This is a genomic window from Actinomadura sp. 9N407, from assembly GCF_044326315.1.
In the GTDB taxonomy this organism is placed as follows: Bacteria; Actinomycetota; Actinomycetes; order Streptosporangiales; family Streptosporangiaceae; genus Spirillospora.
Genome location: NZ_JBIRAW010000015.1, coordinates 55,951 through 166,874 on the forward strand (window position 1 = coordinate 55,951; position 110,924 = coordinate 166,874).

The following is a 110,924-nucleotide window of genomic DNA, read 5'->3' on the forward strand; positions in this document are numbered from 1 at the left end:
CTCCCTCGGCGTCTGACCCCGCCCTCTCGGTTGACTCGTGGCGTGTTCGCCTCGCTGGAGGCGTGCGCGGGCGAACACGCCACGAGTCAACGCGTGATCAGAGGTCGGTGGCGATGATCTTCTCGATGTTGCGCTCGGCGAGCGCGGTGATCGTCACGAACGGGTTGACGGTGGTGTTGCCCGGGATCAGCGAGCCGTCGATGACGTACAGGCCCGGGTGGCCGTGCAGGCGGCCGTGGTTGTCGGTGGCCTTGTTCAGGACCGCTCCACCGAGGGGGTGGTACGTGAGGTGGTCGCCCCAGATCTTGTAGGTACCGAAGAGGTCGGTCCGGTAGATCGTCCCCTCCTTGCGGTTGATCTTGTCGAAGATCGTCTTGGCCATGTCGACGGACGGCTGCTTCCAGGAGGCCTGCCAGTTCAGGTCGGCCTTGCCCGTTGCCGCGTTCCAGGTGAACTGGGCGCGGTTCGGGTTCCTGGTGATCGACAGGTAGAGCGAGGCGTAGGTCTCGATCCCGGTGGGCAGCGGTGCCACCTCGGCGAACGCGCCGCCGGCGTTCCAGTTGTCGATGCCGCCGGTGGGGATGGACGACTGGACGCTTCCGGTCGGGTCCCACATGTGGTTGGCGCGGCCGCACATGACGTTGCCGTTGTCGCCCCAGCCCTTGCCGACCTCGGCGTTCAGGTTCGGCAGCGCGCCGGTGGCCTTCAGCTGGACGAGCAGCTTGCTGGTGCCGACGCTGCCGGCCGCGAAGAACACCCGGTCGGCGGTCACCGTCTTGGTGGCCGTCACGCCGCCGGTGGTGTTGAGCTGCTCGATGGCGACCGTGTAGCCGCCGCCGGACGCGGAACGCACCGAGGTGACCTTGTGCAGCGGCGAGATGGTGACCTTGCCGGTGGCCTTGGCCCGGGCGAGGTAGGTCTGCTGCAGTGACTTCTTGCCGTGGTTGTTGCCGTAGATGACCTCGCCGCGCAGCGCCGACTTGGTGGCGGTCCCGGCCTGTTCCCGCTCCATGTAGTCGAAGTCGTACACGTTCGGCACGAGGACGAACGGGAAGCCGGAACGCTGCGCCTGCTTGCGGCCGACCCTGGCGTACTTGTAGCACTCGGCGCTGTCGAACCAGGCCGGGTCGACGTGGTTCACGCCGAGCCCGGCGTTGGCGCGCGGGTAGTAGACGTTGTACATCTCGTCGGCGTTCACCGAGGGCAGGACGTAACCGAACCTGTCCCGTTCGGGAGTGACCGCCATGCCGCCGTTGACCAGCGAGCCGCCGCCGACGCCGCGGCCCTGGTAGACCCTGATGCCGCTGAAGTCCTCGGCGTCCAGGATCCCGGTGTAGCGGTTGACGTTCTTGTCGATCGGGAAGCCGAGGAAGTTGCTGACCGGCTGCACGGTCCGGGTGCGGAGCCAGAAGGATCGGTCGTCCGGCGTGGTGGTGTTGGCGAAGATGTTGCCGTCCGAGCCGGGGGTGTCCCAGGACATGCCCATCTCGACCATGTGCACGTTCACGCCCGCCTGGGCGAGCCGGAGGGCGGCGACCGAGCCGCCGTAACCGGTGCCGATCACCAGGACCGGGACGCGCTCCCCGTCCCCGATCGGCGCGGCCGCGCGGGCCGCGGTGGCACCACCCGCGCCGACGATCCCCAATCCGAGGATAGAACCTGTTCCAGCCATGAATCCACGACGCGAGATGCCTGTAGGCATGGCGCGATCACTCATGTGACCTTCCTCACTCCAGGTGGAATTGGAACGAGTTCTACATGGCCTCACGGGGTCCAGTCACTATTTACCGATAAGTAACTTTTGTCTGATCACAGAACTCGAAGGGGCAGGTCACAGCGCGCAACCAAATGCTTGCTTCCCAAAAGTCCGGCCCGTTGTTAGCCTCCAGCACATGATCTCCACGATCGTCTGGGGCACCGGCAACGTCGGTCGCCTGGCCATCCGCGCCGTCGACGCCCATCCGGCGCTGGAACTGACCGCCGTCATCGTCCACAACCCCGAGAAGGTCGGCCGCGACGCCGGCGACCTCGGCGGCCTCGACCGCGAGCTGGGGATCGAGGCGACCGCCGATATCGACGCGGTGCTGGCCGCCGCGCCCCAGGCCGTCGTGTACGCGGCGTCCGGCGACATCCGTCCCGACGACGCCCTCGCCGACATCGCCCGCGCGATCCGGGCCGGCGCCGTCGTCGTCACCCCGGCCCTCTACGCGCTGTACGACCCGGTCAACGCCCCGCCCGAGATGCGGGAGACCGTCCTGGACGCCATCAAGGACGGCGGCGGCTCACTGTTCGTCTCCGGCGTCGACCCCGGCTGGGGCAACGACGTCCTGCCGCTGCTGGTCAGCGGGCTCGGCAGCACCGTGGACGTGGTGCGCTGCCAGGAGATCTTCGACTACTCCACCTACGACCAGCCCGACTCGGTCCGGTACCTGGTCGGCATGGGCCAACCGATGGACTACGAGCCGCCGATGCTCGCGGCGACCGTACCGACCATGGTGTGGGGCGGCCAGGTACGGCTCATGGCGCGCGCCCTCGGCGTCGAGCTGGACGAGGTCCGCGAGACCCTGGACCGCCGCCCGCTCGAGGAGACCGTCACCACCACGACCATGGGCGACTTCGAGAAGGGCACCCAGGGCGCCGTCCGCTTCGAGGTCCAGGGCATCGTCGACGGCGAGGCCCGCATCGTCATCGAGCACGTCACCCGCATCCACCCGTCCTGCGCGCCGGACTGGCCCACGCCGCCCGACGGCGTCGGCGCGCACCGGGTGATCATCGAGGGCCGGCCCCGGATCGAGGTCTCGGTCGAGGCCTCCGACGAGGGCGGCAACCGTTCCGCCGGCGGGAACGCCACCGCCGTCGGCCGGCTGGTCGGCGCCATCGACTGGCTCGTGGAGGCCGACCCCGGCCTCTACGACGCGCTCGACGTCCCGATCCGCCCCGCGATCGGCAAGCTCGGAAGGAAGCGTTCGTGAACATCGACATCCCCGAGGGCAAGGACGCCATCGAGTACGTGTGGGGGGAGATGGTCCCCGGCATCGGCCCCGCCGCCGCCGGCCTGTCCCTGGCGGTGTACGCCCACACGACCCTCGGCCTCCGCGAGTTCGAGGCCGCGCGGCTGCGGATCGCGCAGATCAACGGCTGCGTCTTCTGCCTCGACTGGCGCACCGACCGGGACGGCGAGACGGTCGAGGCCGAGTTCGCCGACGCCGTGACCGACTGGCGTACCACCGACGCCTTCGACGACCGCACCCGCCTGGCCGCCGAATACGCCGAACGCTACGCCCTGGACCACCACAACCTGGACGACGAGTTCTGGGCCCGGATGGCCGCCCACTACAGCCAGCAGGAGGTCGTGGAACTGAGCATGAGCATCGGCTCCTGGCTCGCCTTCGGCCGCCTCAACCGCGTCCTGGGCCTGGACACCATGTGCATGCTCCCCAGCAAGCGCTGAGCGGTAAGCGCCGACGCAGTAAGCGCTGACGCCGTGAGCGCTGACGCCGTGAGCGCTGACGCCGTGAGCGCTGACGCCGTGAGCGCTGACGCCGTGAGCGCTGACGCCGTGAGCGCTGACGCCGTGAGCGCTGACGCCGTGAGCGCTGGCGCAGTGAGCGCTGGCGCAGTGAGCACTGGCGCCGTTCAGCCGGGATCGTCGATTCAGCCAGGGTCGTCGATCACGGCCGGGTGGCGCGGGTCGTCCATCTTGACCACGACGTCCGCCGTGCGCCGCGGGTCCGCCTCCGCCTCGTAGCGCTCGTACGCGGGCAGCGTCCAGGCGTCTTCGGCGGGCGTCCGGCGCGCGAGGGCCGCCGCCGACACATGCAGGTGGACGGTCAGCTCGAACGGTAGCCAGCGGCCGAGCATGAGCGTCCCGTCCAGCAGCAGAACCGCGCCGGGCGGGACGTCCACGTATCTTGCGCGCGTGGCCCGATCGGAGGCCTCGTCCCACAGACTCGGCAGCACCTTGCCCGTACCGCCGGGGTCCAGTGGGACGAGGACCTCCCGGAGCAGGCCGCCCACGTCGAGCCGATCGTCGTAGAAGGCATCGGCATCGCGCCGTCCGAACTCGTACCGCAACGACGCCGGCCGCAGGAAGTCACGCGCCGCGACCCGTACGACCTCACGCCCGCGAGCCCGAAGCGGCCCCACCAGCGCATCCGCCAGCTCACCGGGCGCCGCCACCTCAGCCCCATCAACGGCCACCCGGACCCACTCGCCCGGCGACATCGAAGCCAGACGCTCGCTCAGTTCCTCAACGAGCAGTCCAGGGGAGATCGGCCGTACACGCACCCCACCATCCTGCCCGCCGCTGAGCCCGGCCCGGTTGACTCGTGGCGTGTTCGCCTGGAACGAGATGGATAAAGGCGAACACGCCACGAGTCAACGGAAGGGGGCGGCACGGTGAAGGATCGTGGTGTTCGGCTTCTGCCGGGTCAGCCCTTGGTCAGGATGAGGATCTCCGTATTGATCCCGGCACCGACGGCTCCGACGGCCCACAGGGTCGAGGTCCCAGGTACGCGCGCCAGGCCGAGGATGCTGGACGAGCCCGGCGCGGTGGCCTCCAGCCGCCAGGCACCTCCCGTGTAGTGCAGGATTCCCGGCCCGCCGTCCACCTTGTCCGAGTAGTGCGCGACCGCCCAGACGCCGCCCGCCCCGTCGTCGGTGATGGCCGCCGCCCCGGTCCGCTCGCCGAACGACGTGCCGGCGGGCAGCGCGTCCTCGCGCCAGGTGGAGCCGTCCCAGTGGTAGGAGACGGCCAGGTCGACGCCGTTCCTCCAGACGGAACCGGTGACCCACACGTCGTCGTCGGCCAGCGGAAGGACGGAGTGGAGCTCGCCTCTCGCCATCTGAGGAGGCGTGACCGTGCTCCAGGAGGTTCCGTCGTAGCGGGCCGCGTAGCCCTCGTTGGCGCCGGTCTCGCCCACGGCCCACACGTCGCCCGCGACGCGCTGCCGGACGGTGTTGATCGACGCGGAGCCCAGGTCCTGGGGCGTCCAGGTCCCGTCCACCCATCGGAACAACGACGGGCCGCCGGACACCGATCTCGGCTCCCCGGCGGCCCAGGCGCCCGCCGCGTCCGCGTCGAGCGTACGGACGGTGCCGAGTTGGGCCGGCGGCGCGACGTTCTGCCAGACCCCCGCGTCGAGGCGGGCGAAGTAGGGGAGGCCATTGTCATAGCCTCCGCCCGCCCACACGTTCGCCGCCGTCACCGCGTCGACGTGGTGGATCTGCCCCTTCCCCGTCATGCCGGGCGTGCTGATCCAGGACCAGCCGCTCCCGTTCCACTTCTGCAGGACGGGGTTGTGGTGGTCGGTCGACTGGCAGATTCCCAGGCCGCACCAGGGTTCCTGCCTCCATTTCGCCTGGGCGCCGCCGGCGAGCACCGCGTCCGGGCCGGCCGCCGTGACCGTCTGCAGGTCGCTCGAGCCGAAGGTGAACGGGACGGGCTTGACCGTCCAGCCGGTGTCGGCACCGGCGGCGGGCGCCGGACCGGCGACGACGGCCAGCGATGCTCCGATGGACAGGGCGGCGAGCATGGCCGGTACGTTCCGGCGCTCTCGCACCGCATGGATCGTCTTCATCTGCCGGTCAGCCGTTCGTGAGAACTAGCGGGTCCTTGCCGTCCCGCTGGCCGACGGCCCACAGGGTGGACGTGCCGGGCACGCGGGCGATCCCGCGGATCTCGCCCTGCACACCCGTGGCCGTCTGCTCCAACCGCCAGGAGCCGCTGGTGTAGCGCAGGATCTGCGGCTCGCCGCGCGTCACGGGCAGGCTGGGAACGGCCCAGAGCCCGCCCGCCCCGTCGTCGACGAGGCCGTCGGGGTAGTACAAGTAGTAGTTGGCGTTCGCGCTGGAGATGTGGTGGATGCCGCCGCCGAACCGGGCGCCGCCGGGAAGGACGTCCTCCCGCCACTCGGACCCGTTCCAGTGGTACGACGCGTCCTTGCGGACGCCGTTCTCGAAGACGTAGCCGGTGATCCAGACGTCGTCGGCGGCGAGCGGGAGAACGGCGACGAGGCGGCCGCCCTTGCCCTGCACCTGCGGCGGGGTCATGGTGTGCCAGGTCGTGCCGTCGAAGCGGGCCGCGTAGCCGCGTTCGGGCGCGCCACCGCCCTTGGGCACGCGGCCGACGGCCCACACATCGTCCGCGGCGCGCTGCCTGACGCCCTGGATCACCGCGTCCAGCGCGTGCGGTGTCCACGTCCCGTCCGCCCACCGGTAGACGGACGTGCCGCCGTGCAGCGCGGCCTCGCCCCCGAGCCAGGCTCCGGCCGCGTCGCCGTCGAACGACTCCAGGACGCGCAGGCCGGGCGGCACCGCGACCTCCTGCCAGCCCTGAGCGCCGGAGCGGGCGACGTAGGGCGTGCCGGAGCCCTTGCCGTTCGCGGTGTCGCGGCTGCCGGCGGCCCACACGTCGGTCGCCGACACCGCGTCCACGAACTGGATCTGCCCCTTCCCGGGCAGCCCGGGTGTGCTGGTCATCGACCAGCCGCCGCCGTTCCGTTCCTGCAGGACGGGGTTCTGATGGACGGTCGGGCTGCACGGGCCGCCGATGACACCGCAGAAGATCCCTCTCCGGCTGCTGGCCCACTGGTAGCCGCCGATGGTCACGGCGTCCGGGGCGGCGGCCGACACCCCGTACAGGGCACTGGTCCCGAGGGTGAACGGGCTCGACCCGACGGTCCACGCGGAGTCGGCTCGCGCCGCTGGGGCGGCGACGGTCAGGGTGGCGGCGGTCAGTACGGCGACGGCGGCCGGGGCGGCGCGGCGCAGCGGCGAAATCTGGGCGATCTTCACCTCACGCACTCTTCGGCAGGGCGTACGGGAACTCTTGTGCGGGTGGTGACAACTTCACCGGCCGGGCCGCGCCGCACGCTGGGCGGAATGGCGCAATGTGTCAATCGGGACGGGCGGACCCGCGTAAGATCGCCACCTCACGCACCATCTGGCGGGCGGCCCGAGGACGTTCTGTCCGCCGCCCGACGACTCCAGGGAGCGCGGCGTGGCGCGGCAAGGGCATGACCGTCCAGGGTGCCGACCGGGCACCGCGCGCGAGCGGCTCCTCGACGCCGCGTACGCGATGGTGGAGGACGGCGACTGGGAGTCGCTGCGGCTCGCGCAGATCGCCCGGGCCGCCGGGACCAGCCGCCAGACCGCCTACAACGAGTTCGGCTCCAAGATCGGGCTGGGCAGGGCCCTCATCGAACGCGAGGTGGACGTCCTCGTCGGCGGCGTCCAGGAGCGCATGGACCGGCACCTCGGCGACCTGCCCGCGGCGGTGGAGGCCGCGGTGCTCTTCGTCCTCACCGAGGCCGGCCGGCGGACGCTGCTGAAGACCGTCCTCGGCGCCGGCAGGTACCCCGACGACCAGCTGGTCGCCCTCGCCACCCGAGGCGGCGTACCGCTGCTCACGGAGGTGATCGCAGCGTTCCGCGCCTACGCGGACGCGACGTGGCCGGACGTCCCGCACCCCGTCCGGGACGTGCTGCTGGAGACGCTGATGCGGGCGACGGTCAGCCACGTGGTCGCACCGCTGCACGGCCCCGCCGAGGTCGCCCGCGACCTCGGCGCACTGACCCGCCTGGTGGTCCGCCCGGACGGCCACGGACCATGATCGGCCGGAGTGCGAGCGGGCGGCCTGGCGGGCTGTGTAGCGAGAGAAGTCGGCTTCCAGCGGCCGTTGCCGCCGAACCCTTCTAAGATCATCCGGTATGTCTCCTGCCGACGATCAGCTCCGCGAACTCGTTCGCCGCTTCGCCACGCTCGACATGACCGGGTGGGACGATGCCGCGTTCGACCGGGCCCTCACGCACCTCGACTGGCGACCTCCGCAGCCCTCCGCTGAGGAACCGCGACGCGAGCTCAAGTACCCCCGGATGTGGAACTACGAGGACTACCGCCAGGGCTGCCACGGGGAGTCCCACGAGGAGTACGACACCGGCCTCGGCACCGGTCTCGGGGAGGTGGCCCGGCACGGCTCCGAGACCGGCTCCGAGATCTCCGTACCGGTGGGGGAGGGTACGGACCTCTTCCTCCGGCTGCGCTCGGCCCTCGAAGACACCCTCGGCCCGCCGATGATCACGCGGGGACCCGGGCCGCTGCTGCGCTGGCACCATCCGGCGCAGCTGCTGGAACTCGAACATGCCAGCGGCTACACGTCCTTGAGGGTCGTCCCCACCGAGGCCGTGGAGAAGGATGAGTACACCTCGGCGAAATGGGCCGAGCCCGAACACGGGCTCGAGCAACTCGGCTACTGGCAGGTGGCCGGCCCTGGCGCGGATTGGACCCCAGGCGGCTACTGGGCCGACGACTGGTCCCAATTCGAGGAACGGCTGGCGACCACGCTGCGATCGGTCGTCCAGGACTTCGCCCTTTTGGACGGTCCCGGTCATTTCACCGTGGTCGTGCGTACCCCGGAAAATTACCGATTCGTGCAGTGGACCACCCTCGCCGACTGGACGCTGCAAATCCAGGCGCGCGTCCCCGACGATCTCGGCCACGCCTGGTCCGAGCCGATGGCCGAACTGGGCTGGCGGCCCTCGGACCCATCCGACATCGAGGGGATGGTGGTCCGCGACTTCAGGGTGCTCGGCCCGCAGGAGGCCACGACCGCGGCGCGCATGCTGGTCGGCGCGCTGCAGGCCTACGGCGTCGCCTACGAAGATCTCTGGTACGAGCTGATCTCCCCGAACGTGGACCTGTTCGGGATCGGGCTCCCCAACCGCCACGGGGGCCGCATCTGAAGTCAGGGACCGTCGTGGACCGATGTCACCGGACAGTCCCTGCGGTGGACCTGCCAGCTGTCCCTCGGGCTCGGCGCCGAACTAGCCCAAGCCTCGAGTGCGGAGTGCCTGTACCGAGGAGAGCCGTCGGTCAGATGGGCATGAGGGCCCAAACGATCTTGCCCTCGCCCGTCGCGGACGGGCGGATGCCGGCTTCCTTGGCATAGGCGGCGATGATGGCGAGGCCCCGGCCGTTCTCGTCCGTTGCGGAACTGTCGCGGGCGATGGGGAGCGCGGGGGCAGGGTCCCAGCATTCCAAGAGGGGCGCCTGATCTTGGAGGGCGCAGCGGAGGCGGAGTCGGCTGCCTTTCGCCGCGGCGACGGCGTTGGTGACGATCTCACTCATCACGAGCATGGAGTCGTGGACGATCTCGCCCCGGTAGCCCCAGTTGGTGAGGGCGTAGCGAACGAGCTCCCGGGCCAGGACCACGGACGATGGTTCAGCCAGCAGAGTCAGTCGGATTTCGGGAATTTCGGGCGCCATTGTGGGCTGTTCTTGATCGTTCATGGAGGACCATCCTGAAGTTGACGGATTGTGTCCTCACTCTGCGTGTTCGCACGCTAACGTGAAATGAATCGCGGTGAGCGCGATACACCGGAGGTGAACGGTGAGCGTTCGAGAGTCCATCGACCCGAACTCCTCGTTGTGGGCCTGGCTGGCCTTTGACCTGTGGCTTTACCGTACTCAGCGAGGCCTCTCGCTGGCCCAGGTAGGAAAGATCGTTCACGTGACGCGGGCGACTGTATCCAACTGGGAAGCGGGCCGACTCCGGCCGCGGGATACGTACCTCAAGCGCCTGGACGAGGCATGGAACACCGGTGGCCACTTCGAGAGGCTGTTCATGTTCGCCTGTAATGGACACGACCCCGACTGGTACAAGCAGTACCTGACGTACGAGCAGGCTGCCACGAACATCGAGGTCTACCACGGCAAGACCATCCCGGCGCTTCTGCAGACAGAGGCGTACACCCGGAGCCTGGTCGCTGATAGCGGGCACGGGCTGGATGTCGAGGAGGAGGCCGAGGTACGCCGGAAGCGGCAGGAGATCCTGGCCAAGGAAGATGCACCGTATCTCTGGGTTCTCCTCGATCAGGAGGCACTTGAATGCGCGGTGGGCACCCCCGAGGTGATGCGGGAACAACTTGCCCACCTGGTCGAGGTTGGCAGCCTTCCTCGAGTGACCATCCGTATTGTTCCGAGGTCTGCAGGGCGACATCCCGGACATGATGGGCCAATCCAGATCCTCCGGGTAGGCTCCCGTGAGGTGGCGTATGTCGGTGCACAACTGGGCGGGCGGCTCATCGAGGGTGGAGACGAGACCGCCGCGCTCGCGCTCCGATTCGCTCAGATTGGAGCCGTCGCCTTGTCGAAGAACGACTCTCGAGAACTGATCGAGAAGACGATGAGGACGTACACGAGTGACCCAGTGGCGTAAGAGTTCCCGTAGCGGCGGCGACAGTGACCCGGCCTGTGTGGAGTTGGCGAGGCAGGCCGACGCGGTCCTGGTCAGAGACTCGAAGGATCCCGACGGTGATCGGCTGTCCTTCCAGTCGGCGGCTTTCGCTGGGCTTCTCGTGCGGGTGAAGCGCGGGGAATTCAGCCTGTAGCGGCCTGCGGACCGGTCGACCGGCTGTCGGAGGCGGCTGGTAGACCTGATGGCATGGGCGTCGAGGAGTTCCTGGAGATCGTGCACGGGCTGCCGGAGGTCGTTCGGAACGACGGGCATCCGACGCTGAGCGGGTTCCGCGTACGGGACAAGGGGTTCTGCTACCTGGACGAGGCCGAGGCGACGATCATGCTCAAGGCCACCCGCGAGGAGCAGGCCGCGCTGGTCGCCGAGGACCCCGATATCTTCGCCGTCTCATGGACGTCCGGCCGGTTCGGCTGGGTGACGATCCGTCTCACGATGGTCGACCGCGACGAGCTGGCCGAGCTCGTCACCGAAGGCTGGCGCCTGTCGGCCCCCAAGCGCCTCGCCGCCTCGTACCTGTCCGGCACGCCCGGCGCCGAGGGCCCCTGACGCCCCCTCGATCCGGCCGCACAACGGCGTACGAAGTTCGCGGTCGCCGGCGTCGGTCAGTTGATCTGGCGGATCGCCTTCACCAGATCGCTGAGTTTCTCGAACCCCTCACCCTGATTTTTCAAGGTCTGAGCATCCCCCTCGCGTCCTGCATGCTCGGAAGTGGGGCTGACCACGAAGCCGTTCCCCTGGGCGAACATGCCGTCGTCGAGAGACACGACTCCGTAGAAACTCTTCTCCGCCTGAGGGATGGGGGCCGCTCCTGGCTTGGACTTGGCTCCAGGGAGCGGTGCGCCCTTCCAGTGCAAGAACCATACTGATTTGCCCTGCGGAAGGGATGAGCGCAGTGCTGATATCGAGTCAAGCGAATTCACGGTCGGTGGGGCAAAAGCTCCACCACCACTTCCTTGAGTTCAGGCCGGACCTCCCCCTCCAGTACCTCGATGGTACGAAGCACGACGGCCGCCATGGGAAGTCGGCCTTCTGGCGGTCCGACGACCCGTGTCTGGCGAACGCCGGTCACCTCGGCGACCACTACGGCGGTGGATTTCTGAACCCCGTCGGCCAGATCCTTGGGTGGGCGCGAAAGGAGAGCTCCGGGCATGCGGAATTTGTTGTAGACCGCGATGTCGCCCGGACGGTACAGATCGAGGTCCTGTCCAGAGTCTCGTTTTACATCGGCCTGGCTGCCTTGCGTTCTACCGCAGCCTGTCACGCCACCGGCCGTAAGGGCGACCCCGAGCGCAACGGCGGCCACTCGACGTACATATCCCGCCATGATGGCACCTTCCCTTCGAACCTGGCCGTATGGCGCCGGACAGTGCCTGTGCCGGGTGATGGTCAGGCGCTTGTGGACGGGGTCTGCGCTTGGGGCCCGCTGTCGGTACTGCGGGCTGAGCGGCGCAGGCGCTTTGAACGTCGGTGGCGCCAGAGGGCGTACGGGATCCAGATCAGCGCCGGGATCGCGGGATAGAGCTGCCAGTTGGCGGTGATGGGCTCGATGTACGTGCCGAACGGGCCGGTGCGTATCTCCACCTCCCGGCCATTGTCGTCCGGGGTGGCGCCCGAGATGTGGCCGGATCCCTGCTCGCCGTCGTCGGTACGCCACGTACCGGAACAGGCTTTGGACGTGACCTTGGAGTTCGAGTCGCGCATGCAGGAGGTCACCTGGGCGGTCGCCGGGTCACCCGCAGTGAAACCGAGGACGAGCCTGGCGGGCAGCACGCCGCAGCCGCTCGCGAAGAAGAGCAGGGCCCCGCTGATCCACAGACCTTTCAGTAACGTCTGCCGCATCTCATCAGGATGGTCTCATTTGACGCGGGGCGCGCCCGGATCAGTGGATGATGACGCGGTCGGTGGGAGCCGTGTTGTCAGGGGTCCAGCCGTCGTGGCCGGCGTCGGCCGTCCAGCGCTTCTTGCCGTGCCGGACCTCCGTCAGCCCGTACACCTGGGCGTGGGTGACGGCCCAGGAGGCGACGGCCCAGCCGTTGCGGGCGCTGGTCACCTTGACCGCGTCGGAGCCGCGAGGGGCGGGCGCGGACGTTTTCGCCCCGTCCTTGATGTTGGCGCTCAGTGCGATCGGCGTGTCCACCTGGAGGCGTCCGCCGAAGGCACGGCGCATCTCCCGCAGCGCTTCGGCGCGCCGGGGCTCGGTCTTCTTGTCCGGCGAGAACCAGCACCGTACGGAGGCCGCCTCGCGTCCGGTGAAGGCACGCGCCAGGAGCTTGCCGTCCGGTTCGTGCTGGGCGTACGCGTCGCCGTCCGCGCTGCGCTGGACGAGCTGGGCCGCGTCGTGCAGGTCGCGGTCCAGGTAATCCTTCACCTTGACCAGGGCGTCGAAGAACTTGCTGGTGGACTGGACGGGGTCGCGCAGCTTGTCCGGGCTGCCCCAGCCCTGGGACGGCCGCTGCTGGAACATCCCGACCGAGTCGCGGTCGCCGCCGGCCAGGTTGCGGATGTGCGACTCCTGGATCGCGGTCGCGTACGCGATCACCACGGCCCGTTCGGGCAGCCCCTTGCGGAACGCCACGCCCGAGATCGTGGCGGCGTTGGCGGCCTGCTCGAGGTCGAGCGGCATCTTGCCGAGCGTGGTGCGTACCTCGCAGTTGGAACCGTGCAGGTAGGGACGGGCTCGGTGGAACGCGGCGTACCCGCCGGCGCCCAGCAGGATCACGATCACCGTCGCCACGCCGGTCCAGCGCCACGGGTGGCGGCGCCCGGATCCGGCGCGCGCCCTCAACTTCGCCCATGCAGCCACGCGACGACCGTACCGGCAGATGGCCCCCGCTAAGCTCAGGCTTCATGACCGAATCGTTCACCAGCCCGATCTCCGGCACCATCGACGAGCTGTGGGAGCGGCGCACGGCCCTGACGCCGGACGACACCGACGCCCGCGCGGCCATCGTGGCGGCCGTGGACCAGCTCGACACCGGCGAGGCCCGGGTCGCCCATATCGACCCCGCGACCGACCAGGTGGTGGTGGACGAGCGCGCCAAGCGGGCGATCCTGCTGAGCTTCAAGGTGCTCGGGATGGCGCGTTCACAGGTCGGCGACTTCCAGTACCACGACCGCATCCCGCTCAAGACCCGGCTGGACGGCGTCCGCGTGGTCCCGGGCGCGATCGCCCGCTGGGGCGCCCACCTGGCGTCCGGCGTGGTGCTGATGCCCTCGTTCACCAACATCGGCGCGTACGTCGACTCCGGCACGATGGTCGACACGTGGGCCACCGTCGGGTCCTGCGCGCAGATCGGCAAGAACGTCCACCTGTCCGGCGGCGTCGGCATCGGCGGCGTGCTGGAGCCGCCGAACGCGGTGCCGGTGATCGTCGAGGACGAGGCCATGATCGGCAGCCGCTCGATGATCGTCGAGGGCGCCCGGGTGGGCCGCGGCGCGGTGGTCGGCTCCGGGACGAACCTGTCCGCCTCGATGCCCGTCATCGACGTCGAGACCGGCGAGGAGATCAGCCGCGGCCGCATCCCCGACTGGTGCGTCGCCGTCGGCGGCACCCGCTACAAGGAGTTCAAGGGCGGCACGTTCGGGCTGCCCGCGGTGCTGATCCTCAAGCGCCTGGAAGAGGGGCAGCGGCACGACAAGGCCGCCCTCAACGACATCCTGCGCGACCACGGCATCAACACCTGAGAACGCCGAAGGACCCGTGGCCGTGGCCATGGGTCCTTCGCGGTCTCAGCTGCGCTTGGCGTATTCGGCTATCTCCCCGAAGTCGAGCAGCACGCACGTCTCGTCCCCCACGACCTCGGCGTCGTGGCCGGGCGGGATGGCGACGACGTCGCCGGGGCTGATCTCCTTCGCGGTGCCGTCGGACAAGATGATCCGCATGTGCCCGGACTGGCAGTAGCCCAGATGGGACACCTCGCACAGGTCGGTGCCGGCGATCGGCTTGACGTTCGTCGACCAGCGCCAGCCGGGCTCGAAGATCCCGCGCCCGACCGGACGGCCCGCCATCATGACGACCTCGGCCTGACCGGCACCCTCGAATTTGCGCGTCTCATCGGGTTGCAGGAAATTCTTGATCTCGAACATGGCCATGGTTTCCTCCTTCTAAGCGGATTCATTGCCTGGCTCCGGCCCTACCCCTCGCCGGGTCGGGGGGAGCTCAACGGCGGGCATGCGTACGGCAACGGCGTGGCCGGCGGCCCGAGTGCGTACGCTTGCCGACCATGCTGGACTTGCGCGCGGACGTGGCGGACCTGACGGCGGCGATCGTCGACATCGAGTCGGTGAGCGGGGACGAGAAGGCCCTCGCCGACGCCGTCGAGGAGGCGCTCGCGGCGCTGCCGCACCTGACCGTCGTCCGCGACGGCGACACGCTCGTCGCCCGTACGGAGCTGGGACGGGCCGAGCGCGTCATCCTCGCCGGGCACCTCGACACCGTCCCGCTGAACGGCAACCTCCCGTCCCGCGTGGAGGGCGACCGGCTCTACGGGTGCGGTACGACCGACATGAAGAGCGGCGTCGCGGTCCAGTTGAAGCTGGCCGCCGCGCTGGCCGAGCCGAGCCGCGACATCACCTACGTGTTCTACGAGTGCGAGGAGATCGACGCCGCCCGCAACGGGCTCAAGCGGCTCGTCGAGACCCGCCCCGAGCTGCTCGCGGGCGACTTCGCGGTGCTGATGGAGCCGACCGGGGCCCTGATCGAGGGCGGCTGCCAGGGCACCCTGCGCGCGGAGATCACCGTTCGCGGCGAACGGGCCCACAGCGCCCGCGCCTGGATGGGCTCGAACGCGATCCACTCCGCCGGCCAGGTGCTGGACGTGCTGCGCGCGTACGAGCCCGCCCGTCCGGTCGTGGACGGGCTGGAGTACCACGAGGGCCTCAACGCCGTGTTCGTCCGGGGCGGGGTGGCCGGCAACGTGATCCCCGACGAGTGCGTGATCACGGTCAACCACCGCTTCGCCCCCGACAAGTCCCTGGCCGAGGCCGAGGCGTACATCAGGGAAACCTTCGCGGGCTTCGAGGTGGCCGTCGTGGACGCCGCGCCCGCCGCCCGCCCCGGTCTCGACCACCCGGCCGCCGCCGCGTTCGTGGCCGCGACCGGCGCCGAGGTACGGGCCAAGCTCGGCTGGACGGACGTGGCCCGGTTCACCGAACTGGGCGTCCCGGCCGTCAACTACGGCCCCGGCGAGCCGACCCTGGCCCACACCAAGGACGAGTACGTCGAGCTCCCCTTGATCGCCGACTGCGAGCGCCGGATGCTCGCCTGGCTCCGCTGACCAGCGGGTCTCCGTGGCCGTGATCGGCGAACGGCGGCTCAGGGGGTGGGCGCTTTGGCTACGGTGTGGGCATGACATCCGAGTTGAGCCCTCAGTCCCGGCGGCAGGGGCCCGCGATGCTGCGGGGCAAGGCCGTACCACCGACCACGACCGACCAGCGGCTGCTCGACAGCCGCGGGCCGTCGGACTGGCTGCACGCCGACCCGTGGCGGGTGCTGCGGATCCAGGCGGAGTTCGTGGAGGGGTTCGGGCTGCTGGCGGAGCTGCCCAAGGCGGTGAGCGTGTTCGGCAGCGCCCGGATCAAGCCCGGGTCGGACGAGTACGAGCTGGGCGTGGAGATCGGCGCCAAGCTGCACCAGGCCGGGTACGCGGTGGTCACCGGCGGCGGTCCGGGGATCATGGAGGCGGCGAACAAGGGCTGCAACGACGCCGGCGGCCTCTCGGTCGGGCTGGGCATCGAGCTGCCCTTCGAGCAGTCGATGAACGCCCATCTCGACATCGGGATGGAGTTCCGCTACTTCTTCGTCCGGAAGACGATGTTCGTCAAGTACTCGCAGGCCTTCGTGGTGCTGCCGGGCGGCTTCGGAACGCTGGACGAGCTGTTCGAGGCGATCACGCTGGTCCAGACCAAGAAGATCACCCGGTTCCCGATCGTCCTGATGGGGACCGAGTTCTGGAAGCCGCTGTTCGACTGGATCAACGGGACGCTGCTGGCCAAGGGCACGATCGGGCCCGACGACCCGGACCTGTTCCACCTCACCGACGACCCGGACGAGGCCGTCCGGTACATCGTCGACGGGCACACCAAGGCCGAGCAGGCGCTCATCGAGCAGCGCGCCCAGGCGGCCACCGCGGAGGAGGCGGACGCGTAACCCTCAGGCGAGGGGGAGCGTGACGATCGGCGGGCTGGTGGGCTGGGGCGATCCGCCGTCGGGTTCGATGGTGAGGCCGACCTTCTGAGCGTTGCCGAGCCCGGTGGTGATGACCGGCCCGGCCGGTCCCTGGCCGGAGCGCAGGAAGCCCGCGGGTCGCGGCGGCGTGGGGCCCATGGCCCAGAGCTGGTACGTCTTGCCGTCGGGGGGCCGCTGCAGCCGGGAGGCCGCGATCACGGCCTTGTCCAGCGAACGGGACGCCACGACCGTGACCGTGCCGGTGTGGGGCGAGGGTGCCTGTGCGGTCGCGGCCCGGGCGTCCGGTGCGGCGATGACCTCGGTGATCTGCCGGTTGAGCGCTCGGGCCTGGTCGGCGTTCTGGTCGAAGCGCACGGCTGCGGTGCCGGCGATCAGCGCCAGGACGAGGCAGGCCGCCGCGACCAGCCAGCCCGCGTGGCGGGTACGGGCGGCGCGCAGGTTGCGGGACAGGCGCGGCGGGAGCTGCCGGGTGCGCTGGATGTCGGCGAAGACGCGGTCGTGCAGGCCGGGCGGTGGCTGCCCGGCCGCGCCCAGGGCGAGCCGGGACGAGGTCTCCCGCAGGCTGCGGACCTCTTCGGCGCAGGTGGGGCACTCGGCCAGATGGCCCTCGAAGCGGCGGCGCTCGGTGTCGGACAGCGCGTCCAGGGCGTACGCGCCGGCGAGGGTGTGCGAGTCGTGGGTCATCACTGGACTCCCAGGCAGTCGCGCAGGCGGATGAGGCCGTCGCGCATCCGCGTCTTGATGGCGGCCAGGCCGACGCCGAGGAGCTCGGCCACCTCGCGGTAGGTGTAGCCGCCGTAGTAGGCCAGGGTGATCGATTCGCGCTGGACGTCGGTGAGCCCGTTCAGGCAGCGGCGGACCTGCTGGTGCTCCAGGCGGGTCTCGACCTGCTCGGAGACCTGGTCGTAGTCGGGCGGGGGCGCGCCGGCGCGTTCCTCCCGGTTGCGGCCCGCCTGCGCCGAACGGACCCGGTCCACCGCGCGGCGGTGCGCGAGCGTCATCGCCCACGCGGTGGCGCTGCCCCGGGACGGCTCGTAGTGCGAGGCCTTCCGCCACAGTTCGACCAGGACCTCCTGCGCGACCTCTTCGGCCTGGGCGGCGTCCCGGACGATCCGCAGCGCCAGCCCGTAGACGGGCCCGGACAGCCGCGCGTAGACCTGCTCGAACGCGTCCTGGTCGCCCCGGGCGACGCGGTCGAACAGCTCGGCCAGCTCCGGCGGGCCGGGCCGGGGCTCCGGGGGCCGGTTCCTCTGCGGATCGTTCATCGTCACATGGGTGATTCGACGCTGATGGGCCTGCGGATAGGTGCGATCTTCCGCCAGTTCTAGCAGGTCGGCGAACGCGTGTCCGGGCCGCGGGCGAAACGGCGACCCATCCGGATCCCGTACGGCTCCGAATGCGGAGTGTGACAAGCCGAAGAGAGAGGTTCGCCTCCGCCGTATCCGGGCTCCTCGCCGCCGCCGTGGCGATGGGGATCGCGGAGCTGGTGGCCGGCGCGCTGGGCCGGGCCACCGCGTCCCCGCTGTTCGCGGTGGGCGCGGCGTTCATCGATCTGACCCCGGTATGGCTGAAGGACTACGCGATCCGCACCTTCGGGAGCAGCGACAAGCTCGTCCTGCTGCTCGGTCTCGGTGCGGGCATCGCCGTGGCCGCCCTCGCGCTCGGCCTGCTGGCCCGGCGCTGGCTGCGGTGGGGCCTGGCCGGGCTGGCCGCGTTCGGGGCCGTCGGTGTCGTCGCCGCGCTCACGCGTCCCACCGCGCAGATCCTCGATGTCGTTCCCACCTTGGTGGGCGTCGGCAGCGGGATGGTGGCGCTGGCCGTTCTGCACAGGCTTCCCCAGCAGGCGTCCACTGACCGGCGGCGGCTGCTGCTGGGCGGGGCCGGCGCGGTCGCGGTGGCGGCTGGAAGCGCTGTAGGCGGACGGTTCCTGCTGGGACGGCAGGACGTGTCGGCCGCTCGCAAGGCGATCCGCCTCCCGGCCCCGGCCGATCGTGCGCTGACCGTACCGCCGGGGGCGCAGGTACGGGTGCCGGGCATGCCCTCGTTCACCACGCCCAACGCCGCCTTCTACCGGGTCGACACCGCGCTCACCCTGCCGCAGGTCGATCCGCGCGACTGGACGCTGCGCATCCACGGCATGGTGAAAAACCCGATCGAGCTGTCCTTCGACGAACTGCTGGACCGGGCCCTGACCGAACGCGACATCACGATCTCGTGCGTGTCCAACGAGGTCGGCGGCACCCTGGCCGGGAACGCCCGCTGGCTCGGCGCCCCGCTGGCGGCGCTGCTGCGCGAGGCCGGGGTCGCCTCGGGCGCCGACCAGATCCTGTCGCGCTCGTCCGACGGCATGACCCTCAGCACCCCGCTGGACGTGGTCCTGGACGGCCGGGACGCGCTCCTGGCCGTGGCCATGAACGGCGAGGCGCTGCCGGTCGAGCACGGCTTCCCGGCCCGGCTGGTCGTCCCCGGCCTGTACGGCTACGTCTCGGCGACCAAGTGGGTCGTCGATCTCAAGGTCACCCGGTTCGCGACCGACCCGGCGTACTGGACGGAGCGCGGCTACGCCGAGCGCGCGCCGATCAAGACGTTCTCCCGGATCGACGTGCCCAAGCCGTTCGCCCGCGTCAAGGCCGGCCGCGTCGCGGTCGCCGGTACGGCCTGGGCCCAGCACCGGGGCGTGGACGCCGTGGAATGGCAGGTCGACGACGGCCCCTGGCGTACCGCGCGGCTGGCACCCGTACCGGGCCTGGACACCTGGCGGCAATGGGTCGCCGAGTGGAACGCCACCCCCGGTACCCACACCCTGCGCGTGCGCGCCACTGACGGCACCGGGACGACCCAGCCCGAGGAACGCGCCCGCCCGCTCCCCGACGGAGCCACCGGCTGGCATTCGGTGGTGATCACCATCACCTAATCCCCGCTCTTCGACCCTTCAGGCAACGCATTCCATCGATACAAGGAGACCATCATGAACACCCGGATCATCCCCGCCGTCCTGCTCACCGCCGGCCTGGCCCTGGGCATGGCCGCCTGCGGCGGCTCCGAGGAGGAGCCCTCGTCGGCCGCCTCGCCGTCGGCCCCGGCCACCAGCGCGCCCGCCGCCCCGGTGGCCGCGGACAAGCCGTTCGGCTCCGCCTGCTCGGCCGTCCCCGCCGACGGCAAGGGCAGCTTCTCCGGTATGGCCGCCGACCCGGTCGCCACCGCCGCCTCCAACAACCCCGTGCTGTCCACGCTGGTCGGCGCGGTCAAGGAGGCCGGCCTGGTCGACACCCTGAACTCGGCGCAGAACGTCACCGTGTTCGCGCCGACCAACGACGCGTTCAGCAAGATCCCCAAGGCCACGCTCGACAAGGTCCTGTCGGACAAGAAGGCCCTGACGGGGATCCTGACGTACCACGTCGTCGGCCAGAAGGTCGCTCCGGCCGACCTGGGCTCGGGCGACTTCAAGACCCTGCAGGGGGCCATGGTCAAGTCCAGTGGTTCTGGGGAGTCCTTCAAGGTGAACGATGCCAACGTGGTGTGCGGCAACGTCAAGACCGCCAACGCCACCGTCTACATTGTCGACACCGTCCTCATGCCGCCCGCGTAGCGGGCCCAAGGCGCCGGTGGACGGCCAGGACCCACAGTGTGGGAGGACCGGCCGTCCACCGGCCTTTTCTGTCAGCGGCCTGCGGTGGCGGGAGTGGTGAGGCGGCCGTCGTGGACTTCGGCGATGGCGTCGACGGCGGTCAGGTGGGAGCGGTCGTGGGTGACCAGGACGGTCGCGGTGGCGCGCTGGTGGGTCAGGTCGGTGAGCAGCTCCAGCACCGCGGCGCCGCGCTCGTGGTCGAGGGCGCTGGTGGGCTCGTCGACCAGGAGGACCGCGGGGTCGTTCATGAGGGCGCGGGCGATGTTGACGCGCTGGCGCTCGCCACCGGAGAGCTGGTGGGGGCGGCGGCCGGCCAGTGTGGCCAGGCCGACCGCGTCGAGCAGTTCCAGGGCGCGGCCCCGGGCCTTGGCGGGGCTGCGCCCGTCGAGGTGGGCCATGGCCTGCAGTTGCTCTGCGGCGGTCAGCGAGGGCAGCAGGTTGGGCTGCTGGAAGACGATGCCGACGGTGCCGCGGCGCAGGGTCGTCAGCTCGTTGCGGCTCAGGCCGGTGGTATCGGTGCCGGCGATGCTGACGCGTCCGCTGTCGGGGGTGATGAGGGTGGCCGCGACGGCGAGCAGGCTGGACTTGCCCGAGCCCGAGGGGCCGACGACGGCGGTGACGGTGCCGGCCGGCACGGTCAGGCTGACCTGGTCGAGCGCGGTCAGGCGGCCGGTGCCGTCGGGGTAAGTGAGGGTGATGCCGGTGAGTTCGAGGCCGGTGGGGGCGGTACGGGCGTTCATCGGGCTGCTCCCAGCGCGGTCAGCGGGTCGACGGAGGTGATGCGGCGGATGGAGAGGGCGGCGCCGAGCGCCCCGAGCGCGATCATGATGGCCATCGGGAGCAGGACCGTGCCCGCGCCCAGGACGAACGGCACGGCGCTGCCGCCGACGGCGGCGCCGATGGCGGCCGCGAGCGCGGTACCGATCCCGGTGCCGAGGGCGAGCAGGACGACGGCCTGGCCGAGGGCGTCCTTGAGCAGGTAGCGGGTGGAGGCGCCCAGGGCCTTGAGTACGGCGATGTCGCCGCTGCGCTGGATCGTCCAGACGGTGAAGAAGGCGCCGATGACCAGGGCGGAGATGGCGAACAGGAAGATCCGCATGAGCTGCAGCGAGCCGTTCTCCGCCGTGAACGAGCCGATCGCCTGGAGCGAGTCGCCGGTGGTCACGGTCTTCGTGCCCAGTTTGGCGTCGGCTGCGGGCAGGTCGGCGCCGGAGGTGGTGGTCAGCGCGATGGCCGTCGCCTGTTCGGCGCCGGTGGCGGGGGCGGGGGCGTCCAAGCGCTGCCAGTCGGCCAGGGAGGTCCACACCACTGGGGCGTGGCTGTACATGGCGTCGCCGGAGATGGCACCGATGGTCATCCGGTGCCCGGACAGCGTGATGGCCTGCCCGGCCTCCACGCCCAGTTCCTCGGCGGCCCGGGTGGACAGGACGATGGTGCCGTCCTTGACGTCGCCCGGCGCCAGGGACGAGCCAGGCTGGACGCCGAACGCCGACAGAGAGGCGCTGGTCTTGCCCGCCAAGCCCTTGGTCATCGAGATGCCGAGGGGGTCGGCGGAGGTGACCCCGGGGACCTGCGACCACTGGCGCCAGGTGTCCTGGCCCAATTGCGAGTCGGTGAACGAGACGCCCTTGGCCGCGTCCGGGGAGGAGAACACGAGGTGGTCGGCGGGCAGCGAGGTGATGGCGGAGGTGTTCTCCCGGCCCAGGCCCGCCATCAGCCCGGAGAGCAGCCCGACCAGCAGCGTGATGAGCACGATCACCGCGCCCATCAGCGCGAACCTGCCCTTGGCGAATCTGAGGTCTCTCCAGGCGACGAACACGGTCCTGCCCACCTTCGGTTCCTGCGGGCCGGGCCCGATGCCCGGCGGCTTATCTCCACCCTCGCCGCCGGCGCGCCCGCCGGCATCGGGCCCGCGATCGCCGTGCGATGGCCGAAGGATCCATCCCGGGCTCAACCTTTCGAACGATGCGCCGATCATCGCCGCCGCATATCCTGACCTGGCCGGACGTGGCGCCTTGGGCCCCGGACGGTCTCCGCTCGCCGCCGATGAGAGCTCCATGGACGACCGTTCGCCGACTCCCACGCTGACCTCGACGCTGACTCCCGTGCTGCGCATCCTGAGTGCCTGCCTGCATCTGCTGGTGGCGGTACTGCTGGCGCTGGCGGCCGTACGGGCCGTCGCAGAGGGCACCGGCGACGCCGCAGCGGTGGTGGCCGCCGCCGTGGCCGTCGCGGTGATCTACGGCGCCGGGCCTCTGCTGCGGCCGGTGCGCACGCGGGTACGGGCGGCGGCCTTGTGGCTGGCGGCGGTGATGCTGGCCTGGCTGGTGCTGCTCGCGCTGACGCCCGATGGCATCTGGCTCGCGTTCCCGCTCTTCTTCGTCCAGCTGCACCTGCTGCCGCCGCGCTGGTCGGTGCCCGCCGTCATCGCCACGACCGGCCTGGCCATCACCGGCTTCGGCTGGCACGCCCACACGTTCAGCATCGGTACGGTCATCGGGCCGGTGCTCGGCGCCGCCGTCGCCGTCGCGGTGGTCTTCGGCTACCAGGCGCTTTACCGGGAGAGCGAGCAGCGCCAACGCTTGATCGAGGAGCTGACCGCCGCCCGCAGCGAACTCGCCGCCGCCGAGCACGCGCGCGGCGTCCTGGCCGAACGCGAACGTCTGTCCCGCGAGATCCACGACACCCTGGCTCAGGGGCTGTCCAGCATCCAGCTGCTCCTGCGGGCGGCCGAACGCGCCCTGCCCGAACGCCCGTCCGCCGCCCTCGACCACGTCCAGCACGCCCGGCAGGCCGCCGCCGACAATCTCGACGAGGCGCGGCGGTTCGTCCAGGCCCTGAGCCCGCCCGCGCTGGAAGAGGGTTCGCTGCCCGCGGCGCTGGAACGGCTGTGCGCCACCACCCGCTCCCCGGGCCTGTCCATCCGCTGCCACACGTCCGGTACGCCGACGGAGCTGCCCACTCCGCACGAGGTCGCGCTGCTGCGCATCGCCCAGTCGGCGCTCGCCAACACCGTCCAGCACGCCCAGGCCACGCGCGTCGAGCTGACGCTCAGCTACATGGGCACCGAGGTCGCCCTCGACGTCGTCGACGACGGGCGCGGCTTCCACCCCGGCGATCTGCCGGCACCGGGCACCAACGGGTCCGGCTCCGGCTTCGGGATCGCCGCGATGCGCGCCCGCGCCCGCGCGCTCCATGGCACCCTCAGCATCGAGTCCGCCCCGGATCAGGGCACCGCCCTCGCCGTCACCCTCCCGGTATCCGCGCACGCTTCCGAGGAGGCCGACACATGACCCAGCCGCCCCCGCCGATCCGGTTGCTGCTCGCCGATGACCATCCGGTGGTACGGGCCGGGCTGCGCGCCGTACTGGAGACCGAGCCCGGCTTCACCGTCGTCGCCGACGTCCCGACCGCCGAGGAGGCCGTACGGCTGGCCGGCCGGCTGGAGGTGGACGTCGTGCTGATGGACCTGCAGTTCGGCGGCGAGATGCTCGGCTCCCAGGCCACCGCCGCCATCACCGCCCGCGAGGGCGCGCCCCACGTCCTGATCCTGACCACGTACGAGACCGACGCCGACATCCTGGCCGCCATCGAGGCGGGCGCGGCGGGCTACCTGCTCAAGGACGCCCCGCCCGAGGAGCTCGCCGCCGCCGTGCGTACCGCCGCGTCCGGCAAGTCCGCGCTCGCCCCGGCCATCGCGCTGCGGCTGATGGACCGGATGCGCGACCCGTCCACCGCGCTGACCCGCCGGGAGACGGAGATCCTGCAACTGGTCGCCGACGGCCTGTCCAACGCCCAGATCAGCAAGCGCCTCTTCCTCAGCCAGGCCACCGTCAAGTCGCACCTGGCGCACATCTACAGCAAGCTCGGGGTCGACTCCCGTACGTCCGCCGTGGCCGCCGCCACCGCCCAAGGCCTCATCCGCCGCTGACCCGCCCAGGTTGACTCGTGGCGTGTTAGGCTCGTTCGAGCGCTTGGACGGCGAACACGCCACGAGTCAACGGGGGGTTAGGCGGGCTGGGGGGTGCGGAGCTGGTCGTCGGGGTCGGCCAGGCCGCCCAGGGCGGGCCTGCGGCCGTGCTTCATCCACAGGGCCACGGCCAGGCCGACCGCGCCCACGATCGCCGCGTACAGGTAGCCGTTGGTGAAGGCGCTCGGATCGTGGACGACCGCGTGCGTCTTCGGGTCGGTGGCGACCACCTGGTTCGCCATCACGACGCCGGTGAGGGTGCTGCCCATGGACGCGGCCAGCAGCGAGTTCATCGAGCCGATCGTGTTGCCGACACCGCTCTGCGAGGCCGGGAGCGCGTCCTGGACCAGGTTGGCGTTCGCGGAGTGCAGGAAACCGACCGCCAGGCCGGCCGCGATGCTCATCACCCCGACCTGCCACTGCAGGGCGGGCAGCCGGGCGCCCAGGTACATGACCAGCAGGAAGAACGCGGCAGCGCCGAGCAGCACCTGCCGGGCCCCGATCCGCTTGGCCAGGACGCCGCCGAGCGGCCCGGCGAACATCGCCACGATGCCGAGCGGGCACGTCCAGAGTGCGAACTCGGTCGCCGACAGGCCCGCGCCGTAGGTCGTCCCCGCCGCCCCGTCCGGGGTCTGCAGCATGGTCGGGACGATGATCGCGTGGGCGTTCATCATGTACGAGACGCACCCGACGGCCAGCAGCGTCGGGCCGAAGCGGGGGCCCATCAGGACCTTCGGGGCGATCAGCGGGTTCGCGGCCGTCCGCTGCCGCTGCAGGAAGGCGGCCAGCAGCACGATCCCCGCGAGCAGGAAGCCGATCGCGGGCGCCGACGTCCAGCCCACGGACGCGCCGCGGGACAGGCCGACCATCAGCAGCCCGGCCGCCGGGCCGAGCAGGACCACGCTCAGGTAGTCGATCGGGCGGTCGACCCGGACCGGGCTCTCGGGGATCAGCCACGCGTACAGCGGCAGCAGCACCCCCAGGTAGATCGCCATGAACCAGAAGATGCTGCGGTAGCCCGCGCCGTCGATGAGCCAGCCGGCGACGAACGGCCCCGCGATGGCCGACATGCCGATGCCGGTGACCACCGTGCCGAGGGCGATCGGGACGAACTCGCGCGGCATGATGTCGCGGACCAGGCTGTAGGACAGCCCGACGATCCCGACCATCGTGCCCTGGACGGCCCGGCCGAGCAGGAGCAGCGCGAACGAGTCCGTCACGGCGCACAGCACGCTGCCGGCGATGAACCCGCAGCCGAGCAGCAGGATGATCCGCTTCTTGCCGTACTTGTCGGCCGCCTTGCCGATCAGCGGCATGACCGCCGCGCCGGTGAGGGTGAGGATCCCGACGACCCACGCGGTCTGGGTGGTCTGGAAGTCGGCGGCCACGTGCGGGATGGCCGGCAGCACCATGAGGATCTCGAAGGTGGCTATCTCGGAGAACAGGATGATGAGCGCGAGCGCGGCGAACAGAAGGCGCTTGGGCGGCGCGCCATGGGGTGGGTCGAGATCGAGCGCCATGGGATCCTTCGATCGGTTTTACGGGGGCGAATCGACGGTCGCTATATGAGTCGGCGGTCGTTGTGGAAATACCGAAACTAATGCGCGGAAGAAGGTCCGCAAGGTGCGTCCCGCTCAGTGAGACCCGGCACATTAACCCGCGAATGAGGTAGGAAATAACTGCGCTCGCGAAGGACCGTTGACAAGTTAAGGTCTGTTACTTAACGATGGTCGGGACCATCGGCGGCCGCGCTCAGGGCCCGCCCAGGTCGCTAGGAGGGCCCATGGCGTACGTGTTCCCCACCCCGATCGATCCGCTGGCCGCCTACGGGCCGCTCATCGCGGCCCGTACCGCCGACGCCGATGACGAGAAGCCGGGCTACGAGCGCCTGGTGGCCGAGCCGATGACGCCGACGATCGGCGCGGAGGTCGGGGGTGTCCGGCTGTCGGGCGACCTGGACGGCGCGACGATGGACGAGCTGCGTCGCGCGCTCCTGGAGTTCAAGGTCCTGGTCTTCCGCGACCAGGACATCGGGCGCGACGAGCAGCGCGCGTTCGCTTCCCGGTGGGGCGAGCTGGAGCGGCACCCGTTCTTCGTCTACACCCAACCCGGTCAGACCGACGTGGACGTCGTGACGCTGGCGAAGGACGCCGCCGCGCCCGGCATGGAGAACAACTGGCACCACGACATCACCTGGCACGCCACGCCCTCGTTCGGTGCCGTGCTGCGCGCGGTCGAGGTCCCGCCGGTGGGCGGCGACACGCTCTGGGCGGACATGTACGCCGCGTACGACCTGCTGCCCGAGGACCTGCGGGAACGCGTCGATCCGCTGTACGCCGAGCACGACTGGATCGACTCGTTCGGACGGGCGATGCCGCCCGAGGCCGTCGAGGCGCTGCGGCCGACGTTCCCCGCCGTACGGCATCCGGTCGTACGGGTGCACCCGGAGACGGGCCGCCGGGCGCTGTTCGTCAACATGCTCTTCACCACGCGGATCCTGGACGTCCCGGACGAGGAGTCCGCCGAGTTGCTGCGGATGCTCTACCGGCACGTGCAGCGGCCGGAGTTCCAGTGCAGGCTGCGGTGGCGGCCGGGCACGGTGGCCTTCTGGGACAACCGTTCCTGCCAGCACTACGCGTCCAGCGACTACCACCCCGCGCGGCGGGTGATGGACCGCATCTCCATCGCCGGAGACCGTCCCGTCGGCGTGGCGGGCTGACGGAGCCGTCCGGTGGCCTGGCCGCCCGGCCGGGCGGCCCGGCGGCTCAGTCCGCCGGGTACGGGGCGCGCAGCAGCGCGACCAGCATCTCCTTCAGGTCGGAGATGACCTGGCCGAGCGCCGGGCCTCTGCCGGCGGGCGCGTTGGCGCGCTGCCGCTCGTAGTCGGCGAGGACCTGGAACGTCGTCATCACCAGCCAGCGGTTCCGGCGCTCGAACTCCGCGTTCGGCAGGCCGGGCAGCAGCCGCCTCAGCTCCTTGCGCATGTAGCGCAGGCCGGGCGGATCGGGCGGGTCGGGCAGGGCCGCGGAGACGGTTCCGGACGCGCTCGCCTGGTCGGGCCGCCACGGGGAGTCGACCATCGGGTGCTCCATCACGTTGGCCAGGAAGCGCAGGTACCAGGTGCGCCCGCTGGAGGCGGTGATCGTGTCGACCAGGGGCATCACGAGCAGGTTGACCAGCGCGACGAAGGACGGGGGCTCGGGGGAGTCCCGCAGCGCGTCGACCAGTTCCGCGCGGCGCGCGTCCACCCGCCGCGAGCGGGCGGTGATGATCGCGCTGATCAGGCCCTCCTTGGACCCGAAGTGGTACTGCGCGGCGGAGTTGTTGCGCTGCCCGGCCTCGATGCCGACCGCGCGCAGCGACACCGACTCGATGCCGAACTCGGCGAACAGCCGCTCGGCGACGTCGATGAGCCTGGCGCGGGTGTCCTGCGCGGCAGGGGCCGCCGCCTCTGTCTCCGCCGCGTCCGCCCGCGCCGCGTCCGCCGGTCCCGCCGCTGCCGGTGCCGTCCGTCCCGTGCTCACGCCGACCACCTTACCCAGCGCGTTCCGGCCGCGTGCGGTCACCCCTTGACCACTTAAGGCGCGTCTCTTACTCTGGTTAAGATCCGTGACTTAACCTCGTCTCTGAGTGACCGACTGGAGAGTGCTCGTGGTGGAGAAGACCGCGTTCCCGGACAACCAGCAAAAGACCGCAGAGTCGGCGTTCGGGCTTTTCAGCGCGGGCCAGGCCCGCCATATCTTCTCCCGGGAGCACGGCTCCGGGCTGGAGCCGGTCGTCATCGAGGCGGCGCCGCGCACGTGGTACATCCAGCCCGGCATGGTGAACGTGGCGCTGTTCGAGACCGACGAGGGGCTGCTGCTGGTCGACTGCGGCTGCGCGGGCGACGGCCCGGCGCTGCTGAAGGCGGTCCGGTCGGTCAGCTCGAAGCCGCTGCACACCGTCGTCTACACGCACGGGCACAGCGACCACGCGTTCGGCCTGTGGGCGTTCCTGGAAGCGGGAGAGCGGCCGCGGGTCGTCGCGCACGAGAACCTCCCCGGCCACTTCCGCCGGTACATGAAGACCGCGGGCCTCAACGCGCACATCAACGGGCAGTTGCCTGGGCCGGACGGCAAGGCCTGGGCGAGCGAGGAGTCCGACTTCGTCTGGCCGGACGAGGTCTACCGCGACGCGCTGACCCTCATCATCGGGGGCGAGCGGTTCGAGTTGCGGCACGGCAAGGGCGAGACCGACGACGCCACCTGGGTGTGGGCACCCGAACGCGGCGTCATCGCGGCCGGCGACCTGGTCACCGGCTACCTGCCCAACGCCGGCAACCCCAAGAAGGTGCAGCGGTACGCCGAGGAGTGGGCCGACGCGGCCGACGAGATGGCGGCGCTCCGGCCGGAAGTGATCATCACCGGGCACGGCGACCTGGCCCGCGGCGCGGACGGGATCCAGGACGAGCTCCGCACGATGGCGGCGTACCTGCGCCACATCGTGGACCACGCCCTGGAGGGCCTGAACGCCGGCCTGACGCACGACGAGATCGTCGAGAGCCTGGACGTCCCGGCCGAGCTGACCGCCCACCCCCGCCTCCCGGCGATCTACGACAAGCCGGAGTTCGTCTGCCGGAACGTGATCCGCCGCTACGGCGGTTGGTGGAACGGCCATCCCGCCGAGCTGCTCCCCGCGCCCAAGGGCGACCAGGCCGCGGAGATCGCCCGGCTGGCCGGCGGCGGCGCCGTCCTGACCGCCCGCGCCCGCGAGCTCCAGGACACGGACTTGCGCCTGGCGTGCCACCTCGCCGAGTGGGCATTCCTGGCGAACCGGGCCGACACAGACGCTCAGCGGTGTTTCATCGACGTGCTTGAGGCGCGCGCGAAGGCGGAGCCGTCGCTGATGGCGCAGGTGAATTTCCGGGCCGGCCAGATGTGGGTGGTCCAGGCACGCAAGGAGGCACGGCGATGACCGTACGACCCGGCGCGGAGACTCCCCGCAAGCGACCCAATGTGGTGGTCGTCCTGCTCGACGACGTCGGCTGGGGAGCGGCCGGTACGTTCGGCGGCCCGGTCGCCACTCCGGCCCTGGACGAGATGTGCGGCGAGGGCCTGGCGTACAACCGGTTCCACACCACGGCGATCTGCTCGCCGACCCGCGCCTCGCTGCTGACCGGACGCGACGCCCACGCGGTCGGTGTCGGTACGGTGCTCAACAGCGCCAACAGCCATCCCGGGTACGAAGGCGTCCTCCGGCCCGAGAGCGCCACCATCGCGGAGATGCTGCGGCAGGACGGCTACAGCACGGCCTGCATCGGCAAATGGCACCTGTCGCCGCCGTGGGAGTCGTCGCAGGCGGGGCCGTTCGACCGCTGGCCGACCGGGCAGGGGTTCGAGAAGTTCTACGGGTTCCTCGGCGGCGAGACCCACCAGTACCAGCCGACGCTGTACGAGGGCACCGCGCCCGTCGAGCCGCCCGGCACCCCCGGCTACCACCTGACCGAGGACCTGGTCGACCAGTCGATCGACTGGGTGCGGATGCAGCACTCGATGGCCCCCGACCGCCCGTTCTTCCTCTACCTCGCACCGGGCGCGACCCATGCGCCGCTGCACGTGCCGCCCGAGTGGAGCGAGCGGTACCGGGGCCGGTTCGGCAACGGCTGGGACGCCGAACGGGACGCGATCCTGGCCCGCCAGATCGAGCGCGGCGTCGTACCGGAGGGGACGCGGATGACCCCGCGCCCCGAGGAGATCCCCAGCTGGGACAGCCTCTCCGAGGACGAGCGCGCCGTCGCGGAACGGCTGATGGAGGTGTACGCGGGCTTCCTGGAGCACACCGATGTCCAGATCGGACGGCTCGTCCAGGAGCTCAAGCGCGGCGGGCTCTTCGAGGACACGCTGTTCTTCTACATCGTCGGCGACAACGGCAGCAGCGCGGAGGGCGGCCTGCCGGGCAGCATCAACTACATGGGCTCGCTGCAGGGCATGAACGAGTCGCCCGCGCAGACCCTCGCCCGGCTGGACGAGATCGGCACCGCCGAGTCGTACCCGCAGTACCCGGCCGGATGGGCGTGGGCGATGACCGCGCCGTACCAGTGGGTCAAGCAGATCGCCTCCCACCTGGGCGGCACCCGCAACCCCATGGCCGTGACCTGGCCGAACGGCATCTCCGGCAGCGGCCTGCGCAGCCAGTTCTCGCACGTCAACGATGTGGCGCCGACGATCCTGGAGGCGGCCGGGCTGCGGATGCCCGAGTCCGTGAACGGCGTCGCGCAGGAGCCGATGCACGGGACGAGCCTCGTCTACAGCTTCGACGACCCGTCCGCGCCGGAACGGCACACGACCCAGTACTTCGAGGTGTACGGCCACCGTTCCGTCTACCACGAGGGCTGGATGGCGTCGGCACACCACGGCGGGGTGCCGTGGGGAGTCGGGCTGCCGGGCCAGGACCGCGCGTTCGAGGACGACGTCTGGGAGCTCTACAACCTGGACGAGGACTTCAGCCAGGCCGTCGATCTCGCCGCGGCCGAGCCGGGACGCCTCGCGGAGCTTCAGAAGATCTTCGAGCGGGAGGCCGGGCGGGTCGGCATCCTCCCGCTCCGCGACGCCCGGGTGTCCCGTACGCGGATGCCCAACCTCGCCGCCGGACGCAAGAGCTTCACCTTCTATCCGGGAGCGATCGGCATCCCGGAGAGCAACGCGCCCCGCATGATCGGCCGCTCCTGGACCCTCCAGGCGTCGCTGGAGACCGCCGACCGTCCCCGGGGCGTGATCGCCACCATGGGCGGCCGCGCCGCCGGCTGGTCCCTGTTCGTCGATCCCGCCGGCCGCCCGGTCTTCGTCTACCGCACCTTCGAGATCGCCGTGGCCGAACTCGTACCGGACCTCACCCTGGCCCCCGGACCGCATCGGCTGCAGGTCGACTTCACCGCCGACGGCGACGGGCGCGGGCGCGGCGGCACCCTCGTCCTCACCGTGGACGGGACGCAGGCGGCGGGCGACCGCCTGGCCGCGACCCCGCCCGCGATCTTCTCGATCGACGAGACCTTCGACATCGGGCTGAACACCGGCTCCCCGGTGGGCGACCATCCGCCCGCCTTCCCCTTCGAGGGCGGTGAGATCGTCCAGGTGGACATCACCCTCGACTGACCCGCACCCTCGACTGACCCGCACCCCTTCCTGATCTGTACTCCTGCCTGACCCGCACGGTCGACTGACCCGCCGGTCAGCGTCGGCGGCGGCCCGCGCTCAATACAGTGGACGACCACGTGCGAGACGCGGGCGCCCCCTCGATCCTCCTGGCGGGCAAGGTCCGTCTCGCGATTCTCAGGGGGGAGTCCGCGTGCTGCCGTACGAACGGATCCGGAGCGAGAGCGCGCGCACGGAAGGCGGGGCCCGCTGATGGGGCTGGCGGTGTGCGTCTTCTGCGCGTCCAGCAGCAAGATCGACAAGCGCCATGTCGAGCTGGCCGCCGAGGCCGGCGCCGAGCTGGCCAGGCGCGGGCACAGCCTGGTCAGCGGCGGCGCCCAGGTGTCGTGCATGGGCGCGGTCGCCCGGGCGGCCCGGGCCGGCGGCGCCCGTACCGTCGGGGTGATCCCCGAGGGCCTGGTCAGCGTGGAGATCTCCGACGAGGCCAGCGACGAGCTGATCGTCACGCCGGACATGCGGACCCGCAAGGGCGAGATGGACGCGCGCAGCGACGCGTTCCTGGTGCTGCCCGGCGGGATCGGCACGCTGGAGGAGCTGTTCGAGATCTGGACGGCCCGGGTGCTGGGGATGCACGAGAAGCCGGTGGTGATCCTGGACCCGACCGGTGTGTACGACCCGCTCCGCGAGCTGATGGTCGGGCTGGCCGACCAGGGCTTCGCCCGGCCGAAGATCTTCGACGCGATCGGCTGGACGGACTCGGTCACCGAGGCGTTCGATCTGCTGGAGCGGTCCCAGCCGCGGATCCAGGCGACCCCCGAGGACTACGCGGAGGCCGAGCTGTGATCACCCACGGTGACGATCCGGCCCGCTGAACTTCGCCTCGCGGAACTGTGTCCTGGGGGTTTGTCCCTGGGACCGCGTTCGTTCACCACCGGTTCAGGGCGGCCCACCAGGCTCCGCGTGATCGCATTAACGTGAGGAGTCACCATGTCCGTAACCCGTCGTGGGGTCGTGAAGGGCGGCGCCGCGGGCGCCCTGTCCATCGCCCTGGCCGGCAGTCTTGACACGATCTTCCAGACCTCGGCGGGGGCCGAGGTCGGGGAGGCCTTCGGCTACGGCCCGCTGCTCCCCGACCCCAAGGGGGCGCTCGACCTGCCGAAGGGCTTCTCGTACAAGGCACTGTCCGCCGAGGGCGACGCCATCGCCGGCGGCGGCAAGGTGCCGGGCAAGCACGACGGCACCGCCACGTTCGGCGGCCGCCGGCGCGACACCCTCCGGCTGGTCCGCAACCATGAGCAGACCGCGAGCGGCGTCAAGCCGGTCGCGCCCGAGCGGCTGGTGTACGACCCGGCCGCGTTCGGCGGCACCACCACGATCGAGCTGGACCGGCGCGCCAACGTGCTGGACCAGGAGGTCAGCCTCGCCGGTACGGCCACCAACTGCGCGGGCGGTACGACCCCCTGGGGGACTTGGCTGACCTGTGAGGAGACCGAGGGCTTCGGCGGCCAGACCAAGTCGCACGGCTGGGTCTTCGAGGTCGACCCGACCGGCCGCAAGACCCGGCCGGAGCCGATCACCGGGATGGGGCGCTTCGCCCACGAGGCCGTCGCCATCGACCCGCACACGCACGTGGCGTACCTGACCGAGGACGCCAGCAGGCCGTTCGGGCTGTTCTACCGGTTCTCGCCGCGCTCGCACCGCGGCCAGTACGGCACGTACATGCACGGCGGCCGGCTGGAGGCCATGTACGTCCCGGACCTGCCCGACCTCTCGGTCGTCCAGGAGCCCGGCAGCCGGTTCCGGGTCAAGTGGGTCAAGGTGCCCGACCCGTCGGCCGCCGCCACCTCGACGCGCAAGCAGTTCGAGAAGATCACCCGCAGCCAGAAGCTGGAGGGCGCCTGGTGGGGCCACGGCAAGGCCTACTTCGTGGCCAGCTTCTCGAACAAGGGTGACGGCGCCGCCGCCGACCACGCCGGCCAGGTCTGGGTCTACGACCCGCGCAAGGAGACCATCGAGCTGGAGCTGGTCTTCAAGCCGGGCGGGCGGTTCGACGGCCCCGACAACATCACGGTGTCCCCGTACGGCGGCGGCGTGATCCTGGCCGAGGACGGCGGCGGCGAGCAGTACCTCGTCGGGACGACCCGCAAGGGCGAGCCGTTCGCGTTCGCGCGCAACGCCTTCAACGACGGCGAGCTGACGGGTGTGACGTTCTCGCCGGACGGGCGGACGCTGTTCGCCAACCGGCAGACCCCGGGCGTGACGTTCGCGATCCAGGGCCCCTGGCACCGCGTCCGCCACTGACCCCGGTTGACTCGTGGCGTGTTCGCCCTCCGGAGGAACGGAAAAGGCGAACACGCCACGAGTCGACGTTGCGGCGGTCAGGCGAGGCCGCGGCGGGTGAGGGTGGGGGGACGGGTGCCCTGGATCGAGGCGACCATGTCCAGGACCTGCCGCAGCGCGGGCACCGTGCCCTCCGGCGCGCGGAACGCCCGTACGCCCAGCCAGGCATAGACGGACGCGGCGGCGAGCAGCCCGGGATCGGGCCGCTCGCCGCCGTTGTCGTCCGGGCCCTCCGCCAGCGTCACCAGTACCGGCCGGCCCTCGGCGACCAACTCCCGCACGCGGTCCGCCGAAGGGGCGGTTCCGGCGTCGGACATTCCGTCCGGAACGGGCGTTCCGTACGGCAGTACCCACGGCTCATGCGACTCCATGCCGCCAAGCGTGGCACGATCGTCTTGCGGACACGTAGCCGCCTGCGGACAGGCGGGCAAGCGGACACGTACGCAAGACGTGCGGACTCGTCGACAGAGCGGAGCATGATCGTGGTTGTGGTCCTCGTGCTGGCCGCCCTGGCCGTGCTGGGCGCCGTCGTGGTCCTGGCCATGGGCCGGGGAGGCGAGCTGACCCTGCCCCGCCCCGACCATGCGCCGCTGGACGACCGGTTCTTCCCGGGCGCCGAACCCCGGCCGTTCCGGCTCCCGCACGGGCTCTGGGGCTACCAGATGGACATGACCGACCACGTCATCGGCCGCCTCAGGCACGCGCTGTGGGAGCGCGAGGCCCAGGTCGCCGCCCTCGAACTCCGCGTACACGACCTCCAGTACATGCTCGACGAGCGGAACGCCCGGTCCGATCAGGGCTCCCCGTTCGAGCAGGACGCCCCGTCCGATCAAGGCTCCCCGTTCGATCGGGAATCGCCGTTCCAGCAGCACTCCCCGCCGGAACAGGATCCGCCGCCCGAGCGGGACTGGGCTCCGGTGGACTTCGCCAAGGACGCCGGCGCGAAGGACGATCAGGAAGAGGCCCGCCCGTGAGCGCTATCGCGATCCACGCCGACGCGGAGTCGGCGGCCCCGGCCGATCAGGTCTTCGCGGTCCTCACCGACTGGCCCCGGCACGCGGAGTGGATGCCGTTCACCCGCGCCGAGGGCGGCCACGAGGTCGGCGCCGAGCTGGTCGGCTGGACCGGGATCGGCCCGGTGGGCTTCAGCGACACCATGGTCATCACCGGCTGGCGGCCGGGCCGCCGGGTGACCGTACGGCACACCGGGCGGCTCGTCCGGGGCGAGGCGTTCTTCGACGTCGCTCCGCTTCCGGGCGGCGGCAGCCGGATCCGCTGGGCGGAACGGCTCGACCTGCCGTTCGGCCCGCTCGGCCGCGCCGGCTGGCTGGCCGCGGGGCCGGTGGTGCAAGGGCTGATGACCCTCGGCCTGCGCCGCCTCGCCCGCATCCCCGAGGCCGAGGCCGCCGACCGCGTTGCGGGAATGTCGCCGGCGTGAGGTAGAACGGGCCGGTGAGCACCGCGATCCTCGGCGAGGACGGGCTGGCCCGCTGCCCCTGGGGGCTGTCGGCGCCCATCTACATCGCCTACCACGACGAAGAATGGGGCCGTCCGGTCCGCGATGACCAGGGCCTTTACGAGAAGCTCTGCTTGGAGGCGTTCCAGTCGGGGCTGTCCTGGCTGACCATCCTGCGCAAGCGCGAGAGCTTCCGCGCCGCGTTCGCCGGCTTCGACCCGGAGAAGGTCGCCGCGTTCGGTGAGGCCGATGTCGAGCGGCTGATGGCCGACGCGTCCATCGTCCGCAACCGGGCCAAGGTCGATGCCACGATCGCCAACGCCCGCGCCGCCCTCGACCTGCCCGGCGGCCTGGCCGCCACGATCTGGCGGTACGCCGATCCCGGTGCCCCCGTCCCCAAGGAGATGGCCGACGTCCCGGCCTTCACCCCCGGCTCCACGGCCCTGTCCAAGGAGCTCAAGAAGGGCGGCTTCCGCTTCGTCGGCCCGACGACCGCCTACTCCCTGATGCAGGCCTGCGGGCTGGTCGACGACCATCTCGCCGACTGCCACCGCCGGGGCGCGGCCGGCTGACGCCCCGGCGGTGACCCGTTCAGCGGTCACTCCGCCTTGGTGGCCTCCAGTACGGGGACGCCCGCGGCGCGGCGGGCCGGGAACGCGGTGGTGGCGAGGGTCACGACGGCGGCTCCGGCCGTGACCAGCAGTGGCAGCCACCAGGGCGGGACCGGGTCCAGGAACGTGCTGCCCGTCGCGACCCGGAGCAGGGCCACCGTGCCGATCGCGGTTCCGAGGCCCATCAGCGTGCCCAGCAGCACGACCGTGGCCGCCTCCCAGCGGACGATCGAGCGGAGCTGGGCCACGGTCGCGCCGACCGCGCCGAGCAGCCCGAACTCCCGGGTCCGCTCGCTGACGCCCATCGAGACCGTGGTGGCCATCCCGAACAGCGACAGCAGCAGGGCCATCCCGATGAAGCCGTAGACCACCGTCAGGCCGTTGGTGAACGTGCCCGCCGCCAGCTTCACGTAGGCGGCGCGGTCCAGGACCTGGACGCCCGGGAGCCCGGACACGGCCTTGGCGAGCGCGGCCTGGTCCCCGCCCCGGACCAGGACCGCCTGCGTCGGGGCGGTGGGATCCAGGCGTTCCATCGTCGCGGGCGCGACCAGGGCCTGGTCCGCGAAGACGTGGGACGGGTCGTGGTACGCGCCCGCCACGGTGAGCGTGACCCGGCCCCGCGCGCCCCGTACGACGATCTTCCGGCCGGGCTCGACCCCGGCGGCGGCCATCGTGGCGGAGGAGAGCCCGATCTCGCCCGGCTCCAGCGCGCGCAGGCTCCCGCCGAGATCGAGGACGGACGGCAGCGCGGCCTGGTCGACCCCCGTGATCATCAGGAAGAGCGGGATGGGGTCCTCCGGGCCGATGGCGCGCGGGCCCGGGCTGACCAGCTCGGCATCGGTCTGGCTGAGGGAGGTGGCGTGCGAGACCCCGGGGACGGCGGCGACGCGTCCGGCCACGTCGCGCGAGAGCGGGACGCCGTCGGCCGTCACGGCGTGGTCGGCCTTCATGACCTGCCGCCCGGCCTCGTCGAAGCGGTCCTGGACCGACAGCATGACCATCGCGGTCGCGGCGGCGAGCGCCAGGCCCAGCATCAGGGACGAGGCGGCCGAGGAGACCCGCCGCGGGCTGCGGGTGATGGTCGCGCGGGCCAGCCGGCCGGCCTCGCCGCTGATCAGCATCCCGGCCCGGCCCACCAGGCCGCCCAGCGGGCCGACGAAGAACGGGGCGAGCACGGCCAGCGCCGCCACGGTCACCATCGAGCCCATCAGGAGGATGGCGACCAGGCCGATGGTCCGTTCCATGCCCGGCGGCTCCTCGTGGGCGATGAGGAAGGCCGGTCCGTAGAACATCCACGCGCAGGCGAAGACGCCGAGCGCGCCGAGGAGCCGGGGCCAGCGCCGCTTGGTGTCGTCGGTCGAGGCGGTCCGCAGGGCCTCCATGGGGGAGATCCGCGCGGCGACCCGGGCCGCGCGCCAGGCGGCGAGCTGGGTGACCAGGATCCCGGCGGCGGCCGGTACGGCCAGGGCGATCCAGCCGAACTGGGCGTTCGCGGCCGAGATGTCGAAGCCGTCCTTGGCGAAGAGCCGGGTGAGCACGGCCGACACCGGGTACCCGACGGCGAGGCCGCCCGCCGCGCCGACGATCCCCAGCACCAGGGCCTCGAACCGGATCAGCCGCTTGATCTGGCGGGGCGTGGCGCCGATCGCGCCGAGCAGCGCCAGCCGCCGGGTGCGCTGCCGGACGAGGGTCCCGAACGTGTTGGCCACCACGAACAGCCCGACGAAGATCGCGACGGACGCCAGCATCCCGATCGCGCCGCCGATCGAGACGCCGGCGGACTCCATGTCGCGGGCCTGCGCGTCGCGGAGGGACGCCGCGGTACGCACCGAGACGCTCTTGCCGAGGTCGCGAGCCAGCTCCGCGCGGAGCCTGGTCGCGCTCACGCCCGGCGCGGCCTTCACCCACACGCTCTGCCAGGTACCGGCGGGCAGCGCGGCGGCGTTCCGTACGGTCTCGGGCGGGGCCAGTACCAGGTCCCCGCCGGCCACCGCGTCCAGGCCCTGGACGGTCACGATGCCGACGATCTTCGCGCGCCTGCTCTCGCGGGGGAGCATGAGCGTGAGGCCGGAACCGGTGCGCAGCTCGCCGGCCTTCGCGATGTGCCGGACGACCGCGACCTCGCCCTCGGCGGCGGGTGCGCGTCCGGAGACCAGGGTGTACGGGTTGAGCCGGGCATCGGCCACCCAGGGACGCAGCAGCGTGCGGCCGCCGGCGGGCGCGACGATCGGCTTGCCGTCGTCCCCGGCGACCGCCAGGTCGACCATGGCGTCCCCGGTCGCGGCCTCGACGCCGGGCCGTCCCGCGACCCGGTCGAGCCGGACGCGGCCGTCGGGCGCCGCGTACAGGTCGTGGGGGTCGGTCTGGCCGCCCTGGACGAGCACGTCCGCCCGCTTGTACTCGCTGGCGTCGATGCCCGACACGGCCGCCTGCGCCCGCAGCGCGAACTGCAGCGACCCGGCGATGAGCCCGATGGAGAACACGGCCGCGAGCAGGGTCGCGATCAGCCGGACCCAGCCCTCGCTGAACGACCGGCGTGCGATGAGCCACATGCCGCTCAGCCCTCCAGCCGGCGCATGGAGGCATGCACGCCGTCGGTCGTCGGGCCGTGCAGCTCGTCCACGATGCTGCCGTCGGACAGGAACAGCACCCGGTCGGCGTGCGCGGCGGCGGCCGGATCGTGGGTCACCATGATCACGGTCTGCCGGAACTCGTCCACCGCGGTGCGCAGGAAGCTCAGCACCTCGGCGCCCGAACGGGAGTCCAGGTTGCCGGTCGGCTCGTCGGCGAACAGCACCTCGGGCCGGGTGAGCATGGCCCGCGCGACCGCGACCCGCTGCTGCTGGCCGCCGGACAGCTCGGACGGCCGGTGCCCGAGCCGGTCGCGCAGGCCCAGGGCGTCCACCAGCGTGCCGAACCATTCCCGCTCCGCGCGGCGGCCCGCCAGGCGGCCGGTGAGCCGGATGTTCTCCTCGGCGGTCAGCATCGGCAGCAGGTTGAACGACTGGAACACGAAGCCGAGCCGGTCCCGGCGGAGCTTGGCCAGCCGGGTCCGCGACAGCCGGGTGATGTCCACGTCGCCGATCAGTACCTGGCCCGACGTGACCTGGTCGAGCCCGGCCAGGCAGTGCAGCAGCGTGGACTTGCCGGAGCCCGAGGGCCCCATGATCGCGGTGAACTGGCCCCGGGTGAACGCCGCCGAGACGCCGCGCAGGGCGGTCACCATCCCGTCGCCCGAGCCGTAGGTCCGGACGAGGCCGGCGGCCGTCGCCACTTGATCGTTCCGGACATGGGCAGGCGGCGGTGCGGTGGGTGTGGGACTCATGCGACCAGCCAACGCGATCAAGAGGCCGGGCACAGTGGCGTGATCCCTAGAAAGCGCCGTAGGGCCTGCCCTACCTCGGGTCCCTACCTACGGCCAGGTCGAGTGCGGCGGTAGACCTGGCTCTACCGCCAAGTCGGCGGTCAGGCCTAATGATCTTCGAGCCCCGGGACGGTTGCCTGGGTTGTGCGTAAAAAGCGCAGCTCAACGACCTGCCGGAGCGATATCGATGGTGTTGTACCTGACCCGCGCACGCGGCGGAACCCTCGTGGTGCCCGCTCTCTACGGAGGGTGTGCGGTGTTCGCCGCCGTGACGGCCACCGTGACCCGACTGGCCCCGCACCGTACCTGGGGGACGGTCGCCGCCCTCGCGTACGTGCTCGGCGCTCTCACGGCCTTGCACCCGTGGGGACGCGGGCGCCCGGCGATCGTCGCCGGCGGTGTCCTGGCCGGTGCGGTGCTGATCCCGCTGGCCGTGCTGATCGGCCTCGGGCAGGCGCAGCCCGAGGTGGAGGTCGTCCAGCGCTCGGCGGCCCACCTGCTGGAGCACGGCACGCCGTACCTGGGCGCTGCGGAAGTGGCTGCTCATGGCGGGTACGAGGCGTTCAACCCCTACCTGCCCGGGATGGCGCTGCTGGGGCTTCCCTGGGCGATCGCCGGAATCGACGCGCGAGCGGTCTTCGGCGGGATCTTCCTGGTGCTACTGGCGGCGAGCGCCCTTCGCAAGGACAGCAGGCTGCTCCTGCTCGCCGCCTCGCCTCTGGTGGCCCTGCCGCTGGTGGTTGGCGGTGACGATCTGCCGGTCATCGGGCTGGTCTGCGTCGGTCTCGCCCTGGCCGTACGGGGACGTCCCGGCTCGGCGGGCCTCGCACTGGGAATCGCCGCGACCCTCAAGGCCACGGCATGGCCCGCGCTGCTCATCGTCCTGGTCCTCGTGGGCGTACGGAACCGGCGGCGGTACGGCGCGTTCGCGGGCGGCGTGCTGGCAGTCGGGGTGCTGCTCCCGGCCCTCATCGACCCCCACGGGTTCCTGCTGAACGTCGTCCAGTTCCCGCTGGGCCTGGCGGGTGTGGAGTCTCCCGCCGCCAGCCCGCTGCCCGGGCGACTGCTCGCCGACCTCGGCCCGTACGGGCACACCGCCGCGCTCGTCCTGCTCGGCCTGGCCGCCCTCGGAATGGGCGTCTCGCTGCTCGTACGGCCCCCTGCCGATGCCCGTTCCGCCGCGTACCGGCTGGCCCTCGGGCTGCTGCTGGCCACCGCGCTGATGCCCGCCACCCGCTGGGGCTACCTCGTGTACCCGGCCGTCCTGGCCCTGTGGGCCCACCTCGCGGCACCCGCCATGGCCGAGCAAGAGGAGGAAGAGCTGTGCCTCGTTGCCTGATCATCACCAACGACTTCCCGCCACGGCAGGGCGGCATCGAGACCTTCGTGTACGAACTGGCCCTGCGCTTCCCGCCCGGCGAGGTGCTCGTCTACACCTCCGCCGAGCCCGGTGCCGCGGCCTTCGACGCCGGGCTGCCGTTCCCCGTCGTCCGCGATCCCGCGCGCACGCTGCTGCCGACGCCCCAGGTCGCGCGCAACGCGCGGCGGCTGGCCGGCGCGTACGGCTGCGACAGCGTGTGGTTCGGCGCCGCAGCGCCGCTCGGGCTGCTCGCCGGCCGCATCGGGCTGCCCTCGGTCGCCACGACGCACGGCCACGAGATCTGGTGGGCGAGCGTCCCCGGCCCTCGCCAACTGCTGCGCCGGATCGGTTCCCAGGCGGGCGTCGTCACCTACCTCACCGAGCGGACGCGGGCCAGGATCGCGCCCGCGCTCGGCCCGCGCGCCCGTACGGCCAGGCTCGTCCCGGGCGTGGACGCCGGCGCCTTCCGGCCGGATCCGCCGGGCCGCGCCATGATCCGCGAGCGGTACGGGCTGGGCGGCAGGCCGGTGATCCTCAGCGTCGCCCGGCTCGTCCCGCGCAAGGGGAACGACCAGCTCATCCGCGCCCTGCCCGCCGTCCGCCGGGCCGTACCGGACGCGACGCTGCTGATCGTCGGATCGGGCCCGCAGGACTTCTGGCTGCACGGCCTGGCCGAGGAGGGCGTGGTGTTCGCGGGCGGGCATCCGCATGCCGAACTGCCGCCCTTCTACGCCGCCGCCGACGTCTTCGCGATGCCGTGCCGGTCCCGCCGCCTGGGCCTGGAGACCGAGGGGCTCGGCATCGTCTACCTGGAGGCGGCCGCCGCCGGTCTCCCGGTCGTCGCCGGTGACGCGGGCGGGGCCCCGGAGGCGGTACGGGACGGCGAGACCGGCCATGTCGTCGACGGCACGTCCGTCCCGCAGATCGCCGACCGCCTGATCCGGCTGCTCCGGGACGGCGACGCCCGTACGCGGATGGGCGAGAAGGGCCGCGCCTGGGTCCGGGACGAGTGGACCTGGGACGCCTCGTACGAGCGCCTCCGCGATCTTCTGCACCAGGCCGCGTCCCATACGGTCGGGGCATGACAGGCAGGACCGGGGCGGTCAGGACCGGCGTGTGGCGGGTGATGGCGGGCAACCCGCTGCGCTTCGTGCTGTCCTCCTGGCCCTGGCGTTCCATCGCCTTCCTGGTCACCGGCCCCTTGATCGCGGCGGCCTGGCTCGCGGTGGTGGCGGGCCTGCTCTTCGCGGGCGTGGCGCTGGCGCCGGTCGTCGTCGGCCTGGTGCTGCTGGCGCTGATCCCGGTGTCGGCGGCCGGGTACGCGGTGGTCGAACGCCGCCGCCTGCGCTGGCTGGACCCGCGCCCGGCGCCCACCCCCCACCGGGCGCCGTCCCGTCCCGGGTTCCGGCACTGGCTCGGCTTCCGGCTGCGCGAGACCGCGACCTGGCGGGAGCTGGGGTACGCGCTGCTGTCCACCCTGCTGACGGCCGTGGACGTCGTCGTCCCGTTCTTCCTGATCGTGGGCTCCACGGTCGCGGCGGGGGCACCCGTCATGGCTCGCAAGGGCGACCCGATCGTGTTCGGCCCGAACGTCACCGCCGACAGCCAGGCCGAGTCCTGGACGGTCGCCGTGGCCGGGGTCGCGATGTTCCTGGTGGGCCTGTACGCGATGACCGCGCTGGCCGGGGCCCGTGCCGCGCTGGCCCGGGCGCTGCTCGTCCGCCCCGTCGAGGAGGAACTGGTCGAGGTCCGCGCGTCCCGGGCCCGGATGGCCGACGCGTTCGAGGCCGAGCGCCGCCGGATCGAGCGCGACCTGCACGACGGCGCCCAGCAGCGGCTGACCGGCCTGATCATGACGCTGGGCCTGGCCGAGCTGAGCGCGGGCGAGCCGGGCACCGGCGGGGACGGGACCGGCGGCGGCGCGGAACGGGAGCTGATCGGCAAGGCCCGCGCGGAGGCCAGGGCGGCCCTGCAGGAGCTGCGCGATCTCGTCCGTGGCATCCACCCCTCGGTCCTGACCGACCGCGGCCTGAGCGCCGCCGTGGCCTCGCTCGCCGAGCGCTCGCCCGTACCGGTGGACGTGGACGCCGACCTGCCCCGGCGCCCGCCGGAGAGCCTGGAGTCCGCCGCCTACTTCGTGATCGCCGAGGCGCTGGCCAACGTCGCCAAGCACAGCGGCGCGTCCCGGGCCCGGGTGACCGTACGGCTGACCGGGGCCGCGCTCGTCCTGGAGGTCCAGGACGACGGCGGGGGCGGCGCGAACCCGTCCGGCGGCACCGGCCTGCAAGGCCTGGCGGACCGGGTGGCGGTCCATGACGGCACGCTGCGGGTGTCCAGCCCGCCCGGCGGGCCTACGATCCTGCGAGTGGAGATGCCGTGCGTGTCGTGATCGCCGAGGACTCGGTCCTGCTCCGGGAGGGGCTGAGCCAGATCCTGGCCCGCTTCGACCACGAGGTCGTGGCGGCGGTGGCCGACGCCCCCGCCCTGGCCGCGGCCGTCGCCGAGCACGAGCCCGACATCGTCGTCACCGACGTCCGGATGCCGCCCGGCTTCCGGGACGAGGGACTGCGCGCCGCCCTGGCCCTGCGCGCCGAGCGTCCGGGCCTGCCCGTCCTGGTCCTGTCGCAGTACGTGGAGCAGTCCTATGCCGCCGACCTGCTCCAGACCGGCGGCGCGGTCGGCTACCTGCTCAAGGACCGGGTCGGCGAGATCACCGAGTTCGTCCAGGCGCTGGTGGAGGTGGCCGGCGGCGGTACGGTCATCGACCCCGACGTGGTGCGCGGCCTGCTGGCCCGGCGGTCCGGGAACACCCCGCTCGAACGGCTCACCCCGCGCGAGCGCGAGGTCCTCGCCCTGATGGCCGAGGGCCGTTCCAACGGGGCGATCGCCCGCGAACTCGTGGTCTCCGAGGCGGCCGTGATCAAGCATGTCGGCTCGATCTTCGGCAAGCTCGACCTGCACCAGACCCCCGACGACCACCGCCGGGTGCTGGCCGTCCTGTCCCAGTTGCGGGACGCTTCGCCCCGCTGACCACGGGGGCCCCGCTGAACGTCCGCCAGCCTCCGCTGCGGTCAGCGGCCCTCGAAGAGGGGCTGCTCCTTCTTCAGGAACGCCTCGGTGGCGTTGCGGTGGTCGGTGGTCTTCTCGCACTCGTCCTGGAGCACGGCCTCCCGCTCCAGGGAGGACGTCAGGTCGTGGGTGGCCGCGTGGTTCAGCGCGCTCTTGACGGCGGCGTACGAGCGCGTCGGCCCGGCGGCCAGCCTGCGGGCCAGTTCGACCGAGGCGGGGGCCAGCTCGTCGGCCGGCACGAGCCGCGACACCAGGCCCAGCTCCAGGGCCTCGGGCGCCTTGACCGGGTCGGCCAGCAGCAGCAGCTCGGCGGCCTTGGCCCGGCCGACCAGGCGCTGCAGCGTCCAGGACATCCCGCTGTCGGGGGCCAGGCCGATCTTGGTGAACGCGGTCGCGAACGACGCCTTCTCCGAGGCGATGACCAGGTCGCAGGCGAACGCGAGCGCCGCCCCCGCTCCGGCGGCGACACCGTTGACGGCCGCCAGCACGGGCTTGGGCATGGTCGCCAGGCCCTCGACGATCGGGTTGTAGTGCTTGCGCACGGTGCCGTCCAGGCCCTTGCCCGACGCCAGGTTGTCCGCGTGCTCGCGCAGGTCCTGTCCGGCGCAGAAGGCCCGCCCGGCCCCGGTGAGGATCACCGCCCGGGCGGCGTCGTCGCCCGCCGCCCGCCGGACGGCTTCACCCAGCGCCTCCTTCATCTCGACCGTCAGCGAGTTCATCGCCCCGGGACGGTTGAGCGTGATCGTGGCCACACCGTCGGTCAGGTCGTACAGCACCGTGTCAGACACCGTCGTCGTCCTCGCAATCTCCACGTGGATCCTCCAGGCAACCTTCGACGAACCGCGAGGCCGCGGGCAAGAGGCGCGCGGCCTCGTCGTCGAAGAAGCGTGCTGCCAGGATGCCGGGCCAGCCCTCGGGCAGCAGCTCCGGGGGCAGCCCTGGGTCCTGGAAGAGGAACTTGCGCCACTCGTGGACCAGCCGGCTGCGGACCGCGAACGCCTGCTCATCGGTCTCCACCGGCCCTCCGGCCAGCAGCTCCCGGGCATCGGACAGCCAGCGCTCGTACGCCCGCGCCAGCCCGTCCAGGTCCCAGGCCCGGGCGACCAGGCCGTGAGCGTCTCCCTCGTAGGCGGAGCTGAACCGTTCGGCCCGTACGGCCTCGGTGGTCAGGAACGGGTCCAGTTCCGGGTTGGCGCGGGGGCCGATCCACGTGGTCTCGTCCAGCCGGGCATAGCCCAGATAGGCCAGCCCGGCGGCGAGCCGGTCCCGCCTCGCCCGCTCCCGTACGCGCTCCAGGACCAGCAGATGCCAGTGGCCGTCCCAGGGGCCGAGATCGCGGTAGATGCGGTGCGCGGCCTCGTCCAGGCGCCGGACGGCCCGGGGTGTCAGCGCGTAGCCGGGCCCGGCGGGGAGCCGTACGGGCTCGAGCCACTCCTGCCGCACCATCCGCGAAACGGCCGTGCGGACGGCGGGCGCGGCCACGCCCAGCGCGGCCATCAGCCTGACCAGCGTCGCGATCGGTGCCCGCCCGCCGCGTTCCCGGAGATGGTCGCCGTACAGATCGAACAGCGCCGAACGAGCGTTCATGGATCCAGTCTCCCGGTGCCCGCTTGCTGATCGTTACCACTTCGCGCTCCGAACACGGGATAATGAACCATTACTGATGACGCGGATGCGACAGGCGGCCACGCGGCCAACGGTGCCCGGAGGCCCCACGCGGCCCTAGGCAGGAAGGGGATGCACGCATGGCGGCGATGAAGCCGCGGACAGGAGACGGTCCGCTCGAAGTGACCAAGGAGGGCCGCGGGATCGTCATGCGGGTCCCTCTCGAAGGTGGCGGTCGCCTCGTGGTCGAGCTCTCCGCCGATGAGGCCAAGGAACTCGGCGAGGCGATCAAGGGAGTCGTGGGCTGAGCCCGCTTCAGGCAGGATCGGCGGCCGATATCGCCGGGGGACCGGGGGCCGCTCCCCGGACGGACCGGCCGCGGTTCTAGGACGAGTGCGGGTCCCGGCACATGCCGGGACCCCCGCCGTACCGCAGACAGTTTCAGCAAGCATCAGCTCAGGGGGGACCACCACCATGCCCATCGAGACCCGGGTCCAGCAGGCCGGCACGGACGTCCTGGAGGCGGCCGGCCGGCTTGAGGCCGAGGTGGTGGCGGTCCCCGTACGCTCCGGGCCGCGAGCACCCGAGTCGCCGGTGGCCGGGTCGCTCCCCTGCACGCTGGACGAGCTACTCGCCCTGCACCGGGCCAAGGGCGAGCCCGGCGAGATCGTCTCGACCACCGCGCGGATCGGCGACCGGCCGCGCGAGCTGGTGCTGTACGGCGTGGGTGACGCCTCCCCGGCCGACCTGCGCCGCGCGGGCGCCGCGCTCACCCGCCGAGGCAAGGGCCGCGCCACCCTGGTCGCCGAGGTACCCGAGGGCGATCTCGCCGCGTTCGCCGAAGGCGCACTGCTGGGCGGGTACGCCTTCAAGATCGGTGCCGCGCCCGCCCGCGCCCCGCTCGGCACGCTCGCGCTGACCGGCCCCGACCCGGCCGCGATCGAGGCCGCCGCCGAGCGCGGCGGCCGGGTGGCCCGCGCGTCGGCGCTCGCCCGCGACCTCGCCAACACCCCCGCCGGCGAGAAGGACCCGTCCTGGCTCGCCGGGCAGGCCGAGCGGATCGCCGCCGAGACCGGCCTCACGGCCCGCGTCCGCGGCGAGAAGGAACTGGTCGAGGGCGGCTTCGGCGGCCTGCTGGCGGTGGGGGCCGGCTCCGCGCGGCCGCCCCGCCTCATCGAGCTGTCGTACGAGCCCGAGGACGCGGGTTCCGGTACGGGTCGGCACGTGGTGCTGGTCGGCAAGGGCATCACGTTCGACAGCGGCGGCCTGTCCCTCAAGCCCAACGAGGGCATGAAGACGATGAAGACCGACATGGCCGGCGGTGCCGTGGTCATGGCGGTGATGAGCGCGCTGCGCGCCCTGGGCGTGCGCGACCGGGTGACCGGGCTGGTCGCCGCCGCGGAGAACATGCCGTCCGGCTCGTCCATGCGTCCGGGCGACGTGATCACCCACTTCGGCGGCACCACCTCCGAGGTGCTGAACACCGACGCCGAGGGCCGGCTGGTGCTGGCCGACGCGCTCGCCTACGCCGACGCCGAGCTCGACCCGGACGTCGTGGTCGACGTCGCCACCCTCACCGGCGCCGCCAAGGTGGCCCTGGGGCTGCGGCACGGCGCGCTGTTCGCCAACGACGACGCGCTCGCCGGGGCCCTCACCACCGCCGGGACGGCCGCCGGCGAGCCGGTGTGGCGGCTGCCGATGGTCGAGGAGTACCGGCAGGCGATCGAGTCCGACGTCGCCGACGTGTCCAACATCGAGCGCCGGGGCTTCGGCGGCGGCGCCATCATGGCGGCGCTGTTCCTGCGCGAGTTCGCCGGCGACCGCACCTGGGCCCACCTGGACGTGGCCGGCCCCGGCCGCGCCACATCCGACGACGGCGACATCAGCCGGGGCGCCACCGGCTTCGGCGCCCGCCTGCTGCTGTCCTGGCTCGCCCCCGAGCGCACGGCCTGACCTCAGGCTTGACCCTCAGGCCTGACCGCCGGGCCTGCCGGGTCCGGCGGCCGGTACGGGCGGGCTCAGCGCTTGCGGCGGTCGATCACCGGGATCAGGGCCCGGCGGCGGGCCTGGGCGACGATCTCCTTGAGCGAGGCGTCCCAGGCGGGTTCCACCGCGAAGCACCAGGCGGCGGCCTCGGCGGTCGCCGGGACGTCGGTGAGGGTCAGCGCGATCAGCCGTGGCCGGTCCGCCGTACGGGCCATCTCGACCAGCTCGGCGGACGGAAGGAACACCAGGTAGTCCTGCTCGCCGCGGCGGGTGGAGGGCACCCCGCGGCGCAGCGCGGTCATCGCCTCGATCCGCGACCAGGGCAGCGTCCGGTCGGCACGGCGCGGCATCGGCCAGCGGGCCGGGCGCAGCACCCCCTCTGGCGTCAGTTCCAGTACGGGCCGGCGGCCCAGCACCCGGCCGGCCGTCGCCAGAAGTCCCGCACCGAACAGGGCGAACCCGAGCGCGCCGAGCACGATGAACACCATCGCGGCCGTACCCGATCCGCGGCTCAGCCCGCCCGCGACGAAGCCCGCCGCCGCGAGCACCAGGATCAGGAAGGCGAGCACCTGCCCGACTCCCCGCCAGGTCATCCTGACCCGTACCTGGAACACGGCCTCGGGCGCCTCGGCCACGTCCAGGTCCTCGGCCACGTCCTCGGCTTCGGTCTCGGCCACGGCCTCGGTCTCAGGCTCGGTCTCGGGGTCGGTCCTGGGCTCGTTCATGGGTGACCCGTTCGCTGGGGGACGTCAGTCGCGCTTGATCGCGCAGAGCAGGCCGTCACCGACCGGGAGGAGCAGCGGCACCAGCCGCTCGTCCTCGCGGATCATGGTGCCCACCTCGCGGATCGCCACGGTGTCGGGGTCGCGCTTGGCGGGGTCGGCGACCCGGTCGTCCCAGAGCGCGTTGTCGAACGCCACCACGCCGCCCGGCCGCAGCAGGCGCAGCGCGGCGGTCAGGTAGTCGGGGTACTCCTGCTTCAGCGCGTCGCAGAAGACCATGTCGTACGCCCCGTCGGTGAGGCGCGGCAGCACCTCCAGCGCCCGGCCCGTGATCATCCGGGTCCGGGAGGCGCCCAGGCCGGCCTCGGTGTAGGCCTGCTTGGCCATCCGCTGGTGCTCGGAGTCGACGTCCACGCTGGTCAGCACGGCGTCCTTGGCCATGCCGCGCAGCAGCCAGATCCCGGACACGCCGCAGCCGGAGCCGACCTCCACGACCGTCCGGGCGCCGAGCAGGGTGGCGATGAACCGCAGCGCGGCCCCGCCGGCCGCGCCGATCGGCATGGCGCCGACCTCCCGGCCGCGCCGGCGCGCGTTCAGGAGCGGCTCGTCTTCGGGGAGGAACTCCTCCACGTAGGCCAGGGTGGCCTGAATGGCGTTGATGGCTGCCTCCTCGGGGGACCCCCGCCTGGCTCATGCTGGAAAGACCCTATCGCTGGTCGGGAACCAACTGGCCTTTCATGACGTTCTACTTGACGTCGGTCCACAACCGCCCCAGCCCAGGCGCGACCGTGTCGTTTCGAAGCGACAGCGTTGGCCATCAGAGAGGAACAACCCGGCACCATGGGAGTGGCAGCACTTACATTTAAGGGCGCTGTGGGGGTAGGTCCCCGGCAGGGCGGCGGTTTGTCCGCCGTGGCCGGGCGTGGCCGGGAGGCCGCGGCGGCGCGGGAGAACGCACCGGACGCCGAATGGGCGCCTCCGTCCTGGGACGAGGTGGTCCGCCAGCATTCCGGGCGCGTCTACCGCCTCGCCTACCGGCTGACCGGCAACCAGCACGACGCCGAGGACCTCACGCAGGAGGTCTTCGTCCGGGTGTTCCGGTCGCTGTCGAACTACACACCGGGCACGTTCGAGGGCTGGCTGCACCGGATCACGACGAACCTGTTCCTCGACATGGCGCGACGCCGCCAGCGGATCCGCTTCGAGGGACTGAGCGACGACGCCGCCGAGCGGCTGCAGGGCCGCGAGCCCACGCCGGCGCAGGCGTTCGACGACAGCAATTTCGACGCCGACGTCCAGGCGGCACTGGACGCCCTGGCCCCCGAATACCGCGCGGCCGTGGTGCTGTGCGACATCGAGGGCCTGTCGTACGAGGAGATCTCGACGACGCTGGGCGTCAAACTGGGAACCGTGCGCAGCAGGATCCACCGTGGGCGCGCGCAGTTGCGCGCCGCACTCGAGCACCGGGCACCGCTCCGCCGTGGTGCCCGTACGGCGGCGTCCGCCGAAGCCGCCGCGCTGGCCGCCACCGCACCTGACTCCGCACCCGTCACCGCGGGCTCGGAGGGGGCCGAGGCCCTGGTCGGCGCCCATGCGGCCGAGGTCGCGACGGGACGGCCCGGAGGCGCGTAACGAGACCGGCGCGCGGGGGACCGTGCGTGACGATCTGATGACAAGGGAGCCGCGTGAGTTGTCTGGGGGAGCGTCTGACCGCTCTGGTCGACGGTGAGCTGGGTCACGAGGAGCGCGATCGCGCGCTCGCCCATCTCGCGCTGTGCACGCGATGCCGGTCCGAGGCCGACGCGCTGCGCCGCCTCAAGGGCCGGCTGCGGGGGCTTGGCGATCTGCCCGCCGCGGACGGCGCCGATGATCTTCCCACCCCCGACTTCATGGCCCGGCTGCGCGGCCTGGGGGATCCCGGCGCGGCCGAGGCCGACGTCCCGCCGCCCGCGCAGCCCGTACGGCAGCAGCCGGTGGCTCCCGCGGCCCCGCGGCGGGTTCCCGCGGGCATGCCCATGGCCGGGATCTCCCGGCCCCGCGACAACCGGCCCGCCGGCCGTGCCGCCCCGTCCCGTAAGGGCGGACGCGGCGCGGGCGTCGGAGCGGGGATCGGCGCGGGCGCGAGCGCGGCCCTGTACCGGCCGTCCCGGCGCTACCTCGCCGTCGGTGCCGCGACCCTCGTGCTCGGCCTCGGCGCCGCCTCCTACGCGGCCGGCGGCAACCGGACGGCGCCCACGGTCAGCCCGGCCTTCGACCGGTTCGCCGTGGAGCACGCGCTGACCTCCGGCGGGCTGCCGATGACCGATCCGGCCGACGGGCGCACGCCCGTCCCGCCGGCACCCGGGCCCTGAACGCGCTTTCCCGCAGGCCACTCTCCCGGCTTGACCCGTGCTGGCTGACCCGTCGTGCCAGCTGGACCCATCGTGCAGATGGCACGGCGGCGCGCGGGGAATGATGTCATGGAACCTGATGCGCCGTTTGCGCGCCTTACGTAGCAAGATGGGCCCACTGGAACGGGGTTGTAGGCCTTTTACGCTCATCACATGCCCGGCTGGGCACGATGAGCGCGTTGACGGGAACCATGCTCGGTAGGAGAGATGGGGATGACGGAAGAGAGCCGCGGGCCGCTCGGGTCGTCGCAGGACGATGACGATCTGAGCCAGGAGGCCGGGCGAGGCGTGGCCAGCGCCGGAGGAGCGCAGAGCGCCACGGACGGTCCCCAGCAGGACGATCTCGACACCGGCCAAGCGGACGAGGCCGGGGCCGGGCAGGGGAGCACCGACCGGGAGCCCGGCCTACCGGACGATCGAGACGACACCGGCCCGGGCGACCTGGACGAGCCGGGCGCGAAGGCGGCTCCGGTCGCCTTCGGAAAGGAGACCCCGGGGATCTCCGACCGGCTGGTGGCGGGTTTCGCCCCGCCCGATTCCTACGGCAGCGACGACGACATGCCGGGTCCGCCGTCCGCCACGGCGGTCGACCAGCCCGTACCGGAGGACGCTGTCCCCGGCGGTTACGGCTCCGGCGGCTACCGCCTCGGTGAGCCGGCCGGTCACGACGTGGTGCCGGACGGGGTCGTCCCGGACGGGCCGGTCGCGGCCGGGGCGATGCAGCCCGGTCCCGGGCCTCAGGGCACCGGGCCCCAGGCCGCCCTGCATCAGGGCGGCGTGCCCCCGGGTGCGATTCCGCCCGGCGGCGACCCGAACCGCCACCGTCCGGGCTTCGTCCCGCACGGGTACGAGCGGGACCCGCGAATGGCGGCCGCGCACCAGCAGCAGGGCGGCGACCCGCGCCAGGGCACGCCGTACGGCTGGCCGCCCCAGCGTTCGCACCAGCCGCCGCCCGGGAACCCGCTCGCCGGGCCCCCGCCCGGTGGCGGCCCGCTGGGACCGCCGCAGGGCGGTCCCCGCCCGATGGGTGCCATGGGCCAGCCGCCCGGCGGGCCCAACTGGGCTCCCGTCCCGCCGCTGCCGTCCGCCTCGCGCGGCGGCCCCGGCCTCGGCCTGATGGCCGTGATCGCGCTGATCATCGCGCTGCTGGCCGGTGGCCTCGGCGCCGGGATCGGCGTGCTGGCGACCGGTGACAACGAGCCCGGCGGCATCAGCCTCGGCGGTGAGGGCACCGCCGGCGGCCAGAACAAGAACCGGCCGCCCGACTCGGTCGCGGGCATCGCGCAGAAGGTGCTGCCCAGCGTCGTCAGCATCCGGGTGGCCGGCCCCGGCGGCGAGGGCGCCGGCGGCACCGGCTTCATCGTCAAGGGCGGCTACATCGTCACCAACAACCACGTGGTGTCCGCGGGCGGCGGCAGCGGCGAGATCCAGGTCGTCTTCAACGACAAGAAGACGCTGCCGGCCACGGTCAAGGGGAAGGACCCGAGCTCGGACATCGCGGTCCTCAAGCCCGAGGGCACGCACGACCTGCCGGCGCTGGAGATGGGCAACTCCGACCAGATCGCGGTCGGCGACCCGGTGATCGCGATCGGCTCGCCGCTGGGCCTGCAGGGCTCGGTGACCACCGGGATCGTCAGCTCCACCAACCGCGCCGTGCCGACCGGTGGCGAGGGCGGCGGCGGGGACGGCTCGGTGCTCAACGCCATCCAGACCGACGCGGCGATCAACCCCGGCAACTCCGGTGGTCCGCTGGTCGACGCCCGCGGCCGGGTGATCGGCATCAACACCGCCATCGCCACCCTCGGCAGCGGCGGGCTGGGCGGGCAGACCCAGAGCGGCAGCATCGGGCTCGGCTTCGCCATCCCGGTCAACCAGGCCAGGCGGGTCGCCGAAGAGATCATCAACACCGGGACCGCCCGCCGCGCCCAGCTGGGCATCGGGATGGACCAGCAGTACCAGGGCCCGGGCGTGAAGATCGCCACCGAGCCGATGGGCAACGTGCAGCCGATCGTCAAGGGCGGCGCGGCCGACAAGGCCGGGCTGCGCCCCGGTGACGTGATCACCAAGCTGGGCGGTCAGCCGATCGAGGGACCGGCCGACCTGTCGGCGCAGATCCGCAGCCGCGGACCCGGCGACAAGGTGAAGGTCACCTATCAGCGCGGTGGCAAGGAGACGACGGTCGAGGTCACCCTCGGCCAGGCCAACTGAGGCGGGGTCCGGTTCGTCCGGACCAGGGATACGCTGGGGGGACCGGACCGTGGGGTCCGGTCCCTCTGGGCGCTCGTGGAGGTCGGTTTGTTCGACGTCGGACTGGGCGAGATGCTGCTGCTCGTCGTCCTCGCCCTGGTCATCTTCGGTGACAAGCTGCCGCAGGCGGCCGGGCAGGCGGGACGGATGCTGCGCCAGCTGCGGCAGATGGCCAACAGCGCCAAGGCCGATCTCCAGGAGGGGCTCGGGCCGGAGTTCAAGGACTTCGACGTCGCGGACCTCAATCCGAAGACGTTCGTCCGCAAGCACCTGCTCGAGGACCACGACGACGACGTGCGTCCCAACGGCTCCGGCGGCCTGTTCGACGACGAGCCGTCGTACGCGACGGCGGCGGCCGGTGGCCTGGAGTACGGAGAGCGCCCCCCGTACGACAACGAAGCGACGTGAGCGGCTGAGCAGCGCTCCCTGAAACATGGCAGCGCTTCCTGAACATGGCAGTGCTTCCAAACATGCAAAACGGCCCCGTCCAGGAACTCCTGGACGGGGCCGTTCGCCGTTCGTGTGACCCCTAGCGGCCCTTGGGGGAGATGCCCAGCGACATGCCGGCCAGGCCGCGGGACCGGCCGCCGAGCGAGTCGGCGATCCGGCGCAGCTCCTTGGCCGCCTCGGCGTCGGGCTCCGACAGCACCAGCGGCACGCCGTTGTCGCCGCCCTCGCGCAGCCGGGTGTCGATCGCCACCTGGCCGAGCAGCGGGACGCGGGTGCCGAGCGTCTGGGTCAGCGCGTCGGCGACCACCTGGCCGCCGCCCGAGCCGAAGATCTCCTGCCGCTCGCCGCAGTGCGCGCAGGTGAGGTGGGACATGTTCTCGATGACGCCGACGACCTGCTGGTGGGTCTGCGCCGCGATGGCCCCGGCCCGCTCGGCCACCTCCGACGCCGCCTGCTGCGGCGTGGTGACCACCAGGATCTCCGCCGAGGGCAGCAGCTGGGCGACCGAGATCGCGATGTCGCCGGTGCCGGGCGGCAGGTCCATCAGCAGGATGTCCAGGTCGCCCCAGTAGACGTCGGCGAGGAACTGCTGCAGCGCGCGGTGCAGCATCGGACCGCGCCAGACCACCGGCTGGTTGCCGGCGGTGAACATGCCGACCGAGATCACCTTCACGTCATGCGCCGACGGCGGCATGATCATGTCCTCGACCTTGGTCGGCGAGTCCGTCACGCCCAGCATCCGCGGCACCGAGTGGCCGTAGATGTCGGCGTCGACCACGCCGACCTTGCGGCCCTGCGCGGCCAGCGCGGCGGCCAGGTTGACGGTGATCGAGGACTTGCCGACCCCGCCCTTGCCGCTCGCCACCGCGTAGACCTTGGTCAGCGAGTTGGGCTTGGCGAACGGGATCTCCTTGGCCGCCTCCCCGCCGCGCAGCTTGGTCTGCAGCGCCTTGCGCTGCTCCTCGCTCATGACGTCCAGCTCGACCGCGACCGAGGACACGCCGTCCAGCCGCTGCACGGCCTCGGTGATGGTCCTGATCAGCGTGTCCTTCATCGGACAGCCGGACACGGTCAGGTAGATCGCGACGGCCACCGAGCCGTCCGGCGCGATGTCGACGCTCTTGACCATGTCGAGCTCGGTGATGGGCTTGCGGATCTCAGGATCGTTCACCGTGGCGAGCGCCTCGGTCACCTGCTCGATCGTCAACTGGGAGGCCATGCCCCCCATGGTATGAACTCCCCGGGTGTGCCCGCGCACCGGCCCACGCGCGCGTACCATTCGGGGCGTGACGACGCCGCCAGGCCCCACCATCTCGGCCGAAGAGCTCACCGTGTGGCGCGCCATGCTGCGCGCCGAGGTGCAGATCTCCCGCCGGCTCCAGGCCGACCTGCTGGCCGATCACGATCTGGCCCTCGGCGCGTACGACGTGCTCACCCATCTGGGCGAGCAGCCCGGCGGCCGGCTGCGGATGAACGACCTGGCCGACCGGGTACTGCTGTCGCGCAGCGGGCTGACCCGGCTGGTCGACCGGATGCAGCGCGAGGGCCTGGTGATCCGCGAGTCCTGCTCCAGCGACGCGCGCGGCCTGTACGCCGTGCTCACCCCGCTCGGCCGCGACCGCCTCGCCGCCGCGACCCCCACCTACGAGCGGGGCGTCCGCGAGTACGTGCTGAGCCGCCTGGACGACGCCGACCTGCGCATGCTGGCCGCGATGCTGGCCAAACTCGTAGAAACTCCTCACCGGTCAGGAGAGGGTGGGGTGTGATTCCTTGCGGTCGCCGTCGAGCTCCTTGATCATCTGTTGCAGCTCCGAGCGCAGGAAGTCGCGGGTGGCCACCTCGCTGATCGCCAGCCGCAGCCCGGCGATCTCCCGGGTGAGGTACTCGGTGTCGGCGATGGTGCGGTCGTTGCGGCCCCGGTCCTGCTCGTACTGCACCCGGTCGCGGTCGTCCTGGCGGTTCTGCGCCAGCAGGATCAGCGGCGCCGCGTACGAGGCCTGCAGCGACAGCATCAGGGTCAGGAAGATGAACGGGTACGGGTCCCAGCGCAGCGCGGCGGGCGCCAGCGCGTTCCAGGCGATCCACACCAGCACGAAGGCCGTCATGTAGACCAGGAACCGGGCGGTGCCCAGGAACCGGGCGATCCGCTCCGAGAGCCGGCCGAACGACTCGGGGTCGTAGTGCGGGCGCGGCAGCAGGTTGCGGCGCAGCTCGCGCGGCTGGTCCAGGCGTGGCGTCGTCATGCCGGATTCCCCCGATCGCTGATTCCCTGTCCGCCCTGTCCCTCGGGCCCGGCCGCCCGGCCGCCGCGCAGGGCCTCCTCCTCGGGATCGCCGATCTCCTCGGCGGCGGCCTCCATGGCGCTCTCCCGCCAGTCGCCGGGCAGCAGGTGGTCGAGTACGTCGTCGATGGTGACCGAGCCGAGCAGGTGGCCGTTCTCGTCCACGACGGCGCCCGCCACCAGGTTGTAGGTGGCCAGATACGTCGCCACGTCCTGCAGCGGCATGGTGGGCCGCATCGGGTCCAGGTCGCTGTCCACGATCCCGCTGACCAGGGTCGGCGGTGGCTCGCGCAGCAGCTTCTGGAAGTGGACGGTGCCCAGGTAGCGGCCGGTCGGCGTGGCGGTGGGCGGGCGGCACACGTACACCTGGGCGGCCAGGGCCGGGTTCAGGTCCGGGTTGCGGATCCTGGCCAGCGCGTCGGCCACCGACGCGTCCGGCGGCACCACCACCGGATCGCTGGTCATCAGCCCGCCCGCGCTGTCGTCGGCGTACGTCAGCAGCCGCCGTACGGGGGCCGCGTCCTGCGGCTCCATCAGCGTCAGCAGCCGCTCGCGCTGCTCGGTGGGCAGCTCGCCGAGCAGGTCGGCGGCGTCGTCGGCCTCCATCTCCTCCAGGACGTCGGCGGCCCGTTCCGCCTCCAGCCGGCTCAGGATCTCGATCTGGTCGTCCTCGGGCAGCTCCTGCAGCACGTCGGCCAGCCGCTCGTCGTCGAGCGCGGCGGCCACCTCGGTCCGCCTCTTCTCCGACAGCTCGTGCACGACCCCGGCCAGGTCGGCGGCCTTCATCTGCTCGAACGCGGCGATCAGCCCGGCGGCGCCCTGGCCGTGCTCGACGGCGGACATGCCGTGCACGGCGTCCCAGTCGACGACGAACGTCTCGCCGCTGCGCCGCAGCCCGTGCCCGCGCATCCGGCCGCCCCGGCCCGTTCGGCCCTCGCGCCCGCCCCGTCCCCGCGACCGGCGCACCGCCAGCTTGGTGATCAGCCAGTCCCGGGTCCGGGTCGGCTCCATCGCCACGTCCACCACGCCGACCGGCTCGTCGTTCTCGGTGAGCCGTACGGTGCGGTCCAGCACCTCGCCGATCACCAGCGTCTCGGACGCGCGCTGGTGGAACCGGCGCATGTTGAGCCGGCCGTCGAAGACGATCGCGTCCGCCTCGATCACGGTGACCCGGGTGATCGGCAGGAAGACCGGACGGCGCGGCGAGACCTCGACCACCAGCCCCAGCACCCGCGGCGGCCGGGTACCGAGCCGCAGCGCCACCACGACGTCGCGGACCCGGCCGACCTGGTCGCCGGCCGGGTCGAAGACGGCGATACCGGCCAGCCGCGCGATGTACACCCGCGTCGGAGCTCCGGTCATGAAAGGGAGATTACCCACGATCATGGGGCTCATCCGAGGCCGGCGGGTGAACGGAGGAGGTGGACGGAGCGCATGTCACATCCCGGCGGCGCCGCCCGTCCAAGGGAATGACACCAACGGAACGGAGAACCGTCATGTCCCGTATCTCTCTCGACCCGCCGCGGACCCTGGGCTACCGGCTCGCGTCCTGGCTGACCCGCCGCAAGTTCGGCGCGGAGCTGGACCCCGCGCGCGCCATGGGGCATCACATGGCGGTCTCCACCGGATACGGCATGCTGGAGGCCCAGGCCCTGCGCTGGAAGGCCGTACCGTACCGGCTCAAGGACCTGGCCGTGATGGCCTCGGCGGTCAAGATCGGCTGCTCCTGGTGCGTGGACTTCGGGACCTGGGAGTCCACCACGCACGGCATCCCGCTGGAGAAGCTGGAGGCGGTCCCGGCCTGGCGCGGCAGCGACCTGTTCACCGAGGAGGAGCGGCTGGTCATGGAGTACGCCGAGGCGATGACCGCCGACCCGCCCGAGGTCACCGACGAGCTGTCGGCCGCCCTTCGCGGGTTCCTGAACGAGCGGCAGCTGGTCGAACTGACGATGATGGTGGCGCTGGAGAACCTCCGCTCGCGCTTCAACGCGGCGGCCGGGCTCACCGGCCAGGGGTTCAAGGACCGCTGCGAGATCCCGCGGCGGGAGGCGGAGGGAGCATCTCCGTGAGGGAAGGGGCAGGGGCCTGATGGACGGACCGGACGCGGCGGACGCCCTTTTCGAGGAGCATCGGGGGCTGCTGTTCGCGGTCGCCTACCGGATGCTGGGGAGTGCCGCCGATGCCGAGGACGTCGTTCAGGACGCCTGGATCCGGTGGTCGGCGGCGGACCGGTCCGGGATCGGCGAGCCCCGGGCGTACCTGGTCCGGATCACCACCAACCTGGCCCTGGACCGGCTGCGGTCGGCGCGGGTGCAGCGCGAGACCTATGTGGGGCCGTGGCTGCCCGAGCCCATGCTGACCTCGCCGGACGTCGCGGAGGACGCCGAGCTGTCGGAGTCGGTGTCGATGGCGATGCTGGTGGTGCTGGAGACCCTGAGCCCGCTGGAACGCGCGGTGTTCCTGCTGAAGGAGGTCTTCGGCTTCCCGTACGGGGAGATCGCCGAGGCGCTCGACCGGTCGGAGAACGCCGTCCGGCAGCTGGGCACCCGGGCCCGCAAGCATGTGGAAGCCCGCAGGCCCCGGTTCGAGACCGACCGGCGGGAGCGGCGGGCGGCGACCGAGAGGTTCCTGGACGCGGCGCTCGGCGGTGACCTCAACCAGCTCATGGAGACGCTGGCGCCCGACGTGACGCTGTGGACCGACGGCGGCGGCAAGGTCAGGGCGGCGCTGCGGACGATCCATGGCGCGCCCAAGGTGGGGCGCTGGCTGGTGGCCGTCGCGGGAGTCCCGTACGCCGGGGTGCAGCCCGAGGACATGCGCATCCGGCGCGCCGAGATCAACGGCGTGCCCGGCGTCGTGATCGACGGCCCGGACGGCCCCATCACGACGATCACGCTGGACGTCGACGACGCGGGACGGGTGACGGCCGTCCAGCTGGTCGCCAACCCCGACAAGCTCCGCGCGATCGGCGCGAACAGCGAGCTGCCGATGTGAGCCCGCCGGTCCGCCGGGGCGGCTAGCGGTCGATCTTGCGGCGCCTGCCGCCGATCATGCGCGGCGGCGGGCCCGCGGTCGTGGCCGGGGTCGGTACGGGACGGACGGCGGCGTAGTCGTCGGGGTAGTCGCCCGGCGCCTCGAGCACCTCGTCGGTCGGGGTGAGCCGGATGATGTACGACTCGTCCGCCCAGCGCTCCAGCTGGCTCTCGTGCGAGGCGGCGTTCAGCCGGTCCTTGGCCAGCAGCGGCGCGACCTCGTCCCAGAGGTCGGTACCGGGCTCGACCGATTCGCAGGCCGCGACGAAGGAGATCAGCCGGCCGCCCTTGTCCTTGCTGCGTAGCGTGACCTGTACACGCTCGGCCTCGGGCAGGCCCGGCATCGGCTGCTCGCCCTCGCCGCCGGTCAGTACGTAGGCCGCGTCGCCGTGCCAGAGATGCCAGGCCGCGCGCGGCTGCGTCAGCCCGGGCAGGGTCAGCCACAGCAGCCCCGACTTCTTGGCCGCCTCCGCCACCAGTGCCGCGCTCATCCCTGCCCCCTGTGGGGGGACGACCCCCCACACCCCCCGGGCAAAGCGGCGATCATGACCTCGCTTCGCTCGCTCATCCCGCCAGATTGCCACACCCGCCCGCTCGGTAGCATCCGCGGCATGCGCTCGCGACGTACGACCCTTGCGGTCCCCGGCAGCAATCCCCGCTTCATCGAGAAGGCCCAGGGCCTTCCCGCCGACGAGATCTTCCTGGATCTGGAGGACGCGGTGGCCCCGGACGCCAAGGAGGACGCGCGCGTGAACGTCGTCGCCGCGCTCAACGAGGGGGACTGGACGGGCAGGACCCGGGTCGTCCGGATCAACGATCTGGAGACCCGCTGGGCGTACCGGGACGTGATCGAGGTCGTGGAGGGCGCGGGCGCCAATCTCGACTGCGTCATGCTGCCCAAGGCCCAGGACGCCTCGCACGTGCAGTGGCTGGACCGGCTGCTCACCCAGATCGAGCGGGCGATGGGGTACGAGGTGGGCCGGATCGGCATCGAGGCCCAGATCGAGGACGCCCGCGGGATGGTCGCGATCGATGCCATCGCCGCGTCCTCGCCCCGGCTGGAGACGCTGGTGTTCGGGCCGGGCGACTTCATGGCCTCGATCAACATGAAGACGCTGGTGGTGGGGGAGCAGCCGCCCGGCTACACCGAGGGCGACGCGTACCACTACATCCTGATGCGGATCCTGCTGGCGGCCCGCGCGAACGACCTGCAGGCCATCGACGGGCCGTACTTCAACGTCCGCGACGTGGAGGCGTTCACCCGGGTCGCGAAGCGTTCGGCGGCGCTGGGCTTCGACGGCAAGTGGGTCCTGCATCCCTCGCAGGTGGACGCGGGCAACGAGGTGTTCTCCCCGGCGCAGGACGACTACGACCACGCGGAGCTGATCCTGGACGCCTACGACCACAGCACGCGGGTCGAGGGGCGCGGAGCCGCGATGCTGGGCGACGAGATGATCGACGAGGCGTCCCGGAAGATGGCGCTGGTCATCGCCGCCAAGGGCCGGGCCGCCGGACTCACCCGGACCAGGACGTTCGAGCCTCCGGAGCGGTGAACGTCCCAGGCTGAGGGCGCGACGGGGAGCACCGGTCGGCACGTACGATTCGACGCAAGGCAAAGGTTTTCTCCGAGTTCTCTCCAGGAGGTCGCGCGTGTCGGATCCGGCGGACAACGGCTGGGCCCCGCCCGACCCCGGGCAGTCCAGGGACCGGTCCGGGGAGCAGCGGCCGGCTCCCGAATCCGCGCCGCCTCCGCAGCCCGTCCAGCCGGCACAACCGCCTCCACCGGCACAGCCCGTCCAGCCGGCACAGCCAGTTCAACCGGCACAGCCTGAGCCGCAGGGATGGGGGAGCACGGGCCAGTTCCCGCAGCCCCAGCCCTACGGCGACCCGTACGGCGCGTACCCGCAGCCCTATGGGCAGCCTCAGCCATACGGACAGCCCTACGGGCAGCCCCGGCCGCACCCGCAGCCCTACGGCGCTCCCCAGCAGCCGTACGGGCCGTACGGCTACGGGCCGCCGCCCAAGCGCGCGTGGGTCGTGCCGCTGCGGCCGGGCGCCAAGTACCACCACATGGCCCGTACGGACGCGCACAGCTGGTGGCGTCCGCTGGTCGGGTCGCTGGCCATCCTGGGCGGCGGGCTGATCGTGCTGATGGTGCTCGGCGTGGTCGCGATGATCATTGCCGCGCTGATCACGGGCGATGTCCCCGGCGAACCGGGAACCGGGGACACCATCCTCGGCCACGAGATCGCCGACCTCGGCTTCAACCTCGTCTCGCTGATCGTCTTCCTGCCGTTCGCGCTGCTGGTCCCGTGGCTGGTCCAGCAGCGGCGGCCGGGCACCGTGTCGTCGGTCGCCGGCCGGCTGCGCCGGCGCTGGCTGCTGGTCTGCGGCGGCCTCTCGCTCCTGTTCTGCGCCGTGTCGTTCGGTACGTCGCTGCTGGCGAGCCTGGCCGTGGACGATCCCGTCGCGGCGGACGAGCACTGGGTCGGCTGGAGCTCGTTCCTGATCGCGGCCGTCGTGATCATCTCGCTGGTGCCGTTCCAGGCCGCCGCCGAGGAGTACGTCTTCCGCGGCTGGCTGCTGCAGGCCATCGGGGCGTGCACGCTGGAGAACCTCCGCGGCCGCGTCGGGCGGGCGTTCAGCAAGGTCTTCCGGACGCCGTGGCCGGGGATCGCGGTCGGCTCCGCGCTGTTCATGGCGGGGCACGGCTACACCGGCTGGGGGATGCTCGACGTCTTCCTCTTCGGCGTGATCGCGGCCTGGCTCACGGTCCGCACCGGTGGCCTGGAGGCCGCCATCGCGCTGCACGTCTTCAACAACCTGATGGCCTTCCTGCTGCCGGCGGCCGTGGGGCAGCTCGACATCGAGCAGGGCTGGGTGCCGTGGCAGTACGTCATCGCCGACGTGGCGCCGATGCTCCTGTACGCGGCGGGCGTGGCCTGGCTGGCACGGCGGATGCGGATCCAGACCGTCGTGGCCGACCCGAACGCCGCCACCACGCCGGGAGACCCGGTGGACGCGGTGGACACCCCGGCGGAGCCGTCCCCGTCGTTCAGCCAGGGCCAGCAAGCAGGCCCCAACTGGTGAGGGCGCTGATGACACCGGGGGCCGTGGGAAGCGCGCGAAGCTCGTCCGGCGTGAGCCAGCGGGCGTCGGCGGCGTCGTCCCCGGCCGCCAGGACGCCGCCCTGGGCCGTCACCGCGTAGTCGTGGATCTCGTACGTCACCCCGCCCGCTCCGGGCGCCTCCACGGTGCCGACCAGCGGGCCCACGGCGACCACGAGACCGGTCTCCTCGCGCATCTCCCGTACGACGGCGGCCTCGTCGCTCTCGCCCGGCTCGACCCGCCCGCCCGGGACCGACCACGTTCCGGCCGCCGGGGCATGGCCCCGCTTGATCATCAGCAGCCGTCCGGACCCGTCCACGGCGATCCCGCCCACGCAGCGCACCCTCACCCCGCTATTTTGTCGCCCTTTTCCACCTGGTTGAGCTGGGGGATCTTGACGGGGCGCGGCCCCAGCACGCAGGGTTGGTAGCCATGAGGGCCGAGCCCACATGCCCACGTTGTGGTGGGCGGCTTAGCGCGCCCAGCCTTTGGTCGAGTGACTGGAGCTGCGGCGTGCACGGCGTCGTACTGCCGAGACAGCCGCCCAAGCGGCCCAGCGCCGACGGGCTCGCGGCGGTACTGCGCGAGGCCCGGGTACCGGTCTGGGTCCCCTGGCCGTTGCCGAAGGGCTGGCTGGTCACCGGATTCTGTACGGTCGGCGACGACCGCAGCGGTGCGCGTGCCTGCACGGTCGCCCTGAGCGGCCCGGCGGTGCTCAGCGGCGGTCCCGCCGACATGCTGCTGATCGCCGAGCAGCCGGGGACGGGCCTCGGGGCGTTCTACGCGGGCCTGGAGGGGACCGACCCCGGCGGCGCCTTCGACGGCAACCCGCCGCACGGCAAGCTCGACGTCCAGGGCCCGACCGCCACCAGCGGGCACTCGGTGCCGATGTGGTCGCTGCCGGCCGAGCCCGACCGCGCGGTCTACGTCGGCGAGGCGATGGGCGACTGGCTGTGGGTGGTCCTGTGGCCCGCCGAGGCCGGGGTCCTCATGCTGGAACGGCCGCATCTGCTCGACCTGCGCGAGCCCGGAATGGACCCCGATCTCCCGTACGGAGCGTTCAGTCCCCGCCTCCAGGAGTGAGCCGCCCCGCCCCCGCTCCTGGTAGGAACGAGGGATGCGCATCGATCTGCACACCCACAGCGACGCCTCCGACGGCACCCGGCCGCCGGCCGAGGTCGTCCGGCGCGCGCGGGAGGCCGGGCTCGACGTGCTCGCGCTCACCGACCACGACACGGTCGCGGGCTGGGACGAGGCCTGGGCCGCGCTGCCGGACGGCCTGACGCTCGTCCCGGGGATCGAGCTGTCCTGCCGGTACGACGGCCGCAGCCTGCATCTGCTCGGCTACCTGTTCGACCCGGACGCGCCAGGGCTGGCCGGCGAGCTGGCCCGGATCCGCGCGCACCGGCTGGACCGGGCGCGCAGCATGGTCGACCGGCTGCGCGCGCTGGGCGCGGACGTCACCTGGGAACGGGTACGGGAGCTGTCCGGCGGCGAGGTGGTCGGGCGTCCGCACGTCGCCCGGGCCATGGTCGAGGCCGGGGTGGTCGCGACCGTGGACGACGCGTTCACCCAGGACTGGATCGGCTCGGGCGGCCGCGCCCATGTCGGGCCGTACCCGCTGGATCCGGTACGGGCCGTACAGCTGGTCAGGGAGGCCGGCGGCGCCTGTGTGCTGGCCCATCCGCGGTCCCGGAAGCGCGGCTACGTCTTCGGCGACGAGGTGATCGAGGAACTGGCCGCGGCCGGACTCGCCGGAGTCGAGACCGATCATCCCGACCATGCGCCCGAGGACCGCGCCCGGTTGCGCGACGTCGCGGCGGCCCTGGGCCTGCTCATCACCGGCTCCAGCGACGACCACGGCGAGATGACCGGCGACCGGCTGGGGAGCGAGACCACGTCCCCGGAGGACTACGCGGCCCTGCTCGCCGCCGCTCCCGGAGGCGGCCGTCTTGGAAACAGGCCCGCATCGGCGGGCGCCGAAGGACTACGATCCTGCCGTTGACGGCGGAAGGACCGGAATGTCAGAAGTAGCGTCACTGCTGCCGGAGGACCCTCGGCGGATCGGCTCGTACGAGCTGCGCGGCCGGATCGGGCAGGGCGGCCAGGGTGTGGTCTACCTGGGCGCGAACGAATCCGGTCAGCAGGTCGCGGTGAAGCTGCTGCAGGCATCGCTCCGGGGGAACGACCCGGCCAGGGCACGCTTCGTCCGGGAGCTGTCGGTGGCCCGCCGGGTGGCCCGCTTCTGTACGGCCCAGGTCCTGGACGCCGACATCGACGGCGACCGCCCGTACATCGTCAGCGAGTACGTCGAGGGCCTCTCGCTCGCCCAGGTGGTGGCGGAGCGGGGCCCGCTGCCGGGGGCGCAGCTGGAGCGGCTCGCGATCGGTACCGCCACCGCGCTGGCCGCCATCCACCAGGCCGGGATCGTGCACCGCGACTTCAAGCCCGCCAACGTGCTGCTCGCCCAGGACGGCCCGCGCGTGATCGACTTCGGCGTGGCCAAGGCCCTGGACCCCGGCTCCACCGGCTCCAGCGCGGTCGTCGGCACGCCCTCGTACATGGCCCCCGAGCAAGTGGGCGCCGAGGCGGTCGGCCCGCGCGCCGACGTGTGGGCCTGGGGCGCCACGCTCGTGTACGCGGCGACCGGGCGCGCGCCGTTCGGCAACGACACCATCCCGGCCGTGATGGGCCGGATCCTGAACGCCCAGCCCGCCCTCGGTGACACTCCCGAACCGCTGCGCGAGCTGGTCCGCGTGGCGCTGGGCAAGGACGCCGAGACCCGGCCAACGGCCGCCGACCTGCTGATGCGCCTGATCGGGCACAGCGGCGAGCCCACCGAGATCATGGCCGAGGGTCGTACCCTCGCGGCCACCCGTGATGACGGCCCGCTGCTCCGGTCCCCGGTGCCGCCGCCCCCGGCGATGGGACCTCCGACGGCCGTGGAACCCCGTACGGCCGTGGCCCCGGCCTCCGGCGGCAGCCGCTGGCTGGCACCCGCCGCCGTCTCCGTCGTGGCGGTCCTCGTCGCGATCGGCGCCGTCTTCTGGGCCCTGAGCAAGGACTCCGGCACCAACGGGGTAACCCCGGGCGCCGGATCAGAGAGCAGCACCGCCGCCGGGAACGCCGGCCGGAGCACCCCCGCTTCATCCGCGCCCACCACCAAGCCGCCGACCGGCCCCCGCCTGATGGTCAGCCCGGTCGGCGACATCAAGGTGGAGGACAAGGGGTCGGTGAACGTGACGCTGACCGCCGAGGGCGGGACGGTCGAGTGGACGGCGCAGGTGACCAACGTGACCCTCAGCCGGTCCTTCGGCACGCTCAGATCCGGCCAGAGCGTTCAGATCAAGATCACTATCGCCGACCGGTACACCGGGCACGTCGATTTCGCCGCCGAGGGCACCCCTGGACAGCGGGTGAAGCTGAACACCGTTTGATCCGCCCACGCGGTCGCGGGCAGGCGATAGGGTGCGGGGCGTGGACGCGCGCATCGAACAGGTCGTGACGTCAGGGACGCTGACCCTGGACGACACCGAGTACGACGTCGAGAACAACACCTACATCGTCGGCGACGACGACGAGGTCATCGTGATCGATCCGGCGTATGACGCCGACGCCATCCTCAAGAAGGTCGGTGACCGCGAGGTCATGGCCGTCCTGCTGACCGACGGCAACGAGCACCACCTCAACGTGGTGCTCGAGGTGGCCGCGGCCGGCGAGGACGACGAGGAGAACTGGGCACCGATCGCGCTGCACCGCGCGGACCGGCTGCTCTGGCGCGATTACTTCGGCCGCCTCGCCAAGGAGGAGGACGACGAGGACGACGCCAAGGCGCTGAAGGCCGTGGAGCCCGACATCTGGCTGGAGGACGGCGGCGTGTTCGAGATCGCCGACACCCAGCTGGAGATCATGCACACCCCCGGGCACAGCCCGGGCGCGGTGTGCGTGATCAGCGAGCAGCTCGGAGTGCTGTTCTCCGGCGACACGCTGCACCGCAGCAAGCCGGGCTCGATCGGCGGTGCCTTCGAGGACCTGCGCAAGCAGCTCAACTCGATCGGGGCGCTGCTCACCCCGCTGCCCAAGGACCTGCGGGTGCTGCCGGGCCAGGGCGAGGAGACCACGACCGGCGAGGAGGACGCCCGCTGGGAGAGCTGGGGAGCGCTGGCCCGCGAGGGCGAGGACGGCTGATCCCCCGCGACGGAACGGACGGCTGAGTCATGGTCGCCGAGCAGCTGGGCCTGGAAGGCATGCCGCAGCGGCTGTACTCCTGCACGCCGTCGCGGCTGAACGCCTGGCTGGACTGCCCCCGGCGGTACCGGATGACCTATCTCGACCGGCCGTCGCCGCCCAAGGGCGCGCCCTGGGCGCACAACAGCGTGGGCTCCAGCGTGCACAACGCGCTGGCGGCCTGGTGGCGGCTGCCCGAGGCGGAGCGCTCGGTCGAGTCGGCCGGGACGCTGCTGGCCCGCGGCTGGCTGACCGATGGTTTTCGGGACGCCGCCCAGTCCGCCGAGTGGCGCGACCGGGCCCGGGAGATGGTCGAACGGTACGTCGCGCACCTCGATCCGGCCGACGAGCCGATCGGCGTCGAGCGCACCGTGGCGACCCGTACCGACCGGATCGCCGTGTCGGGCCGCATCGACCGGCTCGACATCCGCGGCTCCGAGCTGGTCGTGGTCGACTACAAGACCGGCCGGCACATCCTGACCTCCGACGACGCCCGCGGCTCGCTCCAGCTGGCCATCTACGCGATGGCCGCCGCCCGGGTGCTGCGCCGCCCGTGCCATCGCGTGGAGCTGCACCACCTGCCGTCCGGGGAGGTCGCGGTGTGGGAGCACACCGACGAGTCCCTCCAGCGGCACCTGCGGCGGGCCGAGCAGATCGCGGCCGAGGCCGGCGCCGCCGACGACGCGTACCGCAACCGGCTCAAGCCGCAGCCGCCGTCGCCACCCGCGCCGTCGAAACCCGGGTCGTCGAAACCCGGGTCGTCGAAGGTGCCGCGGCCCCGCCCCGGTGACGGCGCCCCCGTCGATCACGCCCCGTACGACGAGGTCTTCCCGCCGCGCCCGAGCAACCTGTGCTCGTACTGCGACTTCGCCCGGCACTGCCCCGAGGGCCTGCAGGCCGCCCCCCGCAAGGACCCCTGGGCGGCCCTCCCCACCGACTGACCGGCCTCGCCCCGAGCGGAGCGAGCCGGTGTCGCAGCACTCGCCATGGTCAGAATCCGATGGCCTCCCGGAGAAGCAGCACGGTGCCGCGCCCTGGACGGGGTTCCGCGTTGAGGATGAGCAGGCGGTTGACGGCGCTGGGCATCCCGTACACCGCCTGGGCGCGGGCGTTCTCCAGCGGGAGGGCGTGCTCCTCGACGCGGCGCAGCGCCGTGCTCAGGTCGGGCACCACCTTCTGCGCGCCGACGATCCAGACCGCGCGGGCGGCGCCGCCCGCGTCGGCGGGGAGCTGGCTGCCGCTGCCCGAGGCGAGAACGAGCGAGCCGGTCTCGGTGACCGCGGCGACGCTGTTGACGACGAATTCCGGGCCGGCGGTCAGCCTTCGGATCTCGTCGGCACCGGTGGCCCGGTCGATGGCCAGAACGCGCGGCCTGATGGCGTCGTACCGGCCGCCGGCGTTGATGTCCTCGTCGATGCCGGACAGCCTGAGGGTCTCGCTGGCCCCGGTGAGCACGCAGGCGCCCTCGGGGACCAGGTCCTTGACGCGGGCGCGCGCGGCCGCGGCGTCATCGAGGATCTCGGCGGCGAACCCGTTGGCGCGAAGTGCGGCGCCTGCCCGCTCCAGTCGTTCGGCCGATGCCGGGTGGGTGAAGGATGCGGCGTGTGCCGGGATGTTCCCGGACCCCCGCGCCGCATGGGGCGCCGTGCCCGCCAGCGGGGAGGTGTCGAGGTACCTGATCTCGTACACCCGTTCCGCGAACTTCCAGCCCTCCACGGTGCGCTGGTAGCGGTCGTGGTAGATGGCATAGTTCAGTCCCTGGCGTCCGTCGAGGGTGCGCGCGAGTTCTTGTATGTAGGCACGGCCGGTCGCGGTGTCGCCGTCGAGCAGGATCGTGCCGGGGTGTGTGGTCTGTACGAAGAAGTCCCACTGGCGCTGCAGCCGCTCGCCCCCGGTAATGATCTCTTCGCGGCCGACCAGCTCGGCGGGGATGTCGGGCATGCGCAGGGCACCGTCCGGTATGAACAGCGACGCCATGCGGAGCCGGTCGCGCATCATCGCCGCGTCGGTGAACTCGCCGCGCAGCGCCTCGATCTCGACGCGGTCCGCGATGGCCTGGAAGTCGTTCATCGAAGTCCCCTATCCGTCGTGTCGTCGTCCTCACCCGTACGACCGCGCAGCCCTTCGGATTGTGAGGCGGCACGTCGGCCTCACAATCCGAAGGGCTGTCTTGTCGTAACGGGTAGAGGCGCGGAAGCGAGCGAGGGAGACGGCCAGACCATGACCACCACAGCCGGGCCCGGCGACGAGCAGAGCGATCCGGGCCTCAGCGCGATCATGAGCGAGCGGCGCCGGCTGATCAATCTCGGCTACCGACTCCTGGGGTCACTCGCCGACGCGGAGGACGTCGTGCAGGAGACCTACGCCCGCTGGTACGCCATGTCCGCACGGGAGCAGCGGGCCATCGAGTCACCCGGCGCCTGGCTGGTGACGGTCGCCGGCCGCATCTGCCTGAACCTGCTCGGCTCGGCGCGGGCCAGGCGGGAGACGTACGTGGGCGACTGGATCCCGGAACCGCTGCCCGACCCCGCGGAGTGGATCACGGGGGGCTCCGGCGTCGGCGGGATCGACCCGGCCCATCGGGTCACCCTCGACGAGTCGGTGACGATGGCCTTCCTGGTCGTCCTCGATTCGATGACCCCGGCCGAGCGCGTCGCGTTCGTCCTGCACGACGTCTTCCGCTACCCCTTCGGCGAGGTCGCCGAGATCGTCGGCCGCACTCCGGCGGCGTGCCGCCAGCTGGCCTCGTCCGCCCGCCGTCGCGTCCGCACCGCGCGGACGCCGGCGGGCCCGACCGCCGGGCAGGCCGCCATCGTCAGCCGGTTCAGAACGGCATGGGAGGCCAAGGACATCGACGCCCTGATCAGCCTGCTCGACCCCGACGCCACCGCGACCGCCGACGGCGGCGGGCTGGCCGTCACCCACCTGCAGCCGATCGTGGGCGGTGAGCGGATCGCCCGCGCCTACGCCGAGATCGCCCGTGTGGCCGGCGACCGCACGACGTTCCGGGAGTGCACGGTCAACGGCCTGCCCGGCCTGGTGGCGCACCAGGACGGCACCATCGCGACCGTGTTCGCGTTCGAGATCGCGGGTGACCGGATCAGGCATATCTGGGCGGTGCGAAACCCCGAGAAGATCCGTCCCTGGCTGATCCAGCCCCCCACGTCAACGGGGTAGGTCAGGCGGAGATGAGGGCCTTGTCGGGCCAGCGGCGCGGGTCGCGCAGCCCGTACAGGCCGTGGCTGGTGTCGTAGCCCTCGGCGGCCAGCCCCTGCCGGGCACGTTCCAGCATCTCCCGCGTGTTCTTGGCGAACGCGTAGTCGTGGACCCGTTCCGGTACGGAGTTCATCGCCAGCCGGAACGAGCGCAGCGCGGCGGTGACGGCCGGCTGCGGTACCTCCGGCAGCGTCCCGTACATCTTCCGGGCCCAGTCCGGCAACGAGTAGTAGCAGAGCGCCCCGAACGGGAAGTAGCCCGGCTTGCCGGGCGCGAGGAACTTCAGGTTCTCCGGCATCGTCGGCCAGAGCAGGAACTTCACGGTGGCGGCGGCCTCCTCCGTGACCCGCAACTGCGGGCGCATGGAGGCCATGTACTCCTCCATCTCGCGGACGCTGCCCGGGACGTCCTCGGCGTGCAGGCCCACATGCGTCGCCGACTCGCGCTGCTCGTCGAGGTACCGGTCGGCCATCGCGTCCGTGAGCAGCAGCCCGGCCCGCCGCGCGGTCGTCAGGTACGAGTACACCTCCGCGCAGTGCACCCAGAGAAGCAGTTCGGGCTGGTCGAGCCGCTCCTTCTTGCCGGTGTCGTGGTTGAGGATCCGCAGGCTGCGGTGGATCGCGCGGACGCGGGCCGCCGCCGTCTCGACCTCTTCCTCACCGCCGAACGTGCACAGCCCGACGAAGTCGGAGGTGCGCTGGAGGCGCCCGAACGGGTCCTCCTGGAAGTTGCTGTTCTGCCAGACGCCCCACATGGCCATCGGGTGCAGGGCCTGGAACATGAGGCTACGCACGCCGCCGACCCACATGGACCGGTCGATGTGGACGCGCCAGGTGACGCTTTCGGGGGGCATGACGGTCGCGGGCATGCGGGGCACCTCGCCTTGAAGACAACACGGCACTCGTGAGACAAACTCAAGTAAGTGTGTCATTACACCGGCGTGCGCGCACCACCGGGCCCGCGTGAGCGACGTCACGCGGACCTGGACGGGTGCATCTCAGCGGGTCAGCGGGTGCTGCGTTCGGCTTGGTTCCAGAAGTCGGTGAGGGCGCTGGCCGTGGTCTCCGGGGCCTCCACGGCGGGGGAGTGTGCGGCGCCGGGGATGACCACCTTGGCGGCGTCGAGGCGTTCGGCCATGGCCGCCTGCACGGCGGGAGGCCAGGCGTCGTCGTTCTCGCCGTACAGGACCAGGATCCTGAGGTCGGCATCGTCGGCGATCTTGGCCAGCTCGTCCACCTGGTCGGGGGCCGAGGTCAGTTCGCCGCCCATCGCGACCAGGCCGGTCGGGCAGTTGGCCAGCGTGCGGGCCTTGAGGAAGCCGATGATCTTGGGGTGCAGGCCGTTGCGGAGCGCGTCCGGCTCCAGCCGGAGGGTCCAGATCTGCTCCAGCCCCACCACCGGGATGGCCTCGCACAGCGCCCGGGTGTTGTCGAACGACTTGCCGGCGATCGCGGCCGGGCCGGAGCCCATGATCGTGTACGAGGCGGGCAGCAGCCGCTCCGACAGGATCGCCTCCCGGGTGACCAGGCCGCCGAACGAGTGCCCGACCAGATGGACCGGATCGGGTCCGAGGGCGTCGGCCAGCGCGACGATGTCGGCGCCGAGCGCGGCCCGGGTGTAGTCGGCCGGGTCGTCGGAACCGGGCGTCTCGTACTGGCCGCGCTGGTCGACGGCCACGACCCGGCGCCCGGAGCGGGCGAGGGTCTGCAGCGCCGGCAGGAAGTCCTCCTTGCTGCCGGTGTAACCGGGGACCAGCAAGGCGGGACAGCGCTCGGGGACGCCCGAGCCGGGCAATGCCTCCAGCGCGGCGAAGCTACCGCGGGAGGTCTCGACCGACGTCCGGCGAACGCCGGGGGGCAGGGTCAGGAACCGGGGCGTACTCACAGGGTGCCACCCTACTCAATTCGTCCGCGAAGACACCGGTCAAGGTCCTTCGCTGGTAACGTCCGGGGCTGTGGAACGGGGGGTCGCGATCTCGGCGCATCGCCGCGACTCGGCGGGCCTAGCGGGCCTGCACGACGCGGCTGCGTCGGGGGCCGAGTACGTGGAGATCGATGTCCGCCGTACGTCCGACGGGGCGCTGGTCGTGCACCATGACGCCGCCGTCGCGGGGGTGCCGCTGAGCCGCTGCCCGTACCCGCGGCTGCGGGAGCTGGCGCCGCGGCCGGTACCGCTCGTGGCGGAGGCACTGGAGATCATCCGGGGCCGGGCCCGGGGCCATCTGGATCTCAAGGAGCGCGGCTGCGAGCACGAGGCGGTCGCGCTGGCGCTGGCGGCGTTCGGGCCGGACGGGTTCGTGGTGACGACCCGGGAGCCGGCCTCGATCGCGCAGATCAAGCGGCGCTTTCCCGAGGTGACCACCGCACTGTCGGTGGGGCGGGGTTTCTGGGAGCGGGGCGCCGCGGTCCGCGACTACGCCCCGCTACGCGCGATCCGCGAGTGCGGGGCCGACCTGGTGGCGATCAACCACCGGCTGGCGCGCGTCGGCGTGCTGGGCCGGTGCGCGCGCGCCGGTCTTCCCGCCATGGTCTGGACGGTCAACGCCGAGCCGCTGATGAGCCGCTTCCTCGCGGATCCGCGGGTCGCGGTGCTCATCACGGACTTTCCCGGAACGGCACTGCGGCTCCGGGGTTAGGGCCACGGTCACTGCGAGATCACGCGGAACGTGATCTCGCAGCGTGCGGATCAGGTGTTGAGCGAGCTTCCGGCCGGGGCGTCGCCCCCGGCGGAGGCCTGGCCGCCACGGGTACGGCGGCGGCTCCTGCTGCGCTTGCGCTCGGTCGCGACGGCACCGCCGGAACGGTCCTCGTCGGCGGCGGGCGCCGTCTTGGTGGCAGGTGCCTTGGTGACCGGCGCCGTGGTGGCGGGCTCGGCCTGGCCCTCGGTGGCTCCCGCTTCGACCGGGCGGCCGTTGCGGGTGCGGCTCCGGCTGCGCTTGCGCCGCTGGCGGGGGCGCTCGGGCTCGCTGTCGCGGTCGTGCTCGCGGTCATGCTCGCGGTCATGGCCGCGAGTCGGCTGCGACCGGGTCTTGCCGGTCTCGCCGATGTCCTCCAGCTCCTCGGCGTCCAGGCCGGCGCGCTCGCCGCGCTGCGCCTTGGGGAGCTTGCCGGTGGTGCCCGCCGGGATCCCCAGCACCGAGTAGAAGTGCTCGGAGGTGGAGTAGGTCTCCTCCGGGACGGCGCAGTCCATGCCCAGGGTGCTGTTGATCAGCTTCCAGCGGGTGAGGTCGGACCAGTCGACCAGCGTGACCGAGACGCCTTCCTTGCCGGCCCGGCCGGTACGGCCGATCCGGTGGATGTAGGTGTCGGCGCTGTCGGGGCACTCGTAGTTGACCACGTGGGTGACGTCGTCGACGTCCAGCCCGCGGGCCGCCACGTCGGTGGCCACCAGCACATCGATCTTGCCGTTGCGGAACGCGCGCAGTGCCCGTTCCCGCTGGCCCTGGCCGAGGTCGCCGTGCACGGCCGCGGCGGCGAAGCCGCGCGAGGCCAGATCGGCGGCGACCCTGTCGCAGGTCCGCTTGGTCTGGCAGAAGACCATGGTCAGCCCGCGGCCGTCGGCCTGCAGCAGCCGCGCCACCATCTCCGGCTTGTCCATCTGGTGGGCCTGCCAGACATGCTGGACGACCTGGGGAGTGGCCTCGGACTCGGTGTGCGACTCGGCCCGTACGTTGGTCGGACGGGTCAGGTAGCGGCGCGACAGCGACACGATCTCGCCCGGCATGGTGGCCGAGAAGAGCATGGTCTGGCGCTTGGCCGGGATCTGCTCGACGATCCGCTCGATGTCGGGCAGGAAGCCCAGGTCGAGCATCCGGTCGGCCTCGTCCAGCACCAGGATGCAGACCTGGGACAGGTCGAGGTGCTTCTGCTTGACCAGGTCGAGCAGTCGCCCGGGCGTGCCGACGACCACGTCGACGCCGTCGCGCAGCGCCGAGATCTGGGGCTCGTACGCGCGGCCGCCGTACACCGGCAGCACGCGGGTGCCGAGCTTGCCGCCGGCGACCACGAGGTCCTCGGTGACCTGGAGGGCCAGCTCACGGGTGGGGGCGACGACCAGGGCCTGGGGCCGCTTGCCGCCGTGCTCGATCCGCTGCAGCAGCGCCGCGCCGAAGGCGAGCGTCTTGCCGGTGCCGGTACGGGCCTGGCCGATGATGTCGTGCCCGCTCAGCGCGATCGGCAGAGCGAGCTCTTGGATGGGGAACGCGTCCACGATGCCCTCGGTGGCGAGGGCATCGGCTATCTCGGGTACGACCCCGAGTTCGCGAAAGGTAGTCAGGGCTTTCAGCCTCCAATATGCGGGGTCCTCACTCCCGGGCGGCGGCGCTCGTCACCCCGGTGCCGCGGCTTCGCGGCACGCCGGGTCGAGTGGGCCGCGCGCTCGCGCGGGAGGGACCAGCCGTCGATCAAGATTCCTTCGGCGACCGCAGTCAGGGGTTGAAAGCAGTCACGCGCTGTGGCTGCGTGCGGTCACACTCCGCAACGCAGTGTACCGACCGTGGCATGCGTACACCAATGGTCGATCTCTTATGAGAACACATTGCCCCGTACCGGCTATTCCCACTGCCGTTGGGGCTGGTGTATATGAGGTCGCTGAAGAGTAGCGGGCCGGGTGTCACGGGCGTGGCGCGGGGGTGGGCACCCGCCTATACAGGCGCGGCGGAGCCCGGAATCCCGTACGGCCACTGTCGGCCAACCGCGTGCATGATCATGACATTCTGGGATTCGCCGGGATCGTTTGCCGTACAGGAGCGGGCACGGAGGGTGGGACGCATGCGTTCGGGTGGGGCATCGACGGGGAGCGGGGTGCCGTCCGGAGGACGGCCGGTTGCGGCCGCGGGGGCGCGATGACCGGCCCGGAGCCCGCGCCCGGATGGCGGATCGGCGGGTTCACCGAGGTACGCGACCTCGGTACGGGGGCGCAGGGCCGGGTGGTGCTGGCCCGGCACGACGAGGGCGGCGGACCGGTCGCGATCAAGTACCTGGCCCGCAGGGACGGCGACGGCCGGGCCGTCCAGGGGCTGCGTGACGAGGCGGCCATGCTCGCCCGGGTCACCGACCCGCATGTGGTGCGGGTCTACCGGTTCGTCACCGGGAGCCAGGGTGCCGCGCTGGTGATGGAGGCCGTGGACGGCGTCTCGCTCAAGCGGATGCTCGAGGAGAGCGGCGCGCTGGAGCCGGAGGCGGCGCTGGCGGTCCTGAAGGGCTCGCTGCTGGGACTGGCGGCGGCGCACGCGGCCGGTGTCGTCCATCGCGACTACAAGCCGGGCAACGTGGTGGTGCGGGCCGACGGGCTGAGCAAGCTGATCGACTTCGGGATCGCGGTGCTGTCGGGCGAGGGCTCGCGCTCGGGGACGCCCGCGTACATGGCACCCGAGCAGTGGAACGGCGAGCCCGCGTCCCCGGCCACGGACGTGTACGCGGCGACCTGCGTGTTCTTCGAGTGCGTCACGGGCCGCCGGCCGTACGTGGCCGACGGCGCCGCGGGCCTGATGTACCGGCATCTGAGCGTGGCCGTCCCGGTGGAGGCCGTACCGGAACGGCTGCGCGACCTGGTGGCGCGGGGGATGGCCAAGGAGCCCGGCGAGCGGCCGCCGGGCGCCGCCGCGTTCGTGACCGAACTGGAGGCGGCCGCGACGTCGGCGTACGGCCCGGACTGGGAACGGCGCGGCACCCGCGCGCTCGCGGTCGCGGCGGTGACGCTGGCCGCCCTCTTCCCGCTGGGCGCCGCAGCCCTCGGCTCCGGCGGGGCGGCGGTCGGCGTGAGTGCCGCCGGTGCCGCGAGCGCGGCCGGTGGAGCCGGGGCCGGAGCCGCAGGAGCGGGCGCCGGTGCCGGTGCCGCCAGCGGTGGTGTCCTGGCCGCGACCGGGGCCAAGGTCGCGGTGGCGGTCGGCGCGGCCACCGCCGTGGCGGCCGGAGGCGGGACGGCCGCGTACGTCGTGGCCGACCAGGACGATCCCGTCACCCGCCCGGTCGCCGCCGTCTCCACCATGAACACCACCACCGCGATCCCCGGACGGCCCAGCCTCCAGGTCCAGAACGCGCAGTTCGTCCAGCTGAGCGGCCTGGTGGACGACGGGCTCGTGCGGCGGGTCAACAGTGCCCTGCGCGCGCCGCTGGACCGCCGGATCGCCGCGTTCCGCACGTACATCGCGGGGAATCACACCGGTGCGGCCGTGCCGGGATGCGCCACCGTGGGGAGCAAGGCCACCGTCCGTTACAGCGGCCCCCGGCTGGTCTCGGTGTTCTACGCGTTCGAGACCAAGACCTGCTCGGTCGCCGACGAGGACATCGCGCCGAGGGAGACGGTCACCGTCGACCTGCGGACGGGGCGGGTGCTCGGCGCGGAGGACGTCTTCCGGGACCTGAGCGCGTCCGGGGTCGCCGCGATCGGGCGCCTGCTGCCCCCGGAGACCACCCAGGACCGGTACTGCCTGAGCGGGCCGCTCAAGCCCGCCGACCTGGAGCCCGATCCGCGCGGAGTGCCCGGCATCGCGACGGTGCAGGTGACGTTCACCAGGGAGAACGTCCAGCTCGAGTACGTCGTGCCGCACGCGGAATGCGGCCTCGGCGCGGTCTGGCCGGTGCCCTATGCCAAGATCATCGATCTGATCAAGCCCGAGGTGGCGGCGCTGCTGCCGGTGGCCTCCCCGAGCCCGGAACGGACATGAGCGAGAACTGGCGCGTCGACGGATTCACCGAGGTACGGGAGCTGGGCGCGGGGGCGCAGGGACGGGTCGTGCTGGCCCGGCACGCCACCGCCGGGACGCCCGTGGCGATCAAGTACCTGAGCCGGCGGGAGGAGGACGGCACCGCCATCGACCAGCTCAGGGAAGAAGCGGTCATGCTGGGCCGGGTCACCGACCCGCACGTGGTCCGGCTCTACCGGTTCGTGGCCGGAGAGCAGGGCGCCGCGCTGGTGATGGAGGCCGTGAACGGGGTCTCGCTCAAGGAACTGCTGACCCGGTACGGGGCGCTGGGGCCAGAGGCCGCGCTGACCGTACTGAAGGGCTCGCTGCTCGGCCTGGCCGCCGCCCATGAGGTCGGGGTCGTGCACCGCGACTACAAGCCCGCGAACGTGGTCGTTCAGGCCGACGGGCTCAGCAAGCTGATCGACTTCGGGATCGCGGGCTTCTCCGGCGAAGGGGCGCGTTCGGGGACGCCCGCGTACATGGCCCCCGAGCAGTGGAACGGCGAGCCCGCGTCCCCGGCCACCGATGTGTACGCGGCGACCTGCGTGTTCTTCGAGTGCGTCACGGGCCGCCGCCCGTACGAGGGCAAGGGCCTGGGCGTGCTGCGGGAGGGGCACCTCAACACGGCCCCGCCGGTGGAGGCCGTTCCCGGGCCGCTGCGGGCGCTCGTGGCGCGCGGGATGGCCAAGGCGGCGGAGCAGCGCCCGTACGGGGCCGCCGAGTTCGTCGCCGAGCTGGAGTCTGCCGCGACGGCCGCGTACGGGCCCGGCTGGGAGCAGCGCGGCGTGCGGGCCATGGCCGGCGCGGCGGTGGCGCTGGCGGCGCTGTTCCCGCTGATCGCCGCCGGGCTGATGCCCGCGGCCTCCGCCGGTGTCGCGGGCACCGCGGCGGCGGGCTCGGCCGCCGGGGCCGGAGCCGCCGGAGCTGGAGCTGGAGCCGCCGGGGCCGGAGCCGGGGCCGGAGCGGCCGGAGCCGGGGCCGCTGGGGCCGGAGGCGGCGCGGCGGCGGGCGGCGCGGGCGCGGGCGCGGCAAGCGGTGCCGGGGCGGCGGGCGGCGCGGGCGGCGTCGGGGCCGTGGCGGGTACGTCCGGCGGCGGGATCTTCGCCGCCGCCAGTACCAAGATCGTGGCGACGGTGGCCGCGACCACGCTCGCGGCGGGCGGGGCAGGCGCGTACGTCGTCGGGACCGGCGGCGGCGACGCACCGCCCGCAGCCGCCGCGCTGGTCCCGGTCAGCGCCAAGGTCGTGACCGCGAACCGGCCGGCGGGCGGCGGCTCGGCCGCGGCGTCGCAGCAGTACGTGACCATCAGCGGGCACCGCGACAACGCCGTCGAGAAGCGGATCAACGCCGCCCTGCGCGCCGCGTCCGACACGGGGCTGGCGAGCTACCGCAAGGAGTACGCGGGGCGGGAGGACGTCCAGGAGGTGCACTCCACCGCCCAGGTGACGCTCAGCACCAAGCGGCTGCTGTCGGTGTCCTACGGCTTCGGGGTCAGCCCCAAGCCGGGCTCGTTCGGCAACTGGGTGAAGAACTTCACCAGCGGCAGCACGGTCGTGATCGACCTGTCCAACGGCCGCACGCTCGGTGCCGCCGACCTCTTCAAGGCAACCACGTTCCAGCCCGCCGGATTGACCGCGCTGGCCGATGTGCTGAAGCGGGGCGACCGCTGCCTGCGGCCCGATGCGCCGTTCCTGGACGAGCCGCTCAAGCCGTTCCGGTTCAAGGCCACCGACCTGCACCGGCCCGGATCGGCGATCCAGGTGGACCTGCGGCCGAAGGAAGTGAACGTCGAGATCGCGGTGGAGAGGCTCGACATGACCATGAGCGGCCAGGTGTGCCAGACCGTCAGCGTCGCGTTCCCGGTGGGCGAGCTCGCGCGGTTCATGACGCCGCTGGTGGTGGACGAGATGAGGTCGGCCACCCCGACGCCGTCCCCGTCCGGCACGCCCTAGCCGTTCGTGCGGAGGCGTACGGAGACAGGGGAAGGCCCCCGCGTGCAGGGCGCGGGGGCCTTCGTCGTGGAGTCAGGGGGTAGGGGTCAGTGGGTTCAGTGGGTGTGGCGCTTGGCGCGCCAGCCCTTGCCGCCGCCACGGGTGTTCATCGCGGTCAGCGCGGCCACGCCGAGCGCGGCGATCACCACCGCGAAGACGATCGCGACGAGCGTGCTGGCACCGAGCGCGTCGGCCACCACGCCGCCGAGCAGCGCGCCGGCGATGCCGACGAGGATCGTCAGCAGGATTCCGATGGGGTTGCGGCCGGGGACGATCAGCCGGGCCACTGCCCCGACGACGGCCCCGACGACGATGAACCAGAGGATCGTCGTGAGCATGGTCGATCACCATCCGTTCTCGAGGGTCGCGTTTCCTGTCGGTGACCACGACCCGCGGTCGGCGATCGATATGCCCGTTCAGTCGGGTTCAAACCTGGAGGGGAGCCGATGCAGGTCAGGCGTACTGGCTGCCGCCGAAGCCGACCGTCCGGCCCTCCTCCTCGGTGATCTCCAGGTAGCCGACCCGGTCGGCGGGCACCACCACCCGGCCGCCGCGCTGGTCCTTGAGCACCAGGACGCCGCGTTCCTCGGCCAGCGCGTCGCCCAGCGCGCGCTGTACCTCCTCGGCGGTCTCCGCCGTCTCGACCACGAGCTCCTTGGGCACGAACTGGACGCCGATGCGAACCTGCACGGATGCTCCCTGTGTCCCTCGGGCCCCGCCACCCCCGGCGGGACGTCCGACTCCGATGGTCGCACGAAGATCGGCACGCGCGTCCGCGCGGGCGCTGCGCCGTGAGTGAACGCCGAGCCGTGCGTGAACGCGGCGTGCGTGAACGCGGCGCCGCGCGTGAACGCGGCGCCGTGGGCGAACAGGGTCAGGGGTTCATCGGGAAGCCCGAGATACCGCGCCAGGCGAGCCGGGCGATGATCTTCTCGGCGGTGTCCTTGGGGATGGCCCGGCGCTGCGAGAGCCAGTAGCGGGCGCTGACCTCGGCCATGCCGACCAGGCCCATGCCGAGCAGGTACGCCTCGTCGGTCGGGGCGTCGGTGTCCTCGGCGATCACGCGCGCGATCATCTCGGCGCACTGCTGGTTGGCCCGCTCGACCCGCGCGCGGACCGGGGCCACGTTGCGCAGGTCGGACTCGAAGACCAGCCGGTAGGCCTCGCCGTCGCCGGACACGAAGTCGTAGAAGGCGCCCATGCTGGCCTGCACGCGCAGCTTGTTGTCCGAGGTGGACTCCAGCGCGTCGCGGACGGTCTTCACCAGGCCCTCGGCGTGCTCGTCGAGCAGCGCCAGGTAGAGCTCGAGCTTGCCGGGGAAGTGCTGGTAGAGGACGGGCTTGCTGACGCCCGCCCGCTCGGCGATCTCGTCCATCGCCGCGGCGTGATAGCCCTGGGCGACGAACACCTCCTGGGCCGCGCCGAGCAGTTGCCTGCGGCGCGCCAGTCGCGGCAGTCGCGTGCCACGAGGGCGGGCGTCCGGGGTCGCGGTCACCACACTCTCCGATCACCGAATCAGTGCGACGGAAAGGGGTACCCGTCGCTGGGAACCAATCTGCTCATCCTACGCGCCGGTAACCTCGCGGGTCACCCACAACGCCGAGGCGATCGGCTGTGACGCGGCACAGCGGCCCGATCGGGACCGGATCGAGATCAGCGGTAGTCGTCCTCGTCGAGGTCGACCACCCGACCCTGCTCGGCCGCGTCGGCCTCGTTCGCGTCGAAGGGTACCTGCTGCGGCCACTCCAGGCGGCCGTCATCGTCACGGAGGGCGGTCCGCTGCTCGGCGGCGTCGGCCTCCGGGGCCTCCTCGCCCACCTCGTTCCCGGGCTCCTGGTCGGCTCGGTCCATCTCGCTCATCTGCGTCATCCTTCCCCGCGAGGCCGTGGCGGCGAGGTCGTACCCGGCCACCGCCCGGTCCATTCCCGCCGGTCCTCCTCGCCGGCCTCCGACCTGTTCACAGGGACGGCCGGTCCTCGTCCAGCAGCGGCGCGAGCAGGTCGCCGTGCTCGTCCACCCTGGCCAGCGCCTCGTCGGGCGTGAACCTCAGCCGGTCGGCGCCGTCGCAGGCCTCCAGTTCCTTCCAGGTGATCGGGGCGGAGATCGAGGGCGAATCGGCGGCCCGCAGCGAGTACGGGGCGACCGTCGTCTTGGCCGGGTTGTTCTGGCTCCAGTCGACGAAGATCTTCCCCTTGCGCAGCCGTCGCTCCATCTTGCTGACCACGAGGCCGGGATGCTCGGACTCCAGCCGCTGCGCGGCCTCCTTGGCGTACTCCGACGTCCGCGAGCTCTCCTTGATCGGCACGTACAGGTGCAGGCCCTTCTTGCCGCTCGTCTTCGGGTACGACTCCAGCCCGTCCGACGCCAGCAGATCGCGCAGCAGCCGGGCCACCTCGCACGCGTCCACGATCGTCGCGGGCGCGCCCGGGTCCAGGTCGAACACCATCAGGTCGGGGCTGTGCAGCTTGCCGCGCGGTCCCACCCTCCACTGCGGGACGTGCAGTTCCAGCGCCGCGAGGTTGGCGCACCACACCAGCGTCGGAAGATCGTCCACGACGATGAAGTCCAGATGGTCGCGGCCGGTGGAGCTGCCCGGGGTGGGGACCCGCGCGGTACGGACCCAGTCCGGCGTGTACGAGGGCGCGTTCTTCTCGAAGAACGAGCCGCCGTGCACCCCTTCGGGCCAGCGGATCCGGGTCGCGGGACGGTCCTTCAGATGCGGCAGCATCACCGGCGCCATCCGCACGTAGTAGTCGATGACCTCGCTCTTGGTGAACTCCGGGTACAGGTTCTTGTCGAGGTTGGAGAGCGCCAGATCGCGGCCTTCCACCTGGACGCTGGTCTTCTTAGGGCTCACGCGTCACCTCGAGTGGGTCCTTGTCGTCGCGCAGGCCGCGCCACGACGGGAAGCGCAGCCGGCCGTCCCTGGTCCGAACGCTGTAGGCGACCTCCCCGACGAGGCGCGGCTCAACCCATTGCGCGTCGCGGGCGAACTCGCGCGGTACGGGCTCGTCGTACGGGCTGACCGGGCGGCGCAGCGGCCATAGCGCCAGGTACAGCTCGTCCAGCGTCCGGTCGCTGAAGCCGGTGCCGACATGGCCGACGAAGCACAGCCGCCCCTTGCCGTCGTACTCGCCGAGCAGCAGCGACCCGACCCCGCCCTCGCGCCGGCCCTTGCCCGGCTTCCAGCCGCAGACCACGACCTCGCGGGTGAGGAAGTTCTTGACCTTGCGCCAGAACTCGACCCGCCGGCCCGGCCGGTAAACCGAGTCCAGCCGTTTGGCCATCAGGCCCTCAAGATGCTGCTCCTTGGTGAACTCCATCAGCTCGGCGACCTGCGCGGCGTCCCCGCCGTCCAGGAACGGCGGCACCTCGACCGGTCCCGTACCGGCCAGGTCCAGGTCCGCCAGCAGCGTCCGGCGGTCGATGTAGGGCATGTCGTGCAGCAGGTTCCCGTCCAGGTAGAGCAGGTCGAACACCACGTACCTGACCGGGACCTCGCGGATCAGCCGGGGGTCGGGGCGGGCGACGTGCATCCGGCGCTGCAGCCGCTCGAAGCTGGGGCGCCCGTCCTCGAACGCCACCACCTCGCCGTCCAGGATCACGTCGTGGTGCGGCAGCAGGTCCGAGAGGCCGGACAGCTCGGGGTAGCGTCCGGCCAGTTCGGTGGTGCGGCGCCCACTGGCCCGGACGCCGTCGGCGGACACGTAACTGATCACGCGGACGCCGTCCCACTTGAGCTCCAGCCCCCAGAGCTTGGTGTCGTCGGGGAGGTCTCCGGTGGCGGCCATCATGGGGCGTACGGGCCACGGCATGGTCATATCCGCGTCTTACCCTCCCCTCCGCTCGGAGAAAAAAGGATCAAGAGCGTCTTTCTGGCGTAAATCGCGCCCGGTTGCGACGCTAAGGAGCACAGGTGCCGGGGTAAGGACGGATCATGCGCAGTATCTGGAAGGGCGCGATCTCCTTCGGCCTGGTGACGATCCCGGTGAAGGTCTACTCCGCGACCGAGCAGCGGGACGTCTCCTTCCACCAGGTGCACCGGGAGGACGGCGGCCGGATCAAGTACAAGCGGGTCTGCTCCGTCGACGGCGAGGAGGTCCCGTACTCCGACATCGCCAAGGGCTTCGAGCTGCCCAGCGGCGAGATGGTCGTGCTCACCGACGAGGACTTCGCCGACCTCCCGCTGTCCAGCAGCCGGCGCATCGACGTCCTGCAGTTCGTCGAGCAGGACGAGGTGGACCCGATCTACTTCGCCAAGACGTACTACCTGGAGCCGGACGCGCAGGGCTCCAAGCCGTACGTGCTGCTGCGCGACGCGCTGGAGCAGTCCGACCAGGTCGCCATCGTCAAGGTGGCGCTGCGCCAGCGCGAGTCCCTCGCGACGCTGCGGGTCCGCGGCGGCGTCTTCGTCCTGGAGACCATGCTCTGGCCGGACGAGGTGCGCGCGCCCGACTTCCCGTTCCTGGAGGAGGACATCGAGATCCGCAAGCAGGAGCTCAGCATGGCCACCTCGCTGATCGAGAGCATGCAGGGGGAGTTCGATCCGTCCGACTACAAGGACGCCTACCGGGAGGCGCTGCAGGCCGTGATCGACGCCAAGATCGAGGGCCGCGAGGTCACCCGGCCCGAGCCGGAGGCCGAGGGGGAGCCGGCCGCCGACCTGCTGAGCGCGCTGCGCGCGAGCGTCGAGGCCGCCAAGAAGGACCGCGGCGAGAAGAAGCCCGCCGCCAAGAAGAAGGCACCGGCCAAGTCGTCCTCCGCCAAGTCGGGCCCGGCCAAATCCGGCCCGGCCAAGTCGTCTCCGGCCAAGAAGACCGAACCCAAGCCGCGCAGCCGCAAATCCGCCTAGCCCGCTCTGTTGACTCGTGGCGTGTTCGCCCTCCCACGGCCGCAGACAGGCGAACACGCCACGAGTCAACGGGGTGGGTGGGCGGCGAGCCGCCGCTGGCTCGCCGCCGGGTCACGCCTCGTTCAGGAGCCGAACGGGACGGTGGTGCAGAAGAGGCGGTCGCCCGCTTCCCCCGTCTGGTGGTCGGTGGGCTTGGCGTGCACGACCACCGAGCCCGCGGTGTCCTTAGCGATCTTCCACGGCACGACGGCCTTGGACGTCGCGCGGCCCTTCCGGTCGACCTTGATGTCGAGCCAGACCTCCTTCTCGCGCAGCGGCGTACCGGGCTTGGCGGCCGGGTTCTGGTAGTGGCCGCCGGCGGCGCCGGGCTTGGGCCCGCACGCGTTGCGGTGGACGTGGGCCCCGAAGCGCTTGCCCTTGGCGGACTTCGGCATGCCGGTCACCTTCAGGCGGACGGTCGTCTTGCCGTGCTCGGTACGGACGTGGACGTTCGTCTTCACCTTCTTGTACGCCTTGACGTAGGTGTTGGTCGGGCCGCTGGCCTTGACCCTGTGCGGCTCCGGGCACGCCTGCGCCGTGCCCGCGAGCAGGCCGAGCGCGAGCCCCGTGGTGGCGCAGGTGAGGACCGCGCGTCTGATCGTCGGCATGATGTCTCCCTCTCGTCGAGTGACGGACGGAACGATCATGCACACGGAACGTGATCAGCGCATCACTCGAACGGCGACAGGGACGGCCGCTTCGCCGAGATTTCATCTCCGGAAGACCGGCCGCGGAGACGGCGGCCGACCCAGGGGGCCAGATGGCCGCGCGCCCAGCGCACGTCGAACAGCAGCTGCGCGCCCCGGCTGAGCTCGGGCAGCGGGTCCAGTTCCGGTACGCGCCAGTCGCCGAGGCCGGGGACGCCGAGGGTCTCCAGCATGGCCAGCGCGACCCGGCGGTGGCCTTCGGGCCCCATGTGCAGGCGGTCCACGTCCCACATCCGCCAGTCGCGCAGGACGTCCATCGACCACTGGTCCACCACGTACGCGCCGTGCCGGACGGCGATGCCGCGCAGGTGCTCGTTGAAGACCGCGACGCGGCCGCGGGTCCGGCGGATCACGGCGCTGCCGACCGGGTCCACGCCCGTGAACAGCACCACGTCGGCGCCGGCGGCACGCAGCCGGGCCACCGCCTCGTTCATCCGCCCGGCCAGGACGTCGACGTCCGTGGCGGGGCGGAGCAGGTCGTTGCCGCCGCCCGAGAGCGACACCAGGTCGGGCTCCAGGGCGAGCCCCGCGGGCAGTTGCTCGTCGATGACCGCGTCCAGCAGGCGGCCGCGGATCGCGAGGTTGGCGTAGGCGAAGCCGCCGGTACGGGCGCTCAGCTCCGTCGCCACGCGGTCCGCCCAGCCCTGCCAGCCGCCGCCCGGGTAGGGGTCCCCGATCCCTTCGGTGAACGAGTCGCCGATCGCCACATATCGCGTCCATGCCATGCCCACCATGCTATTGACCTGCGGTGAATCACCCGAACAGGGGTGCGCCAGGCCAAGCCAGGCGCACCCCTGTTCGGGCGGTGCCGGTCCAGGTGCGGGTTCAGGTGCCGGCGGGCTCCAGCGGCCGTTCGGCCGGGACGTCGCTCTCGCGGATCCCGTACCGCCGGTGGACGCGGGCGAGCGGCCCGGGCGCCCACCAGTTGGCGCGGCCGAGCAGCCGCATGGTCGCCGGTACGAGCAGCGCCCGCACGATCGTCGCGTCCACCACGATCGCGATCACCATCCCGACCCCGGTCATCTTGATGAACGTGATCCCGGAGGTCGCGAACGCCCCGATCACCACCACGAACAGCAGCGCGGCACTGGTGATGATGGCGCCGGTGCGCTGCAGGCCGATCGCGACGGCCGGGGTGTTCTCGCCGGTCAGGTCGTACTGCTCGCGGACCCGGGAGAGCAGGAACACCTCGTAGTCCATCGAGATCCCGAACAGCATGGCCAGCATCAGGATCGGCATCGCGGGCGAGATGGAGCCGGTCGCGGTGAAGTCCAGCAGGCCGGACAGGTTGCCGTCCTGGAAGATCAGCACCACCGCGCCGAACGTGGCCGACAGCGACAGCAGGTTCATCAGGATCGCCTTGAGCGGCAGCACGATCGACCCGAACGCCAGGAAGAGCAGCACGAACGTGGCGAGCCCGACCGTGAGCGCCAGCCAGGGCAGCGTGCCGGCCAGGCTGTCGAGCTGGTCGACGACCTCGGCCGTGACGCCCCCGACGTAGACCTCGGCCCCCGCCGGCGGGGCCACGGCGCGGACGTCACGGACCAGGTCCCGGGCGGCGCCGGAGTTGGGGTCCGCCTCGTACAGCAGCGTGATGCGGGTGGTGTCGCCCTCGGCTCCGGTGGGAGCGGCACCGGTGATGCCCGGGACGGCGCGGAGCCGTTCGGTGAACGCGCCGATCCGGGCCCGGTCGGCGGTGCCGTCGGCGACGACGACGATCGGGCTGGTGGCGTTCCGGGTGAACTTCGACTCCAGCGTCTCCGCGACGACCCGCTGCTCGGTGCCGGCGGGCAGGACCTTGCCGTCCACTCCGCCCCAGTTGACGCCCAGGAACGGGGCGCCGAGAGCGAGCAGCAGCGCGACCGTGGCGACGGCGTAGATCAGCGGGCGGCGCATCACGCTGTGCGCCAGCCGGTACCACCAGCCGCTCTCGGACGGGCCGGTGCCGGCGCGCTTGCGGCGGCGGACCGGCAGGGCGTTGACCCGGTGGCCGAGGACGGCGAGCAGCGCGGGCAGTACGGTCAGCGCGCCGAGCATGCAGACGAGGACGGTCGCGATCCCGCCGTACCCCATCGAGACCAGGAAGTTCTGCTCGAACAGCAGCAGCCCGGCCAGCGACACCCCGACGGTGATCCCGGAGACCGCGACCGTACGGCCGGCGGTGGCCATCGTCGCGGCCAGCGCGTCCTCGGTGGACGAGGTACGCCCCAGCTCCTCCCGGAACCGGCTGACCACGAACAGCCCGTAGTCGATCGCCAGGCCCAGCCCGAGGAACGTGGTGATGTTGACCGCGAAGATCGATACGTCGGTCACGTAGGTCAGCAGGTGCAGCGCGGTGAACGAGCCGAGGATCGCCACCCCGCCGATCAGCAGCGGCAGGCTCGCCGCGACCGCGCCGCCGAAGATGACCAGCAGCAGGATCACCAGGATCGGCAGCGCCATGCTCTCGGCGCGGGCGATGTCGGCCGAGACCCGGTCGTTGATCGCCACCTCGGTGGGGATGGCGCCGCCGACCTCGGCGGTCAGCCCGCCGCCCACCTTGCCCAGATCGTCGCGGACGGCCTCGTACGCGCCGTCCCGCGCCTCGGCGTCGCCGGCCAGCCCCAGCACGGCGTACGTGCTGGTGCGGTCCTGGCTGACGAGCTGCGGCGACTTCGTCGTCCAGTACGTGGCGACGCTGCCGATCTCGCCGGCCGGCAGTGCGGCCAGCGCGCCCTCGACGGCGCTCCGGTATCCCGGGTCGTCGACGGTGCGGCCGTCGGCGGCGGTGTAGAGGATCACCACGTCGGCGTCGTCGCGGCCCAGTGCCTGGGTGGCGACCCGGGAGGCCCGGTCGCTGTCGCTGCCCGGCGTGTCGAACCCGCCGGCCGAGGTGAGCGCGCCGAACACCCCCGTACCCCACACGGCCCCGGCGATGATCGCGACCAGCGCGGCCGCGAGGACCGGCCGCCTCCGCCGGTACGTCCACCGGCCCCAGCTCTCGAACATGTCCGTTCTCCCCACTGAATCGCTACACACCGTCACGTCAGTGAACGGCGTTTACTTGCGAACAGTGTTAACTTTGCATACGGCGTTAGCTTTCGTCAACGGGGTGAATGGGGAATCATGCGGAGGCGGCCGGCCCGTGCAGATTGACGGGCAGGTGGGACGGGCCGGCGGACGTGCCGGCGGACGTGCCGGCGGACGAGGTGGAAGAGGGCGAGCGGTGGAAGAGGAGCGCGTGGTGAAGTCACGGCGTGACCGGCTGCGCGAGGCGACCGTCCGGGAGATCACCGGAACGGCCCGGCGGATCCTGGTCGAGCAGGGACCGCAGGCGGTGACGCTGCGGGCGATCGCCCGCGAGATGGGCATGACCGCCCCGGCCCTGTACCGCTACTTCGGCAGCCACGAGGAACTGCTGCGCCACCTGATCGCGGAGATCTTCGGCGAGCTCACCGACGCGCTGAGGGAGGGGCTGCACGCGCTCCCCGGGGGCGACATGAGCGCCAAGTTCCTGACGGCGGCCCGGACCTTCCGGCGCTGGGCGTTCGCGCACCGGCGGGAGTACGCGCTGGTGTTCGGCGCTCCGCTGCCGGGACTCGCCGTCCACGCCGACCACGGCGTGCAGGCCGACCTGGCCGAGGAGAACGCCCGGCAGTTCGGCTGGACGTTCCTGATGCTGTACCTGGAGCTGTGGCGCAAGCACCCGTTCCCCATCGCGGACGAGGAGGACATCGATCCGCGGCTGCGCGAGCAGCTCCGGCGCTACCGGGAGCTGGCGCTGGGCGGGTTGGACCTGCCGCTCGGGGTGCTCCAGGCGTTCCTGCAATGCTGGATGCGCCTGCAGGGGGCCGTCAGCCTGGAGGTCTTCGGGCATCTGGCGTTCGCCCTGGACGACGCCGAGCCGATGTTCGAGCTGATGCTCATCGAGATCGCGGCCGACCTCGGGCTGGAGTACGCGTCCCCGGCCTGCGCGCAGGCCGGGGACGCGACCCCTGGGGAACCTCGGCTCCCCGAGGAGCCTCGGCTACCTGGAGAACCTCAGTAGGAGGGCAGGCTCGGGTCGATCTGCTTGACCCAGGCCAGCACGCCGCCGCCCACGTGGACGGCGTCGGCGAAGCCGGCGTTCTTGACGACCGCCAGGGCCTCGGCGCTGCGCACGCCCGACTTGCAGTGCAGGACGATCTTCTTGTTCTGCGGCAGCCGCTCCAGCGCGCTGCCGTCCAGGAAGTCGCCCTTGGGGATCAGCGTGGCGCCCGGGATCGAGACGATCTCGTACTCGTTCGGCTCGCGCACGTCGATCAGGAAGATGTCGTCGCCGCGGTCCTGCATGGCCTTCAGCTCGGTGGCCGTGATCGTGGCGTCCTTCACCGCGTCGGCGGCCTCCTCGGAGACCGCGCCGCAGAACGCCTCGTAGTCGTCCATCAGGCCGGTCTGCGTCGGGTTCTTGCCGCACAGCGGGCACTCGGGGTCCTTGCGGACCTTGACCTGCCGGTACGTCATCTCCAGCGCGTCGTAGATCATCAGCCGGCCGACCAGCGGGTCGCCGATCCCGGCCAGCAGCTTGATCGCCTCGGTGGTCTGGATCGAGCCGACCGACGCGCACAGCACGCCGAGCACGCCGCCCTCGGCGCAGGAGGGGACCATCCCGGGGGGCGGGGGCTCGGGGTAGAGGCAGCGGTAGCAGGGACCGTGCTCGGCCCAGAACACCGACGCCTGGCCGTCGAACCGGTAGATCGAACCCCACACGTACGGCTTGCCGAGCAGCACCGCGGCGTCGTTCACCATGTAGCGGGTGGCGAAGTTGTCGGTGCCGTCCAGGATCAGGTCGTACTGGTTGAAGATGTCCATCACGTTGTCGTTGTCGAGCGCCGTGTTGTGCACCACGACGTCGATCAGCGGGTTGATCTCGCGGACCGTCTCGGCGGCCGACTCGGCCTTGGGCCTGCCCAGCGACGACTGGCGGTGGATGACCTGGCGCTGCAGGTTGGACTCGTCCACGATGTCGAAGTCGATGATGCCGAGGGTGCCCACGCCGGCCGCGGCCAGGTACATCAGCGCGGGGGAGCCGAGGCCGCCCGCGCCGACGCACAGGACCTTGGCATTCTTGAGCCGCTTCTGCCCGGCCATCCCGACATCGGGGATGATCAGATGCCGGGAGTAACGATTGACCTCGTCATGGGTGAGCTCCGCTGCGGGCTCGACCAGAGGTGGCAACGACACGGTGAGTGCTCCTGTGCTGACGCTCGGCTGGGGTTCAGGCGGCAGACGCCATCGGCTGCGCTTGCCTCTTCACGGCACAACCTTGCCATGCCGCCGGGCATTCCCCCCAGGTGAGGGCCACTCTGGGCGGGCGGCGCCGGTGCCGGGCCTTGACAGATCACCCTGACGACAGGGCGGAACGGGGCAAAGCACAGCTAATCTGTGCGGTTGTGGCGTTCATGCCCCCTCCCCCCATGCCGCCGGCCCCCTCGGGTCCTCCGGCGAATCCGGCCGGCGTCCCGCCGGCCGCCGCGGCCCCGCCCGCGACCGTGCTCGGCCTGCGCGGGCGCCAGTGGATGGTCGTCGCGGCCGCGCTCGCGTCCTGCTACCTGATGATGAGCGCCGTGGCGCTCACCGGCTCCTACGCCATGCTGAACCGCGAGCCCACCAACGCCGAGCTGCAGTGGGCCGCGAAGGCCGAGGTGGCGCGCCGCTGGCAGGTCTGGCCGTCCGGACGGATCTTCCCCGAGCGGGTGGCCTACACCGTGCGCCGGGAGAAGAGCGAGCTCGCCTCCCGGACCGGGATCGTGCCGCAGACCGGCTGCGACACGGCCGTCGACCCCGAGTACACCGCGGTGCTGCGCCGGCACGGCTGCCGCGCCATCCTGCGCGCCACGTACGCCGACCAGCTCCAGGGCATCGTGGTCACGGTCGGCGTGGTCGCGTTCCCGGACGAGTGGCGCGCCGACAAGGCGATGAGGGCGCTGCCCGGGACGCCGGACGAGGACCGGTCGGGCGGCGTACGGCCCGCGCTGCGCGCCTCGCCGTTCCCCGGTACGGCCTCCGCCCGGTTCACCGACGCCGCCCGGCAGGATCGAACCGTCACCCGGGAAGGCCCGTACGTCCTGCTGACCACCTCCGGGTACGCCGACGGCCGCCCGGCCGAGGCGATCACCAAGAAGCGTCCGGGCCGGCCGTTCGGTCTGGCGTCGGAGCTGGCCTTCGCCATCTCCAAGCCCCTCGCCACGCAGGCCCTGCCGGACTGCTCGAAACGCGAATGGCGGTGCTGACCCCGGTGCTGACGGTGCCGACAACGCGGACGGCTCGCAGGACGGCGAGCGGGGCCGTGGCCCTGCTGGCGCTGGCCGCCGCCGTCCTGGTCCCCGCCGCCCCCGTCCAGGCCGACGAGATCCGCGACCGGCAGCGGCCGATGATGCGGACGCTGGACCTGGAGACCGCGTGGAAGACCACCCGCGGCAAGGGCGTGACCGTGGCCGTCGTGGACTCCGGGACGGACCCGAAGCAGGCCGACCTGGCCGGCTCGGTCACCACCGGTCCCAACATGCTGGCCGACATCGACGGCGACAGCCGCCCGGCCCGGCTGCACGGGACCTCGATGGCCTCGCTCATCGCAGGGCACGGGCACGGGCCCGGCCGCCGGAACGGGATCATGGGCGTGGCCCCGCAGGCGCGCATCCTGGCCATCCGCGGCATCGGCGAGCCCGAGGACGCCTCCTACGCGCGCTTCCGCTCGTCGGAACGGGCCGAGGACGCGGTGGCGCGCGGCATCAAGTACGCCGCCGACAAGAACGCCGACGTCATCAACCTCTCGCTCGGCCACTACTCCGAGAGCCCGACGGAGCGCGAGGCCATCGCGTACGCCATCGGCAAGGGCGTCGTGGTCGTCGCGGCGGCCGGCAACGACGGCGACAAGAAGAGCCGGCTGGACGAGGACGGCTTCGCCGACTACACCTACCCCGCGTCCTACCCGGGCGTGATCGCGGTGGCCGCCACCGACGACGACCACCGGCGCGCCAAGTTCTCCAACGCCAACTACTCGGTACTGGTCTCGGCCCCCGGCGACGGCATCCCGTCCGCGGGCCCGGGCAGCGACTACTACATGTCCTCCGGGACGAGCGACTCCACCGCGCTGGTGTCCGGCATCGCCGCCCTCATCCGGTCGCGGCACCCGAAACTGCCTCCGACGCTGGTCGCCCAGGCGCTCGTGCAGAGCACCCGGTACGCGCCCGGCAAGACCTACGACGAGCAGGTCGGCTTCGGCGAGGTCAACGCCGCCCGCGCGCTCACCGCGGCGGACGCCCTGACCAAGCCGCGTGCCGGGGCCGCGGGCAAGTCCGCCGGGCAGCGCTTCGGTACCGGCGACACCGGGCCGGTAGACGTGATCGAACATCCCGCCTGGATGAGCGCCGTCGCCGCCGTCGTCACGACCGCGGGCATCGCCGGCACCGTGACGGCACTCCTCATCTGGATCACGCTTGCGCGCCGCAATCCCCGGCGCGCGCGGCCCGCGTTCGCCGGAATTCCCGCCGGCGCGGGGCCACCGCCGCCGCGCTCGGCTCCGGACTCTTGGACGCCGCCGCGCGCGGCTCCGGACCACTGGACGCCGCCGGGATCGGGTGCGGGCCCGCCTCCCCGGACCTCCCGGGACCTCCGCGTCCAGCCGCCCGCGGAGCCTCCGCAGGGCTGGGGACCGCCGCCGGATCCGCGCGAGCCGTACTGACCCCGGTTCGGCTACGCTCCGCTCGTGGCGCGCGCCGAGACGTCCCTCCCGGAAGAGGACCTGGACGAGCACGTCCGGCCCGGTCCCCGTACCGTCGTCGTGGTGGTCCTCGCCATCGCCTGCCTGGCGATCCTCATGATCGCGGGGACCCGGATGGTCGCCGAGCTGACCCGCGATCCCACCCCGGCCGAACGCCAGGCCGCGCGGACGCGGGAGATCGCACGCCGTCACCTGGTGTGGCCCGCCGGACAGATCTTTCCCGCCGAGCTGCGATACACCCATGACGTCGGGTCCACGGAAACGGCCCGCCGGGTGGGGATCGACAGCGGTACCGAGTGCGCGCGCGCCGTGGACGACAGGCTCCGCGCCTCGCTGACGGTACGCGGATGCCAGGCCGTGCTCCGGGCCACCTATCTCGACCAGTTGCAAGGGATCGCCGTAACGGTGGGCGTGGTCGTGTTCCTAGAGGAGAAGCAGGCGCGCGACGCGGCGGCCTGGTTCCCGGCACAGAGTCCTGCCCCGGGGCTGCGCGCGCTGGCCTTCCCCGACTCGGTGACCGCCCGCTTCACGGACGCGGTACGGCAGACGGCGGCCGTACGGCAGCGCGGCCCCTACGTCGTGGCCGCCACGGCCGGGTACGCCGACGGGCGTCCCGCGGTCGCCAAGCGTGACCGGCAGGCGGAACCGGCCGCACTCGCCGCCCAGCTCGCCGACCGCGTCCTCGGCCCCCTCGCCGCGCCCGCCGCGATCCGCTGCGACGCCCGGGAGTGGTCGTGCTGAGGACGGCCCGCCTGATCGCGGCGATCGCCCTGGCGCTGCTGCTCGCCCCTCCGGCCCCCGCCAGGGCCGATCAGGTACGGAACACGATGTCGCCCGTACTGGAGTCCATCAACGTGCCGCGCGCCTGGACGCTGTCGCGCGGCAGTGGCGTCACCGTCGCCGTCCTGGACTCCGGCGTCGACCCCGAGCAGGCCGACCTCACCGGCTCCGTCACCGAGGGCCCCGACTACACGGTCGGGGCCAACCCGCCGGGCGTCGCGCCCAAGCGCCTGCACGGCACCAACATGGCGTCGATCATCGCCGGACACGGGCACGGCTTCGGCGGCCGGGACGGGCTGATGGGCGTCGCTCCCGAGGCGCGCGTGCTGGCCCTGCGCGTCATCCTGGAACGTGACGAGCGCGGCTTCGACGCCTTCAACGGCGAGGAGCGCTACGAGGGCACGATCGCCAAGGGCGTCCGGTACGCGGCCGACCACGGCGCCGACGTGATCAACCTGTCGCTGGGCCGGTCGTACCCGACCAAGGCCGAACGGGCGGCCGTCGCGTACGCGATCGGCCGGAACGTGGTCGTGGTCGCGGCGGCGGGCAACGGCGGCGAGAGCCGCGAGCGGAACCGCCGGCCCGCGTACTCGTACCCGGCCTCGTTCCCCGGCGTCATCTCGGTCGCGGCCGTCGACGCCCAGGGCGCGCACGCCGGGTTCTCCAACCGGAACCCGGCGGTGGTGGTGTCCGCGCCGGGCGTCCGGATCCTCGGCGCCGGGCCCGGCGGCGGCTACTGGGTCGGGGACGGCACCAGCCCGGCCACCGCGTTCGTGTCGGGCGTGGCGGCGCTGGTCAGGTCCCGGCACCGGGGACTCGCGCCCGCGCTGGTCACGCAGGCGATCGTGGCCAGCACCCAGGCCCGTCCCGCCCGCGGCTACGACCTCGGCGTCGGCTTCGGCCGGGTGGACGCCCACGGCGCCCTCGCCGAGGCGGACAGGCTCGCCGGCGCCCGCGTCCGCGACCTGGGCCTCTCCCCGCGCGAGCGGTTCGGGGACGAGTCAGGCGGCGAGCAGGCGCGCCCGGTCACGGTCGTGTACCGCAACCGGTGGCTGCTCGGGGCCTGCGTCGTCCTCTGCGTGCTGGCCGCTTCCGGACTCGCCACCGTGATCTTGATGAGACGCGATGCCAGTTGGATCTGGCAACGTGCCCCCGATTCCTAGACCCCCGCTCATCGCGGTGATCGCTGCGGCCGTGCTCGGCCTGGCCGCCGTCGCCGGTGGCGTGTCCGCCATCGCGTACGACCTCACCCGAGAGCCCACCGAGGCCGAGAAGAAGACCGCGGCCAAGATCGAGTCCAGCACCCGCTGGCGCGGACTGAAGGCCGCCGAGATCTTCCCCGCCCGCTTCGACCAGCGTGCGAGCGAAGAGTCCACCCCTGGCGTCCTCTGGAGCGGCGTGCGCGCCGGGATCGCCCCGGAGTCGTCCTGCGAAGCGGCCTTCGACGCCCCCATGGCCAAGATCCTGGCCGAGCACGGGTGCCGCGCCACGTTGCGCGCCACCTACGTCGACGGCTCCGGGACGCTGGTGGCGACGTTCGGCATAGCGGTGCTGCCCGACGCCGACCGGGCCATGAAGGCGGAGGCCGCGCTCAGCTCCAAGGCGGTCAAGGAGAAGTACGGGGTCCGTGCGGTGTCGTTCCCCGGAACGGTCACCGCGCCGTTCGACGACCACCGGCGCCAGGCCTTCGACCTCACGTCCAACACCACGCCGTACCTGTTCTTCCGCTCCAGCGGCTGGCTCGCCGACAGGGGAGATCCCGAACAGGCGAACACCGTCGAGACGTTCCGGTTCGCCGAGACCACGATGCAGAAGATCATGACGCCCTTCCTGCCCGGCGGCGACGTCTGCGGGAAGCGAGGTGTCCGATGCTGATCCGGCGCTGTGCGGGGCTCGCCGTCGCGACCCTGCTGCTCGGCCTCCTGCCGCCGCTGTCGGCGGACGCGGCCCACGCGGCCGCGCCCGGCGACTGGCTGCTGCGCTTCGCGGCCGACTTCGTGAAGGGAGGCGAGGTCAACCGGGGTGAGGACGTGAAGATCGCACTGCTCTCCGACGGTGTGGATCCCGGAGTGCGGACGCTGAAGGGGGCCCTGGAGAAGGGCCGCGACTTCGTCGGCACGCCGCGTCCCAAGCGGGAGATGGGCACGCTGATGGCCTCACTGATCGTCGGCAGTGGCCCGACGGCGGACGCGCCGCTCGGTGTACGGGGCCTGGCGTCCGGTGCGACGCTGCTGCCCGTACGGGTCTATGCCACGCCGGACGAGCCGGGCGGGCGCGACTGGCTGGAGAAGAACGGAAACGGCTGGGGAAAGGCGATCGGCAGGGGCATCCGCTATGCCGCCGACCAGGGAGCCGAGGTCATCGCCGTGGAGGCGGTGCACTTCGCGTGGAACAGTACCGATGACCAGCCCGAATACCTGCTGGCCGCGGTCGCCCACGCGCAGCGCAAGGACGCGGTGATCGTGGCCGTCAACGCGACGTCCGGCGCGCCCCGCGGGGTCCGGCCGGGCGATCCGGTCTTCCCGGCCGCCGCGCCGGGGGTCATCGGCGTCGGGGCGGCCACGGCGAAGGGTCGGCGGGACAAGAAGCACACCGTGAAGAGCTCGGCGGTGCTCCTGTCCGCTCCCGGAATCAAGATCCCATCGACCGGTCCGGACGGCCGACTGTGGACGTACTGGGGCGGCCCGGCGGCGATGAGCTGGGTGACGGCCGCGGCGGCGATGGTCAGGTCGGAGTATCCGAAGCTCACCGCCGCCCAGGTCACCCAGGCACTCACCACCTCGGCCCGGCATCCGGACGGCAAGGGACGCTACGACACCGATCTCGGCTACGGGTATCTCAACGCGAAGGGTGCGCTCGACGCGGCGGGCAAGCTGTCCGAGCTGCCCGTGCCGCCCGTGGTGGCGAAGGCGGTCGTGAAGGACGGCGCGCACTTCGGGGAGCCGCGTGGCACCGTCCGGGCCGTCCCGTACAACCCGTTCATCCTGGGCGGCTTCGGCGCGCTGACGCTCGCCGGGCTGGCCGCGATCCTGCTCGCCGTGTGGATGGCGGTGAGGCGGCGGCGGTACCTGGCCGGCCCCGCAGTGGCGGAGCCGGAGACCCTCGCGCCAGAATCGTCCGGTGCAGACAGCCCCTGACGATTACGCCGAAGCGGTCCTGGACGCGGTCGAGCGGATCCCGCCCGGCCGCGTCCTCGCGTACGGCGACGTGGCGGAACTGGTGGGGACGGGCGGGCCGCGCCAGGTCGGCCGGGTGATGTCGCTGTACGGCGGTGCGGTGCCGTGGTGGCGGGTGGTCCGCGCCGACGGCCGCCCGCCCCAAGGTCTCGACGTCGAAGCCCTGGCGGAGTACCGCGTCGAGGGAACCCCCCTCCGCCCCGACGGCCGCCGCGTCGACATGCGCCGAGCCCGCTGGGACGGCCCACCCCCACGTTGACTCGTGGCGTGTTCGCCTGTTCGCAGCGCTGGGAATGGCGAACACGCCACGAGTCAACCGAGGGGGGAGGCGGGCTTGCGGTGGAGGGTGAAGGCCACCGCGATCACGATGACCACGATGACCGGGCCGATCGCGGCGGCCAGTACGGGGGCGGGACCCATCAGGACGCCGCCCGCCGCCGCGCCGGCGGTGAGGCCGCCGATGACGGCGGTGCGGACGCCGGCGGACGCCGACGAGCCGATCGAGAGCGAGCCCATCATCGAGGTGAGCGTCCCGGTCACGAACGTGGTGGTGATGCCGTCGGCCGCCAGCGTGCGCGCGGCGGCGGTCTGGACGCCCATCGCGGCCGAGGACAGCGCGATGAGGACGAGCAGCGTGGCGGCCTCCGGGCGGGCGCCCGTGGCGGCCCAGCCGACCAGGAACAGCACCTGCAGCACCAGGTCGGCGGCCAGCGCGCGGGTCACTCCGGGCGGCCAGAGCCGGGACGGGTCGCCGCGTCCGGCCATCCGGAAGCCGAGCAGCAGGCCGAGCGCGAAGGCGAGTGTGGCGACGCCGCAGCGGGCCAGGTCGGCGCCGTTCGCCTCGCCGGCGGCCAGGCCGAACAGCACGATGTTGCCGGTCATGTTGGCCGTGAACACCTGGTGCATGCCCAGGAAGCCGATGATGTCGATGACGCCGGCGCCGAAGGTCAGCGCCACCAGCAGGAGCGTGCGGGTCCGGCGGCCGGGGGACGGGACCGGCCCGGCCTTGGCGGGCCGGGCCGATTCTGTGGTCGTGCTCACCCTGCTCCTCAGTAGATGACGATTCCGACCAGCGTCGAGATGACGAGGCCGGCGATGACGGGCACGAACGAGCGGCGGACCAGCTCCAGCGCGGGTACCCGGGCGAACCCGGCGACCGCGAGCAGCGAGGACCAGGCGATCAGCACGCCGCCGCCGGTCCAGACCGAGCCCATCTGCCCGATCGCGGCCAGCAGCGCGGGGTCGGTGCCGGCGGCCGGGCCGAGCGAGCCGGCCAGCGAGCCGGTCAGCGGCAGCCCGGAGAAGCCCGAGCCGTCCAGGCCGGTGATCATGCCGACCAGCAGCAGCCCGAACCCGACGATGAGCCCGTTGTCGGGGATCACGTGCTCGATCTCGGTGACCAGCTCGAACAGGAAGCCGGGTGCCTCGACGCCCTCGCCGAGCGCCATGATCTTGCCGGCGAAGTCGGCGTTGCCGATGAAGAAGAAGCCGGCGATCGGGATCACCACGCCCATCGCCTTCATCGAGAAGACCAGGCCGTCCACGATGTGGTCGGCGCAGGTGTCCAGGCAGCGGGCGCCGTCCCGCGACACCGCCGCCGCGATGAGCAGCAGTACGGTCACGCCGCCGACCACGGCCGCGGCGTCGCCGCCGACGACCTCTGGCACCAGGTCGGTGAACTTGCCGAGCATCATGTAGACGACCAGCCCGGCCAGCGTCGCCGGGACGATGACCGCGAACGCCTTGGACCGCCGCACGATGCGGCCGCCGTCCTCGTCGCCGCCGCCTTCGCCGGTCTCGCCACTCTCGCCACCGCCGCCGGCCGTCCTGGTGCTCAGCGCGATGTCGGCCATCACGTCCCGGCGCGGTGCCTCCCTGTCGGGTACGGAGTCGAGTACGGACGTGGAACCGCCGCCGGCCGCGGCGCCGACCGGTTCGGCCGACCCCTTCCGTACGGACAGGAAGCGGCGCCGTACCCGCGCGGTCGTCTCCTCGGTGCCGGCCTCCCAGCGGACCAGGTGCTGGAGATCGGGCTCGCGCATCTCGCGGCGGCTCATCAGGTAGGCGATCACGAGCGCGACCGCGCCCGTGATCAGGGACAGCACCATGGCGCGGTCGGCCACGGCGGTCGTGCTGACGCCCGCCGCCTTGGCCGACAGGCCGGGCGCGACCTGGATGACGTAGTCGCTGGACAGGGCCATGCCCTGGCCGGCGATCGCGATCGCCATGCCGGCGGCGATCGGCCGCAGCCCGGCGGAGATCGCGGCCGGCAGCAGGATGGCGCCGATCAGCGGTACCGCGGGAGTGGGCCAGAAGAACAGGCTGATGACGTAGGTCATGCCGGCGATCACCCAGAACGCCGAGTGGCCGGTGCGCATCACGTGCCGGAACGGCTCGACCATCCGGCGGTCGGCGCCCAGCGCGCGCAGCGCGCCGAGCAGCGCCGTCACCAGCGCGATGATCAGGAAGATGCTGAACAGTTCCGTGGCCGCCGTGAGGCTGGCGTTGAAGACCGACTGGAGCGCCCGGACGGGACTTCCGTCATAGGCCAGCGCGGTGCAGAAGGTGGCCGCGATCGCGGGGATCACGACGTTCTTGCGAGCGATCATGGCCGCGATGATGACCACGATTCCGGACAGAAAGACCCAGTGGGCGGCGCCGATTTGCACGCCACCACCTCCTTGTCGACCTCGTGGGGGACGAGTCGAGGCTCGCGAGTGGATGCAGAGAATCTGCTGGATCGCTCGCTGGTGAACAATGAGGAACGTGCACAGCCGGGTCATGGTCGTTTTGTGCACCGTGCAGGGTGGGCCGCCCCGGGAACGGACGGCGCGGGCCGGGGCGGCGCCTGGTGTGCGGACTGCCCAAGGATCACCTCCGATCTTCGGCATTGCGTCCATGTCGGGTGCGCGGGCCCGGCATCGAGACTGTGGTCATGCCAGCAGAACCAGCAGCATTCCTGACCGGGGAGTTCGGATGCCAGGGGCGCGGCCCGACAGTCGGAACCCGCGGGATGGTCGCCTCAAGCCATCCGGCGGTGAGCCGCGCCGGGGTGGCCGTCCTGGAGGCGGGCGGCAACGCCGCCGACGCGGCGCTGGCGATGGCGGCGCTGTCCTGGCTCGCGCTGCCGGGCCAGTGCGGAATCGGCGGCGACGCGTTCGCCCTGGTCCGCCGGCCTGACGGTACGGTCACCTCGTTCGGCGGCAGCGGCTTCGGCCCGGACGGCGGCGAGCCCGGCTTCTACCGGGACCGCGGGCTGGCGGCCGTACCGCTGGAGGGCCCGCTGGCCGTCGCCGTACCGGGTGCGATCGCCGCCCTGGCCGCCCTGCACGCCGACGCGGCGACCTGGGACCTGCCGCGCCTGTGGGCGCCGGCCGCCGAGACCGCCGAACGCGGCATGCCCTGCACGTACAAGACCCGGGACGACATCCTCGAACGCCGCGCCGCGCTGTCCCGCGACCCGGGAACGGCCGGCGTCTACCTGCCCGGCGGGAACGTGCCACGGGTCGGTACGCCGCTGCGGCAGGCCGAGCTCGCCGCGACGCTGCGCCGCCTGGCCGCCGACCCGGCCTCGTTCTACACCGGTGACCTGGCCGAACGGGCCGTGGCCGCGCTCACGGGCGGCGGCGCCCCGTTCAGCGGGGACGAGTGGACCGCATCGGGCGAGGCTCTGGTCGGGGACAGTGTGACCTGCCGCTACCAGGGCGCCACGATCCACCAGACCCCGCTGCCCACGCCCGGCTGGATGGCGCTCCAGCAGGCCTGCCTGAACGACGGGCGGCTGGCGGAGCTGCCCTGGCTGTCGGCCGAGTCGGTGCACTGGTCGGCCGAGGCGGCGCGGCTGGCGTTCGCCGACCGGTACGCGGGCTGCGGCTCCGACAACGACCACTGGAAGGGCCTGCTCGCCCCGGCCGCGATCGCCGCCGCCCGCGAACGGATCGCCGCCGGCGACCTCCCCGCGCCCGCGACCCCCGCCGTCGCGATCGACAGCGACACGACGTCGATGGTCGTGGTGGACGGCGACGGCATGGCGGTGAACCTGATCCACTCGCTGGCCTTCACGTTCGGTGCGCGGATCACCGTGCCCGGCACCGGGGTCGTGCTCAACAACCGGCTCGGCCGCGGCGCGTACCTCGTCGACGGCCATCCCAACGAGGTACGCCCGCGCCGTCGCCCGCTGCACACCCTCAACGCCTGGCTGGTCACCGACGACGCGGGACGCCTGCGGCACGTCGGCAACACCCCCGGCGGCGACGGCCAGGTCCAGTGGAACACCCAGCTCGTCTCACACCTGCTCGACCACGGCCTCGACCCGGCGACCGCCGTCGCCGCGCCGCGCTTCACCGTCCATCCCGGCAGCGACGCCGACACGATCGGGCATCCGCCGGAGCTGCGCGTCGAATCCCGGCTCGGCCCCGCCCGCCTGGAGGCACTGCGCGACCTCGGCCACGCGGTCACCGTGCAGGGGCCGTGGGCGGCGGGCGGCAGCGCCCAGATCATCTCGGTCGACGAGGAGACGGGCGCGCTGCTCGGTGCCTCCGACCCGCGCCAGGACGGGGTGGCCCTCAGTGTCTGAGCCACCAGTGTCCGAGCCACCAGTGTCCGAACTGCCCGATGCGCCGAAACCGCAGGGCGCGTACGTACCCGCCGTCATCGCCCCGTACGGTCCGGACCTCGCCCTCGTCACCAGCGCGAGCATGACGCCGCGCCGCGACGGGACCCTCACCGTGACCGGGCTCGTCGGCCGCGAGGTCGACATCGCCACCGCGCGCGACGCCGCCGGACTGGCGGCCCGCAACGCGGTCGCCGCCGTCGCCGGGGCCGCGGGCGGCGTGGACCTGATCCGCACCTGGCTGCGGATGACCGTGTACGTCGCGTGCGCGGACGGCGTCACCGAACTGTCGGCCGTCGCCGACGGCGCCTCGGCCGCACTCGCGGCGCTGACCCCGGACGCGCGGCTTCCCGCGCGCAGCGCCATCGGCGTACGGGCGCTGCCCGGCGGCGCCCCCGTCGAAGTCGAGCTCACCGCACTGACCGCCCTCGCCGCCACGACCCAGCAGGAGGACCGCTGACCATGCAGACCGGACCGCAGAACGGGCTCAACCTCATCGCGGGGGAGTGGGTACCGGCCGCAGGCGGGCGCACCTTCGCCCGCCGCAACCCGGCCGACCGCGCCGACCTCATCGGCGAGTTCCCCGAGTCGTCGGCGGCGGACATGGCCGCCGCGATCGCCGGTGTTCAGGAAGGCGCGGCCGAGTGGGGCGCCGTGCCCGCCGAACGCCGCGCCGCCGTCCTGGAGGCCGCCGCGGACTGGCTGGAGGAACGGGCCGAGCAGCTCACGGTCGAGCTCGTACGGGAAGAGGGCAAGACCCGCGCCGAGGCGGCCATCGAGACGAGCCGTACCCCCAAGAACCTGCGCTTCTACGCGGGCGAGGCGCTCCGCATCACCGGTACGAGCCATCCCGCCGACGACGGCGGCCTGGTCTACACGCGCCGCGAGCCGGTCGGTGTGGTCGGGGCGATCACGCCGTGGAACTTCCCGCTGAACATCCCGTCCCGCAAGCTCGGTCCCGCGCTCGCAGCCGGAAACGGCGTCGTCTTCAAGCCGTCACCGGTCACCCCGCTGCTCGCCCAGCGGCTCGTCGAGGCGCTGCTGGCCGGTGGCCTGCCGCCGAAAGCGATCGCGCTGGTGCACGGCGGAGCCGAGCCGGGCGCCGCGCTCGCCGCCGATCCCCGCGTGGGCGCGCTGACGTTCACCGGCTCGACCGAGGCCGGGCGCGCGATCCACGCCGCCGTCGGCCCGTCCCGCCGCTGCCAGCTGGAGATGGGCGGCAAGAACGCCGTCATCGTCCTGGAGGACGCCGACCTCGACCGCGCCGCCCAGATCATCGCCAAGGGCGCGTACGGGCTGAGCGGCCAGGCCTGCACGGGCACCAGCCGGGTCATCGCGCACGAGACCGTCCATGACGCGCTGCTGGAACGCGTCGTACGCCTCACCGAGGCCCGCACGGTCGGCAACGGCCTGCACGAGGGCGTCGACATGGGCCCGCTCGCGGCCGACTTCCAGCTCGCCAAGGTCCTGGACTACGTCCGGATCGGCGAGGAGGAGGGCGCCAAGCTCCTCACCGGCGGGCGGCGCCTGGCCGACGAGGCCGGGCTGTTCGTGTCCCCGGCGGTGTTCGCGGGCGTCAGCGCGGACGACCGGATCGCGCGCGAGGAGATCTTCGGCCCGGTGCTGGCGTTCCAGAGCGCCGCCGACCTGGACGAGGCGATCGCGCTGGCCGACGCCACCGAGTTCGGCCTTTCCGCCGGCATCGTGACCCGCGACCTGGACCGGGCGTTCGCGTTCGCCCGCCGGATCCGCAGCGGCCTGGTCAAGATCAACCAGCCGACCAGCGGAATGTCCATGACGGTGCCGTTCGGTGGCCTCAAGGAATCCAGCACGCAGACATTCAAGGAGCAGGCGGGCGACTCCATGATGCTCTTCTACACCCAGGAGAAGAGCGTCTACATGTCGCCCTGACCAGCGCGGCACCCGTGCGTGGACGCGCGTGGGCACCCGTGCAGAGTGCACACCGGAACCCCCGCGCGCTGTGCGGACCGGCCATGGTCATCAGGGCCGTCCGCCTCCTAGCTTGATATCAAAGAAAGGAGCTCGGAAATGGTGGAACTGCTGTCCAAGGACGAATTCCGAAAGGAACTCGCGAATGCCATCAAGGGGCGGGAGGCCAAGAACGCCTCGTTCAGCCGCGCCTGGGTGGACGGCGAGCTGACGCGCGAGCACTTCGCGCGCTGGGCGGAGAACCACTTCCACTACGTGGGGCCGTTCGCCGACTACCTCGCCTACGTGTACGCCAACACCCCCGACGAGTTCACCGGGGCCAAGGACTTCACGCTGCAGAACATGTACGAGGAGGAGCTGGCCGACATCCGGCACACCGACCTCCTCATCAAGTTCGCCGAGGCGTGCGGTACCACCAAGGAGCGGGTCGAGGACCCGTCCAACATGAACGCCGTCACCCGCGGCCTCCAGGCCTGGTGCTACGCGGTCGCGATGCGCGAGAACTTCGTGGTCGCCACCGCCGCGCTGGTCGTCGGGCTGGAGTCGCAGGTGCCCAGCATCTACAAGAAGCAGATCGTGCCGCTTCGCGAGGTGTACGGGTTCAGCGAGGACGAGATCGAGTTCTTCGACCTGCACATCACCTCGGACGTGGTGCACGGCGAGCGCGGCTACCAGATCGTGCTCGACCACGCCGACACCCCGCAGCTGCAGCAGCGCTGCCTGCAGATGTGCCGGTGGGGTGCGGAGATGCGGTTCTCCTACACCCAGGCCCTGTACGACACCTACGTCAAGCCGGACCTGGTAGGGACCCCCGCCTGACAAGGCCCGCGCGGGCGAGAGCCGGAACGAGGACCCGGAGTGAGGAACAGGGAGATTTCGATGACGACGGAGCATTGGGTGGAGGCCGCCGCCCTGGCGGACGTGCGCCGCCGCAAGCGGCTCGCGGTCACCGTCGCGGGACGGGAGATCGCGCTGTTCCTGGTCGGCGAGACCGTGTACGCGCTGGACGACGTGTGCGTGCACCAGGAGCGCCGGCTGTCCAAGGGGACGCTGCTGTTCGGCCAGGTCATCTGCCCCGGCCACCAGTGGAAGATCGACCCGGCCACCGGGGAGATCGAGGACCGCGAGGAGTGCCAGCCCGCCTACGCCGTACGGGTCGACGCCGGAGTCGTCTACGTGGACCCGCGCCCCCGGGTGCTCACCGAGACCGTGACCGTGATGAAGGAGCAGGAGTCCTGATGCTGGAGTCCGTCATCGTCGCCGGGGCCGGGCAGACCGCCGCCGTGGCCGCCCGTACGCTGCGCCGCCGCGGCTTCGAGGGCCGGGTCACGCTGTTCGGCGAGGAGCCCGACGCCCCGTACCAGCGGCCGCCGCTGTCCAAGGACTACCTGACCGGCGAGCAGGACCGCGACGAGCTGTGCCTGCTCACCCCGGCCTGGTGCGAGAAGAACTCCATCGATTTGCGGCTGGGAACGCGGGTCATCGCGATCCGGGCCGCCGACCGCGCCGTGGAGCTGGCCGACGGCACCGCCGAGACGGCCGGCGCCGTGCTGATCGCCACCGGCGGACGGCCCCGGCGGCTGCCCGGCGTGACCGGCGAGCGCGTCCGCTACCTGCGCACGCTGGCCGACGCCGACCGGCTGCGCGCCGAGCTGCGTCCCGGCGCGCGGGTGATCGTGATCGGGGCCGGGTTCATCGGCTCGGAGATCGCCTCCACCGCGCGCGGGCTGGGCGCCGAGGTCACCGTGGTCGAGCAGGCAGCGCAGCCGCTCGGCGCCGTCCTCGGCGAGCTGATCGGCGACACCCTCGCCGCCCTGCACCGCGCCGCCGGAGTCGACCTGCGGACCGGCGAGAAGGTCGAGTCGTACCGCGAGACACCGGACGCGGCCGTCGTCACCACCAGCGCCGGCACCACGATCGAGGGCGACATCGTCGTGGTCGGCGCGGGCATGGTGCCCAACGCCGAGCCCGCCACCGGGATCGAACTGGCCGACGGCGGCGGCATCGCGGTGGACGAGTACTGCCGGACGAGCCAGGAGGGCGTCTACGCGGCCGGCGACGTGACCAGCTTCCACCACCCGCTGTTCGACCGCCGCATCCGCGCCGAGCACTTCGACAACGCCAACGCGCAGGGCATGGCCGCGGCCAAGAACATCCTCGGCAAGCCGACCGCGCACGCCCTCTCGCCCTGGTTCTGGTCCGACCAGTTCGACCTGAACCTGCAGTACACCGGCTACGCGGGCGACGCCGACCGGCTCGTCGTGCGCGGCCGGATCGAGGACTTCGACTTCGTCGCGTTCTACCTCGCGGGCGGCGTCCTGCGGGGCGCGTTCGGGATGGAACGCGGCGGCGATGTGGCGGTCGCGCGCGAACTCGTCGCGGCCCGCCTCACCCCCGACCCCGACGTCCTGCGCGACGAGGACGCCGACCTGACCGACCTGCTCGCCTGACCCCCTGCTGCCCTGATCCCCTCAATCAAGACCCCCGCTGAGCCGAAGGAGCGCATCCGATGGAGTACCAGTACGTGGCCCGCTCGGGCCAGGTGCCCGACGGCGTGGTCCGCCGCTTCTTCATCGGCGATGCCGAGGTGGCCGTCGCCCGCTGGGACGGCACCGTGCACGCCATGTCCAACTACTGCACCCATCTGGACTGCCTGCTGTCCTCGGGGAAGGTCACCGAGGACGGGCTGCTGTGCTCGTGCCACGGCAGCGTGTTCGACTTCGCCGACGGCGAGCCGATCACCCCGCCCGCGACCCGTCCCGTCCAGGTCTATCCGGTGAAGGAGGAGGACGGGCAGATCCTGGTCGCGATCCCGCCGGGCGTCGAGCAGCCCAGCCCACGGCGGCGGCCGCGTGTCGGGCAGTGACACCCCGGCCGACGGCACCGGCCGGCACTGGCCGGCACTGATCCCGCTCCTGCTCGGCACGTTCACCGGCACCCTCGCCAACACGATCGTGAACGTGCCGCTGAGCCTCATCCTCGACGACCTCGGCGTCCCGGTCTCGGCCGGGTCGCTGCTGGTCATCGCGTTCACGGTCACGTTCGCCGTGCTGCTGCCCGTGTCGGGCTGGCTCGGCGACCGGTACGGCCACCGCCGGGTGTTCATCGCGGCGATGCTCCTGCTCGGCACGTCCTCGGCGGGTGCCGCGCTGGCGCCCGGCCTGGCCGGTCTCGCCGTGCTGCGCGCCGTGCAGGGCGCGGCGACGGCGGCGATGCTGCCGACCGTCATGTCGCTGATCGCGACGCTGTTCGAGGGCGGGAGCCGCGGCCGCGCGCTCGGCTTCTGGGCCGCCGCGAACGGCATCGGCCAGGCCGCCGGGCCCACCCTCGGCGGCGGGCTGGCGACCTGGTTCGGCTGGCGCTCGGTGTTCTGGCCGATGCTGCCGCTGGGTCTGGCCGCCGCCGTGATCGCGCTGCGCCTCGTACCGCGCGACCGCCCCCGCGCCGTACCGCTGGAATGGCGCGGGGCGCTGCTGCTCACCCTCGCCGCCGGGCTCGGCCTCGGCGCCGCTTCCGCCGTCGCGCCGCTGGGCCCGTTCTCGCCCGTCGTGTGGCTGTCGGCCGTCGCGGGCGTGCTGGCCGCCGGCGCGTACGTCCTCGTCGAGCGCGGGCGGGCCGACGCGTTCCTGCCGCCCGGACTGCTGCTGGAGAGCCGCTACCTGCGGTCGTGCCTGACCGTCCTGGCGCAGATGTTCTGCCTGGGCGCGACGCTGCTCGCCGTCCCCCTCTACCTGACCACCGAGCGGAACGCCGACACGCTCACGGCGGGTGCGCTGCTGCTCCTGCTGCCGATCGCGATGTCGGTGCTGGCCCCGCTCGTCGGCGTCCTGATGGACAGGATCGGTCCCCGGCCCGTACTGCGCTGCGGCCTGGTCCTGCTCGTGGCGGGCCAGTCGCTGGTGGCGGCCGTCCTCGTCGGGTACGGGGGCATCCCGGGACTGCTGGTCGCGATGTTCCTGACCGGAGCGGGTGTGGCCCTCGTCCAGACGCCCGCCGCGACCGGCGCGACGCGTTCCAAGGCCGGCCGGTACGGTGCCGGACTCGGCCTGTTCAACCTGGTGCGCTTCGGCGGCTCGGCCCTCGGCGTCGCCTGGGTCGCCGCCGTCCTCGACGCCGGCCCCGCGTTCGGCACCGTCTTCGTCGGCTGCGCGGTGATCGCCGCGCTCGGCCTCCTCTTCTCCTTCGCGGGCCCCGACCCCGTCGCCCCCGCGCGTTGACTCGTGGCGTGTTCGCCCTTCCACGGCGGAGCACAGGCGAACACGCCACGAGTCAACGCGCGGGTCCGTGGGTTTCGGCGGGTGGGGAGAGTTCGTCCGCCAGGGTGCTGGTGACGGAACTCAGCGTTTCGATGTGGTGCGCCAGCCAGAACATGTACTGGGCCTCGGCCGTACGGATGTCCATTCGCAGCGCACGCGAGGCCCGGTCCAGCTTGTAGAGCATCGTGTTGCGGTGCAGGTTGAGCGAGCGCGCCGCCGCGTTCAGATTCCCGGCCGCCTTGATGTAGGCCAGCACGATCGGCTCCAGATCGCCGCCGCCCGCCTGGCGCAGCGGCGACAGCGTCTCCACCGCGAACGACCGGCCCTCGGTGCTCCCCGCGACCTCCTTGAGCGCCGCGAAGACCCGCAGGTCGTCGTACCCGCACACCGGGTCGGCATGGGTGTGCCAGGCCAGGCCCATCGCCAGCCGCGCCTCGTAGTAGCTCGCCGCGACGCCCGCCGCGCCCGCGCCGGGCCGCCCGTACGTCACCCGCAGGTCCTCGCCCAGCGGCTGGACGAGCCGCCGCCGCAGCCGCTGGGCGAACCTGCCCGCCTCCTGCCGCTCGCGCAGCGGGTCACCGCAGTCCGTCAGCTGCCGGATCACGACGATCGTCGAGCCGATCGCGGCGGTCAGCGTGATGCCGTCGGGGTCCATCGCCTGCGCGATCCGGGTCGCGGTGAGCTTGATCCGCAGGTAGTCGCGGCCGACCGGCAGCAGTTTCGCGGCCGACACCACGTGCACGGCGAAGTGCGCGTCGACGTCGAAGCCGTGGTGCCGGGCCCGGGCGCCCAGCTCGTACGGGTCGGCGAACCGGCCGTGCACCAGCGCCTCGACGAAGTCGCCCCTGGCCCGTTCCTCGGCGGCCCGTACCGAACGCTGGCGCAGCATCTCCGAGCCGGTCAGCGTCGCGCCGTGCTCGGCGATCACCCGGTGCTGGGCCAGGTCGTGCTCGTCCGGCGGGAACGACCGCTCGGCCATGACCAGCCGCCCGTACGGCTCGCCGCCCACGATGATCGGGGAGACCAGGACCCGCAGCGGGTCCTCGTCCGGATCGAGCCGCAGGTCCAGCTCCTCCGGCTCGCCGCCGGTGGCGACCGGCAGGTCGGCGACGACGGGCCACGCGGTGTCGGTACGCGGCGGGCCGGGCGGCAGCGCGGCGGCGATGGCACTGGGATCGACGAACGTGCCGTCCGGCGGCTCCGCCCACGCCAGATGCTCGCCGTCCTCGTCCAGGATCAGGACCGGGCATCGGGACAGGTTGGCGATCGCGTGCGCCATCGCGGGGATGCCGGAGCCCTGCGCCAGGACGCCCGCCAGCGTACGGTGCACGCGCGCCCCGTACTCCAGCACGTGCGAGGTCTGCGCCAGCGCCTTCTGCCCGACGAGCCGGCTCACCGCGCGGTAGTCGGCCTCCTCGCGCAACTCCAGCAGCGGGACGCCCGCCCGGTCGGCGGCGCGGGCGGCGGCCGTCAGATCCGACCGGGTGCCCGGCGGCTGCCAGGCCAGCAGCGCCGCGGCGCCGCGCTTGGCCAGCTCCATGATCAGCGGACCGGCCTCGTCGGCCGTGGCCAGCTTGGTGGCGGGCAGATGGATGGCGATGCAGCCGAGATCGGGCGAGCCGATGCCCTCCTCGGCGTACCGCCGGGTCTCCGACAGCGGCAGGCACCAGGAGACCGGGCCGTCCAGGCCGGCCGCGCCCGCGACCAGGCTGCCGCGCAGCAGCGGTTCGGCCAGCAGGGACCCGACGCTGGTCTTGCCGTCCCGGCCGGCGTTCTCGATAGCGGTGACGTCAGCGTGCTGATGTGCCATGTGCCCACATCCTGTCCCGATGGTTCGGCAGAGTGTACATAGTCCGGTTCGGTGGGGTCCCGGAGACTTGCTGCCGTGAGCGAGATGCGGGCGGAGCGGGACAGGGACGGGAATCCAATTGTCCGCTGCCCTTATCTTGCGGCAATGGAACGTGCCGGGCAATACCTCGAATGCACATTTCTGTATTCGCGGAATTTCGGGAACAGGAGACAAGAATGCAGACCGTTCACCGGCTGACCCTGGAGGACGCCCTCGTGCTGCTGCAGGCGGCCGAGGAGGAGGCGCGGCGGATCGGCGTCAAGGAGACGATCTGCATCGCCGACGACGGCGCGCACCCGATCGCGCTGCACCGGATGACCGGTGCCCGGCTGACCGGGGTGGAGATCGCGATCGCCAAGGCGTTCACCGCGGCCGGCCACCAGCGCGACACCCACAAGTTCAACGAGCCGCCGAACGGCCCGGCGCTGCCGGGCAACGAGGCGTTCGGGATCAACCAGATGATCCCCGGCAAGTTCGCGATCTTCGTCGGCGGCTTCCCGATCGTGTACGAGGGCCAGGTCATCGGCGCGGTCGGCGTCAGCGGCGGCAACGGCGAGCAGGACAAGGCCGTAGGCGCCGCGGCCCTCAAGGCCTTCGCAGACAAAATCGCGCCCCCCGCGTAGCCCACCAGCAGGTCGACTCGTGGCATGTTCGCCCTCGGGAACGGTCCAGAAGGGCGAACACGCCACGAGTCAACGGGGCCAGAGGCCGAGTTTCTCTACGGCCTGGGCTGCGGCCAGGACCGTTGCGTCCTCGTGGCGGCGGGCGACTATCTGCAGGCCTACGGGGGCACCGCCGGCGGTTCCGGCCGGGACGGAGATCGCCGGGTGCCCGGACAGGTTGAACGGGAACGTCACCGCCAGCGCGCCCCAGTGGTCCACCGGCCGGCCCGCGATCTCGGCCGGCATCGGGCCCTCGGCGGGGAACGCCGGGACCTGCGTGGCCGGGGTGAGGAGCAGGTCGAACCGCTCGAACGCCCCGGCCAGCTCTGCGATCAGCCGTGCGCGCGTCTCGTGCGCGTCGACCAGTGCGTCGGCGTCCAGGGCCGCCGCCGCGTCCCCGTACCGCCGTACCGTCGGGTGGACGTCGCCGAGCCGTCCGGCCGGAGCGGCCCGCAGTTCGGCGTGCACGTCCGCTACCGAGAGCGTGCGGAACGCGGCGCCGCACGCGGCCTCAAGGTGCAGGTTCGCCGATACGCGCCGGACGCCCGCTTCCGCGATGAACCTCTCCGCCGCCGCCTCGACCACGGCCGCGACCTCGGGATCGCAGGGAGCGTTCCCCAGGTCGGGCGTCCATGCCACCCGCAGCCCGCGCAGCTCGACCGTGCGCAGGGCCGTCTCGAACGGCTCGGCGGGCGCGGGCAGCGAGGAACGGTCGTACTCGTCCGTCCCGCACACGCAGTCCAGGTAGCGGGCGGTGTCCTGGACCGTACGGGTGAGCACGCCGTAGTGGTCGTTCTCGGCCGTACCCCAGTGGTACGGCCCGCGCGGGACGCGCCCGTACGTGCCCTTGAAGCCCACCAGGCCGCAGTACGAGGCGGGGATGCGCAGCGACCCGGCGCCGTCCGTCCCGGTCGCCACCGGCACCATCCCGGCCGCGACCGCCGCCGCCGAACCACCGCTGGAACCGCCCGGAGTCAGCGCCGGGTTCCACGGGTTGCGCGTCACCCCGTGCAGGGCCGAGGCGGTGAACGAGGCGCGCCCGAACTCCGGCGACGCCGTCCCGCCGATCGGGATCGCGCCGGCCGCGACGGCCCGCGCGACCAGCGTGGACGTGTGGGCCGCGATCCGTTCGGCATGCAGGGCGCTGCCCATGGCGAACGGCCAGCCCGCCACCGCGTGCAGCTCCTTGACTCCCACCGGGACCCCGGCCAACGGCCCCGGATCGTCACCGCGCGCCACCCGCTCATCGATCTCGCGCGCCCGCTCGAGCGCGCCCTCCGCGTCGACATGGACGAACGCGCCCAGCCCGCCGTCGAGCCGTTCGATCCGCGCCAGCGCCTCGCCGATCACCTCGCGCGCGGCGACCCTGCCGCTCCTGACCAGCTCGGCCGTCTCCGTGAGGGTGGTGGCCGGCTCGCTGAGGGTCGCGGTCCGCTCCGCGGGGGTGACGTTCATCGCGGTCACAGTGCCACCGTCGCGATCGCCGTGGCCACCACCAGCCCGGCGACGACCGGGATGAAGAGGCGGCGGGCCAGGTCGATCACCGAGACCCCGGTGAGGCCGGCGACCACGATCAGCGAGGACCAGATGACCAGCGTGCCGCCGCCGGTCCAGCTGGCGCCGTTCTGCGCGATCGCGGCCAGCGTCGCCACGTCCGTGCCCGAGCCCTCGCCCAGCGACCCCGCCAGCGAGCCGGTGAACGGCAGCCCCGGCCAGCCGTTGCCGTCCAGCCCGATCACCATCCCCACCAGCAGCATCGCGAACGAGGCGAACACCGGGACCTGGGGGATGTGCGGCTGGACGTTCGCGATCGCGTCCATCAGGAAGCCCGGCGCCTTGGCCCCCTCGGGCAGCCCCAGGATCTCGCTGGAGTAGTCCGACAGGCCGATGTAGACGAAGCCCGCGACCGGGATGACCATGCCCATCGTCCGGAACGCGAAGGCGATGCCCTCGGTGAAGTGCCCGCCGACGTCCTCCAGCCAGCCCTTGCGGTTGGCGACCAGCGCGATCACGACCAGCGCCAGCGCGGCCGTACCGCCGACCAGCGGCGCGCCCGCGCCGTCGTCGATGTTGGGGACGAGCGAGGTGAACCGGCCCAGCAGCATGAAGACCAGCAGCAGCGCGAACAGCGCCGGCACGGCGATGGCGACGATCCGCGCCTGCGTCGTCCCCCTGGCCTCCGGCTCCTCGCCACCGCCACCGTCGCCACCGCCCGAGCCCGTGCTGGTCAGCGTGGCCGTCCCGCCGCCCGCCTTCGTCCCGCCGGATCCTTCGGCACGTTCCAATCCGCTACCACCGGCGGTCTGGACGGCGCCCATCTCGGTGATCGGCAGCCGGATCGCGGCCGAGGCCATCGGGTCGAGCATCTTGGTGCGTACGTCCCGCAGGTAGGCCACCGTCAGCGCGACCACCCCGGCGATCAGCGAGATGATCAGCGCCTTGTCGGCGATGTCGCCGGCCGGGACGTTCGCGCCCTCGGCGGACAGGCCGGGGGCGACGCCCATGATGTAGTCCGAGCTCAGCGCCATGCCCTGGCCGGTGATCGCGATCGCCAGCGCCGCCCCGAACGGGGGCAGCCCGGCCTTGACGGCGGCGGGCAGCAGGATCGCCGCGATCAGCGGCAGTACCGGCGTGGGCCAGAACGACATCGACAGCAGGTAGGTCACCACCGCCAGCACCAGGTACGACAGATGGCCGTTGCGGAAGAACCGCCGCAGCGGCCGCACCATCAGGGCGTCCGCGCCGAGCCCCCGCATCGCCCCCAGCATGGCGGTGACCAGCGCGATGATGATGAAGATCGGCAGCAGCTCGCGGGTGGCGACGATGGCGCCGTTGAACACCGCGCCCAGCCCCGTGACGACGCTACCGCCGTAGGCGATGCCGGTGACGAACGTGGCGACCACCGCGAGCGCGATGACGTTCTTCTTGGCCACCACGGTGGCGATCAGGGCCGCCAGGCCGAGCAGATAGATCCAGTGGGCAGCGGA

112 protein-coding genes (2 of these 112 only partly in view) are annotated in these 110,924 nt (G+C 72.2%); 65 read left to right on the forward strand and 47 right to left on the reverse strand.

What is annotated here, in order from left to right:
• Window positions 1–16 carry the final stretch of an acyl-CoA dehydrogenase family protein gene (locus tag ACH34Q_RS23790; protein ID WP_395985239.1) on the forward strand. 1,127 nt of this gene lie to the left of the window's left edge, so the window shows 16 of its 1,143 coding nt (coding positions 1,128–1,143); the start codon falls outside the window, past its left edge; the stop codon is at window positions 14–16.
• Window positions 17–97: 81 nt separating this feature from the next.
• Here ACH34Q_RS23790 and ACH34Q_RS23795 read toward each other — a convergent pair whose 3' ends face one another.
• Window positions 98–1,645: a GMC oxidoreductase gene (locus tag ACH34Q_RS23795; RefSeq protein WP_395985240.1), complete on the reverse strand. Its 1,548-nt coding sequence runs from the start codon at window positions 1,643–1,645 to the stop codon at window positions 98–100.
• A 247-nt stretch (window positions 1,646–1,892) separates the two neighbouring features.
• Between ACH34Q_RS23795 and ACH34Q_RS23800 the strand changes: the two genes are divergently transcribed.
• The gene (locus tag ACH34Q_RS23800; RefSeq protein ID WP_395985241.1) at window positions 1,893–2,972 is read left to right on the forward strand and encodes a dihydrodipicolinate reductase; all 1,080 of its coding nucleotides are present in this window, start codon (window positions 1,893–1,895) and stop codon (window positions 2,970–2,972) included.
• Entirely contained in the window at window positions 2,969–3,451 is a 483-nt protein-coding gene (locus tag ACH34Q_RS23805; RefSeq protein WP_395985242.1) for a carboxymuconolactone decarboxylase family protein, read from the forward strand. The genes ACH34Q_RS23800 and ACH34Q_RS23805 overlap by 4 nt, the downstream gene beginning before the upstream one ends.
• A 203-nt stretch (window positions 3,452–3,654) precedes the next feature.
• Here the strand turns inward: ACH34Q_RS23805 and ACH34Q_RS23810 are convergent, their stop codons facing one another.
• The 3 genes from ACH34Q_RS23810 to ACH34Q_RS23820 all read right to left on the reverse strand — a co-directional run bounded on the left by ACH34Q_RS23810 (window position 3,655) and on the right by ACH34Q_RS23820 (window position 6,795).
• A complete protein-coding gene (locus tag ACH34Q_RS23810; protein WP_395985243.1) occupies window positions 3,655–4,287 on the reverse strand; it encodes a uridine kinase in 633 nt (210 codons plus the stop codon).
• A gap of 143 nt (window positions 4,288–4,430) precedes the next feature.
• On the reverse strand, window positions 4,431–5,561 hold the full coding sequence (locus ACH34Q_RS23815) for a hypothetical protein (RefSeq protein ID WP_395985244.1): 1,131 nt from the start codon (window positions 5,559–5,561) through the stop codon (window positions 4,431–4,433).
• Window positions 5,562–5,586: 25 nt separating this feature from the next.
• Window positions 5,587–6,795 (reverse strand): hypothetical protein, encoded by a 1,209-nt coding sequence (locus tag ACH34Q_RS23820; RefSeq protein WP_395985245.1) that lies wholly within the window; start codon window positions 6,793–6,795, stop codon window positions 5,587–5,589.
• 205 nt (window positions 6,796–7,000) lie between these two features.
• Here ACH34Q_RS23820 and ACH34Q_RS23825 point away from each other — a divergent pair, with 205 nt between their 5' ends.
• Together ACH34Q_RS23825 and ACH34Q_RS23830 are read left to right on the forward strand one after the other, a co-directional pair.
• Window positions 7,001–7,612, forward strand: coding sequence for a TetR family transcriptional regulator (locus ACH34Q_RS23825; protein WP_395985246.1), 612 nt, complete (start codon window positions 7,001–7,003; stop codon window positions 7,610–7,612).
• Window positions 7,613–7,709: 97 nt separating this feature from the next.
• Complete coding sequence (locus tag ACH34Q_RS23830; protein WP_395985247.1) at window positions 7,710–8,741, forward strand: TY-Chap domain-containing protein; 1,032 nt, start codon at window positions 7,710–7,712, stop codon at window positions 8,739–8,741.
• A gap of 130 nt (window positions 8,742–8,871) precedes the next feature.
• On the opposite strand, the gene ACH34Q_RS23835 is transcribed toward ACH34Q_RS23830, so the two are convergent.
• Window positions 8,872–9,288, reverse strand: coding sequence for an ATP-binding protein (locus ACH34Q_RS23835; protein WP_395985248.1), 417 nt, complete (start codon window positions 9,286–9,288; stop codon window positions 8,872–8,874).
• A gap of 100 nt (window positions 9,289–9,388) precedes the next feature.
• On the opposite strand from ACH34Q_RS23835, the gene ACH34Q_RS23840 reads away from it, so the two are divergent.
• From ACH34Q_RS23840 to ACH34Q_RS23850, 3 genes are read left to right on the forward strand one after another with little or no spacing between them, the layout of a single operon-like run.
• The gene (locus ACH34Q_RS23840) at window positions 9,389–10,216 is read left to right on the forward strand and encodes a helix-turn-helix domain-containing protein (RefSeq protein WP_395985249.1); all 828 of its coding nucleotides are present in this window, start codon (window positions 9,389–9,391) and stop codon (window positions 10,214–10,216) included.
• Between the two features lie 37 nt (window positions 10,217–10,253).
• A complete protein-coding gene (locus ACH34Q_RS23845; RefSeq protein WP_395985382.1) occupies window positions 10,254–10,388 on the forward strand; it encodes a DUF397 domain-containing protein in 135 nt (44 codons plus the stop codon).
• A 53-nt stretch (window positions 10,389–10,441) separates the two neighbouring features.
• Window positions 10,442–10,801 (forward strand): MmcQ/YjbR family DNA-binding protein, encoded by a 360-nt coding sequence (locus ACH34Q_RS23850; protein ID WP_395985250.1) that lies wholly within the window; start codon window positions 10,442–10,444, stop codon window positions 10,799–10,801.
• 56 nt (window positions 10,802–10,857) lie between these two features.
• Here the strand turns inward: ACH34Q_RS23850 and ACH34Q_RS23855 are convergent, their stop codons facing one another.
• The 4 genes from ACH34Q_RS23855 to ACH34Q_RS23870 form a co-directional block, all read right to left on the reverse strand.
• Window positions 10,858–11,019, reverse strand: coding sequence for a hypothetical protein (locus tag ACH34Q_RS23855; RefSeq protein WP_395985251.1), 162 nt, complete (start codon window positions 11,017–11,019; stop codon window positions 10,858–10,860).
• 152 nt (window positions 11,020–11,171) lie between these two features.
• Complete coding sequence (locus ACH34Q_RS23860) at window positions 11,172–11,579, reverse strand: hypothetical protein (protein ID WP_395985252.1); 408 nt, start codon at window positions 11,577–11,579, stop codon at window positions 11,172–11,174.
• Between the two features lie 62 nt (window positions 11,580–11,641).
• Entirely contained in the window at window positions 11,642–12,094 is a 453-nt protein-coding gene (locus tag ACH34Q_RS23865; RefSeq protein WP_395985253.1) for a hypothetical protein, read from the reverse strand.
• 40 nt (window positions 12,095–12,134) lie between these two features.
• Window positions 12,135–13,058, reverse strand: a complete 924-nt coding sequence (locus ACH34Q_RS23870; RefSeq protein WP_395985254.1) for a hypothetical protein — start codon at window positions 13,056–13,058, stop codon at window positions 12,135–12,137.
• A gap of 44 nt (window positions 13,059–13,102) precedes the next feature.
• On the opposite strand from ACH34Q_RS23870, the gene ACH34Q_RS23875 reads away from it, so the two are divergent.
• Window positions 13,103–13,939, forward strand: a complete 837-nt coding sequence (locus tag ACH34Q_RS23875; RefSeq protein ID WP_395985255.1) for a 2,3,4,5-tetrahydropyridine-2,6-dicarboxylate N-succinyltransferase — start codon at window positions 13,103–13,105, stop codon at window positions 13,937–13,939.
• Between the two features lie 45 nt (window positions 13,940–13,984).
• Here ACH34Q_RS23875 and ACH34Q_RS23880 read toward each other — a convergent pair whose 3' ends face one another.
• The gene (locus ACH34Q_RS23880; protein ID WP_395985256.1) at window positions 13,985–14,347 is read right to left on the reverse strand and encodes a cupin domain-containing protein; all 363 of its coding nucleotides are present in this window, start codon (window positions 14,345–14,347) and stop codon (window positions 13,985–13,987) included.
• Between the two features lie 131 nt (window positions 14,348–14,478).
• Between ACH34Q_RS23880 and dapE the strand changes: the two genes are divergently transcribed.
• A complete protein-coding gene (dapE, locus tag ACH34Q_RS23885) occupies window positions 14,479–15,531 on the forward strand; it encodes a succinyl-diaminopimelate desuccinylase (protein WP_395985257.1) in 1,053 nt (350 codons plus the stop codon).
• 71 nt (window positions 15,532–15,602) lie between these two features.
• Window positions 15,603–16,403, forward strand: a complete 801-nt coding sequence (locus ACH34Q_RS23890; RefSeq protein ID WP_395985258.1) for a TIGR00730 family Rossman fold protein — start codon at window positions 15,603–15,605, stop codon at window positions 16,401–16,403.
• A gap of 3 nt (window positions 16,404–16,406) precedes the next feature.
• On the opposite strand, the gene ACH34Q_RS23895 is transcribed toward ACH34Q_RS23890, so the two are convergent.
• Window positions 16,407–17,126, reverse strand: a complete 720-nt coding sequence (locus ACH34Q_RS23895) for an anti-sigma factor domain-containing protein (RefSeq protein WP_395985259.1) — start codon at window positions 17,124–17,126, stop codon at window positions 16,407–16,409.
• Window positions 17,126–17,707 (reverse strand): ECF RNA polymerase sigma factor SigK, encoded by a 582-nt coding sequence (sigK, locus tag ACH34Q_RS23900; RefSeq protein ID WP_395985260.1) that lies wholly within the window; start codon window positions 17,705–17,707, stop codon window positions 17,126–17,128. Before sigK ends, ACH34Q_RS23895 begins: the two co-directional genes overlap by 1 nt.
• A 203-nt stretch (window positions 17,708–17,910) precedes the next feature.
• On the opposite strand from sigK, the gene ACH34Q_RS23905 reads away from it, so the two are divergent.
• A complete protein-coding gene (locus ACH34Q_RS23905) occupies window positions 17,911–19,356 on the forward strand; it encodes a molybdopterin-dependent oxidoreductase (RefSeq protein WP_395985383.1) in 1,446 nt (481 codons plus the stop codon).
• Between the two features lie 54 nt (window positions 19,357–19,410).
• Window positions 19,411–20,031: a fasciclin domain-containing protein gene (locus tag ACH34Q_RS23910; protein WP_395985261.1), complete on the forward strand. Its 621-nt coding sequence runs from the start codon at window positions 19,411–19,413 to the stop codon at window positions 20,029–20,031.
• A 71-nt stretch (window positions 20,032–20,102) separates the two neighbouring features.
• On the opposite strand, the gene ACH34Q_RS23915 is transcribed toward ACH34Q_RS23910, so the two are convergent.
• Both ACH34Q_RS23915 and ACH34Q_RS23920 read right to left on the reverse strand, forming a co-directional pair.
• Complete coding sequence (locus tag ACH34Q_RS23915) at window positions 20,103–20,810, reverse strand: ABC transporter ATP-binding protein (protein ID WP_395985262.1); 708 nt, start codon at window positions 20,808–20,810, stop codon at window positions 20,103–20,105.
• The gene (locus ACH34Q_RS23920; RefSeq protein ID WP_395985263.1) at window positions 20,807–21,901 is read right to left on the reverse strand and encodes an ABC transporter permease; all 1,095 of its coding nucleotides are present in this window, start codon (window positions 21,899–21,901) and stop codon (window positions 20,807–20,809) included. The genes ACH34Q_RS23915 and ACH34Q_RS23920 overlap by 4 nt, the downstream gene beginning before the upstream one ends.
• Before the next feature lie 226 nt (window positions 21,902–22,127).
• Here ACH34Q_RS23920 and ACH34Q_RS23925 point away from each other — a divergent pair, with 226 nt between their 5' ends.
• Window positions 22,128–23,363 (forward strand): sensor histidine kinase, encoded by a 1,236-nt coding sequence (locus ACH34Q_RS23925; RefSeq protein ID WP_395985264.1) that lies wholly within the window; start codon window positions 22,128–22,130, stop codon window positions 23,361–23,363.
• Complete coding sequence (locus tag ACH34Q_RS23930) at window positions 23,360–24,001, forward strand: response regulator (protein ID WP_395985265.1); 642 nt, start codon at window positions 23,360–23,362, stop codon at window positions 23,999–24,001. Before ACH34Q_RS23925 ends, ACH34Q_RS23930 begins: the two co-directional genes overlap by 4 nt.
• 77 nt (window positions 24,002–24,078) lie before the next feature.
• On the opposite strand, the gene ACH34Q_RS23935 is transcribed toward ACH34Q_RS23930, so the two are convergent.
• The gene (locus ACH34Q_RS23935; protein WP_395985266.1) at window positions 24,079–25,560 is read right to left on the reverse strand and encodes an MFS transporter; all 1,482 of its coding nucleotides are present in this window, start codon (window positions 25,558–25,560) and stop codon (window positions 24,079–24,081) included.
• 263 nt (window positions 25,561–25,823) lie between these two features.
• Between ACH34Q_RS23935 and ACH34Q_RS23940 the strand changes: the two genes are divergently transcribed.
• Window positions 25,824–26,759 (forward strand): TauD/TfdA dioxygenase family protein, encoded by a 936-nt coding sequence (locus tag ACH34Q_RS23940; protein WP_395985267.1) that lies wholly within the window; start codon window positions 25,824–25,826, stop codon window positions 26,757–26,759.
• Window positions 26,760–26,805: 46 nt separating this feature from the next.
• Here the strand turns inward: ACH34Q_RS23940 and ACH34Q_RS23945 are convergent, their stop codons facing one another.
• The gene (locus ACH34Q_RS23945) at window positions 26,806–27,564 is read right to left on the reverse strand and encodes a TetR/AcrR family transcriptional regulator (protein WP_395985268.1); all 759 of its coding nucleotides are present in this window, start codon (window positions 27,562–27,564) and stop codon (window positions 26,806–26,808) included.
• A gap of 106 nt (window positions 27,565–27,670) precedes the next feature.
• On the opposite strand from ACH34Q_RS23945, the gene ACH34Q_RS23950 reads away from it, so the two are divergent.
• The 4 genes from ACH34Q_RS23950 (at window position 27,671) to ACH34Q_RS23965 (ending at window position 33,471) form a co-directional block, all read left to right on the forward strand.
• The gene (locus ACH34Q_RS23950) at window positions 27,671–28,993 is read left to right on the forward strand and encodes an MBL fold metallo-hydrolase (protein WP_395985269.1); all 1,323 of its coding nucleotides are present in this window, start codon (window positions 27,671–27,673) and stop codon (window positions 28,991–28,993) included.
• On the forward strand, window positions 28,990–31,170 hold the full coding sequence (locus ACH34Q_RS23955; protein WP_395985270.1) for an arylsulfatase: 2,181 nt from the start codon (window positions 28,990–28,992) through the stop codon (window positions 31,168–31,170). The genes ACH34Q_RS23950 and ACH34Q_RS23955 overlap by 4 nt, the downstream gene beginning before the upstream one ends.
• 252 nt (window positions 31,171–31,422) lie before the next feature.
• Window positions 31,423–32,013: a TIGR00730 family Rossman fold protein gene (locus ACH34Q_RS23960; protein WP_395985271.1), complete on the forward strand. Its 591-nt coding sequence runs from the start codon at window positions 31,423–31,425 to the stop codon at window positions 32,011–32,013.
• 144 nt (window positions 32,014–32,157) lie between these two features.
• Window positions 32,158–33,471: an alkaline phosphatase PhoX gene (locus ACH34Q_RS23965; RefSeq protein ID WP_395985272.1), complete on the forward strand. Its 1,314-nt coding sequence runs from the start codon at window positions 32,158–32,160 to the stop codon at window positions 33,469–33,471.
• A gap of 77 nt (window positions 33,472–33,548) precedes the next feature.
• Here ACH34Q_RS23965 and ACH34Q_RS23970 read toward each other — a convergent pair whose 3' ends face one another.
• Window positions 33,549–33,881, reverse strand: a complete 333-nt coding sequence (locus tag ACH34Q_RS23970; RefSeq protein WP_395985273.1) for a hypothetical protein — start codon at window positions 33,879–33,881, stop codon at window positions 33,549–33,551.
• A 105-nt stretch (window positions 33,882–33,986) separates the two neighbouring features.
• On the opposite strand from ACH34Q_RS23970, the gene ACH34Q_RS23975 reads away from it, so the two are divergent.
• The 3 genes from ACH34Q_RS23975 to ACH34Q_RS23985 are packed head-to-tail and all read left to right on the forward strand — an operon-like array spanning window position 33,987 to window position 35,538.
• Window positions 33,987–34,484, forward strand: coding sequence for a hypothetical protein (locus ACH34Q_RS23975; RefSeq protein WP_395985274.1), 498 nt, complete (start codon window positions 33,987–33,989; stop codon window positions 34,482–34,484).
• Window positions 34,481–34,948, forward strand: coding sequence for an SRPBCC family protein (locus tag ACH34Q_RS23980; protein ID WP_395985275.1), 468 nt, complete (start codon window positions 34,481–34,483; stop codon window positions 34,946–34,948). The genes ACH34Q_RS23975 and ACH34Q_RS23980 overlap by 4 nt, the downstream gene beginning before the upstream one ends.
• Window positions 34,949–34,962: 14 nt before the next feature.
• Window positions 34,963–35,538: a DNA-3-methyladenine glycosylase I gene (locus ACH34Q_RS23985; protein ID WP_395985276.1), complete on the forward strand. Its 576-nt coding sequence runs from the start codon at window positions 34,963–34,965 to the stop codon at window positions 35,536–35,538.
• 26 nt (window positions 35,539–35,564) lie between these two features.
• On the opposite strand, the gene ACH34Q_RS23990 is transcribed toward ACH34Q_RS23985, so the two are convergent.
• Window positions 35,565–38,129 (reverse strand): FtsX-like permease family protein, encoded by a 2,565-nt coding sequence (locus tag ACH34Q_RS23990; protein ID WP_395985277.1) that lies wholly within the window; start codon window positions 38,127–38,129, stop codon window positions 35,565–35,567.
• 5 nt (window positions 38,130–38,134) lie between these two features.
• On the reverse strand, window positions 38,135–38,902 hold the full coding sequence (locus ACH34Q_RS23995; protein WP_395985278.1) for an ABC transporter ATP-binding protein: 768 nt from the start codon (window positions 38,900–38,902) through the stop codon (window positions 38,135–38,137).
• Window positions 38,903–39,128: 226 nt separating this feature from the next.
• Here ACH34Q_RS23995 and ACH34Q_RS24000 point away from each other — a divergent pair, with 226 nt between their 5' ends.
• From ACH34Q_RS24000 to ACH34Q_RS24015, 4 genes are read left to right on the forward strand one after another with little or no spacing between them, the layout of a single operon-like run.
• Complete coding sequence (locus ACH34Q_RS24000) at window positions 39,129–40,280, forward strand: glycosyltransferase 87 family protein (protein ID WP_395985279.1); 1,152 nt, start codon at window positions 39,129–39,131, stop codon at window positions 40,278–40,280.
• Window positions 40,265–41,386 (forward strand): glycosyltransferase family 4 protein, encoded by a 1,122-nt coding sequence (locus tag ACH34Q_RS24005; RefSeq protein WP_395985280.1) that lies wholly within the window; start codon window positions 40,265–40,267, stop codon window positions 41,384–41,386. The genes ACH34Q_RS24000 and ACH34Q_RS24005 overlap by 16 nt, the downstream gene beginning before the upstream one ends.
• A complete protein-coding gene (locus ACH34Q_RS24010) occupies window positions 41,383–42,690 on the forward strand; it encodes a sensor histidine kinase (protein ID WP_395985281.1) in 1,308 nt (435 codons plus the stop codon). Before ACH34Q_RS24005 ends, ACH34Q_RS24010 begins: the two co-directional genes overlap by 4 nt.
• Complete coding sequence (locus ACH34Q_RS24015) at window positions 42,678–43,331, forward strand: response regulator (protein WP_395985282.1); 654 nt, start codon at window positions 42,678–42,680, stop codon at window positions 43,329–43,331. Before ACH34Q_RS24010 ends, ACH34Q_RS24015 begins: the two co-directional genes overlap by 13 nt.
• Window positions 43,332–43,372: 41 nt before the next feature.
• Here ACH34Q_RS24015 and ACH34Q_RS24020 read toward each other — a convergent pair whose 3' ends face one another.
• A complete protein-coding gene (locus ACH34Q_RS24020) occupies window positions 43,373–44,158 on the reverse strand; it encodes an enoyl-CoA hydratase-related protein (RefSeq protein ID WP_395985283.1) in 786 nt (261 codons plus the stop codon).
• Window positions 44,151–44,957, reverse strand: coding sequence for a PaaX family transcriptional regulator C-terminal domain-containing protein (locus ACH34Q_RS24025; RefSeq protein WP_395985284.1), 807 nt, complete (start codon window positions 44,955–44,957; stop codon window positions 44,151–44,153). Before ACH34Q_RS24025 ends, ACH34Q_RS24020 begins: the two co-directional genes overlap by 8 nt.
• 158 nt (window positions 44,958–45,115) lie before the next feature.
• On the opposite strand from ACH34Q_RS24025, the gene ACH34Q_RS24030 reads away from it, so the two are divergent.
• Window positions 45,116–45,283, forward strand: coding sequence for a DUF3117 domain-containing protein (locus ACH34Q_RS24030; protein ID WP_089314488.1), 168 nt, complete (start codon window positions 45,116–45,118; stop codon window positions 45,281–45,283).
• Between the two features lie 166 nt (window positions 45,284–45,449).
• On the forward strand, window positions 45,450–46,928 hold the full coding sequence (locus ACH34Q_RS24035; protein WP_395985285.1) for a leucyl aminopeptidase family protein: 1,479 nt from the start codon (window positions 45,450–45,452) through the stop codon (window positions 46,926–46,928).
• A gap of 65 nt (window positions 46,929–46,993) precedes the next feature.
• Here the strand turns inward: ACH34Q_RS24035 and ACH34Q_RS24040 are convergent, their stop codons facing one another.
• Window positions 46,994–47,686 carry a hypothetical protein gene (locus ACH34Q_RS24040; protein ID WP_395985286.1) on the reverse strand — a complete coding sequence of 231 codons (693 nt, stop codon included), beginning with the start codon at window positions 47,684–47,686 and terminating at the stop codon, window positions 46,994–46,996.
• 24 nt (window positions 47,687–47,710) lie between these two features.
• The gene (locus ACH34Q_RS24045) at window positions 47,711–48,313 is read right to left on the reverse strand and encodes an O-methyltransferase (RefSeq protein WP_395985287.1); all 603 of its coding nucleotides are present in this window, start codon (window positions 48,311–48,313) and stop codon (window positions 47,711–47,713) included.
• Between the two features lie 273 nt (window positions 48,314–48,586).
• Here ACH34Q_RS24045 and sigE point away from each other — a divergent pair, with 273 nt between their 5' ends.
• The 4 genes from sigE (at window position 48,587) to ACH34Q_RS24065 (ending at window position 52,728) form a co-directional block, all read left to right on the forward strand.
• The gene (gene sigE, locus ACH34Q_RS24050) at window positions 48,587–49,315 is read left to right on the forward strand and encodes an RNA polymerase sigma factor SigE (RefSeq protein WP_395985384.1); all 729 of its coding nucleotides are present in this window, start codon (window positions 48,587–48,589) and stop codon (window positions 49,313–49,315) included.
• Window positions 49,316–49,368: 53 nt separating this feature from the next.
• Window positions 49,369–50,034, forward strand: a complete 666-nt coding sequence (locus tag ACH34Q_RS24055) for an anti-sigma factor family protein (RefSeq protein ID WP_395985288.1) — start codon at window positions 49,369–49,371, stop codon at window positions 50,032–50,034.
• A gap of 252 nt (window positions 50,035–50,286) precedes the next feature.
• Window positions 50,287–52,281: a S1C family serine protease gene (locus tag ACH34Q_RS24060; RefSeq protein WP_395985289.1), complete on the forward strand. Its 1,995-nt coding sequence runs from the start codon at window positions 50,287–50,289 to the stop codon at window positions 52,279–52,281.
• Between the two features lie 87 nt (window positions 52,282–52,368).
• Window positions 52,369–52,728 carry a sec-independent translocase gene (locus tag ACH34Q_RS24065; RefSeq protein WP_395985290.1) on the forward strand — a complete coding sequence of 120 codons (360 nt, stop codon included), beginning with the start codon at window positions 52,369–52,371 and terminating at the stop codon, window positions 52,726–52,728.
• A gap of 121 nt (window positions 52,729–52,849) precedes the next feature.
• On the opposite strand, the gene ACH34Q_RS24070 is transcribed toward ACH34Q_RS24065, so the two are convergent.
• On the reverse strand, window positions 52,850–53,998 hold the full coding sequence (locus ACH34Q_RS24070; protein WP_395985291.1) for an Mrp/NBP35 family ATP-binding protein: 1,149 nt from the start codon (window positions 53,996–53,998) through the stop codon (window positions 52,850–52,852).
• A gap of 58 nt (window positions 53,999–54,056) precedes the next feature.
• Here ACH34Q_RS24070 and ACH34Q_RS24075 point away from each other — a divergent pair, with 58 nt between their 5' ends.
• A complete protein-coding gene (locus ACH34Q_RS24075; protein WP_395985292.1) occupies window positions 54,057–54,536 on the forward strand; it encodes a MarR family winged helix-turn-helix transcriptional regulator in 480 nt (159 codons plus the stop codon).
• Here the strand turns inward: ACH34Q_RS24075 and ACH34Q_RS24080 are convergent.
• Both ACH34Q_RS24080 and ACH34Q_RS24085 read right to left on the reverse strand, forming a co-directional pair.
• Window positions 54,516–55,013 (reverse strand): DUF1003 domain-containing protein, encoded by a 498-nt coding sequence (locus ACH34Q_RS24080; protein ID WP_395985293.1) that lies wholly within the window; start codon window positions 55,011–55,013, stop codon window positions 54,516–54,518. The genes ACH34Q_RS24075 and ACH34Q_RS24080 overlap by 21 nt on opposite strands.
• Window positions 55,010–56,413 carry a magnesium transporter MgtE N-terminal domain-containing protein gene (locus ACH34Q_RS24085; RefSeq protein WP_395985294.1) on the reverse strand — a complete coding sequence of 468 codons (1,404 nt, stop codon included), beginning with the start codon at window positions 56,411–56,413 and terminating at the stop codon, window positions 55,010–55,012. The genes ACH34Q_RS24080 and ACH34Q_RS24085 overlap by 4 nt, the downstream gene beginning before the upstream one ends.
• A 134-nt stretch (window positions 56,414–56,547) precedes the next feature.
• On the opposite strand from ACH34Q_RS24085, the gene ACH34Q_RS24090 reads away from it, so the two are divergent.
• The gene (locus ACH34Q_RS24090) at window positions 56,548–57,120 is read left to right on the forward strand and encodes a carboxymuconolactone decarboxylase family protein (protein WP_395985295.1); all 573 of its coding nucleotides are present in this window, start codon (window positions 56,548–56,550) and stop codon (window positions 57,118–57,120) included.
• 19 nt (window positions 57,121–57,139) lie between these two features.
• Window positions 57,140–58,045 carry an RNA polymerase sigma-70 factor gene (locus tag ACH34Q_RS24095; protein ID WP_395985296.1) on the forward strand — a complete coding sequence of 302 codons (906 nt, stop codon included), beginning with the start codon at window positions 57,140–57,142 and terminating at the stop codon, window positions 58,043–58,045.
• Window positions 58,046–58,067: 22 nt separating this feature from the next.
• Here the strand turns inward: ACH34Q_RS24095 and ACH34Q_RS24100 are convergent, their stop codons facing one another.
• On the reverse strand, window positions 58,068–58,574 hold the full coding sequence (locus ACH34Q_RS24100) for a hypothetical protein (RefSeq protein ID WP_395985297.1): 507 nt from the start codon (window positions 58,572–58,574) through the stop codon (window positions 58,068–58,070).
• A gap of 120 nt (window positions 58,575–58,694) precedes the next feature.
• Here ACH34Q_RS24100 and ACH34Q_RS24105 point away from each other — a divergent pair, with 120 nt between their 5' ends.
• Together ACH34Q_RS24105 and ACH34Q_RS24110 are read left to right on the forward strand one after the other, a co-directional pair.
• A complete protein-coding gene (locus tag ACH34Q_RS24105; protein ID WP_395985298.1) occupies window positions 58,695–59,636 on the forward strand; it encodes an HpcH/HpaI aldolase/citrate lyase family protein in 942 nt (313 codons plus the stop codon).
• 97 nt (window positions 59,637–59,733) lie between these two features.
• The gene (locus ACH34Q_RS24110; protein ID WP_395985299.1) at window positions 59,734–61,173 is read left to right on the forward strand and encodes a type II CAAX prenyl endopeptidase Rce1 family protein; all 1,440 of its coding nucleotides are present in this window, start codon (window positions 59,734–59,736) and stop codon (window positions 61,171–61,173) included.
• Here the strand turns inward: ACH34Q_RS24110 and ACH34Q_RS24115 are convergent.
• Window positions 61,139–61,540: an NUDIX hydrolase gene (locus tag ACH34Q_RS24115; RefSeq protein WP_395985300.1), complete on the reverse strand. Its 402-nt coding sequence runs from the start codon at window positions 61,538–61,540 to the stop codon at window positions 61,139–61,141. The genes ACH34Q_RS24110 and ACH34Q_RS24115 overlap by 35 nt on opposite strands.
• 83 nt (window positions 61,541–61,623) lie before the next feature.
• On the opposite strand from ACH34Q_RS24115, the gene ACH34Q_RS24120 reads away from it, so the two are divergent.
• The 5 genes from ACH34Q_RS24120 to ACH34Q_RS24140 are packed head-to-tail and all read left to right on the forward strand — an operon-like array spanning window position 61,624 to window position 66,359.
• A complete protein-coding gene (locus ACH34Q_RS24120) occupies window positions 61,624–62,274 on the forward strand; it encodes a DUF6758 family protein (RefSeq protein WP_395985301.1) in 651 nt (216 codons plus the stop codon).
• A 34-nt stretch (window positions 62,275–62,308) separates the two neighbouring features.
• Window positions 62,309–63,196: a PHP domain-containing protein gene (locus tag ACH34Q_RS24125; protein ID WP_395985302.1), complete on the forward strand. Its 888-nt coding sequence runs from the start codon at window positions 62,309–62,311 to the stop codon at window positions 63,194–63,196.
• A 16-nt stretch (window positions 63,197–63,212) separates the two neighbouring features.
• Window positions 63,213–64,628 carry a serine/threonine-protein kinase gene (locus ACH34Q_RS24130; RefSeq protein WP_395985303.1) on the forward strand — a complete coding sequence of 472 codons (1,416 nt, stop codon included), beginning with the start codon at window positions 63,213–63,215 and terminating at the stop codon, window positions 64,626–64,628.
• A gap of 40 nt (window positions 64,629–64,668) precedes the next feature.
• Window positions 64,669–65,379, forward strand: coding sequence for an MBL fold metallo-hydrolase (locus ACH34Q_RS24135; RefSeq protein ID WP_395985304.1), 711 nt, complete (start codon window positions 64,669–64,671; stop codon window positions 65,377–65,379).
• Window positions 65,380–65,408: 29 nt separating this feature from the next.
• Window positions 65,409–66,359: a RecB family exonuclease gene (locus tag ACH34Q_RS24140; protein ID WP_395985305.1), complete on the forward strand. Its 951-nt coding sequence runs from the start codon at window positions 65,409–65,411 to the stop codon at window positions 66,357–66,359.
• 49 nt (window positions 66,360–66,408) lie between these two features.
• Here the strand turns inward: ACH34Q_RS24140 and ACH34Q_RS24145 are convergent, their stop codons facing one another.
• Complete coding sequence (locus tag ACH34Q_RS24145; protein WP_395985306.1) at window positions 66,409–67,488, reverse strand: nuclear transport factor 2 family protein; 1,080 nt, start codon at window positions 67,486–67,488, stop codon at window positions 66,409–66,411.
• Window positions 67,489–67,638: 150 nt separating this feature from the next.
• On the opposite strand from ACH34Q_RS24145, the gene sigJ reads away from it, so the two are divergent.
• The gene (gene sigJ, locus ACH34Q_RS24150) at window positions 67,639–68,595 is read left to right on the forward strand and encodes an RNA polymerase sigma factor SigJ (RefSeq protein ID WP_395985307.1); all 957 of its coding nucleotides are present in this window, start codon (window positions 67,639–67,641) and stop codon (window positions 68,593–68,595) included.
• 1 nt (window position 68,596) lies between these two features.
• Here the strand turns inward: sigJ and ACH34Q_RS24155 are convergent, their stop codons facing one another.
• Window positions 68,597–69,502 carry an oxygenase MpaB family protein gene (locus tag ACH34Q_RS24155; RefSeq protein ID WP_395985308.1) on the reverse strand — a complete coding sequence of 302 codons (906 nt, stop codon included), beginning with the start codon at window positions 69,500–69,502 and terminating at the stop codon, window positions 68,597–68,599.
• 137 nt (window positions 69,503–69,639) lie between these two features.
• On the reverse strand, window positions 69,640–70,518 hold the full coding sequence (locus ACH34Q_RS24160; RefSeq protein ID WP_395985309.1) for an alpha/beta fold hydrolase: 879 nt from the start codon (window positions 70,516–70,518) through the stop codon (window positions 69,640–69,642).
• Between the two features lie 70 nt (window positions 70,519–70,588).
• Between ACH34Q_RS24160 and ACH34Q_RS24165 the strand changes: the two genes are divergently transcribed.
• Window positions 70,589–71,269: a glycerophosphodiester phosphodiesterase gene (locus ACH34Q_RS24165; protein WP_395985310.1), complete on the forward strand. Its 681-nt coding sequence runs from the start codon at window positions 70,589–70,591 to the stop codon at window positions 71,267–71,269.
• Window positions 71,270–71,319: 50 nt separating this feature from the next.
• Here the strand turns inward: ACH34Q_RS24165 and ACH34Q_RS24170 are convergent, their stop codons facing one another.
• Window positions 71,320–72,843, reverse strand: coding sequence for a DEAD/DEAH box helicase (locus ACH34Q_RS24170; RefSeq protein ID WP_395985311.1), 1,524 nt, complete (start codon window positions 72,841–72,843; stop codon window positions 71,320–71,322).
• Window positions 72,844–73,477: 634 nt separating this feature from the next.
• Here ACH34Q_RS24170 and ACH34Q_RS24175 point away from each other — a divergent pair.
• Window positions 73,478–75,301 (forward strand): serine/threonine-protein kinase, encoded by a 1,824-nt coding sequence (locus ACH34Q_RS24175; protein ID WP_395985312.1) that lies wholly within the window; start codon window positions 73,478–73,480, stop codon window positions 75,299–75,301.
• Window positions 75,298–77,274 (forward strand): serine/threonine-protein kinase, encoded by a 1,977-nt coding sequence (locus ACH34Q_RS24180; RefSeq protein WP_395985313.1) that lies wholly within the window; start codon window positions 75,298–75,300, stop codon window positions 77,272–77,274. Before ACH34Q_RS24175 ends, ACH34Q_RS24180 begins: the two co-directional genes overlap by 4 nt.
• Before the next feature lie 95 nt (window positions 77,275–77,369).
• On the opposite strand, the gene ACH34Q_RS24185 is transcribed toward ACH34Q_RS24180, so the two are convergent.
• The 6 genes from ACH34Q_RS24185 to ligD (ACH34Q_RS24210) form a co-directional block, all read right to left on the reverse strand.
• On the reverse strand, window positions 77,370–77,651 hold the full coding sequence (locus tag ACH34Q_RS24185) for a GlsB/YeaQ/YmgE family stress response membrane protein (RefSeq protein ID WP_395985314.1): 282 nt from the start codon (window positions 77,649–77,651) through the stop codon (window positions 77,370–77,372).
• A gap of 115 nt (window positions 77,652–77,766) precedes the next feature.
• The gene (locus ACH34Q_RS24190) at window positions 77,767–78,003 is read right to left on the reverse strand and encodes a DUF3107 domain-containing protein (RefSeq protein WP_395985315.1); all 237 of its coding nucleotides are present in this window, start codon (window positions 78,001–78,003) and stop codon (window positions 77,767–77,769) included.
• Between the two features lie 184 nt (window positions 78,004–78,187).
• On the reverse strand, window positions 78,188–78,808 hold the full coding sequence (locus ACH34Q_RS24195; protein ID WP_395985316.1) for a TetR/AcrR family transcriptional regulator: 621 nt from the start codon (window positions 78,806–78,808) through the stop codon (window positions 78,188–78,190).
• Between the two features lie 158 nt (window positions 78,809–78,966).
• A complete protein-coding gene (locus ACH34Q_RS24200) occupies window positions 78,967–79,236 on the reverse strand; it encodes a hypothetical protein (protein ID WP_395985317.1) in 270 nt (89 codons plus the stop codon).
• 34 nt (window positions 79,237–79,270) lie between these two features.
• Window positions 79,271–80,170, reverse strand: a complete 900-nt coding sequence (gene ligD, locus ACH34Q_RS24205; protein ID WP_395985318.1) for a non-homologous end-joining DNA ligase — start codon at window positions 80,168–80,170, stop codon at window positions 79,271–79,273.
• Entirely contained in the window at window positions 80,160–81,134 is a 975-nt protein-coding gene (gene ligD, locus ACH34Q_RS24210) for a non-homologous end-joining DNA ligase (protein WP_395985319.1), read from the reverse strand. Before ligD (ACH34Q_RS24210) ends, ligD (ACH34Q_RS24205) begins: the two co-directional genes overlap by 11 nt.
• A 116-nt stretch (window positions 81,135–81,250) precedes the next feature.
• Between ligD (ACH34Q_RS24210) and ACH34Q_RS24215 the strand changes: the two genes are divergently transcribed.
• Window positions 81,251–82,165 carry a Ku protein gene (locus ACH34Q_RS24215; protein WP_395985320.1) on the forward strand — a complete coding sequence of 305 codons (915 nt, stop codon included), beginning with the start codon at window positions 81,251–81,253 and terminating at the stop codon, window positions 82,163–82,165.
• A 122-nt stretch (window positions 82,166–82,287) separates the two neighbouring features.
• Here the strand turns inward: ACH34Q_RS24215 and ACH34Q_RS24220 are convergent, their stop codons facing one another.
• From ACH34Q_RS24220 to ACH34Q_RS24230, 3 genes are all read right to left on the reverse strand, one after another.
• On the reverse strand, window positions 82,288–82,812 hold the full coding sequence (locus ACH34Q_RS24220) for a superoxide dismutase family protein (protein WP_395985321.1): 525 nt from the start codon (window positions 82,810–82,812) through the stop codon (window positions 82,288–82,290).
• A gap of 62 nt (window positions 82,813–82,874) precedes the next feature.
• On the reverse strand, window positions 82,875–83,636 hold the full coding sequence (locus tag ACH34Q_RS24225; RefSeq protein ID WP_395985322.1) for an SGNH/GDSL hydrolase family protein: 762 nt from the start codon (window positions 83,634–83,636) through the stop codon (window positions 82,875–82,877).
• A gap of 100 nt (window positions 83,637–83,736) precedes the next feature.
• On the reverse strand, window positions 83,737–85,899 hold the full coding sequence (locus ACH34Q_RS24230) for an MMPL family transporter (protein ID WP_395985323.1): 2,163 nt from the start codon (window positions 85,897–85,899) through the stop codon (window positions 83,737–83,739).
• 235 nt (window positions 85,900–86,134) lie between these two features.
• On the opposite strand from ACH34Q_RS24230, the gene ACH34Q_RS24235 reads away from it, so the two are divergent.
• Entirely contained in the window at window positions 86,135–86,938 is an 804-nt protein-coding gene (locus ACH34Q_RS24235; protein WP_395985324.1) for a TetR/AcrR family transcriptional regulator, read from the forward strand.
• Here ACH34Q_RS24235 and moeZ read toward each other — a convergent pair.
• Window positions 86,932–88,113, reverse strand: coding sequence for an adenylyltransferase/sulfurtransferase MoeZ (gene moeZ, locus ACH34Q_RS24240; RefSeq protein WP_395985325.1), 1,182 nt, complete (start codon window positions 88,111–88,113; stop codon window positions 86,932–86,934). The two genes, ACH34Q_RS24235 and moeZ, sit on opposite strands and share 7 nt — an antisense overlap.
• A gap of 233 nt (window positions 88,114–88,346) precedes the next feature.
• Between moeZ and ACH34Q_RS24245 the strand changes: the two genes are divergently transcribed.
• Genes ACH34Q_RS24245 through ACH34Q_RS24275 form a run of 7 tightly spaced genes read left to right on the forward strand, consistent with a single transcriptional unit; the run spans window position 88,347 to window position 94,867 of the window.
• Entirely contained in the window at window positions 88,347–89,162 is an 816-nt protein-coding gene (locus ACH34Q_RS24245) for a hypothetical protein (RefSeq protein ID WP_395985326.1), read from the forward strand.
• Entirely contained in the window at window positions 89,150–90,613 is a 1,464-nt protein-coding gene (locus ACH34Q_RS24250) for a S8 family serine peptidase (protein WP_395985327.1), read from the forward strand. Before ACH34Q_RS24245 ends, ACH34Q_RS24250 begins: the two co-directional genes overlap by 13 nt.
• Before the next feature lie 24 nt (window positions 90,614–90,637).
• Window positions 90,638–91,393 (forward strand): hypothetical protein, encoded by a 756-nt coding sequence (locus tag ACH34Q_RS24255; protein ID WP_395985328.1) that lies wholly within the window; start codon window positions 90,638–90,640, stop codon window positions 91,391–91,393.
• Complete coding sequence (locus tag ACH34Q_RS24260) at window positions 91,387–92,595, forward strand: S8 family serine peptidase (RefSeq protein WP_395985329.1); 1,209 nt, start codon at window positions 91,387–91,389, stop codon at window positions 92,593–92,595. Before ACH34Q_RS24255 ends, ACH34Q_RS24260 begins: the two co-directional genes overlap by 7 nt.
• On the forward strand, window positions 92,558–93,307 hold the full coding sequence (locus ACH34Q_RS24265; protein ID WP_395985330.1) for a hypothetical protein: 750 nt from the start codon (window positions 92,558–92,560) through the stop codon (window positions 93,305–93,307). The genes ACH34Q_RS24260 and ACH34Q_RS24265 overlap by 38 nt, the downstream gene beginning before the upstream one ends.
• Window positions 93,301–94,569, forward strand: a complete 1,269-nt coding sequence (locus tag ACH34Q_RS24270) for a S8 family peptidase (protein WP_395985331.1) — start codon at window positions 93,301–93,303, stop codon at window positions 94,567–94,569. The genes ACH34Q_RS24265 and ACH34Q_RS24270 overlap by 7 nt, the downstream gene beginning before the upstream one ends.
• Window positions 94,553–94,867, forward strand: coding sequence for an MGMT family protein (locus tag ACH34Q_RS24275; protein ID WP_395985332.1), 315 nt, complete (start codon window positions 94,553–94,555; stop codon window positions 94,865–94,867). Before ACH34Q_RS24270 ends, ACH34Q_RS24275 begins: the two co-directional genes overlap by 17 nt.
• Before the next feature lie 53 nt (window positions 94,868–94,920).
• Here ACH34Q_RS24275 and ACH34Q_RS24280 read toward each other — a convergent pair whose 3' ends face one another.
• On the reverse strand, window positions 94,921–95,649 hold the full coding sequence (locus tag ACH34Q_RS24280) for a YoaK family protein (RefSeq protein ID WP_395985333.1): 729 nt from the start codon (window positions 95,647–95,649) through the stop codon (window positions 94,921–94,923).
• 8 nt (window positions 95,650–95,657) lie between these two features.
• Complete coding sequence (locus tag ACH34Q_RS24285) at window positions 95,658–97,277, reverse strand: hypothetical protein (RefSeq protein ID WP_395985334.1); 1,620 nt, start codon at window positions 97,275–97,277, stop codon at window positions 95,658–95,660.
• A 344-nt stretch (window positions 97,278–97,621) separates the two neighbouring features.
• Between ACH34Q_RS24285 and ACH34Q_RS24290 the strand changes: the two genes are divergently transcribed.
• The 8 genes from ACH34Q_RS24290 (at window position 97,622) to ACH34Q_RS24325 (ending at window position 105,387) form a co-directional block, all read left to right on the forward strand.
• On the forward strand, window positions 97,622–99,184 hold the full coding sequence (locus tag ACH34Q_RS24290; protein ID WP_395985335.1) for a gamma-glutamyltransferase family protein: 1,563 nt from the start codon (window positions 97,622–97,624) through the stop codon (window positions 99,182–99,184).
• A gap of 7 nt (window positions 99,185–99,191) precedes the next feature.
• Window positions 99,192–99,680 (forward strand): RidA family protein, encoded by a 489-nt coding sequence (locus tag ACH34Q_RS24295; protein WP_395985336.1) that lies wholly within the window; start codon window positions 99,192–99,194, stop codon window positions 99,678–99,680.
• 2 nt (window positions 99,681–99,682) lie between these two features.
• Window positions 99,683–101,131, forward strand: coding sequence for an aldehyde dehydrogenase family protein (locus ACH34Q_RS24300; RefSeq protein ID WP_395985337.1), 1,449 nt, complete (start codon window positions 99,683–99,685; stop codon window positions 101,129–101,131).
• A 138-nt stretch (window positions 101,132–101,269) separates the two neighbouring features.
• On the forward strand, window positions 101,270–101,989 hold the full coding sequence (locus ACH34Q_RS24305; protein ID WP_395985338.1) for a TenA family transcriptional regulator: 720 nt from the start codon (window positions 101,270–101,272) through the stop codon (window positions 101,987–101,989).
• A gap of 60 nt (window positions 101,990–102,049) precedes the next feature.
• Window positions 102,050–102,409: a Rieske (2Fe-2S) protein gene (locus tag ACH34Q_RS24310; RefSeq protein ID WP_395985339.1), complete on the forward strand. Its 360-nt coding sequence runs from the start codon at window positions 102,050–102,052 to the stop codon at window positions 102,407–102,409.
• Window positions 102,409–103,620: an NAD(P)/FAD-dependent oxidoreductase gene (locus ACH34Q_RS24315; protein ID WP_395985340.1), complete on the forward strand. Its 1,212-nt coding sequence runs from the start codon at window positions 102,409–102,411 to the stop codon at window positions 103,618–103,620. Before ACH34Q_RS24310 ends, ACH34Q_RS24315 begins: the two co-directional genes overlap by 1 nt.
• Before the next feature lie 59 nt (window positions 103,621–103,679).
• Complete coding sequence (locus ACH34Q_RS24320) at window positions 103,680–104,036, forward strand: Rieske (2Fe-2S) protein (protein ID WP_395985341.1); 357 nt, start codon at window positions 103,680–103,682, stop codon at window positions 104,034–104,036.
• Complete coding sequence (locus ACH34Q_RS24325; RefSeq protein WP_395985342.1) at window positions 104,023–105,387, forward strand: MFS transporter; 1,365 nt, start codon at window positions 104,023–104,025, stop codon at window positions 105,385–105,387. Before ACH34Q_RS24320 ends, ACH34Q_RS24325 begins: the two co-directional genes overlap by 14 nt.
• A 52-nt stretch (window positions 105,388–105,439) precedes the next feature.
• On the opposite strand, the gene ACH34Q_RS24330 is transcribed toward ACH34Q_RS24325, so the two are convergent.
• Window positions 105,440–107,236 carry a PucR family transcriptional regulator gene (locus ACH34Q_RS24330; protein ID WP_395985343.1) on the reverse strand — a complete coding sequence of 599 codons (1,797 nt, stop codon included), beginning with the start codon at window positions 107,234–107,236 and terminating at the stop codon, window positions 105,440–105,442.
• Window positions 107,237–107,451: 215 nt separating this feature from the next.
• Here ACH34Q_RS24330 and ACH34Q_RS24335 point away from each other — a divergent pair, with 215 nt between their 5' ends.
• Window positions 107,452–107,898 carry a heme-binding protein gene (locus ACH34Q_RS24335; RefSeq protein ID WP_395985344.1) on the forward strand — a complete coding sequence of 149 codons (447 nt, stop codon included), beginning with the start codon at window positions 107,452–107,454 and terminating at the stop codon, window positions 107,896–107,898.
• Window positions 107,899–107,967: 69 nt separating this feature from the next.
• On the opposite strand, the gene ACH34Q_RS24340 is transcribed toward ACH34Q_RS24335, so the two are convergent.
• Window positions 107,968–109,392, reverse strand: a complete 1,425-nt coding sequence (locus ACH34Q_RS24340; protein ID WP_395985345.1) for an amidase — start codon at window positions 109,390–109,392, stop codon at window positions 107,968–107,970.
• Window positions 109,393–109,397: 5 nt separating this feature from the next.
• On the reverse strand, window positions 109,398–110,924 hold the 3' portion of the coding sequence (locus ACH34Q_RS24345) for a hypothetical protein (RefSeq protein WP_395985346.1). The gene runs 3 nt beyond the window's last position; only the last 1,527 of its 1,530 coding nucleotides appear in the window; its start codon lies off the right edge, out of view — the gene reads right to left on this strand; it ends in the stop codon at window positions 109,398–109,400.

Coding starts and splice junctions, on each gene's coding strand:
- ACH34Q_RS23800 (WP_395985241.1), top strand. CDS start 1,893: ATGATCTCCACGATCGTCTGGGGCACCGGCAACGTCGGTCGCCTGGCC.
- ACH34Q_RS23830 (WP_395985247.1), top strand. CDS start 7,710: ATGTCTCCTGCCGACGATCAGCTCCGCGAACTCGTTCGCCGCTTCGCC.
- ACH34Q_RS23835 (WP_395985248.1), bottom strand. CDS start 9,288: ATGAACGATCAAGAACAGCCCACAATGGCGCCCGAAATTCCCGAAATC.
- ACH34Q_RS23850 (WP_395985250.1), top strand. CDS start 10,442: ATGGGCGTCGAGGAGTTCCTGGAGATCGTGCACGGGCTGCCGGAGGTC.
- ACH34Q_RS23860 (WP_395985252.1), bottom strand. CDS start 11,579: ATGGCGGGATATGTACGTCGAGTGGCCGCCGTTGCGCTCGGGGTCGCC.
- ACH34Q_RS23865 (WP_395985253.1), bottom strand. CDS start 12,094: ATGCGGCAGACGTTACTGAAAGGTCTGTGGATCAGCGGGGCCCTGCTC.
- ACH34Q_RS23875 (WP_395985255.1), top strand. CDS start 13,103: ATGACCGAATCGTTCACCAGCCCGATCTCCGGCACCATCGACGAGCTG.
- ACH34Q_RS23880 (WP_395985256.1), bottom strand. CDS start 14,347: ATGGCCATGTTCGAGATCAAGAATTTCCTGCAACCCGATGAGACGCGC.
- dapE (WP_395985257.1), top strand. CDS start 14,479: ATGCTGGACTTGCGCGCGGACGTGGCGGACCTGACGGCGGCGATCGTC.
- ACH34Q_RS23890 (WP_395985258.1), top strand. CDS start 15,603: ATGACATCCGAGTTGAGCCCTCAGTCCCGGCGGCAGGGGCCCGCGATG.
- ACH34Q_RS23895 (WP_395985259.1), bottom strand. CDS start 17,126: ATGACCCACGACTCGCACACCCTCGCCGGCGCGTACGCCCTGGACGCG.
- sigK (WP_395985260.1), bottom strand. CDS start 17,707: ATGAACGATCCGCAGAGGAACCGGCCCCCGGAGCCCCGGCCCGGCCCG.
- ACH34Q_RS23905 (WP_395985383.1), top strand. CDS start 17,911: ATGGGGATCGCGGAGCTGGTGGCCGGCGCGCTGGGCCGGGCCACCGCG.
- ACH34Q_RS23910 (WP_395985261.1), top strand. CDS start 19,411: ATGAACACCCGGATCATCCCCGCCGTCCTGCTCACCGCCGGCCTGGCC.
- ACH34Q_RS23915 (WP_395985262.1), bottom strand. CDS start 20,810: ATGAACGCCCGTACCGCCCCCACCGGCCTCGAACTCACCGGCATCACC.
- ACH34Q_RS23925 (WP_395985264.1), top strand. CDS start 22,128: ATGGACGACCGTTCGCCGACTCCCACGCTGACCTCGACGCTGACTCCC.
- ACH34Q_RS23930 (WP_395985265.1), top strand. CDS start 23,360: ATGACCCAGCCGCCCCCGCCGATCCGGTTGCTGCTCGCCGATGACCAT.
- ACH34Q_RS23935 (WP_395985266.1), bottom strand. CDS start 25,560: ATGGCGCTCGATCTCGACCCACCCCATGGCGCGCCGCCCAAGCGCCTT.
- ACH34Q_RS23940 (WP_395985267.1), top strand. CDS start 25,824: ATGGCGTACGTGTTCCCCACCCCGATCGATCCGCTGGCCGCCTACGGG.
- ACH34Q_RS23955 (WP_395985270.1), top strand. CDS start 28,990: ATGACCGTACGACCCGGCGCGGAGACTCCCCGCAAGCGACCCAATGTG.
- ACH34Q_RS23960 (WP_395985271.1), top strand. CDS start 31,423: ATGGGGCTGGCGGTGTGCGTCTTCTGCGCGTCCAGCAGCAAGATCGAC.
- ACH34Q_RS23965 (WP_395985272.1), top strand. CDS start 32,158: ATGTCCGTAACCCGTCGTGGGGTCGTGAAGGGCGGCGCCGCGGGCGCC.
- ACH34Q_RS23970 (WP_395985273.1), bottom strand. CDS start 33,881: ATGGAGTCGCATGAGCCGTGGGTACTGCCGTACGGAACGCCCGTTCCG.
- ACH34Q_RS23975 (WP_395985274.1), top strand. CDS start 33,987: ATGATCGTGGTTGTGGTCCTCGTGCTGGCCGCCCTGGCCGTGCTGGGC.
- ACH34Q_RS23990 (WP_395985277.1), bottom strand. CDS start 38,129: ATGTGGCTCATCGCACGCCGGTCGTTCAGCGAGGGCTGGGTCCGGCTG.
- ACH34Q_RS23995 (WP_395985278.1), bottom strand. CDS start 38,902: ATGAGTCCCACACCCACCGCACCGCCGCCTGCCCATGTCCGGAACGAT.
- ACH34Q_RS24000 (WP_395985279.1), top strand. CDS start 39,129: ATGGTGTTGTACCTGACCCGCGCACGCGGCGGAACCCTCGTGGTGCCC.
- ACH34Q_RS24010 (WP_395985281.1), top strand. CDS start 41,383: ATGACAGGCAGGACCGGGGCGGTCAGGACCGGCGTGTGGCGGGTGATG.
- ACH34Q_RS24025 (WP_395985284.1), bottom strand. CDS start 44,957: ATGAACGCTCGTTCGGCGCTGTTCGATCTGTACGGCGACCATCTCCGG.
- ACH34Q_RS24030 (WP_089314488.1), top strand. CDS start 45,116: ATGGCGGCGATGAAGCCGCGGACAGGAGACGGTCCGCTCGAAGTGACC.
- ACH34Q_RS24035 (WP_395985285.1), top strand. CDS start 45,450: ATGCCCATCGAGACCCGGGTCCAGCAGGCCGGCACGGACGTCCTGGAG.
- ACH34Q_RS24040 (WP_395985286.1), bottom strand. CDS start 47,686: ATGAACGAGCCCAGGACCGACCCCGAGACCGAGCCTGAGACCGAGGCC.
- ACH34Q_RS24060 (WP_395985289.1), top strand. CDS start 50,287: ATGACGGAAGAGAGCCGCGGGCCGCTCGGGTCGTCGCAGGACGATGAC.
- ACH34Q_RS24070 (WP_395985291.1), bottom strand. CDS start 53,998: ATGGGGGGCATGGCCTCCCAGTTGACGATCGAGCAGGTGACCGAGGCG.
- ACH34Q_RS24080 (WP_395985293.1), bottom strand. CDS start 55,013: ATGACGACGCCACGCCTGGACCAGCCGCGCGAGCTGCGCCGCAACCTG.
- ACH34Q_RS24085 (WP_395985294.1), bottom strand. CDS start 56,413: ATGACCGGAGCTCCGACGCGGGTGTACATCGCGCGGCTGGCCGGTATC.
- ACH34Q_RS24090 (WP_395985295.1), top strand. CDS start 56,548: ATGTCCCGTATCTCTCTCGACCCGCCGCGGACCCTGGGCTACCGGCTC.
- ACH34Q_RS24095 (WP_395985296.1), top strand. CDS start 57,140: ATGGACGGACCGGACGCGGCGGACGCCCTTTTCGAGGAGCATCGGGGG.
- ACH34Q_RS24100 (WP_395985297.1), bottom strand. CDS start 58,574: ATGAGCGCGGCACTGGTGGCGGAGGCGGCCAAGAAGTCGGGGCTGCTG.
- ACH34Q_RS24105 (WP_395985298.1), top strand. CDS start 58,695: ATGCGCTCGCGACGTACGACCCTTGCGGTCCCCGGCAGCAATCCCCGC.
- ACH34Q_RS24120 (WP_395985301.1), top strand. CDS start 61,624: ATGAGGGCCGAGCCCACATGCCCACGTTGTGGTGGGCGGCTTAGCGCG.
- ACH34Q_RS24125 (WP_395985302.1), top strand. CDS start 62,309: ATGCGCATCGATCTGCACACCCACAGCGACGCCTCCGACGGCACCCGG.
- ACH34Q_RS24130 (WP_395985303.1), top strand. CDS start 63,213: ATGTCAGAAGTAGCGTCACTGCTGCCGGAGGACCCTCGGCGGATCGGC.
- ACH34Q_RS24140 (WP_395985305.1), top strand. CDS start 65,409: ATGGTCGCCGAGCAGCTGGGCCTGGAAGGCATGCCGCAGCGGCTGTAC.
- ACH34Q_RS24145 (WP_395985306.1), bottom strand. CDS start 67,488: ATGAACGACTTCCAGGCCATCGCGGACCGCGTCGAGATCGAGGCGCTG.
- sigJ (WP_395985307.1), top strand. CDS start 67,639: ATGACCACCACAGCCGGGCCCGGCGACGAGCAGAGCGATCCGGGCCTC.
- ACH34Q_RS24155 (WP_395985308.1), bottom strand. CDS start 69,502: ATGCCCGCGACCGTCATGCCCCCCGAAAGCGTCACCTGGCGCGTCCAC.
- ACH34Q_RS24175 (WP_395985312.1), top strand. CDS start 73,478: ATGACCGGCCCGGAGCCCGCGCCCGGATGGCGGATCGGCGGGTTCACC.
- ACH34Q_RS24180 (WP_395985313.1), top strand. CDS start 75,298: ATGAGCGAGAACTGGCGCGTCGACGGATTCACCGAGGTACGGGAGCTG.
- ACH34Q_RS24185 (WP_395985314.1), bottom strand. CDS start 77,651: ATGCTCACGACGATCCTCTGGTTCATCGTCGTCGGGGCCGTCGTCGGG.
- ACH34Q_RS24200 (WP_395985317.1), bottom strand. CDS start 79,236: ATGGACCGGGCGGTGGCCGGGTACGACCTCGCCGCCACGGCCTCGCGG.
- ligD (WP_395985319.1), bottom strand. CDS start 81,134: ATGACCATGCCGTGGCCCGTACGCCCCATGATGGCCGCCACCGGAGAC.
- ACH34Q_RS24215 (WP_395985320.1), top strand. CDS start 81,251: ATGCGCAGTATCTGGAAGGGCGCGATCTCCTTCGGCCTGGTGACGATC.
- ACH34Q_RS24220 (WP_395985321.1), bottom strand. CDS start 82,812: ATGCCGACGATCAGACGCGCGGTCCTCACCTGCGCCACCACGGGGCTC.
- ACH34Q_RS24225 (WP_395985322.1), bottom strand. CDS start 83,636: ATGGCATGGACGCGATATGTGGCGATCGGCGACTCGTTCACCGAAGGG.
- ACH34Q_RS24230 (WP_395985323.1), bottom strand. CDS start 85,899: ATGTTCGAGAGCTGGGGCCGGTGGACGTACCGGCGGAGGCGGCCGGTC.
- ACH34Q_RS24245 (WP_395985326.1), top strand. CDS start 88,347: ATGCCGCCGGCCCCCTCGGGTCCTCCGGCGAATCCGGCCGGCGTCCCG.
- ACH34Q_RS24250 (WP_395985327.1), top strand. CDS start 89,150: ATGGCGGTGCTGACCCCGGTGCTGACGGTGCCGACAACGCGGACGGCT.
- ACH34Q_RS24265 (WP_395985330.1), top strand. CDS start 92,558: ATGCCAGTTGGATCTGGCAACGTGCCCCCGATTCCTAGACCCCCGCTC.
- ACH34Q_RS24270 (WP_395985331.1), top strand. CDS start 93,301: ATGCTGATCCGGCGCTGTGCGGGGCTCGCCGTCGCGACCCTGCTGCTC.
- ACH34Q_RS24290 (WP_395985335.1), top strand. CDS start 97,622: ATGGTCGCCTCAAGCCATCCGGCGGTGAGCCGCGCCGGGGTGGCCGTC.
- ACH34Q_RS24300 (WP_395985337.1), top strand. CDS start 99,683: ATGCAGACCGGACCGCAGAACGGGCTCAACCTCATCGCGGGGGAGTGG.
- ACH34Q_RS24305 (WP_395985338.1), top strand. CDS start 101,270: ATGGTGGAACTGCTGTCCAAGGACGAATTCCGAAAGGAACTCGCGAAT.
- ACH34Q_RS24310 (WP_395985339.1), top strand. CDS start 102,050: ATGACGACGGAGCATTGGGTGGAGGCCGCCGCCCTGGCGGACGTGCGC.
- ACH34Q_RS24315 (WP_395985340.1), top strand. CDS start 102,409: ATGCTGGAGTCCGTCATCGTCGCCGGGGCCGGGCAGACCGCCGCCGTG.
- ACH34Q_RS24320 (WP_395985341.1), top strand. CDS start 103,680: ATGGAGTACCAGTACGTGGCCCGCTCGGGCCAGGTGCCCGACGGCGTG.
- ACH34Q_RS24330 (WP_395985343.1), bottom strand. CDS start 107,236: ATGGCACATCAGCACGCTGACGTCACCGCTATCGAGAACGCCGGCCGG.
- ACH34Q_RS24335 (WP_395985344.1), top strand. CDS start 107,452: ATGCAGACCGTTCACCGGCTGACCCTGGAGGACGCCCTCGTGCTGCTG.
- ACH34Q_RS24340 (WP_395985345.1), bottom strand. CDS start 109,392: ATGAACGTCACCCCCGCGGAGCGGACCGCGACCCTCAGCGAGCCGGCC.